The following is a 112,862-nucleotide window of genomic DNA, read 5'->3' on the forward strand; positions in this document are numbered from 1 at the left end:
GGCGCCGGCGAAGGCCTACAACCCGCTGTTCATCTACGGCGACTCGGGCCTCGGCAAGACCCACCTCCTGCACGCCATCGGCCACTACGCGATGAGCCTCTACCCCGGCATCCGCGTCCGCTACGTGAGCTCGGAGGAGTTCACCAACGACTTCATCAACTCGATCGCGAACAACCGCGGCTCGCTCTTCCAGCAGCGGTACCGCAACATCGACATCCTCCTGATCGACGACATCCAGTTCCTGCAGGGCAAGGCGGAGACGCAGGAGGCGTTCTTCCACACCTTCAACACGCTCCACGACCACAACAAGCAGGTGGTCATCACGAGCGACGTCCCGCCCAAGCACCTCACCGGCTTCGAGGACCGCATGCGCAGCCGCTTCGAGTGGGGCCTGATCACCGACGTCCAGGCGCCCGACCTCGAGACGCGCATCGCGATCCTGCGCAAGAAGGCGCAGAACGAGCGGCTCCAGGTGCCCGACGACATCCTCGAGTACATGGCCTCGAAGGTCTCGAGCAACATCCGCGAACTCGAGGGCACGCTCATCCGGGTGACGGCGTTCGCGAGCCTGAACCGGACGCCGGTCGACATGCCGCTCGTGCAGACGGTCCTGAAGGACCTGATCACGGATGACACGGACAACGTCATCGCGCCGGTCGACATCATCACGGCGACCGCCGAGTACTTCAAGCTCACGGTCGACGACCTGTACGGCTCGAGCCGGTCCCAGGCGGTCGCGACGGCACGCCAGATCGCGATGTACCTCTGCCGCGAGCTGACGAGCCTCAGCCTGCCGAAGATCGGGCAGCTGTTCGGCAACCGCGACCACACGACGGTGATGTACGCGAACAAGAAGATCTCGGAGCTCATGAAGGAGCGTCGCTCGATCTACAACCAGGTCACCGAGTTGACCGCTCGCATCAAGCAGCAGTCGCGCTTCCGCTGAGCCGCCCGGTCGACCGGATGCATCCGAGCCGACGCTCGGATGCCGCGGCGCCGCTCCGCGCATGCTCCCGAACGCCCCCATCCACGGGGCTGTTCGGCGTTCCTGCGAAACACCTGAGCCAATTCCACACAGGTGTGGACAATCTGTGGATTGTTAACGAGCAACCCCGCCGGGACTGTGCACACCGTTCGCCGGCCTGTGCACAACCGCATCGGCCTGCGCGGTGCGATCCGAGGTCCACGCACCGGTCTCCACACACCGTGCACAGCCCGATCGGCCCCGCCGCCCCGTCGTTGTGCGGATCACCGCACACCATCCACAGTTTCCACACCGGTTAACACCGTTAAGAGATGGATGGTTAATCCGGGGCGATCGACAACCTCGGACAGCGGCGCCCGGTCGAGGGAGCCGGACCCCGAAATCCCCCTCGTCCCGAGGGACCGTGCGGATAGCATGGGTTCCACCCAGCACCTCCACGAACGGGAGCACCGTGAAGTTCCAGGTCAATCGCGACGTCTTCAGTGAGGCCGTGTCCTTCGCCGTCAAGCTGCTGCCGCAGCGCACGACCCTGCCGATCCTCTCGGGGGTGCTCATCCAGGCGAACGACGACGGCCTCGTCCTGTCGTCGTTCGACTACGAGGTCTCGTCGCGCACCGAGATCCAGGCCGACGTCGAGGAGCCGGGCACCGTCCTGGTCTCCGGCCGGCTGCTCGCCGAGATCGCGGGCCGGCTGCCCAACGCGCCGGTCAAGGTCTCGACCGAGGAGTCGCGGATCTCGGTCACGTGCGGGTCGGCGAGCTTCACGCTGCTCTCGATGCCCGTCGAGGAGTACCCGTCGATCCCCGAGATCGGCGAGCAGACCGGCGTCGTGCCGGCCGAGGAGTTCGCCTCGGCGGTCGCGCAGGTCGCCGTCGCCGCGTCGCGGGACGACGTCACGCCCGTGATCACCGGCGTGCAGCTCGAGGTGCGCGAGAACAACGTGAGCCTCGTCGCGACCGATCGCTATCGCGTGGCGATCCGCGAGATCGACTGGGACGGCGGCGGCGTGGCCGAGGAGGGCGTCGAGGCGCTCACGGCGCTCGTCCCCGCGCGCACGCTGCAGGAGGTCGGCAAGACGTTCGGGCATTCGGGCAACATCGCGATCGCCATCACGAGCCGCGACGACCGCGAGCTGATCGCGTTCTCGGCGGACCGCAAGACGGTGACGAGCCTGCTGATCAAGGGCAACTTCCCGCCGGTGCGCCGGCTCTTCCCCGAGACGGTCGACAACTACGCCGTCATGAACACGGCCGAGCTCATCGAGGCCACGCGTCGCGTCGCGCTCGTCCTCGAGCGCGAGGCGGCGCTGCGCTACACGTTCACCGCCGACGGACTGACCCTCGAGGCGATCGGCAGCGAGCAGGCGCAGGCCTCGGAGTCGATCGATGCGATCCTGACCGGCGACGACACGGTGGTGTCGCTGAAGCCGCAGTTCCTCCTCGACGGCCTGCAGGCGGTGCCGAGCGAGTTCGTCCGCATCTCGTTCACGAAGACCGAGAACCCCAACAAGCCGGGCCCGGTGCTGATCACCAGCCAGACGTCCCGTGAGCAGGCCGGCGCCGACACCTACCGGTACCTGCTCCAGCCGAACCTCCTCCTGCGCTAGGCCGTCGGCCGGTCGAGCGCGATCCCGACGGGCCGCCCGCTGTCGGTGCCGGCGGGTAGCGTGGGGACCTCCGAGAAGGGAGCCGCACCGTGCACGTCGCCAGGCTCTCGCTCACCGACTACCGCAACTACCGCACCGCCGAGCTCGAGTTCGAGCCGGGCGCCACGGTGATCGTCGGTCGCAACGGACAGGGCAAGACCAACCTCGTCGAGTCGATCGGCTACCTCGCCACGCTCGGGTCCCACCGGGTGTCGAGCGACCAGGCGCTCATCAGGGCGGGTGCCGACGCCGCGATCGTCCGGGCCGTCCTGGCGCACGGCGGTCGCGAGGTGCTGCTCGAACTGCAGCTGAACCGGCAGGGCGCCAATCGGGCCCAGGTGAACCGCGGCGCCGCGAAGCCACGCGACCTGCCGCGCTACGCGCACACCGTGCTCTTCGCGCCCGAAGACCTGGCGATCGTCCGCGGCGAGCCCTCGGTGCGGCGGCGCATGCTCGACGAGCTCCTCGTGCAGCGGATGCCGCGGCTCGCCGGCGTCATGGCCGACTACGACCGGGTCCTCAAGCAGCGCAACTCCCTGCTGAAGAGCGCCCGGGCCCGCGGGCTCGCGGCCGCGCAGCTCACCACGCTCGACATCTGGGACGAACGCCTCGTCGAGCTGGGGGCCGAGCTCATCGACCGACGGGTCGAGCTGATCGACGACCTGCGCGATCCGGTCGCCGCCGCGTACCGCTCGATCGTCGACGCCGACCACCGGCCCGAGCTGCGGCCGGTGCTGTCGATCGACGGCGCCGATCCCGAGGAGGAGTCGGCACCCGAGGCCGGCGGGCCGGTCGCCGGCGGCGTCGAGTCGGGCGATCGGCCGACGACGGCCGAGCGATTCGCCGCGGCCCTTGCGGCCCTCCGCCGAAAGGAACTCGAGCGCGGGGTCACGCTCGCTGGCCCGCACCGCGATGACGTGCTCCTCCTCCTCAACGACCTCCCGGCCAAGGGCTACGCGAGCCACGGGGAGTCCTGGTCGTTCGCGCTCGCGCTCCGGCTCGCGTCGGCCGAACTGCTGCGGCGCGACTCGACGACAGGCGATCCGGTGCTCGTGCTCGACGACGTCTTCGCGGAGCTCGATCGGCGTCGCCGCGAGCGACTGGCCGACGCGATCGGCGAGTACGAGCAGGTGCTGATCACGGCGGCCGTCCTCGAAGACGTGCCGGCGGCGCTCGCGGGCCGCGTGGTGCACATCGAGGCAGGCCGCGTGCTCGACGCACCGGCAGGCACGGCCGCCGCTTCCCCGGAGGTCGCCGATCCCGCACGAGCCGCGGTGCGCGAGTCGGAGCCATCCGATGTCTGAAGCCGCGCGCACCTACCAGCACTTCCGCGAGATCTTCGGCGGCGAGCCGAGGATCCGTCCGGGCCGCGTCCGGTCGCGCACGCGCGACGCCGCCGGCAGCGAGCCGTTCAGTCCCGGTCGCGACCCGAAGCCGCTCGGCGCCACCATCGACGCGCTGACCGCCCAGCTCGGGTGGACGGCTCCGCTGTCGCAGCACGAGCTGCTCGCGACGTGGCCCGAGATCGCCGGCGAGGAGATCGCGCTGCACTCCGAGCCGATCGCGATCGAGGGCGGCGTGCTGCAGGTCCGATGCGAGTCGACGGCGTGGGCCACCCAGTTGCGGATGATGCGCTCCGACCTCCTCCGCGCGATCGCCGAGCGGCATCCGCAGGCGGGGGTCGACACCATCCGCTTCCAAGGGCCCGACGCCCCCACCTGGAAAAGGGGTCCCAGATCGGTTCCAGGGCGTGGTCCGCGCGACACCTACGGCTGACAGGGCAAAATCGGTCACTGGCGCTCTCACGAGCCCGCAGATCGGCGCGGAGCGCCGTCGAACGGTCCTGGTGTTGATAGGATCAAGGGTCGCCAGAACGACGGTTTGGAGCCCGATTCACCCATGACAGCGGAACCGACGAAGGCCCAGCAGACGCCGGAATACGGCGCCGACGCGATCCAGGTTCTCGAGGGCCTCGAAGCGGTCCGCAAGCGGCCGGGCATGTACATCGGCTCGACCGGGCCGCGCGGCCTGCACCACCTCGTGTACGAGATCGTCGACAACTCCGTCGACGAGGCGCTGGCCGGCCACTGCGACACGATCGACGTGACGATCCTCGAGGACGGCGGGGTGCGCGTCGTCGACAACGGGCGCGGCATCCCGGTCGACATCCACAAGACCGAGGGCCGCTCGACCGTCGAGGTCGTGCTCACGGTGCTGCACGCCGGCGGCAAGTTCGGCGGCGGCGGGTACGCCGTCTCCGGCGGCCTCCACGGCGTCGGCTCCTCCGTCGTGAACGCGCTGTCCACCCGGCTCGAGGTCGAGGTGCAGCGGCAGGGTCACGTCTGGCGGCAGTCGTACCGTGTCGGCGTCCCCGACGCGCCGCTGGCGCAGGGCGAGGCGACGGATGCCACGGGCACCTCCATCACGTTCTGGCCGAGCGAGGACATCTTCGAGACCGTCGAGTTCGACTACGAGACGCTCCGCGCCCGCTTCCAGCAGTACGCCTTCCTCAACAAGGGCCTGCGGATCAACCTCACCGACCTGCGCGAGATCTCCCAGATCTCCGACGGCGAGGAGGACGAGCAGGGCCACCGCCACGACACGTTCCTCTACGAGCGCGGACTGGTCGACTACGTCGAGTACCTCAACCGCTCGAAGAAGTCCGACCTCGTGACCGACGAGGTCATCTCGTTCGAGGCCGAGGACACCGAGCGGCACATCGCGCTCGAGGTCGCGATGCAGTGGACCACGGCGTACACCGAATCGGTGCACACGTACGCGAACACCATCAACACCCACGAGGGCGGCACGCACGAGGAGGGGTTCCGCGCGGCGCTCACCACCCTCGTCAACCGGTACGCCCGCGAGAAGGGCCTGCTGAAGGAGAAGGACGCGAACTTCTCCGGCGAGGACGTGCGCGAGGGGCTGACGGCGGTCATCTCCGTCAAGCTCTCCGAGCCGCAATTCGAGGGGCAGACGAAGACCAAGCTCGGCAACACCGAGGCGAAGTCGTACGTGCAGCGCGTGACCAGCGAGCAGCTCGGCGACTGGTTCGACCGCAACCCGAACCAGGCCAAGGAGGTCATCCGCAAGGCGCTGCAGGCGGCGACCGCCCGGATGGCCGCCCGGAAGGCGCGCGAGGCCACTCGGCGCAAGGGCCTGCTCGAGTCCGGCGGGATGCCGGGCAAGCTCAAGGACTGCCAGTCGAAGGACCCGTCCATCTCCGAGATCTTCATCGTCGAGGGCGATTCGGCCGGCGGCTCGGCCGTGCAGGGCCGCAACCCCGAGACGCAGGCGATCCTGCCCATCCGCGGCAAGATCCTCAACGTCGAGCGGGCCCGCCTCGACCGCGCGCTCGCGAACGCCGAGGTTCAGGCCATGATCACGGCGTTCGGCGCCGGTCTCGGCGAGGACTTCGACGCCGAGAAGGTCCGCTACCACAAGATCGTGCTCATGGCCGATGCCGACGTCGACGGCCAGCACATCACCACGCTGCTGCTCACGCTGCTGTTCCGCTACATGCGGCCGCTCATCGAGCTCGGCTACGTCTACCTCGCGCAGCCGCCGCTGTACCGCATCAAGTGGTCGAACGCCGACCACGAGTACGTGTTCTCCGACCGCGAGCGCGACGCGCTGCTCGAGGACGGGCTCGCGCAGGGCAAGCGGATCCCGAAGGACAACGCGGTGCAGCGCTACAAGGGCCTCGGCGAGATGAACCACCAGGAGCTCTGGGACACGACGATGAACCCCGAGAGCCGCACCCTGCTGCAGGTCACCATGGACGACGCCGCGGCCGCCGACGAGATCTTCTCGACCCTGATGGGCGACGACGTGGAGTCGCGCCGCAGCTTCATCCAGAAGAACGCGAAGGACGTGCGCTTCCTTGACATCTGACATCGTGAACCCCGGCGCCGACGAGAACGGCGAGGGCACCGGCATCCACGGTCGCATCGACCAGGTCGACCTGCAGCTCGAGATGCAGCGGTCGTACCTCGACTACGCGATGAGCGTCATCGTCGGGCGCGCGCTGCCCGACGTGCGCGACGGGCTGAAGCCCGTGCACCGCCGGGTGCTCTACGCCATGTACGACGGCGGGTACCGGCCCGACCGGGCGTTCTCGAAGTGCTCCCGCGTCGTCGGCGACGTGATGGGTCAATTCCACCCGCACGGCGACACGGCGATCTACGACGCGCTCGTCCGCCTGGTGCAGCCGTGGTCGATGCGCTACCCGCTGGCCCTCGGCCAGGGCAACTTCGGCTCGCCCGGCAACGACGGCGCGGCCGCGCCCCGGTACACCGAGACGAAGATGGCCCCGCTCGCGCTCGAGATGGTGCGCGACATCGAAGAGGACACCGTCGAGTTCGGCGACAACTACGACGGCCGGACCCAGGAGCCGACGATCCTGCCGGCTCGTTTCCCGAACCTCCTCGTCAACGGCTCGGTCGGCATCGCGGTCGGGATGGCGACGAACATCCCGCCGCACAACCTCCGCGAGGTCGCGGCCGGCGCCCAGTGGTACCTCGAGAACCCGGACGCCACGCGCGAGGAGCTGCAGGAGGCGCTGATCCAGCGCATCAAGGGGCCCGACTTCCCGACCGGCGCCCAGGTCCTCGGCACCAAGGGCATCCTCGACGCGTACCGCACCGGTCGCGGCTCGATCACGATGCGCGCGGTCGTCAACGTCGAGGAGATCCAGGGTCGTACCTGCCTTGTGGTCACCGAGCTGCCGTATCAGGTGAACCCCGACAACCTCGCGATCAAGATCGCCGACCTCGTGAAGGACGGCAAGCTCGGCGGCATCGCCGACATCCGCGACGAGTCGTCGGGCCGCACCGGCCAGCGGCTCGTGATCGTGCTGAAGCGCGACGCGGTGGCCAAGGTGGTCCTGAACAACCTGTACAAGCACACCCAGCTGCAGGACAACTTCGGCGCGAACATGCTGGCGATCGTCGACGGCGTGCCGCGCACGCTGCCGATCGACGGCTTCATCGCGCACTGGGTCGACCACCAGATCGACGTGATCGTCCGCCGCACCGAGTACCGCCTCCGCAAGGCGGAGGAGCGGATGCACATCCTCCGCGGATACCTCAAGGCGCTCGACGCACTGGACGAGGTGATCGCGCTGATCCGCCGCTCGGCGACGGCCGAGGACGCACGCGACGGACTCGTCACGCTGCTCGACATCGACGAGCTCCAGGCCCGCTCGATCCTCGAACTCCAGCTGCGGCGGCTCGCCGCGCTGGAGCGCCAGAAGACCATGGACGAGGCCGCCGAGTTGGAGCGAAAGATCGCCGACTACCGCGAGATCCTCGCGACGCCGGCCCGCCAGCGGACCATCATCGCCGACGAGCTCGCCGAGATCGTCGACAGGTACGGCGACGAGCGCCGCACCCACATCCTGCACGGGTTCGACGGCGACATGTCGATGGAGGACCTCATCCCGGAAGAGGAGATGGTCGTCACCGTCACCCGCGGCGGGTACGTCAAGCGCACGCGCAGCGACAACTACCGGTCGCAGCACCGCGGCGGCAAGGGCGTCAGGGGCGCGCAACTCCGGGCGGATGACGTCGTCGACCACTTCTTCGTCACCACCACGCACCACTGGCTGCTGTTCTTCACCAACCAGGGGCGCGTGTACCGGGCGAAGACGTACGAGATCCAGGAGGGCGGCCGCGATGCGAAGGGCCAGCACCTCGCGAACCTGCTCGAGCTGCAGCCCGACGAGCAGATCGCCGAGATCCTCGACATCCGCGACTACGAGGTCGCGAGGTACCTGGTGCTCGCCACGCGCGACGGACTCGTCAAGAAGACCGAGCTGACCGCGTACGACACCAACCGCTCGCGCGGCGTCATCGCGATCAACCTCCGCGAGGGCGACGAGCTCGTCTCCGCGATGCTCGTCGACGAGCACGACGAGATCCTCCTCGTGTCGAAGAAGGGCATGTCGCTCCGGTTCGAGGCGACGGATGGCGCGCTCCGCCCCATGGGTCGCGCGACGTCGGGCGTCAAGGGCATGAGCTTCCGTCCGGGCGACGAGCTGCTCGCGGCATCCGTCGTGCCCGGCTCGACCGAGGCGGAGGCGGCCGAGGCGGTCGCCGCGCCGGCCGACGCGACCGGCCAGAAGACGAGCCCGTCCGACACCTACGTGTTCGTCGTGACCGAGGGCGGCTACGCCAAGCGCACCCGGGTCGAGGAGTACCGCAAGCAGCAGCGAGGCGGGCTCGGCATCAAGGTCGCGAAGCTCAACGAAGACCGGGGAACGCTCGCCGGCGCCCTGATCGTCTCCCGGCGCGACGAGGTGCTCGTGGTCCTTGCCAGCGGCAAGGTGGTACGCTCTGACGTCGCCGAGGTCCCCGCCAAGGGCAGGGACACGATGGGCGTGGTCTTCGCGAAGTTCGTCGCAGATGACCGCATCATCGCCATCGCGAGGAATTCCGAGCGGAATCTCGCGGACGAGGCCACCGAGACCGATGCGGTCGAGACCGCGGGAGAGGAGTGACCGTCATGAGCAGTGTCGCCGACAAGCTGGCCAAGAAGACGAACCGGAAGCCGCCTGGCAAGCAGGTGCGCCTCCGGCTGGTGTACGTCGACTTCTGGTCGGCGGTGAAGCTCTCGTTCCTTGTGGCCGTGTGCCTCGCGGTCGTGAACATCGTCGCGTCGTTCCTTGTGTTCACGGTGCTGAGCTCCACCGGCATCTTCGAGCAGGTGAACAGCCTCGTGCAGGATGTCGCCGGCGCCGGGACCGACCTGCGGACGTTCTTCTCGCTCGGCAACGTGATGGGCTTCGCGGTGATCGTGTCGCTGCTGAACCTCGTCGTGACGACCGCGCTGGGTGCCGTCGTGGCGGTGCTGTACAACCTCAGCGTGAAGATCACGGGCGGCATCCTGGTCGGATTCACCAACAGCTGACCGGCTGCCTCGGCTCGATTTCGCAGTTCCCGCAGCGTCGGGTAGTCTGTCCTTCGGCCGAAATCCGGGGATATAGCTCAGGCGGTTAGAGCGCTTCGCTGATAACGAAGAGGTCCGAGGTTCAAGTCCTCGTATCCCCACTCCGAACAATTCCACAACCGGGCGCATGGCGCCCGACCCGGGGCCTTAGCTCAGTTGGTAGAGCGCCTGCTTTGCAAGCAGGATGTCAGGAGTTCGAATCTCCTAGGCTCCACATCTCGATTCCCTCCGCTCTCCGCGTCCCGCATCCCTCGTCGTGCGGGGCCGAGTGCACGCGCCGCGCCCGATGAGCGAACGCCGGAAAAAGTTCGCGGCGGGTGCATCCGAATCGACGTCTGCTCTGGAAGTACAGGTAAACGGGTGAACTCGCACTCGTCCAGAGAAGGGGAATTCCAATGAAGCGCATTCTCGCCACCGGTTTCATCGTCGGCCTCGCCACCGTCGGCCTCGCGGCCGCCCCCGCCCAGGCGGCCGGCCACTCCGCCGACTGCTTCGGCGGCATCCACAAGCTCATCAACACCGAGGGCTACATGGGATTCACCAACGTCGGCCAGGTCGTGCAGGCGCTCGGCGGCCAGGGCAAGAACGACACCGCGCGCGACCTCTGCGACTGATCGTCCGCACGCTCACCGCACTTCCGTCGGCGGCCCGGAACCTCGGTTCCGGGCCGCCGACGCGTCCGCGCGGGGCGATCGCCGGCCGGACGCTCACGGTTCGGTGTGGTCCGCTCGGCGATGCCCTAGGCTCGCGCCGTGACGGTCCCCGACCCCGATGCCGCCGACGCGCTGGCGGCCCGGCTGCGCGCCTCCGGCTCGGTGTTCGCCGAGGATGAGGCCGCGGCGCTCCGCTCGACCGCCCGCGACAGCGGGGAGCTCGAGCGGATGGCGCGGCGCCGCGAGGCCGGCGAGCCGCTCGAGCACGTCGTGGGGTGGGTCGGATTCGGCCGGCTGCGCCTGTCCGTCGGCCCCGACGTGTTCGTGCCCCGTCAGCGGAGCCTCCTGCTCGCCCGCGCCGCGGTGCGCGCGCTCCGCGACCGGCGCGATCCCGTGATGCTGGAGGCGTACTGCGGCGTCGCCCCGATCGCGGCATCCGTCGCCCTGGAACGGCCCGACGCCGAGGTGCACGCCGCCGACGTGGACCCGGTCGCGCTCGGGTACGCCCGCCGCAACCTACCGGCGTCCGCGGGCGTGCACCGGAGCGTCGCACTCGCGGGGCTGCCGGCGGAGCTCCGCGGACGCTGCAGCGTGGTCGCGGCCGTGCCGCCTTACGTCCCGGCGTCGGCGCTCGGCCTGATGCCCCGCGAGGCCCGAGAGCACGAACCGACCGCGGCCATCACCGCGGGTGCCGACGGCCTCGACCACGTGCGCGCGCTGATCGCGCAGGCCGCGGAGTGGGTCGGCGCCGACGGCTGCGTGCTCGTCGAGCTCCACCGCAGCCAGTATCGTGCGGCGGCGGCGGAGGCCCGCGCGGTCGGCTGGATCGCCGCCTCGCGTCGCGGAGCCGACGGGCAGACGTCGCTGCTGGAACTGCGACGCGGGTAATACAGTGGCGGAATGGACATCCGCATCGCCGCGTACGGGGTCATCATCCGAGACGGCGAGATCCTGCTGTCCCACTGGAACGAGCACGGCCGTTCGGCCTGGACGCTGCCGGGCGGAGGCATCGAGGGCGCCGAGCACCCGTACGACGCCGCGATCCGCGAGATCCGCGAGGAGACCGGCTACGACGCCGAGATCGAGCGGCTGCTCGGCATCGACACCATGGTGGTCCCGGCAGCGAAACGCCACCACGGTCGGGCGCCGCTCTACGCCATGCGGGTCCTCTACCGTGCGCGTGTCGTCGGCGGTGAACTCCGCAACGAGGTCGGCGGCTCGAGCGACGAGGCGCGGTGGTTCCCGCTCGACGCCATCCACGACCTCACGCGCGTGAGCCTGCTCGAGATCGCGTTGAGGCTGAACGAGGAGCAGCCGGCGGAGGGCATGCTCCCCAGGGGCTGAACCGCGGCGGCCGGCGGAGACGGCGACGGCCCCGTCCGGCTGGCGGACGGGGCCGTGGCGATCGGGTCCGGCACGGCGGGCATCTCGATCAGAGGGTCCGGCCGAGCAGGACGAGTCGGGCGAAGTTCGCCTCGCGCAGGCGGTCGGCGTCGAGCCGCATCGCGAGGTCGTCGCGGTGCGTCTCACGCAGGCGGCGGGCCTCGGCGGCCAGGCTCCATGCGAGCAGCGCGAGTCCGGCGCGACGGGCGAGCCGCTCGCGCAGGCGGCCGGCGCCGGCGCGGAGGTCCTCCGCCTGTTGCGCGGTCGAACGGGTGGCGGTGAGCGTCGTGTTCACGATCATTCCTTCATCGGGTGGTGCGAACGGATGGCACGCGCGGGCGCGCGCGCCGGTGAGGAGACGAGCGGGTCCCCACGCCGTCGACGCGACGCCCGGCCGCCGGGAGGGCGGACCGATGCCCTGCGCATCAGGTGAGGGGAGGAGATCGGCGGGGCCGCGACCGCGCATGGTCGTGCGGTCGAGCGGGCGCCGGAGGGACGGGCGGCCGGCTCAGTGAGCGGGCGGCATCGTCAGGCGGATGCGGAACCTGCGGTCAGCGCGAAGTGCGCGTGTCAGCAGGCCGCGAACGGGGCGCCGAGGAAGGCGACCTCCGTACGGATCGGGGTGTGAATGCTCCGGATCATCATCGTGGTCTCGCCTCCTCTCATCTGCCGTCGTGGCGGGCCGAGAGTTGACGATAGCGGCATCCGTCATATGAGCGCAAGGGAAATCTCACGATCGCGCGCGATCTCGGTGCTGGCCCTGAGGGAAACGGACGACGGCCCCCGCCCGGATCACCGGGTGAGGGCCGTCGAGAAACCGTGGTGCGTCAGATCACCGGCGTCGGGCTCGCGCTCGACTCGGCGGACGAGGACGTCGTCGGCTCCTCGTCGGCGACCCAGAGCTCGTCGTCGGCGCGGAACGTCTGCCAGACCGCATAGGCCACGCCCGCGGCCGCCACGATCCCCGCGCCGATGGCGAGGTACGTGCCGACACCCGGGCCCTGCTTCTGGTTCTGCTTCACGACGGCCGCCGCTCGCGGCGAGACGCGCTGGAGCGCGCGGCGCACCCGCGTGTCGTTCGCGATGTCGCCGATCGACATCAGCGAGCCGAGCGCGGTGCCGAATGCACGCTCCGCGCCTTCACCCGCACCGCGGGCCGCCGACTTGACCTGCAGCAGGCCGGGACGAACGTAGCTCTCGTACCCCGTGCGAACACGCGGCACGACCTCCTCCTGAGTGAGCAGGTTGACCTGACGGCCCGCCTGGCGAGCCATCTTCGCGGCCTGGTCGAGGACGTCCTGCTGGTCCCCCCACAGTTCCTCTGCACCCTTGCGCAGCCGCTTGAGTTCCTTCCGGCGCTTGCGTGACAGGCTCATCTCGACCTCCATCGTTGTGCAGCGAACTCCTCCATCCTGCCATCGAACGGGCTGGATGTGGGGTGGGAGTACGGGGGGTTGCATACCGCGGCGAGAACCCCCACGTGAGAGAATCGACGTCATGCCGAACCCCACCGCAGTCGCGACGATCACCACCAACCACGGCGACATCAAGGTCGACCTCTACGGCCACCACGCCCCCAAGACCGTCGAGAACTTCATCGGACTCGCGACGGGCGAGATCGAGTGGACCCACCCCGGTACGGGGCAGAAGTCCACGGACCCGCTGTACGACGGCGTCGTGTTCCACCGCATCATCCCCGGCTTCATGATCCAGGGCGGCGACCCGCTCGGGCAGGGCGTCGGCGGACCGGGGTACCGGTTCGACGACGAGATCAACCCCGAGCTGGACTTCACCGAGCCCTACGTCCTCGCCATGGCCAACGCCGGTACCCAGGGCGGGCGCGGCACGAACGGATCGCAGTTCTTCATCACCGTCGGCCCGACCACCTGGCTCCAGGGCAAGCACACGATCTTCGGCAAGGTGACGGATGCCGCGAGCCAGGCCGTCGTCGACAAGCTCGCCGCCGTCCCGACCGATGGGCGCGACCGCCCGCTCGACGACGTCGTGATCGAGACGATCTCGGTCGAGCGCCGCTGAGACGCCGGAGGTGAGCGACCCGGCGCCCGAGCGCGAGAGCTTCTGCTACCGGCATCCCGATCGGCAGAGCTTCGTGCTCTGCCAGCGGTGCGGCCGCACCATCTGCGGCGAATGCCAGACGCCCGCGCCGGTCGGGGTGATCTGTCCCGAGTGCATGCGGGAGCAGCGCGCGTCGGCGCCGCGCACGAAGCCGGCCGTGCTCACCCGCGCGCGGGCGGCCGCCGAGCGCGGCGCGCCCGTCGTGACGTACTCGATCATCGGCATCACGCTGGCCGTGTTCGTCCTGCAGCTCATCCCGGGGCTGGCGGTGACCGATCGCCTGCTCTATGCGGGCGTCTACTCGCTGCCGTTCAACTTCGAGCCGTGGCGCATGCTCACCTCGTTGCTGGTGCACTCGACGGGACTGCTGTTCCACGTCGCGTTGAACATGTACACGCTCTGGATCTTCGGGCAGCTTCTGGAGGGCCTGCTCGGTCGCTGGCGGTTCCTCGCGCTCTACCTCATCTCGGGCCTCGCGGGGTCGGTCGCGGTGCTCTGGCTCGCCGATCCGCGCACGGGCGTGGTCGGGGCCTCCGGAGCGATCTTCGGCCTCATGGGGGCGTTCCTCGTGATCCAGCGCCGGCTGGGGGGCAGTGCGACGCAGCTGCTGGTACTGGTCGGCATCAACCTCGTGATCGGGTTCGTCCCGGGATTCAACATCTCGTGGCAGGCGCACCTCGGCGGGCTGGTCGGCGGCGCGCTCGTGGGCCTCATCTACGTCGAGACGCGCAAGCGGGACCAGAAGGCCCTGCAGCTCGGCCTGCTCGCGGCCCTCGTCGCGGTGCTCGTCGTGCTGTCCCTCCGGTACTTCTACCTCCCGTTGATCTGACCGATCGGAACCCCGTCCGCGACACCCGGACGGTTATCCACAACGTTGTGCACAGTTGGGGAGAGTTACACCGGTGTGATTCCACACGATGTCCGGAATTCCGGGCCTCCCCGCCCTCCACAGCCTGTGGATCGTGTGGAGAACCCTGTGGAACCTGTGGATAACACTGTGCAGAGACATGAAAAACGCGGGGCGGATGCCACAGCATCCGCCCCGCGTCGTCGTCCTGCCGGTCAGCGCCAGCGTGTGGTCATGAGGAAGCCGATGAACGCGATGCCGAATCCCACGAGGATGTTCCAGGACCCGAGGTCGGCGACGGGCAGCGTGCCCTGGCTCACGTAGAACACGATGATCCAGATCAGCCCCAGCAGCATGAAGCCGAACATGACCGGCTTGAACCAGACGGGGTTCGGCGCGTCCTCGCCGCTCGGCTGCTCCGCGCGGGCGGGCTTGGATGAATTCGTGCGTGCCATGCGGGAGATTCTAGTCGATCGCGAGAGGGCTCTCGGCGACCGTGCACCCGCGGGCGAATAGAATCGCCCCTATGCCCGAGCGATCCTCCGAGGACCGGGCCGACTCCCTCCAGACCGCGGATCGGCCCGAGTCGCCGGACGCGCCGCCGGCCCGTCCGCGATCGACGACGACCGTCGTGGGGGTACTCGGCGAGCTGCTCGTCACCGCCGGCGTGCTCATCCTGCTCTTCCTCGGCTGGCAGCTGTGGTGGAACGACGCGATCATGGCCTCGCAGCAGTCCGAGGCGGCATCCGACCTCTCGTCGCAGTGGCTCGAGCAGGCCCGGGCGACCCAGGACGAATCGGTTCCGACCGAGACGCCCGGTGGGTTCGGCGACCCGGTCGTCGACGCGACCGACTACGCCAACGGCGAGGCGTTCGCGGTGATGTACGTTCCGCGGTTCGGCGAGGGCTCGCAACGGGGCATCGCCCAGGGCGTCGGCCTCGACGTGCTCAACAGCTTCGAGCTCGGGGTCGGGCACTACCCGGACACCCAGATGCCGGGCGAGGTCGGCAACTTCGCGATCGCGTCGCACCGCAGCGCCTACGGCGGCGGCATGCACGAGATCGAGCAGCTGCGACTCGGCGATGGCATCTTCATCCAGACGCGCGACGGCTGGTACACCTACCGGTTCCGCGACTTCGAGTACGTCACGCCCGAGACCGTCGAGGTGCTGGCACCGGTGCCGCACCGCCCGGACGTCGCGCCCGTCGACCGCATCGTCACGCTCACCAGCTGCAATCCGCTGTACTCGACCGCGGAGCGCATCATCGCGTATGGCGTGCTCGAGTCGTGGCGGCCGCTCGCCGCCGGCCCGCCCGACGAGATCGCCGCGCAGGTCGCGGCGTGGGGGGAGTGACCGTGTACGCCGCACTCTGGCGCATCCTTCCCGGGCCCGTATGGGTCCGGATCCTGCTGCTCGCGGCCATCGCCGCCGCAGTGGTGTTCGCGCTGTTCACCTGGGTCTTCCCCTGGCTGGACGGCATCGTCAACCCAATCGACGTCACGGTGGAGCAATGACCCGGATCCTCGTCATCGACAACTACGACAGCTTCGTCTACACGCTGAACGGCTACCTCCAGGAGCTCGGCGCGGAGACCGAGGTCATCCGCAACGACGACATCGCCGTCGCCGACGTGCCGGCGCGGATCGCCGAATACGACGGCGTGCTGATCTCGCCCGGACCGGGCAAGCCCGCCGACGCGGGGGTCTCCATCCCCGTCGTCGAGGAGGCGCTCCGGACCGGCCTGCCGCTGCTCGGCGTGTGCCTCGGGCACCAGGCGATCGCGGAAGCGTTCGGCGCCGTCGTGACGAACGCGGAGGAGCTGATGCACGGCAAGACCTCGCGGATCGTGCACGACGAGAGCGCGTTCTACGACGGAGTGCCGCAGCCGTTCACCGCGACGCGGTACCACTCGCTCGCCGTCGTCGACGGCACCGTCCCGGCGGAGCTGGTCGTGACCAGCAGGACCGAGGGAGGCGTCATCATGGGGCTCCGCCACGAGTCGGCACCCATCAGCGGCGTCCAGTTCCACCCCGAATCGGTGCTCACCGAAGGGGGTTACCGCATGCTCGGCAACTGGCTCGCCGAGACCGGCCTCGCCGAGGCCCCGGAACGGGCCCGCGAACTCAACCCCTTGGTGCGCTCGACTCAGCCGGCGCAGTAGACGAGCTCGACCGGGGACTTCTGGGGCACGTCGCCGGGGGCGAGCGACTGGCGCACGACCGGCGAGCCCGGCTGCGACGGGCAACTGCCGTCGGGCACGGGCACGGGGGTGAGCTGCAGGGTCGACGAACCGAGGTAGGACGACGCCGCCTGCAGCGACTGGCCCGTCAGGTCGGGCAGGGTCACGTTCCCGCTCGACACCACGAAGTTGACCGTCGAGCCCGTCTCGACCGAGGAGCCCGCCTCGGGGTCGGTCGAGAGGACGGTTCCGCCGGCCACGGTCGGCGAGTTCTGCCGGGTCTCGCTGCCGGACGTCAGCCCGGCCGCCTCGAGGTCGGCCTTCGCCTGTTCGATGGTCTTGTTCACCACGTTGGGAACCGAGACCGCCTCGCGGCCGGTCGAGACGTAGACCTGGATCGGCGTTCCGGTGTCGACGATCTCGCCCTCCGCGGGTTCGGTGCGGATGACCTCACCGGCGGACACGGTGTCGCTGGTCTCGTCGATCCGGGTCGCGGGCAGGGTGAGCGCCTGCAGCTCGTTGGCCGCCTCCTCCCACGTCGACCCGATGAGGGTCGGCACCTGCCTGGCGTTCGAGGGCAGGTCGTCGGAGGGCTGCAGGTTGAACGCCCAGTACATCACCGCGACGACGATGACGACCACGCCGATGATGCCCGACCAGATCCAGATCGCCGGCGGGCGCCGCTGGGTGCGGTTCATCGTGTCGTCCTCGGCGAGCTGTCGCAGCGCGAGCTCGGAGGTCGACAGCGAGCCGGTGTCGGTTCCGAAGAACAGTGCGGTCTCGTCGACGCGCCGCTTCACCGGCACGCGGCCGGATGCCGCCTCCTCCACGTCGGCGCGGAACTCCGCCGCGGTCTGGTAGCGCACCTCGCGATCCTTCGCGAGGGCGTGCAGCACCACCGTGTCGAGGGCGGGAGAGACCTTCGGGTTGATGACGCTCGGCTTGACCGGTCGTTCGCTGACGTGCTGGTAGGCCACCGCGACCGGGGTGTCGCCGCGGAACGGCGGTCGACCGGTGAGCATCTCGAAGAGCACCACGCCGGTGCTGTAGAGGTCGGTGCGCGCGTCGACGACCTCGCCCTTCGCCTGCTCCGGGGAGAAGTACGAGGCGGTTCCGAGGATCGCCGTGGTCTGCGCGACCGTCGTCGCCGAGTCGGAGACCGCCCGCGCGATGCCGAAGTCCATCACCTTCACCTGGCCGCTGCTGGTGATCATGATGTTGCCCGGCTTGATGTCGCGGTGCACGACGCCCGCGCGGTGCGAGTACTCGAGCGCCGTGAGCACGCCCTCGATGACCCGTGCCGCGGCGAGCGGCTCGAGCGGACCCTCGTGGATGATGTCCTTCAGCAGCCGGCCCTCGACGAACTCCATGACGATGAAGGGGAGCTGCACCTCGTGGCCGGACTGGTCGGCGACCGTCTCCTCGCCGGCGTCGAAGACGCGCACGATCGTGGGGTGGGCCATCCGCGCCGCGGACTGCGCCTCCTGGCGGAACCGCATCCGGAAGGAGGGGTCGGTCGCGAGCTGCGGCTTCAGCAGCTTGATCGCGACCTGTCGGCCCAGCCGCGTGTCGGTGCCGACGTGCACGTCGGACATCCCGCCGCGTCCGATGAGGGCGCCCACGCGGTAGCGACCCGCGAGCATGCGTCCTTCATCGTTCACGGTTCCTCCGATCGGTAGGGCGCTCGGGAGCGGGTCAGGGGGTGACGGTCAGGGTGGACGCGGGCGACGCGGGCGACGTGCCGCCCGAGCAGCTGTACGAGGTCGTGATCTCGTAGGTGCCCTCGGTCGTGGCGGGGTAGGTCCACGACGTCTCCTGGAGCGAGGCGGGCGAGGCGACCTGCCCGTTCACCAGCACCTGGTAGCTGAGGAGGTCCTGGCCGGACGGGCAGCTCGCCGCCTGCCAGCTCACGTTCACGTTGCTCCCCGCCGTCGTCGTGTCGGGGTTGAGCGTCGGCGCCGACGCGGGCGCGCTGGGCGTCTCGGGCGCGCCGAGGAAGGTCACCGTGATCGCCGATCCGACGGCGAGGGTGCCGCTCGGGTTGACGTCGGAGACCGTGTTCGCCTGGTCGGGCGTGGTGGCCGGGGCGCCCTGCTGGGTCGTCACGGCGAAGCCCGCCTGCTCGAGCTCGCCGCGCACCTCGTCGACGTTCCGGCCGATGTATGCGGCGCGGTCGACGACCACGGTCTCGGGCGGAGCCTCCGTGGTGGGGGGCGGGGGCGCGCTCGTCGTCGGCGGCGCCGACGTCGTCGAGGGCGGGGTCGATCGGGTCGTCGCGGTGGGTTCCTCACCGCCGCCGTTGAGGGCGAGCGCGATGAGGGAGCCGATCAGCACCAGGGCCAGGAGGATGATGAGCACGATGAGCGGCCACGTCCACGGGCTGCGCTTCTTCTCGGGCTCGGTCTCCTCCTCGATCGTCTCGGAGGTGGTCATCGGGGCGCCGGCGGCCAGCACGGTCGTGGCCGCCGTGCCCGGTCCGCCCTGCTGGGGGAGGATCGCCGTCGCGGCGGTCGCGCCCGCCGCGGCGCCGAGGATCGCCGGAACCGCGGCGGCAGCGCCTCGCACGTCGCCGCGGCGCAGCGCGTTGGCGGCGCGCGAGAGGTGCGCCGCCGTCTGGGGCCGATCGGCCGGGTTCTTCGCGATGCAGGAGTAGACGAGGTTGCGCACCGGCTCCGAGACGGTGACCGGCAGGTCGGGCGGCGTCTCGTTGATCTGCGCCATGGCGATCGCGACCTGCGACTCGCCGGTGAACGGACGGCGGCCGGCCAGCGCCTCGTAGGCCACGATGCCGAGCGAGTAGATGTCGGTGGTGGGCGACGCGGGGTGGCCCGAGGCCTGCTCGGGCGAGAGGTACTGCACCGTGCCCATGACTTGGCCGGTGGCGGTGAGCGGCACCTGGTCGGCGATCCGCGCGATGCCGAAGTCGGTGATCTTGACCCGGCCGTCGGGCGTGATCAGGAGGTTGCCCGGCTTGATGTCGCGGTGGACCAGCCCGGCCGCGTGGGCGGCCTGGAGGGCGGACGCGGTCTGCGCCACGATGTCGAGCACCTTGTCGGTCGGAAGGACGTGCTCGCGCTCGAGGATCGTCGAGAGCGCCTCTCCGGGCACGAGTTCCATCACGAGGAAGGCGCTGCCCTCCTCCTCGCCGTAGTCGAAGACGTTGGCGATGCCCTCGTGGTTCACGAGCGCGGCGTGCCGTGCCTCGGCGCGGAAGCGCTCGAGGAAACCGGGGTCGCCGAGGTACTCGTCCTTCAGGATCTTGATGGCGACCTGGCGCCCGATGACGAGGTCGGTGGCCTGCCACACCTCGCCCATGCCGCCGATGGCGATCCGGGACTGCAGTTCGTAGCGCCCCCCGAAGGTGAGCCCTGCGCTCGGTCTCATTTGTTCAGCACCGCCTCTAGTACCTTCTTCGCAACCGGCGCGGCAACACCGTTGCCGAACCCTTCCTGACCAAGCCCCCCGCCGTCTTCCACGAGGACCGTGATCGCATACTGAGGGTCGTCCGCGGGGGCGAACCCGGTGAACCAGAGGGTGTATGGATCGTCCTCGCCGTTCTCCGCGGTTCCGGTCTTACCGGCCACGCTGACGCCGTCTATTCTTGCATTACTCGCGGCACCGTTCTCGACGCCCTCCACCATCATGGAGGTCATCGTGCGGGCCGTCTGCGCGCTGATCGCGCGACCGAATTCCGTGCCCGAGAACTCCGCGATCGTGCGGAAGTCCGGGGCCGTGATCGCGTCGACGAGATCGGGGTCCATCACGATCCCGCCGTTCGCGATCGCCGCGGACACCATCGCCATCTGCAGCGGAGTCGCCCGCACGTCGCCCTGCCCGAATCCGGTCAACGCCGTCTGCGGCGCGTCCGGGTCGGCGGGATAGGTGCTCGTCTCGGTCGGGTTCGGTGTCGTGAAGTTCGTGTTGAACCCGAACTTCTCCGCCTGGGCCCGGATGGCGTCGTCGCCGAGCTCGAGCGCGAGCTCGGCGAAGGGGATGTTGCACGACAGTCGCAGCGCCGTGGCGAGGGTGACCTCCGCGCCGCCGCCGCAGGTGCCGCCGCTCGAGTTGCGCACGACCGAGCTGGTCTCCGGCAGCGTGAACTCGGCGGGGTTCGGGAACGTGCTGTCGGGGGTGTACTGCCCGGACTCGAGCGCGGCGGCCGTCATCACGAGCTTGAAGACCGATCCCGGCGGGTTCATGTCGCCGCCCGTCGCCCGGTTGAACAGCGGGTCCGACGGGTCCTCGAGCAGCGACTGGTAGGTCTCCTCGACCTGCGCGCCGCTGTGGACCGCGAGCGTGTTGGGGTCGTACGTCGGCTTGGTGACCATGGCGATGATGCGACCAGTGGCCGGTTCCGTCACGATCACGGCTCCGGTGTAGTCGCCGAGCGCATCCCACGCGGCCTGCTGGGCCACCGGGTCGATCGAGACCTCGACCGAGGCGCCCATCGGGTCCTGACCGGAGATCAGGCGGTTGAGCGAGTCGAAGAACTGCGAGTCGGACTGGCCGCTGAGCTCGGCGTTCAGCGACTGCTCCAGCCCGGTGGCCTCGCCGTTGACCGGGATGAAGCCGGTGACGGGGGCGTAGAGCGGACCGTTCGCGTAGATCCGCTGGAACTTGTAGTCGTCGTCGCTCGGCTCGGAGTAGGCGATCGGGTCCCCGTTGACGAGGATCGGCCCTCGCTCGACGGAATAGCTCTCGTAGAGCGTGCGCGCGTTGCGCGGGTCCGCGGCGAGGTTCTCGGACTGCACGTACTGGATGACGGTCGTCGCGACGAACAGCGTCAGGAACATGAGGAGCGCGACGATCGTCACGCGCTTGAGTTCGCGGTTCATCCGTCGATCACCAGCCTCGGGTGGTTGCGGACCGTGTCGGAGAGTCGGAGGAGCAGCGCCACGATGATCCAGTTCGCGACGAGCGACGAGCCGCCGGCCGCGAGGAACGGGGTGGTCAGGCCGGTGAGCGGGATGACGCGCGTCACGCCGCCGACGACGATGAACACCTGCAGCGCCACGACGAAGGAGAGGCCGACGCCGAGCAGCTTGCCGAAGTCGTCCTGACCGGCGAACCCGATGCGGAAGCCCCGCGCGACGAAGAGCACGTAGAGCACGAGGATCATGAAGACGCCGGCGAGGCCGAGTTCCTCGCCGAGGCTCGCGATGATGTAGTCGCTCTGCGGCACGGGCGTGAGGTCGGGCCGGCCCTGGCCCAGCCCGGTCCCGATCAGCCCTCCGTTCGCCAGCCCGAAGAGGCCCTGCACGAGCTGGTACGAGCCGCCCGAAGCGTCGTAGACCTCGGGGTTGAAGGCGTCCAGCCAGTTCCGGAAGCGACCGTTCACGTACTCGAGCGTCTGGCTGGCGATGACGGCGCCGCCGAGGAACAGCGTGAGCCCGAGCACGACCCAGGAGAGCCGGCTCGTGGCGACGTACAGCATGACGAGGAAGAGGCCGAAGTACAGCAACGCCGTCCCGAGGTCGCGCTGGAACACGATCACCGACATGGACAGCGCCCACACGACCAGCAGCGGGCCGAGGTCGCGTGCGCGTGGGAACTTCATGCCGAGGAACTTGCGGCCCACCATCGACAGCGAGTCGCGATTGCGCACGAGGTAGCCGGCGAAGAAGACCGCCAGCGCGATCTTCGCGATCTCACCCGGCTGGAAGGTGGCGAAGTCGCCGAACCCGATCCACACGCGCGCCCCGCTCACCTCGCGGCCGAGGCCCGGGACGAGTGGGAGCAGCAGCAGGACGATGGCGACGAAGCCCGACACGTACGTGTAGCGGAACAGCGTCCGGTGGTTCCGGATGAGCAGGATCGTGGCCAGGCCCGCGATGATCGCGATCGCGCTCCACACGATCTGCCGCACCGCAGCGCTCTCCCAGCCCGCTTCGCCGTAGGCGATGTCGATCCGGTAGATCATCGCGATGCCGAGTCCGTTGAGCACCGTCGCGATCGGCAGCAGGAAGGGATCGGCGTCGCGGGCGACGAACCGCATGGCGATGTGCAGCCCGAACACGAGCACGGAGAGGCCGGCGCCGAGCAGCACGAGCTGCGTGTCGACGCGGCCCATCGCGCCCAGCTGGACGAGCACGATGGCCCCGGCGTTGATGCCGCACGCGGCCAGCAGCAGGCCGAGCTCGAGGTTGCGCAGTTTCTGCGGCAGGCGGATGCGGCGCACGCTCTCGGTGGCGGGTGCGCGCTCGGCCGGCCTGGTGGCCCGGTCAGTCAACGGAGTCCCCCAATCGCGTCACGATGCGCCGCGCCTCCTCGAGCGTTCCGGCGGAGATGGTCTGCTCGACCCGCTGCTGGTCGTAGGTCCGCAGTTCGGCGATGTCGATGGGCGTCTCGGAGTGCAGGTGGCTGAGCGGGATCGGCCCGAGGTCCTGCTGGATGCCCTGGTAGATCGCCACCCGCCCGTTGTACTCGCCGACGAAGTACCGGGTCTGCGTCCACTGGTACCCGACGAGGAACGCGGTGATGATCGCCGAGGCGAGCAGGGCGATCCACACCCCCCAGAACCACCGCCGCCTCCGGCGCCGGCGCTCGTCCTCCTCGATGAGCTCGTCGAAGTACTCCTCCGAGTCGGGCTCGAAGTGCGTCTCCTGCACCGGGTGCGGGCGGAAGGGGCTCAGGCGGATGCCGGGCCGGCGCACGGGTTCCGGAGTGCCGAAGGCGAGCGGGGCGGCGGCCGATCCGACGACGAGCGGGGGAGTGTCGGGCGCGGGAGGGTCGCCGATGTCGACGACGACGACGGTGACGTTGTCGGGCGCGCCGCCGTCGAGCGAGGCCTTGACGAGGCGATCGGCGACCTGCTTCGCCCCGGCGTCGGTCGCGAGGATGTCGTGGATCTCGTCGAACGGGACGACGCCCGACAGCCCGTCGGAGCACAGCATCCATCGGTCGCCGGGGTGGGCGTCGATGACGAGGGTGTCGATCTCCGGCGCCGACTCGACGTCGCCGAGCACGCGCATGAGCACCGAGCGCCGCGGGTGCACCATCGCCTCCTCGGCGGTGATGCGGCCGGCGTCGACGAGGCGCTGCACGAACGTGTGGTCGGTGGAGACCTGGCTGAGTTCGCCCGATCGCAGCAGGTACACGCGCGAGTCGCCGATGTGCGCGATGACGACGCGATCCTGCTGGAGGAGCATCGCGCTGACGGTGGTGCCCATACCGGTCAGCTCGGAGTGGTCGGCGACCGTCTCCTCGAGCGTGCGGTTGGCCGAGAGCAGTGCCTGCTCGAGCTCGGCGACGGCCTCGGCGGATGACGGGTAGTCGGTGTCGGCGACCTCGGAGATGCGCCGTGTGGCGATCGCGCTCGCGACGTCGCCGCCGGCGTGGCCGCCCATGCCGTCGGCGACAAGGAACAGCCGGCGACCCGCGTACCCGGAATCCTGGTTGTTGGAGCGGACCCTTCCGACGTGCGAGACCGCCGCGCTCGCCTTGACGCTGGCCATCGGCTACCGCCGCAGCTCGAACGTCGTCGCTCCGACCTTCACGGTGGCTCCGAGCGGGATGGGCGTGGGCACGGAGACTCGGGAGCCGTTGAGGTACGTGCCGTTCGTGGAGTCGAGGTCCTGGATCATCCAGCGGCCGTTCCAGAGCATGAGCCGGGCGTGGTGGGTCGACGTGTAGTCGTCGCGGATGATGATCGCCGAGTCGCTCGAGCGGCCGATGGTGATCTCGTCGCGGCCGAGCGGGAACTCCGCGCCCGCCTTGGTGCCGGAGGTGATCACCAGGCGCGTGGCGTTCTCGGTGGTCGCATCGCCGCCGCCCGCCGGGGCCGAGGGGCGGTCCACCGCGGCCGTGGGGGCGCCGGCGCCGGCCGAGGGGATCGGCGCGGGACCGGCGGCCGCGACCTCCGGCTGGAGCTTGCGCACCCGCTGGCCGAACAGGTCGCTGCGCAGCGCGTAGACGATCGCGAAGACGAAGACCCAGAGCAGCAGCAGGAAGCCGAGCTGGAGGACGAGGAGGGTCAGTTCACTCATTCGGCAGGCCCCCAGAAGCCGCCCGCATCGGGGCGCTGGCTGGGGTCGACTCGGCGACCGACGGCGGTGTCGGAGGGTTCGGCTTGGGCGAGCACCCGGAACACGATACGCGAGCGGCCGATGGTGATGACGGAATCCGGCTCGAGCACGGCGTCCTTGACGGGCGCGCCGTTCAACTCGGTGCCGTTGGTCGAGCCGAGGTCGCGGACGCGGGCGCGCTGCCCGTCCCACTGCACCTCGGCGTGACGGCGAGAGGCGCCGGCGTCGTCGAGCGTGACGTCCGCCTCGCTGCCGCGGCCGATGACCGTACGGCCCTTGAGCAGCGGGAAGCGGCGGCCGTCGACGTCGAGCACCGGGGTCCAGGCCACGCGCCCCTTCACGTTCTGCGAGTCGACCTGCACCATGCCCTCGGTGAGCCCGGCATCGGCCTGCAGTTCGATGCGGATGCCGCCGGCGAACTGGAACCGCTGGCTGGCGGCGTGCTTCTGCACGAGGTCGACCAGCTCGTCGATCAGCGCCGGACCGAGCGAGGTCATGCGCTCGTGGTCGGCGGGCGACATCCGTACCGCGAAGCGGTTGGGCACCAGCACGCGATCGCGTGAGACGACGGCCGCCTTCGTGTCGATCTCGCGCTTGAGCGCGGCGGTGATCTCCACGGGCTGCAGCCCCGAGCGGAAGGTCTTCGCGAAGGCGCCGTTGACGGCGCGCTCGAGACCCTTCTCGAAGTTGTCCAGTAGGCCCACAGGTCTCCCGTCCGGTCCGTGACTCGACTGACATGCTAGCCCCAGCGACGCGGTGCGCGCGGGGAGGGGCCCGGAACGATGCCGTTCCGGAACCTCGCGATCAGTCGAACACGGACGCCGCATCCTCTTCGTCGACGTCCAGCGACAGCGTCGGGATCGACGCCGTCAGCAACGTGCCGTCGGCGCGGCGCGCGCCGCGCACGTTCTGCATCGTCGGCGCGCCCACGCGACGTGCCCCGTGCCCGTCGAGCTCCACCACGGTCGGGGCGTCGCGGGCCACCACGACGTTGCGCCCGCGGACCTCGAGGTGCACCTCGGCATCCGCCTCGCCGACCTCGACCGTGAACCGGATCTCCTCGGCCGTGAGGTCGACGCGGATGCGCGTGCCGCGCAGCGTGAGGCGGAACGTGAGCCGCTCCCACCCGTCGGGGAGTCGCGGGTCGAACGTGAACCGGCCCTTGTGGTCGCGGAAGCCGCCGAAGCCCGACACGAGGCCCGCCCACACGCCGCCCGTCGACGCGACGTGCACGCCGTCGGCGGCGTTGTGGTGCAGGTCGGCGAGGTCGACGAAGAGCGCGGACCGGAAGTAGCGCAGCGCGAGCTCGTGGTACCCGACCTCCGACGCGATGATCGACTGCACGACCGCCGAGAGCGTCGAGTCGCCGGTCGTCAGCGGGTCGTAGTACTCGAAGTCGGCGAGCTTCTCCTCGGTGGTGAAGCGGTCGCCCTGGAGGTACAGCGCGAGCACGACATCGGCCTGCTTGAGCACCTGGAACCGGTAGATCACCAGCGGGTGGTAGTGCAGCAGGAGCGGGAGGTGGTTCTCGGGGGTGTGCTCGAGGTCCCAGAGCTCCTTCTCGAGGAACGCCGAGTCCTGCGGGTGCACGCCGAGCTTCTCGTCGAACGGGATGTGCATGTGCGCTGCGGCGCGCCGCCAGCCTGCGACCTCGGCGGGGGTGACGCCCAGCCGCTCCACCAGGCGCTTGTGCGCCTCGGGGGAGCTCACCTGCAGGTTGTCGACGGCCGCCGCCGCACCGGCGAGGTTGGATCGGGCCATCACGTTCGTGTACAGGTTGTCGTTCACGACGGTCGTGTACTCGTCGGGGCCGGTGACCCCGTGGATGTGGAAGACGTCGTCGGCGTTGGTGCGCCAGAACCCGAGGTCCTCCCACATGCGCGCGGTCTCGACGAGGATGTCGATCGCGCCGCGCGCGAGGAAGTCCTCGTCGCCCGTCGCCGCCACGTACTGGCAGAGCGCGAACGCGATGTCGGCGTCGATGTGGTACTGCGCGGTGCCCGCCGCGTAGTAGGCGCTCGACTCGAGGCCGTTGATCGTGCGCCAGGGGAACAGCGCGCCGCGCTGGTTGAGCTCGAGCGCGCGCGCACGCGCCCAGTCGAGCATCCGCTGCCGGAAGCGCAGGACGTTCCGGGCCACGATCGGCGCCGTGTAGCTGAGGAACGGCATGACGTAGATCTCGGAGTCCCAGAAGTAGTGACCGCCGTAGCCCGAGCCCGACACGCCCTTCGCCGCGACGCCGCCGCCGTCGGTGCGCGCCGTCGCCTGCGCGAGCTGGAACAGGTTCCAGCGGGTGGCCTGCTGCAGTTCGGGCTGGCCGGCGATCTCGACGTCGGAGCGGGACCAGTAGTCGTCGAGCCACGTGCGCTGCTGCTCGAAGAGCTCGGCGACCCCGACCTCGGCGCCGCGGTCGAGCGTGCGGTCGCAGCGGTCGACGAGCTCGCGTGCCGGCACCTTGCGGGCCGTGTGGTAGCTGATCAGCTTGGTGATGCGGATCGGCACGCCGCGCCGGGCGCGCACCCGGTAGGTCTGCTTCGCCAGGTCGTCGCCGATCGAGCCGCCCTCGGTGTACTCGTTCTCGGTGGTGATCGAGTGGCGTGCGCCGACCGCGATGGTCATCTGCGAGTTGGTGCACTGGTAGCCGAGCACGTAGTGCCCCTCGTCGCGTCGCTGGACCCGCGGCTGCAGCACGCGCTCGGTGAAGGTCTCGGCCTTGCGCGGGTCGAAGGCGCCGGGCGCCTCGGTCACGCCGGCGCGGTACTCGTCGCGCCCGTCCTGCCGGTTCAGGATCTGGCTCGAGATCGTCACGGCGGCGTCGGCGTCGAGCAGCTCGACCTCGTAGTCGATGACGCCGAGGTGGCGGTCGGTGAAGCTCGCCATCCGGCGGCTCGTGATCAGCACGCGCTTGCCGGAGGGCGTCCGCCATTCGATGCGGCGGCTGAGGAATCCGAGGCGGAAGTCGAGGCGACGCTCGTACGACATGATCTCGGCCTCGGTGATGACCAGCGGCTCGTCGTCGACGTAGAGGCGGATCGTCTTGGCATCCGGGGCGTTCACGATCGTCTGCCCGACACGGGCGAAGCCGAACGCCTCCTCGGCGTGGCGGATCGGCCAGGTCTCGTGGAAGCCGTTCACGAACGTGCCGTGCATGTGGCCGTCGCGGCCCTCCTCGACGTTGCCGCGGAGGCCGAGGTAGCCGTTGCCGACCGCGAAGAGCGTCTCGGTGCGGCCCATGTCGTCGACGCCGAACTCGGTCTCGACGAGCGCCCACTCGTCGACCGGGAAGATCGTCCGGTTCAGGGGATCGGTGTCGGCGAACCTCATGCGGGGTCCTCTCCGGTGGTGCGTGCGGGGGCGGGGGTCTCGTCGTTGCGGGCCGCGGAGGCCTCGCCGGCGCGCTCGAGCGCGGGGATCAGCTCGTCGAGCTCGTCGACGATCACGTCGGCGCCGAGCTCGGCCAGGGCGTCGCGACCGACGCCGCGGTCGACCCCGACCACGAGCGCGAACGGCCCGGCGGCGCCGGCCTTCACCCCGGACTCGGCGTCCTCGATCACCGCGCACTCCTCGGCCGGCAGGCCCAGCAGCTCGGCGGCGCGCTCGAACATGTCGGGCGCCGGCTTGCCCGGGATGCCCTCTCGCGCGGCGACCGCGCCGTCGACGACGACCTCGAAGCGGTCGGCGATGCCGGCGGCCGCGAGCACTGCGGGCGCGTTCTTCGAGCTCGACACGACGGCGACCTCGCCCCCGGCGCGCTCGATCGCGTCGAGCAGGGCGATGCTGGCCGGGTAGGGGGAGACGCCCTCCTCGGCGAGGGTCTCGTTGAACGCGTCGTTCTTGCGGTTGCCGAGGCCGTGCACGGTCTCCTCCGTCGCGGCATCCGTCACGTCGCCCTCGGGCAGCTCGATGCCGCGGCTCGCCAGGAGCGAGCGCACCCCGTCGTACCGGGGCTTGCCGTCGATGTACGCGTAGTAGTCGGCGTCGCGGTACGGCTCGGTGCCGTGCTGCTCGAGGAACGGCGCGAACAGGCGCGCCCAGGCGTGCATGTGCACGACCGCGGTCGGCGTGAGCACCCCGTCGAGGTCGAACAGCCAGCCGCGGATGCCGCCGAGCTCGACGTGCGCCGGGTCGACGGGCACGTGGCCGTGCGGGCGCGAGCGGGCGTCGCGGGGGTGGGTCACGGGCGATCCTTTCGATCGGGGGACTGGTCGGGGCGCCGGTGCCGATAGCCAAGGGTATGCCCGCGCTCGGGCGCGGCGCGAGGGATTCAGCCGACTCGGAGGCGGCGGCAGGCGGGCGCTGCGCCGCCCGCTGGGGGGCGACCGGGGTGGCCGGATGCCACGCCGAGGTATGTTAGTCTCGGTTGGCTGGTTCGCAACTGCGAGCTCGGCATGCGCAAGTGGCGGAATAGGCAGACGCGCACGGTTCAGGTCCGTGTGCCCGTGAGGGCGTGGGGGTTCAACTCCCCCCTTGCGCACCACCATCAGACGGAGGCCCGGGTCATCGACCCGGGCCTTCGTCGTTCGTCCGGACGGCCGCCACGTCGATCCGCCGCGCCGGCCGCCGCGCCCGCTAGGCTGCCCCGCATGGAGCGGTTCCTCCGCGCGTTCGTCCTCCCGGGGCTCGGTGCGATCGGCGTGCTCGCCGTCGTCGGACGCGTCGTCCGGACCCTCGGCGGTGACGACCCCCGCGAGGACCGGATGGTGCGCGAGCTGCAGGCGTCGTTCGGACACCGGGCCGGCGAAGCCGACGACGATCCCGCGGCGTCGCGCGAGGCGCTCGACCGGGTGACCGGGCCGCTCTCCTGGTACTCCGGGGTGCCGCAGACGATCGCGAACGGCGCGCTGTGGTGGGCCGCGACGTGGTGGCTGACGCGCGATCGACGCGCCGCCGTCGCCCCCGCCGCGTCGCTCGCGCTCGCGACCACCTGCTTCGTGGCGGCCTCGGCGCTCGTCGGGCGACCGCGACCCCGCGACGTGTGGCGTCCGGAGCGGCCCCACGCGACGTCGTCCTTCCCCTCCGGCCACACCGGAGCGGCCGTCGCACTCCACACCACGCTCGCCGACCTGCTCGACCGGCACGAGGTCCGCGGCGCCGCGCTCCTCGGGCCGGTGCTGCGCTACGCGATCCCGGGGGCGATCGCGTTCTCGCGGATCTACCGCGGCCAGCACCACGTCTCCGACACGGTCGCGGGCGTCGTGCTCGGGCGCTGGAGCGCCGCGGTCGTGCAGCGGGAACTGCTCTCGCGGTAGCCGCGCCGCCGGCGCCGGCGAGTCGGGTCAGCCGACCGGCTCGAGCCGGAGGGTCGTCGCGGCGGCGTCCGGCCCGACGACCGTCGCCACGATCCGCGGCGGGTGCGCGGCGTACTTCGCTCGGTACGCGGCATCCAGCGCCTCGTGGGTCGCGGCGTCGGGGCCGGGAACGACGACGAAGCGCACGTCGTGCTCGACCCCGTCGGCGCGCACGCGGCCGGAACCGCTCGCCTTGGCACGGCGGTACCAGCCGTTGTCGGGTCCGTACGCCGAGCGGACGTAGAGGTCGTCGCCGACGCGCGCCGACCAGATCGTGACGTACTTCCGCAGCGAGCCGTCGGCCCGGCGCGACGTCACCTCGATCTCCTCGGCGTCGCCGATGCGTGCCAGTTGCCCGGCATCCCACGTGGTCATGGCGGCCCCTTCCGACGGTCCGATTCTCGACGAGTGATCGGCCCGCGGCAACGGTGGAGGATCGTCCCCGTTTCGTGATCGTCGCGGGCATCTCGCAGCCTCCCGTACCCGCCATGATGGTGCCATGCCCGATGAGCCCGTCGGCCGGGTCGCCCCTGCGCGTCCGGCCGCTCCCCTCCGTGCCGCGACGACCGATCCGAGGGCGGGCCGCACGCCGACGTCCTCACCCGCCCCCTTCGTCGTCGCATGAGCGCGACCGACAGGCGCGGGTGGGGAACCCGCTCGATCCGCCCGCTGCTCGCCGTCGTCGGTGTGCTGGTGACCGCCGCGATCCTGGCGTCCGCCGCGGGCGCCTCCGGCGCCCTCCTCGCCGATTCCCCTGAGTCCGCGAATGATCCGCTGTCGCTGGGCACGGCCGCCGACCGAGGCTGGAACTCGGCCGAGGCGCCGCCATCGGCCGACGCGCCGCCGCCGGCCGACGCGCCGCCCGGGCAGCCGACCGAGCCGGTCGACGCCTCGGGCGGTACGACGGTGGAGGACGGGGTCACCCGCTCGTCGACCTGGGTCGACGACGCGAGCCGTGGCATCCGCGTGCCCGCGGCCCTCCTCGAACGCCGTCTCAGCGCCGCGGTGATGAGCGTCACGCCGGCGGTGCCCACCGACATGCGCATCGGCGACGCAGGCTGCCCGACAGGCGAGGCGCCTCCGGTCGTCGAGACGGCGACACCCGTGCTTTCGGCGCGCGTCGTCATCGGGCGCGCCGGGCACGTCGCGCAGTTCGAGGTCGCGGGCACCGATGCACCTGCAGACGTGCGCTGGTCGAGCGGGTGGGTGCCCCCGTCGGATGATCGGAGTCGGTACGCGGTCGAAGTGCCGACGGGAGTCCTCGGCGAGGGCGATGACGCATCGTACGCGTGGCGTGTCCGTTCCGGTGACGGCGTCCGGACCTCCGCGTGGTCGGATTGGTGCGGATTCGCAACGGATGTCGCACCGCGGGCGCCTGTCATCACTCCCGTGACCGAACGGGTGGAGGCGATCTACGTCGCGGGCACCGAACCGTCGGGCGCAGTCGGCGCCGAGGGTGGCTTCGTGCTCGCCCCCGCGGGTTCGACCGACGTCGTCGCGTACGAGTACGACTTCGGCGGCGCGTCTGCGCCGACCACGGTCGAGGCGGACTCGGATGGCACCGCGACGGTGTCGCTCCGCCCGACCGAGGCGGGTGCGACGGTGCTCGCCGTGCTCGCCGTCGACCGGGCTGGCCACAGATCCGCACCTGCGGAGCACGCCTTCGTGGTCGCGGACGCGTCGTACGTCGCCGACGCGCCGTACGTGCCGTGGGGTCTGATGCTCGCCGACCCGTACCGATCCTCTTGCCTCACCGGAGAGGACCGCGACGTGATCAACTCGGGCACGCCACTTCTCTCGGCGATCGGCGGGCATCCCACCGGCGGCGTCGTGGAGGTGCGCTTCGAAGTCGCACCGGTGGGCGTTCCGGGCTCGCCCGTGTGGGCGAGCGGCTGGCTGACCGGCCGGATCTCCGGAGATTCGACGAGTACGAGGGTCCCGGTCGGCGCGCTGACCGCGGGCGAATCGTATTCGTGGCGCGCCGAGGCACGGTGGGGCGCCGTCTCCTCCGGGTGGTCCCCGCGGTGCGAGTTCGAGCTCGACGTCGTCGGGCCCGTCAAGCCGACGATGACGCCCATCACCGAGGGCGTCGAGACGATCTTCTACGACGGCATCGCGAGCGGCGAGATCGGCAAGGAGGGCCGCTTCCTCCTCGACACCGAATCGGACGACGTGGTGTCCTTCCGGGTCTCGACCAACGCGGGGACGCCGACGACCCTTCCTGCAGACCCGGACGGGAGGGCGATCTTCTCGTACACCCCGTCGAACTGGTACACGGTGCATGTGACCGTCCGTGCCATCGATCGCGCCGGCAACCTCTCGGTCGCGACCGAATACAGGATCGAGCCCGACGACACCCCCTGACGCCGCTCAGAGCAGCGTGGGATCGTCGCCGAGCGGTGCGATGAGCGCCGGGTCGTGCGGGTCGATGCGGCGGTGGTTGTTCACGCGCGGGTCGACCTCGTACTCGGAGATGGTCGGGGCGATCAGGTCGGACTGGGCGAGCAGGAAGTCCACCATGCCCCGGGCGTCGTCGGGCGACAGCCTCGCCGGGTCGAGGTAGTGGTCGACCGCGTCGAGCGGGAGGTACACCGGCATCCGGTCGTGGATCTCGCCCGACGCGTCGCGGGCCTCGCGCGTGATGATCGAGGCCGACACCTCCCAGGAGCCGTCCTCCAGCTTGCGGGCGGTCGAGATGCCCGCGGCGGCGAGCACCTCGCCCGTGCCGTGCAGGTAGTGGGCGCGCTTGCGGCCGGGTTCGCCCGTCCACTCGTAGTAGCCGCGCATGGGCACGATGCAGCGGCCGGCGGCGAACGCGCCCTTCCACAACCCGTTCGTGGCCACCGCCTCGATCCGGCTGTTGAACTGGGGCCGCTTCGAGTCCTTCATGAAGGCGGGGTGGAAGTCCCAGCGCGCCGGTTCGAGCCGTCGGACGAACTCGCCCGTGCCGGATGCGGGGCGCTCGCGGACGATCGGGATCGTGTCGGTCGGCGCCAGGCTGTAGGAGGGCCGCCAGTCGGCGAAGTCGTTCTCCGCGTCGAAGACCGCGGTGAGGTCGTCGGCCTGCTGCGAGACCACGAAACGTCCGCACATGTGAGCTCCTCGGGTCGGATGCCGCGAGCCTACGCCGACCCCCTGACGCGTCGCGGAACGAAGCCGAGGAATCCTCGTGAAGTCGTTGATGCGTGCGCATCGGATCGCGGATACGTTGGAGCCAGAGATCGCCCCCGGGGGGTCGCGTGCCGCACGACGTCGTGCGGCATCGCCGCGTTCTCCGAGGCTCGATCGCAACGAAGCGAGAGAGAGGGCACCACCACATGAGATCCGAACGACCCGTGCGCTGGCGCAGACGCGCCATCGCCGCAGCCGGCGCACTGCTGCTCGGCACGTCACTCGTCACCGCCACGGCCGCCTCGGCCGAGGACGACCCCCGGGTCGGCCTCGGAGCCGGCCTCTACGACGCCGAGATCGCCGCGAGCGGCGTCGACCTGCTCGAGAGCCTGCCGCTGCCGCAGGGATTCGTCATCAACTCCGACCTCGCGTTCACCGGCGACAAGGCCGTCGTCGGGAGCTTCTCGGGATTCCAGGTCTTCGACATCTCCGACCCCGCGGCGCCGGTGCTCGAGACCGCGTTCGTCTGCCCCGGCGGCCAGGGCGACGTCTCCATCCACGGCGACCTGATGTTCATGTCGGTCGAGGCCACCAGCGGCCGCATCGACTGCGGGACGCAGGGCGCAGGCGGAGCGGTCAACCTGGAGCGCTTCCGCGGCGTCCGCATCTTCGACATCAGCGACATCTCGAACCCCGTGCAGCTGCCGGGCGTGCAGACCTGCCGCGGTTCGCACACGCACACCATCGTCACCGACCCGGATGACGCGGAGAACGTGTACATCTACAACTCGGGCACGGCCGGCGTGCGCTCGCCGCTCGAGCTGCCGGGCTGCGAGAACGCGGCGCTGACGACCGACCCGGTCACGTCGGGCAACCCGACGCAGTGGCGCATCGATGTCATCAAGGTGCCGCTCGCGGCGCCGGAGACGGCGGCGATCGTGAGCCAGCCCCGCATCTTCACGGATGCCTCGACGGGGGCCTACAACGGCCTCCAGAACACGCTGCCGGGCACGGCCACCCACCCGAGCGGGACGACCTACTCGCCGACGCCGAACACCAACACGTGCCACGACGTCACCGCGTTCCCCGAGATCGGGCTCCTCGCCGGCGCCTGCCAGGGCAACGGCATCCTCGTCGACATCAGCGACCCGGTGAACCCGGTCCGCCTCGACGCGGTCGCCGACCCGAACTTCTCGTACTGGCACTCGGCCACGTTCAACAACGACGGCACGAAGGTCGTCTTCACCGACGAGTGGGGCGGCGGCGTGCAGGCGCGCTGCCAGGCCCAGTACGAGCCGGAGTGGGGCGCCAACGCCCTGTTCGACATCGTCGACGGCGAACTGCAGTTCGCGAGCTACTACAAGCTCCCGGCGCCGCAGACCGCCGCCGAGAACTGCGTCGCCCACAACGGGTCGATCATCCCGGTGCCGGGCCGCGACATCATGGTGCAGGCCTGGTACCAGGGCGGTGTGTCGATCTTCGACTTCACCGACACGGCGAACCCGGTCGAGGTGGCCTACCTCGACCGCGGCCCGATCAACCCGGCCGGGATCGTGCTCGGCGGGTACTGGTCGACGTACTGGTACAACGGCAACGTGCTCGGCAGCGAGATCGCGCGCGGCTTCGACAGCCTCGCGCTCTCGGAGACCGACATGATGTCGGCCAACGAGATCGCCGCCGCCGGCGAGATCCAGCTCGACGTGTTCAACGCGCAGACCCAGTCGATGCTCGTCCACGCGCCGAGCTACAACGTGGTCCGGTCGTACGTGGACCAGGCCGAGCGCAGCGGCGCGCTCTCGGGCGAACAGCTCGCGAAGGTCGCGAAGCTGATCGACAAGGCCGAGACGAGCGCCACCGGCAAGTCGGCCTCGGGTCTGCTGAAGGCCGCCGCGAGCGAGTCCGGCCTCCCGGCCGACTCCGACCTGGTGCAGGGCCTCACGGCTCTCGCCGCCAGCCTCCGCTGAGATCGAGCGGGGAGACCGGGTTCCGGTCTCCCCGCCCGAGCTCGAGGCCCCGGTCACCTCCACGGAGGTCCGGGGCCTCGCTCTGTCAGCTCCGGCTACGACCCGAGCTCGGCGAGCATCGACTGCATGCGTGCGATCTCGATGCCCTGGTCGCCCTCGACGTCGCGCGCGAACCGGTCGACCTCGAGTTCCATCCCGCCCCCGGCCGCCCGCAGGTCGGCGACCATCTCCAGCGCCCCGGCGTGATGCTGGATCATGTACTCGAGGAAGAGGCGTTCGAAGTCCTCGCCGGTCGCGGCTTCCAGCTCCGCGAGCTGCTCGTCGGTGAGCATGCCGGGCATCATCGCGGCGCCGTGGTCGGCGTGCTCGCCGCGCAGCGGGGTGCCGCGATCCTGCAGCCATCCGGCCATGAAGTCGACCTCGTCGTCCTGGCTGATCCGCATGCGCTCCGCGAGGAGCCGGAGGTCGCGATCGGTGGTCCGCTCGTCCACCCATCCCGTCATGGTGAGCGCCTGGTCGTGGTGCACGATCATCATCTGCATGAACGCGATGTCGGCGTCGGTGTGACCGGGCTGCTCGATGCCTCCGGCCTCTTCCGGCGAGAGCGTGCGGTTCGGTTCGCCCGGCGCCCCGAGCTGCACCACCGGGCCGGTCGACTGCGGCTGCTCAGACTGCGCCGGCGTGCACGCGGTGAGGCCGAGCGCGAGCAGGGCCACCGTGCCGAACGCGGAGCATCGCCGCAGTGCCGTCATGTCGCGTACCTCGTCTTCGTCGAAGGGCAGGAGCGACCGGGTCACGCGGATCACCCGCGATCCGGTCCGCCCTCCATTCAACTCGAATCCCACGCCGTCCGCGAATGGCCTGCGGGCATCCGACCGTGCATGATGAGCGCATGGCCTTCGGACTGCGCACCGACGTGCTGCGCCCCACCGGCACCGAGCGCGCGCAGCGCGTCACGTACGTCGAGCTGTTCTTCGACCTCGTGTTCGTGTTCGGCCTGACGCAGCTGGGCGCCTACCTCTACGAGAACCAGACGCCGCTCGGCGCCCTCGAGGGCGCGATCATGGTCGTCGCGCTGTGGTGGGCGTGGGTGTCGACCACGTGGGTCACCAACTGGCTCGACCCGGTCAAGCTGCCCGTGCGCATCACCGTGATCGCCCTGGCGTTCGTCGCGTTCATCATGAGCGGCTCGATCGTGCAGGCGTTCGGCGATCGGGCGTGGGTCTTCGCACTGACCTACATCACCCTGAAGCTCGGCCGGGCCGTCTTCATGGTGTGGTCCACCGCCCGGCACGACGAACGGGCCTCCCACGACTTCGCGAACGTGCTCGTCTGGGCCCTCCCCGGCGCCGGCCTGTGGATGGCCGGGGCGCTCCTTCCGCTCCCGTGGCAACTGCCGCTCTGGGCGGCCGCGCTCGGCCTCGAGCTCACCGGCAGTGTCCTCGGCTACCCGGTGCCGGGGCGCGGGCGCATGGAGATCGAGCGCTGGGACGTCTCGGGTGCGCACCTGGCGGAGCGCACGGCGCTGTTCGTGCTGATCGCCCTCGGCGAGGGCCTGCTCGTCACGGGGTTCGAGTTCGCCGGCAGCGACGCGACGGCGGCGAGCGTGACCGCGGTGATCGCGGCGTTCGTCGCGGCGGCGTCGTGCTGGTGGATCTACTTCGACCATGGTGAGCGGATCGGCTCCGAGGCGCTCGAGGCGGCGCGCGCGCCCGGCCGGATGGCCAGGACCGCGTACTCCTGGGTGCACCTGCTGGTCGTGGGTGGGATCGTGATGCTCGGCGTCGGCGACAAGGAGATGCTGGGGCACCCGTTCGAGCAGAGCATCGCCGCCGTGATCACGGTGCTCGGCGGGCCGATGCTGTTCCTCGTCGGCACGGTGCTCTTCCGACGCGTCCTCGAGGGACGATGGATGCGGGCCCAGCTCGCCGGGATCGGCGCGCTCCTCGTGTGCGTCGCGGTCGCGGCATGGCTCGACCCGCTGACGACGGGCTCGCTCGCGGCGCTCGTGCTCGCGGCCACGGCGGCCGGCGAGACCCTCGAACGGACGCGGCGGCGAGTCCCCCAGGGCGGGTGACCGCCGGGGCGCACGACCCGCCCGGAGCGATGCGCCTCAGCGCCCGCCGAACTCCTCCTGGTCGTCCTCGGGATCGGCGACCTGCTCCATGACGTACTCGGTGTCGTCCTCCCCAAGGCCCTCGGCCTCGAGCTCCTCCTCGTACTCGACCTCGGCCAGGCGGCCCTTGTCGAACGGCTCCTCGAGCGGGTCGATGAAGCTGGTCATGGCATCCCTCCCAACGCGCCGCGGCCCGGAGGTCGAGCCGGCGCATTCCACAGGCTAATGCGGGCAGCGCGGCCGCGGAACGGGTTGACGAGGATCAGCTCCGCGGCAGTGCCAGGATGCGCTCGAACGCGGCATCCGCCACCGGGTCGACGCGCCGCAGCTCGGGGTGGGCGTCGTGGAACGCGAGGATGCGGCGCGCCCCCTCGTCGAACGTGATCGTGGTCCGGAACTCGGGTACGAGGGCCCTGACCTTGGCGTTGTCGAAGACCATGGAGTGCGCCTTGTCGCCGAGGAGGCCCGGCCCCCAGTCCGGGTGCACCGCCGCGATGGTCTCGGATGCCACGTGCACGAACTCGGGATCGGCGACGCCCGCGGCATCCGCGAGCCAGCCGTAGATCTGGTTCCAGGTCGGCGCATGGTCGCCGGTGATGTGGAACGCGTCGCCGACGGCCATCGGGTTGCCGAGCAGCCCGACGAACGCGACGGCGAAATCCTCGTGGTGGGTGATCGTCCAGAGGCTCGTGCCGTCGCCGTGCACGACCACCGGCTTCCCGGCGCGCATGCGTGCGATGTCGGTCCAATGGCCGAGCGTGGGCAGCAGCGTGGCGTCGTAGGTGTGCGACGGGCGCACGATCGTCGCCGGGAACCCTCGATCGCGCACGGCTTCGACGAGCAGGTCCTCGCAGGCGATCTTGTCGCGCGAGTACTGCCACACCGGGTTCACGAGCGGCGTCGACTCGGTGACCGGCAGCCGGCTCGGCGGCGTCTGGTAGGCCGAGGCCGAGCTGATGAAGACGTACTGTCCGATGCGGCCCTCGAACAGGTCGAGGTCGGCCTGCACGTGGTCGGGGGTGAACGCGGTGAACTCGCAGACGACGTCGAACTCGAGCGGGTCGCCGCCCGCGTGCCCGAGTGCCTCGCGCACCGACGCGGCATCTCGGATGTCGCCGACCACCTGCCGCACGGCGTCCGGCAGCGGCCGCAGGGCGGACGAGCCGCCGCGGTTGAAGACGGTCACGTCGTGCCCCACCGCCACGGCGCGCGCGACGCAGGCCGAGCTGATGACGCCGCTGCCGCCGATGAACAGGATCCGCTTCGCGCTCATCCGCCCATGCTGCCACGCGCCTCCTTGGACGCGCGGTGCCCTATTCCGCCGCGCCGGCGGACCGGCCCGCCCAGGGGTCGTAGTCGGCGAGCAGCGGCCCCTGCTCGGGACGTTCCGCCTCGGGCACGTGCTGCAGGTTGATGCGGACGCGGTACCAGAGCGAGCTCGACCCGCGCATGCCGTCGAGCATCACGTCGGCGGGGGAGAGGTGCGCGACCACCTCCGGGTGGGCGTCCTTCCACCGCTCCAGCGCGTCGAGCGCCTCGGGCTTCGTCTCGGTGCGGGCGACCTCGACGAGCGGCATCCGCGACACCCGCCGGCCGGAGCCGTCGGACCCCGCGCCGCGCGGCGCCTTCTCCGCCGGTCCGAGCTCGGCCGCGAGCCGGAGCAGGCCCTCCAGGCCGCCGACCGCGTCGTCGAGCCCGGCATGCGCGTCGCCCCGCTCGGCGAACCGCTCGAGCACCGTGGCGACCGTGAACTCCTCCGGCCGGCGCGTGCGCACCTCTCCCCAATCCAGCGGCGTCGAGACGCGCGCGTCGGGCAGGGGCCTGACGGAGTAGGCGGAGGCCACGGTGCGGTCCTTCGCGTTCTGGTTGAAGTCGACGAACACGCTCTCGCCCCGCTCCTCCTTCCACCAGCGCGCGGTCGCCAGCCCGGGCGCGCGGCGCTCGACCTCGCGCGCGAGCGCCTCGGCGGCGAGCCGCACGTCGGCGTACTCCCACTCGGGCCGGATGCGGACGAGCAGGTGCAGGCCCCGCGACCCGGAGGTCTTCGGCCAGCCCACGAGCCCGTGGTCGTCGAGCACCTCGCGCGCCGCCATCGCGGCGTCGACGATCTGCGACCAGTCGACGCCGGGCATCGGATCGAGGTCGACGCGCAGCTCGTCGGGATGGTCGAGGTCCTCGGCGCGGACCGGGTGCGGGTTGAGGTCGAGGCAGCCGAGGTTCACGACCCACGCGAGCCCCGCGGCATCCCGGACGACGGCCTCCTCGGCCGACGTCCCGCGCGCGTACTGCAGTGTCGCGGTGTCGATGAAGTCCGGATGGTTCTCCGGCACGCGCTTCTGGAAGAACGGCTCGGCGCCGATCCCCTTCACGAACCGCTTCAGGACCATCGGCCGGCCGCCCGCACCGCGCAGCGCGCCCTCGGCGACGGCGACGTAGTAGTTCACGAGGTCGAGCTTGGTGAGGCCCGGCTCGGGGAAGACGACGCGGTCGGGGTGGCTCACCCGGACCGCGTGGCCCCCGATGTCGAGGACCTCCGCGTCATCCTTCCGGGCCGCCGCCACGACACCACACTACGAGGTGACGGATGCCGGGGCGAGGGGCTCGGCGCCGTCGCCCCCGGAACGACCGGGGTCGTCGTCTTCTCCGCCGGCGTCGTCCTCGGCGTCGTCGTCCGCCACCTCGTTCTCCTTCGCGGCTGGGAGCAGCTGCATCAGGATCGCCGCGGCGAAGCACCCGGCGCCGACGAGCGCGAGCAGGGAGCCGACGGGCGAGGCGTCGCCGATCGGCCCGCCGAACGTGGCCGCGAGCTCCTCGTCGATGCCGATGCCGGCCCACCACAGGAAGAAGCTCGTCGCGTGGATCAGCAGGAGGCCGCAGGTGACGACGAAATGGGCGTTGACGGTCCCCCCGCGCAGCCCGACGAGTGCGGCGGCGGCGCCCACGACGGTGGCCAGCGCGGCGATCGCGGCCCAGGCCGCCGGCCCGCCGTCGACCCCGCCCGGGGCGTCGGCCAGGACCAGGTAGATCTGGGCGATGTCGAGCGCCTCCACGCGCGCCACCGGGTTCCACAGCAGCAGGTGCAGCAGGCCGAGCACGATGACGACCAGGTTCGCTGCGGAGAGCACGGCGACCGCGACGACGCCTCCGCGCGGATGCGGGTCGTCGCCGCGGTGCTCGGTCACCCCGTAGACGATCAGGGCGTACCCGCCGACGGCGGCCGCGAGTGCGATGAGGATGAGGAACGGCGACCGGGCCGATCCGGACACCTGGACGAGGATCGGCGCGGCGATGGCCACCCCGACCGCGAGCCCGCGCCGCCACCCCGCGACCCGGTCGCCGGCGGTCAGCGCCAGCGCGGCGCCGATCGGCAGCGCGATCCACACGGCGACGAACTCGAGCACGTGCGACGCGGTCGCGACGATCGCACGCCACGCCGGCGAGGCCAGCCCCGGCACGGTGAGGTCGACCGACACGCTCGTCGCCGCGAGGATCACCGCCACCGCGAGGAACGACACGCCCGCGCGAGCGTGACGACCCGCGAACGGGGAGTGTCGCGGCAGCCGGGCCATGACGACCTCTTCTCGTGCGCGGCAACGAGTGCCGTTGATCCCAGAGTGGCACGGATGCCGCCTGCACGGAACCGCCCCCCGCCGCTCGGGGGACCTTCGCCCCGGTTCGGGCGCAGGGCCGGACGGAGCATGGGATCGAGGCACGACCGAGGAGGCGGACATGTCCGACCGGTACACCGACGACGAGGTGAAGATGTGGGTCGAGGAGGAGCTCGACTGGACCCCGGGCCTGGACTGGGCGGGCATCGGAGTCTCCGTGGAGGACGGTGCCGTGCGGCTCACCGGTGGGGTGGCGAACCTGGCCGAGCGCGCCGACGCGATCCGGGCCGCCGAGCGGGTCAGGGGCGTGACCACGGTCATCGACGACCTCGAGGTGGCGGTCGCCGGGGACCGCGAGCCCGACGAGGCGGACATCGCACGCGCGGTGCAACGGGAGGTGTCGTGGGTCGGCTCGGATCCGAACTCGGTCCGCGCCGAGGTGCGCGGCCACCGGGTCCTGCTGACCGGGGAGGTCGAGTACAACTTCCAGCGCGACGGGGTGCGCTCGGCCGTCAGCCGCATCCCCGGGGTGCGCTCCGTCGAGAGCCGGATCGCCCTGAAGCGCCGGCCCTCGGCCGAGGACACGGCCGAGCGGATCCGGCGGGCGCTGGTCCGGCATGCGGTCGTGGACGCCAACCACGTCGACGTCAGCGCCGACGGCACGACCGTGAAGCTGACCGGCTGGGTGTCGTCGTACCTCGAACGGTCGCAGGCGGAGCAGGCGGCGTGGGCGTCGCCGCACGTCGAGCACGTCGAGAACCACCTCGCGGTGATGCCCCAGGCATGATCCGGGGAGCGTGCGGCCCGGCCGTTCGGGGGACCGGCCGGGCCGTCTCCCGGACGCGTGCGGTCAGGTCCGCATCGCGACGCGCATCCGGTCCATCGGCAGGGCGGGGATGTGCCGGAGGCTGATGCGCAGGTCCTGGTCGGGGACCGAGAAGGGCCGGCGGGCGACGAGTTGCGCGAAGCGCGCCGTCAGCGCGATCGTCGCGGCCTCGCCGGGGCAGCGGTGCCCGGTCGCGACCTCCCCGGCCCCCTGGGCGACGAGCGTGTTCGGGTCGCCGGACCAGCCCTCGAACCGCTCGGGGAGGAAGCGGCCGGGTTCGTCCCAGCTGCGCGGGTCGTGGTTCGTCGCGTACAGGTCGAGGATGGCGCGCTCGCCCGGCGCGAACTCGCGGCCCCGCCATTCGAACGGACGCTGCACGGTGCCGGCGATCAGCGGGAAGAACGGGTAGAACCGGCGCACCTCGTTCGCGAGCCGGGCCGCCGCATCGGCGTCGGACTCGACGATCGCGTGCCACTGCGGGTGCGTGTGCATGGCGTGCACCGTGAAGACGAGGAAGCGGCTCACCGCGACGACGGGGCGCAGCAGGTTCAGCACCTCGACGGCGGCGACCTCCTCGGGCAGGGGGGCGCCGTGCTCGTCGGAGCCGTCCGCGATGACGCGGACGGCGGCGTCGGGGTCCGCGTGCACGGTCCCGGCGCGGACGTCGGCGACGAGCCCGGCCGCCCAGTCCTCGGCATGGCGGCGGCGTACGCGCGCGGCCCAGTTGACCGGTCCGACCGTGCTCGCGGCGTCCACCATCGCGGCCAACCGGCCCGCGAGGTCCCGGTCGTCGACGCGGTCGGCCGGCACGCCCGCCCACGCGAGCCCGGCGCGCGTGAGCGCCAGGTTGGCGACGTCGTAGAGCGGCACCTCGTGCCCCGCGTGCTCGGCCCGCACGCGTCGCCATTCGAGTTCGAACGCGGCGACGAGCCGCGCCACGCTCGCGTCGTCGAGCATGCGCATGAACATCGACTTGCGGTGCCGGTGCGCCGGTCCCTCGAGCGCCTGCACGCTGCCCACGTCCTGCAGGAGGTGCTGCACGGACGACGGCATCGCGCGCTCGCGCGAGAAGCGGTCGCCCTCGTAGAAGACGGATGCGGCCTCGCGGCCGTGCATCACGACGGCGCGCGTCCCGGCCAGCCGTGCCTCGAACGCGTCGCTGTCGAGCTTCCGGAACCGGCGGGTGCCGTAGAGGTACCCGTTCTTCAGGAACGCCAGCGTGTCGTCGGGGGCGGGTGAGCGGGGGATCACGGTAGGGGTGTCGCTCATCGTTCCACGGTAGGGCGCGCACGGCGGGCACGGGCAAGGGGCTTGACGCGTGTCCCGCAACGCGCCGTCGCCGGCCGCGTCAGCCCGGCGGCATCCGCAGGGCCGATGCGCCGCGCTCGAACGCCTCCCGCACACCGTCCCACAGCCGCCGGTCGACCGCGAGGCGGGCCGAGGCCCCGAAGAGGATGTCGCCCGCGAGGGCCGGTTCGGTCTCGGCCAGCTCGGCCGCGAGGCGCGTCGCGGCGACGTGGTCGCGCTCGGCGCGGGATGCCGGCGCCTCGCTCAGCTCGGTCGCCGCGAGGTGGCCGACGATCGCGCCGCGCCACCGGCGGTGCAGCCCGAACAGCGACATGACGTTCATCGAGGTGAACACCCGGGCGGGGACGTGGTCGGCGTACGCGCCGTAGCGGTCGTCGAGCCCGACCGCCCGCAGGGTCGCCGCGAAGCCCGCCGAGCGGTTCCGGCCGGGCCGGCCCACACCGTATCGAGCGGCCTGGATCTCGACCAGGTCGAGCTTGGCCGTGCCGTGGAGGCGGGGGACGGCCCAGATGTGCGGGTCGGCCTCCCGCGGCACGACGATGGAGCGGCAGACGAGGACCTCGCGGACCTGCTCGGCGGTCGCCTCCTCCTCGAGGTACCGCGACAGCCTCGCGTCGCGGTCGCGCTCGACCAGCGCGACCAGCGCCTCGGGCATGCCGTCCGCCGGGTCCGGCGCCGGCTGCGGCACCGTCAGCCGCAGGGCGAGCTCGAAGGCCCGCTCGAGCTCCACGCGCACCTGCAGCAGCCGCGGCTCCCATTCCCATGCGTCGGGCACGTCGGCGATGCCGCCGTAATGCAGTTCGTAGAGGAGGAAGAGCGCGAGCTGGATGTCGTCGTCGTCGAGCACGTCGCGCGTGCGCGCCAGCGCCCCGGTCGCACTCGCATCGACGAGGTCGAGACCGGCGAGCCGCTGGTGCGTCATCGTCCGCAGCAGCGCGGCGCTCAACGGACCACGCGGCTCCGGCGGCGCCATCGGGCGCAGGGGGTCGGATGCCGCGGAGCCGGGGGGATCCCGGTCCGGCCCGACCGGCGTCGGAGCGTCCGCCAGCGACACGTTGCGCCTCCTCGCTGCGTGGTACCCCTCACGGTACTCCCGGCCGGCGAGATGGGCGGGGGGTTGACGCGGCGGGGCCGGGATCGCCCCGCTCAGTCGACGGCGGGCGGCGGGACGGCCGACGCGAGGGCGCGCTCGAGGTCGTGCACCAGGTCGTCGGTGTGCTCGAGCCCGACCGAGAGCCGCACGAGCCCCTCGGGGATGGTCGGCGCCTCGGCCGACCACCGACGACGGCGTTCGAGCGTGGACTCGACCCCGCCGAGGCTCGTGGCGTGCAGCCACACGCGGGTGGCGTCGGCGACCCGCTCCGCGGCATCCGCGCCGCCCCGCACGACGATCGACACGATGGTGCCGAACCCGGGGTAGCGCACCTCCTCCAGCGCGGGGTGGCCCTCGATCGCGGCGACGATCGCCTTCGCGTTGGACTGCATGCGCTCGAGGCGGACGGGCAGCGTGCGCAGCCCGCGGAGCGCGAGGTAGGCCTCGAACGCGCCGGGGATCGCGCCGTTGAGGCGGCGGCGCTGCTCGACGCGGTCGAGCAGCGCGTCGTCGCGGCCGATGACGGCGCCCATCAGCACGTCGCTGTGGCCGGCGATCGACTTGGTCGCCGAGTGCACCGAGAGGTCGGCGCCGTGATCGAGCGGACGCTGCAGCAGCGGCCCGGCGAACGTGTTGTCGACGCCGAACAGGGCGCCGGCCCCACGCGCGGCCCGTCCGATCCCCCCGAGGTCGCCGACCTCGAGCGCGGGGTTGGTCGGCGATTCGATCCACACGAGGTCGGCCCCGGTCGCGGCATCCGCCACCTGCCGGGTGTCGCGCACGTCGACCCAGCGCACCTCGATGTCGCGGCCGGCCGCGACGTCGGCCAGCTGCCCGACCGTGCCGGTGTACGAGTGCCGGGGCGCCACGATCACCCCGCGCGAGGGTACGAGGTCGAAGACGGCGGCGATGGCGGCGTTGCCCGAGGCGAACGAGACGCAGCGACCGCCCTCGAGTGCGCCGAGGGCCTCCTCGAACGCCGTCCAGGACGGATTCCCGTACCGGCCGTAGGCGACCGGCCCGCCGGCGGCGTACGTCGACGTGAGGTGCACGGGCGTGTTCAGCGGGGCGTCGGGCGTGCGATCGGGCCGTCCGGCGTGGATCGCCACCGTGTCGGGGTGGAGCTCGCTGCGATCGTGGTCGTGCGTCATGTGGTGTCTCCTCGGCTGGATGCCTCGATCATGCCGCAGTCGCGTGCCGGGCGGCACCGCCCCGGGCGCTCGGCGGATCGACGGCGGGAGGGCGCACACTGGGATGGTGACCCCCGACCACGCGATCGACTGGCGCGCCCCGCACGAGACCGACGTCGCGCAGACGCTCGGCCCGCTGCGCCGGGGTCCCGGAGACCCCGCGTTCGGCGTCGGCCCGGACGGCGCGGTCTGGCGGACGACGCTGACCGACGCCGGCGCGGCGACCCTGCGCGTGCGGCAGCTCGGCCGCGACCGGGTGCGCGTGGAGGCGTGGGGTCCCGGTGCCGAGGCGGCGATCGCGCTCGCGCCGTCCATGCTGGGCGAGCGCGACGACACGTCGGGGTTCGCGCCGGGCCTTCCGCTGCTCGCCGAGGCGCACCGCCGCCATCCCGGGCTGAGGGTGCCGCGCACCGCGCGCGTGATGGAGGCGCTCGTGCCGGCCGTCCTCGAGCAGAAGGTGATCTCGCTGCAGGCGCACGCGGCGTGGCGTCGGCTGCTGCTGCGGTTCGGGTCGGCCGCGCCGGGCCCGACGCCCCGGCCGATGCGCGTCGTGCCGTCGGCGAGCGGATGGCGCGCCATCCCGTCGTGGGAGTGGCATCGCGCCGGCGTCGACCCGCGGCGCGCCGCGACCGTGCAGCGGGTCGCCGTGTACGCCGAGCGGATCGAGGAGGCGGCCGGGCTGAGCCCGGCCGAGGCGACCTCGCGCCTCACGCACTTCGCGGGCATCGGCGTCTGGACCGCCGCCGAGGTCGCGCAGCGCGCCTTCGGCGACCCGGACGCGGTGTCGGTCGGCGACTACCACGTCTCGAACTACGTGGGCCACGCGCTGTACGGGCGCGACATGACCGACGACGAGATGCTCGTGGCGCTGGAGCCGTGGGCGGGGCAGCGGTACCGGGTCATCCGGCTCCTGATGGCCGCGGGGGTGCCGGGTCGGCCGCGCCGCGGGCCGCGGATGTCGTTCGTCGACCACCGCTCGCGCTGAGCCGTCTCCCTGCTCCGGCCGGTCAGTCAGCGCGAGGCGGTCACGTCGAGCAACTGCGAGAGCTCGCCGAGCGCGCCGGGCACGAGCCGGTAGTAGGCCCAGGTGCCGCGCTTGCTGCGCGTGAGGAAGCCGGCCTCCATGAGGATGCGCAGGTGGTGGGACACGGTCGGCTGGCTGAGGCCGACGGGCTCGACGAGGTCGCAGACGCAGGCCTCCTCGCCCTCGGAGGCGGCGACGATCGAGACGAGGCGGAGCCGGGTCGGGTCGGCGAGGGCCTTGAGCTTGCGGGCGAGGAGGTCGGCCTGGTCGGGCTCGATGGTCTCTCGCGTGAGCGGGGCGCAGCAGGCGGCGCTCGCGGTGTCGGCGAGGGGGAGCAGCTGCGTGGCGGTGGTCATGGCGACATCCTACGCCGAATATTGACAAACGTCGATGGATGGAGGACCGTACATATCGAAGTTCATCGATATCTCGGAGGAGCGACCCGACCATGACCCTGACCGACCTCGCCGCACCGGCCACACGCGACCGCGCGCTCGACACACCGCCCGTCGCGATCATCGGCGCCGGGCCGGTCGGCCTCGCGGCGGCGGCGAACCTCGTCGAGCGCGGCCTCGACTTCGTGATCTACGAGGCCGGCGACGAGATCGCGAGCTCGATCCGCCGCTGGGGGCACACCCGGCTCTTCTCGCCGTGGAAGCTCGTCGTCGACCCCGCGTCGCGCCGCCTCCTCGAGGCGAGCGGCTGGGCGCCGCCCGCCCCGGAGTCGCTGCCCACGGGCGCCGAGCTCGTCGAGCGGTACCTCGAGCCGCTCGCGGCGCTCGCCCCCATCGCCTCGCGGATCCGTACGGGCGTGCGCGTCGAGGCGGTCACGCGGCGGGGGATGGACCGCACCCGGACCACCGACCGCGCCACGACGCCGTTCCTGCTCCGGGTGCGGACGGCCGACGGGGTCGAGGAGTCGACGGCGCGCGCGGTGATCGACGCGTCCGGCACGTACGACCAGCCGAACCCGCTCGCCTCGTCCGGCCTCGACCCGCTCGGGTTCGACGAGGTCGCCGACCGCGTCGTGCACGCGCTGCCCGACGTCCTGGGTCGCGACCGGCCGCGCTTCGCGGGGCGCCACACGACCGTGGTCGGTGCCGGCCACTCCGCCGCGAACACCCTGCTCGCACTCGCGTCGCTCGCCGAGGCCGAGCCGGGCACCCGGGTCACCTGGCTGATCCGCAACGCGACCGCGGTCCGCGTCACGACCTCGGAGGACGACGAGCTCACGGCGAGGGCCACGATCGGGCGTCGCGTCGATCGCCTCGTGGCCTCGGGCCGGATCGAGCTGGTGGATCGCTTCGAGACGGTGCGGCTCGGCCGGACCGACCACGGCGTGCGCCTGCACGGCCTGCGCGACGGCGAGCCGGTCGAGCACGAGACCGACCTGGTGGTGAACGCGACCGGCTTCCGCCCCGACCTCGACATGCTGCGCGAGGTGCGCCTCGACGTCGACGAGATCGTGCAGGCGCCGCGGCGCCTCGCCCCGCTCATCGACCCCAACGTGCACACGTGCGGAACGGTCGAGCCGCACGGCTTCGCCGAGCTCGAGCACCCGGAGCCCGGATTCTTCCTCGTCGGCATGAAGAGCTACGGGCGGGCGCCGACGTTCCTGCTCGCGACCGGGTACGAGCAGGTCCGCTCGATCACCGCATGGATCGCCGGGGACGACGTGGCGGCCCGTGACGTGCGGCTCGTCCTGCCAGCCACCGGCGTGTGCTCGACGAGCCTGCCGGCGGATGGCGCGGATGCCGCGACCTGCGCGGTGGCTCCCGCCGGGCCGGCGACGCCGCAGGAGATGACTCCGGCGGCGGCCTCCGGCTGCTGCGGCTGATGATCCGTTGCGAATAGGAAGATATCTTCCTAAAGTGGTCGGTGCCCTGCCGTTCCCGACCCACGAGAGGCCCGACATGCCCGATCAGCACCTTTCCGACCCCGATTCCCCGCAGGCGACGGCGGCCCCGTCCCGGCGGCTCCCCGCTGCGCTCGTCGCCGGCTCCGCCGCCGTGCTGACCGCCGGCATCGTCGGCCTCGCGGTCTGGGCCGGCAGCCCGACCGGATCGACCGCATCGGACGGTGAGGGCGACGGAGCCGCGGCATCCGAGACGGTCGCCACCCTCGCCGCGCCGGTGAGCGCCTCACCCGTCCCCTCGGCGTCGGCCGAGCCGGTCGCCGAGGCCGAACCGGCCGCCGACGAGTCCGTCGACCCGGTGTACGACGCCTCCACCGACCTCTCGACGATCCCGCGTCCGCCCGCCGACTGGTCGGAGGAGCAACGACGCAACGCCGAGATCTGGCTGGAGCAGGCGGGCATCATCGCCGACTGCATGCTCGAGCAGGGATTCGACTACACGTTCACGCCGTACTGGATGCTCACGCCCGGCCCCATCGACACCGCCGCGCCGGCGTTCGATGCGGAGTGGTACGCGCTCTGGGGGCGCAACGAGGGGAGCGGCGACGACTACGACTGGCGCGACGCCGGATGCCACGGGTACGCCGTGCACGTCACGGGGATGTACGACGCCAACTGACGCAGCGGTTCGAGGCGCGCCCCGCGCGGATCAGGCGGGTGCGCCCTCGGGCAGCAGCTCGCCGATCAGCACCTCGACCCGGCGGCGGATCTCGTCGCGGATCGGCCGGACCGCCTCGATGCCCTGGCCGGCCGGGTCGTCGAGCTCCCAGTCCTCGTAGCGCTTGCCCGGGAAGATCGGGCAGGCGTCGCCGCAGCCCATGGTGATCACGACGTCCGACTCGCGCACGGCGTCGGTCGTCAGCACCTTGGGCGTGTTGCCGGCGATGTCGATGCCCTCCTCGGCCATGGCCTCGACCGCGACGGGGTTGATCTCGTCCTTCGGGGCGGAGCCGGCCGAGAGCACCTCGACCCGGTCGCCGCCGAGCGACCGCAGGTAGCCCGCGGCCATCTGCGAACGGCCCGCGTTGTGGACGCACACGAACAGGACCGTCGGCTTCTCGTTCATACGCCGGAGTGTAGGCGGTGCAGCTGAACAGCCGGTGACCGAGTGACCTTCGGCCCACCCCGGTGACCGCGCGCACGGGGAGGCTGAGGGCAGGCCGCAGCCGCCGCGGCCGGCGAAGGGGTGGTGCCGCGTGTTCACGAAGATCGTCGTCGCATGGGACGGGGCGGAGCACGCCGAAGCCGCACTCCGCTGGGCCCTCGCCCGGCCGAGCGACGAGCCGGTCGAACTCGTGCACGTCATCCCCGGCGCCGACCAGTCCAGCGAGTACCTCCGCGCGACCGGCGACCTGCCCGAGGCCCGCATCGAGCTCATGGATCGCGCCGAGGCCGTCCGCCGCGATCACCCCGGGCGCACCATCACGACCGAGACGCTGCACGGGCGTCCCGAGCGCGAGCTCGGCGCCCGCCTCGCCCACGACGTGCTCGTCGTCGTCGGCACCTCGTCGCACGGCCGGGAGTCGGCGTGGACCCTCGGCGCCCGACTCGCCGCGCATCGCACGCGCGGGTCCGTCGCGGTCATCCCGCTCGACTGGGACGCCGCCGAGCGCCGGACGGTCGTCGTCGGCGTCGACGGCTCCGTCGAGTCGATGGCGGCCGTGCGCGTGGGCGTCGAGGAGGCGCGGCGCACGGGCGACGAGCTCCAGCTCGTGCACGCGTGGGTCGTCCCGACCAGCTGGAACTCCGCCTACGTCGAGTACCTCGGCGACGTGCAGCTGATGGAGGACATGCGTCGCGACGTGCTCGACGAGGCGCTCGAGTACGCGCGGTCGCTCGACGCGCAACCGTCCGGCCGGCTCGAGCAGGGCGGTCCGGCGCCGATCCTCGCCGAGGCGTCCCGCACGGCGCGGGTCGTGGTCGTCGGCAGCCACGCGACGGGCGGGATGGCGCGCTTCCTGCTCGGCTCGGTGAGCCATGACGTGCTGCTCGAGGCCGCCGGCCCCGTCATCGTCGTCAGCGACAACGAGTAGCGATGCCCACCACCATCCGGTTCCTCGGCGCCGCCGACACCGTCACCGGCTCGCGGTTCCTCGTCGAGTCCGACGGCGCGCGCGTGCTGGTCGACTGCGGACTGTTCCAGGGCTACAAGGTGCTCCGCGAGCGCAACCGGCGACCGTTCGCCGTCGAGCCGGAGAGCATCGACGCGGTGGTGCTGACCCACGCGCACCTCGACCACTCGGGGTACCTTCCCGCCCTCGTGCGCGACGGCTTCGCCGGTCGCATCCTGGCCACCCCCGGCACCATCGAGCTCTGCCGGGTGATGCTGACCGACAGCGCCTACCTCATGGAGGAGGAGGCCAGGCACGCCGCGAAGCGGGGCTGGTCGCGGCACCGCGACCCCCGGCCGATCTACACCTCCGACGACGTGAAGGCGACCCTGCCGCGCTTCGCCGGGCTCGACTTCGGCGAATCCCGCAGCGCCGCCCGCGGCGTCGACGTGCGGTTCAGTCGCGCCGGCCACATCCTCGGCGCCGCCCAGGTCCACCTCGAGGCCGGCGGCCGGGCGCTCCACTTCACCGGCGACCTCGGCCGGCGGCACGACCCGCTCATGCGGCCGCCCGCCGACCTCGAGCCGTGCGACGTGCTCGTGACCGAGTCGACGTACGGCAACCGTCGCCACGCCGACGAGGACCCGGCCGATCGGCTCGGCGACGTCATCGCCCGGATCACCCGGCGCGGCGGCGTGGTCCTCATCCCCGCGTTCGCGGTCGGGCGGACCGAGACCGTGCTGCTGCACCTCTCGCGCCTCGCCGAGCGCGGCGACCTTCCCGACGTGCCCGTCTACCTCAACAGCCCGATGGCGGTCGACGTGGCCGGCATCTACGAGCGGCACCCCGAGGAGCACCGCCTCGACCACGACGCGCTCACGCGCATGTACCGCCTCGCGACCCGCATCACCACGGTCGACGACTCGAAGCTGCTGAACCTCCGCGGCGGGCCGATGATCATCGTGTCCGCGAGCGGCATGCTCACCGGCGGGCGGATCCTCCACCACATCCAGGCCTACGGCTCCGACCCGCACAACGCCATCGTGCTCACCGGCTTCCAGGCCGGAGGCACACGCGGCGCCGCGCTGGCCGCGGGCGAGCGCAGCCTCCGGATCTTCGGGGAGGACGTCCCCATCCGCGCAGAGGTGACGATGATCGAGGGGATGTCGGCGCATCCCGACGCGGACGAGATCCTCGACTGGCTCCGCGCCGCGGCATCCGCCCCCGGCATGACCTACGTCACCCACGGCGAGGCCGCCGCCGCCGACGCCCTCCGCGCGCGCATCAAGCGCGAGCTCGGATGGGCCGTGCGCGTGCCCGAGCACGGCGATCGCGTCGTCGTCGAGGCTGGCCCGACCTCCCGGCCCGACGATAGCGTCGGAGCCATCGAGGCGATCGACGCCTCGATCTGAGCCGCCCGACCACCACCGACCCCGACCACCGACCGCACCGAGGAGGACCCCATGGACGAGCAGGACGACCGGCCCCCCACCCGCCACCTGGAGGAGGACGAATGCTGGCGGCTCATCGAGGCCGCACCCTACGGACGGGTCGCCGCCTCGGCGGCCGGCGAGGTCGACATCTTCCCCGTCAACCACAAGGTCGACCGCGAGGGCGTCGACGGGCCGGCGATCGTCTTCCGCACCGCGCCCGGCACGAAGCTGCTCGAGCTCACCATCCACTCCAACGTCGCGTTCGAGGTCGACGGCTACAGCGACGAGGAGGCGTACAGCGTGGTCGTCAAGGGCGAGGCCCGCGAGTTCGACCGCGAGACCGAGATCGCGCAGGCCGAGACGCTCGGCGTGACCCCGTGGGCGCCGGAGGAGAAGCCGCGCTGGGTCCGGATCCAGGCGACCGACGTGCACGGGCGCGCGTTCCTGCGCCGCCGTGCCGAGGGGGCGGCGCAGTAGGCCGGGCGGATGCCGCGGCGTGGGCTGCGTCGCGGCATCCGTCGCCCCGGCCGCCTCGGCGAGGCGCCGAGCGGCTCAGTCGACGAGGGCGTCGAGCGACGAGTGCAGGTGCCGCGTGACGATGGCGGATGCCGCGTGGCGAGCCCCGACCTCGAGCGCCTGATCGACGTCGGCGCCGTCGAGCGTGGCGTGCAGCACGCCCGACATGAACGCGTCGCCCGCCCCGTTGGTGTCGACGACCTCGACCGGGACGGCCTCGACGCGGTGCTCCGTGACCGGCGCGCCGTCCGCGGCGCGGGCGACCGCGACGGCGCCGGCCGCGCCGAGCGTGCACACGACCAGCCGTGCCCCGCCGTCGACGACCTCGCGCATGAACGGGAGCGGGTCGGCGCCGATGCGGTCGCCGTTCATGAACACCGCCTGCGCCGCGTCGATGAAGGGCCGGTGGAACTCCGCCGTGCCGTCGTAGTCGTGGATGTCGGTCCAGATCGGGCGGCCCGACGCCCGCGCGTCGGGCACCATCCGGCGGGACCGCTCGGACAGGTCGAGCACGATCGCGGCCGCGTCCTCCATCGCCGCGGTGAGGCGATGGTCCTCCGGACCCGGACGGTCGTCGGGCGTCGACAGGTAGATCGAGACGCGCTCGCCGTGCGGCGTCATGAGGTTCAGGTGGCGTTCGGTGCGGGCGCCGTCGACGGCGTGCAGCTCGAGGCCGGGCACGCGCTCGAGGATGCCGCGCAGGCGCTCGCCGTCGGCATCCGCGCCGATCAGCGTGTGCAGCTCGACCTCGCGGCCGAACGCCGCCAGCCCGAGCGCCTTGCCCGCACCGGTCCCGCCGACGGTCTCGTGGTCGTCGAGCGCGAACTGCATGTGCGGGCGCGGCTCGGGCAGGTGCTCCAGCAGCACGATCTCGTTCCAGGATGCCGGTCCGGAGATGATGACCCTGCCGCTCACGCTGTCGCTCCTCGTCCGCGCCGCGCGCGTCGCGGCACCCGGTCCATCCTGCCGTGACGGATGCCGCGCCGCGAGCGGTGCGCGCGCCCCCGCGCCCCCTCGGGCCACGGGCCGCTACGGTCGGGGGATGCCCGACTCCTTCTTCTGGTTCAACCTGCTCGTCGTGGTGCTGTACGGCGTGCTCATCGCGCTCGCCGTCGCGCTGTTCCTGCTGGTGCTCGCGGGCATCCGCGCGCTGAACGCGTACACGCGCGCGACCACCCTGCGCACCGAGCTGCGGCTGGTCGAGGCGGGCGCGGTCGATCCGGGGCTGGAGCCGCTGAGCCGCTGAGCCGCCGGCCCCGGCCGCTTCGGGCGGCGTCGGATGGGGGTGGCGTCGACTAGGCTCGCCGGCACCCCGGCCGACCGTGAAGGAGCCCAGCATGCCCCGCTTCGACCTGCCCGTCGACGAGCTCCGCGCCTACCGGCCCGACGTCGACGAGCCCGCGGACTTCGACGCGTTCTGGGCCGACACGCTCGCCGCGTCACGGGCCGTCGCCGAGCCGCCTCGCCTCACCCGGGTCGCCTCGCCGCTCACGCTGGTCGACGTCGTCGACGTCGAGTTCTCCGGGTTCGGCGGCGACCCGATCAAGGGCTGGCTCACCGCGCCGGCCGGGGCCGAGGGGCCGCTCCCCGCCGTCGTGGAGTACGTGGGCTACGGCGGCGGGCGCAACCTGCCGCACGAACGACTCCAGTGGTCGGCATCCGGCTACGCGCATCTCGTCATGGACACGCGGGGCCAGGGCAGCGCGTGGGGCACCGGCGGTGGGACGCCCGACCCGCACGGCTCGGGCCCGGCGCACCCCGGCTTCATGACCCGGGGCATCCACGACCCCGCCGACTACTACTACCGGCGCGTGTTCACCGACGCCGTGCTCGCGGTCGACGCGGTGCGCTCGCTCGACCTGGTCGACGCGTCGCGCGTCGCGGTGACGGGCATCTCGCAGGGAGGCGGGATCGCGCTCGCCGCGGCGGGACTCGTCGAGGGGCTCGTCGCCGCGATGCCCGACGTGCCGTTCCTCTGCCACTTCGAGCGCGCGGTGGGCCTGACCGACCAGGACCCGTACGCCGAGATCGAGCGGTTCCTGCGCGTGCACCGTGATGCGGCCTCGACGGTGTTCCGCACGCTGTCGTACTTCGACGGCGTGCACTTCGCGGCGCGCGCCACGGCGCCCGCGTTCGTGTCGGTCGCCCTCATGGACACGATCTGCCCGCCGTCGACCGTGTACGCCGCCGTCAACCACCATGCGGTGGGCGCCGAGGTCGTCGAGTACGCGTACAACGACCACGAGGGCGGTCAGGGCGTGCAGTGGGAGCGTCAGGCCGCCTGGCTGGCGGCGCGTCTCGCCCGCTGACGCATCCGCGTCCGCCGGCGGCTACTCGTGCGCGACGTACCGCTCGATCTCGTCGTCCGAGACCGAGATGCCGGCGTCGGCGAGGCGCTGGCGCAGCAGGGCGGCCTCGTCCGGCGCGTGCCCCATCCGCACGTCCTCCCGCACCTGCACGAGGATGCCGCGGATCCGCTCGCTGCGACTCGCGTCGGTGGCGCCGTCCTCGATCGGGGCGTCCTGGGTGCCGGGGTCGTCGGCCATGGGTTCCTCCGTCCGGGCGGCCCGAGTGGGGACCGGCCCATCGTCGATGCTGCCGCATGCCGCGGCATCCGTCGAGGTGTTGACGCCGGCGGATGCGGCGACGCGCGGCATCCGTCGTCACGCGACCGTGACCAGCACGCGCTGCCATCCGGTCGAGCCGTCGGGCGCGATCGGCGCGCGCTCCTCGACCTGCATCTCGCCGGCGCGGTTCACCGCGCGCGCCGTGACGTAGTGCGTGCCGGGCGCGGCATCCCACTCGAGGAACCACTGCACCCACGTGTCGTCGTTCACCGGCGTCGAGAGCGTCGCCGCCTGCCAGTCGCCGTCGTCGATCCGCACCTCGACGCGTTCGATGCCGACGGTCTGCGCCCAGGCCATGCCGGCGATCACGGCGGTGCCCGCGGCGACGGGCGTCCCCGATCGCGGCGTGTCGATGCGCGACGAGAACTTGATGGGCGCCCGGGCGCTGTACCCCCGTGGCGTCCAGTACGCCTCGTCGGCGGCGAACGTCGTCACCTTCAGCTCGGTGAGCCACTTCGTCGCGGACACGTACCCGTACAGCCCGGGCACGACCATCCGCACGGGGAAGCCGTGCTCCAGCGGCAGCGGCTCGCCGTTCATGCCGACCGCGAGGATCGCGTCGCGGGCGTCGTCGGTGAGCGCCTCGAGCGGCGTCGACGCGGTGAACCCGTCGACGCTGCGCGACAGCACCATGTCGGCGCCCGCCTGCGGTTCCGCCAGGCGGAGGACGTCGCGCACCGGCACGCCGATCCACTTCGCGGTCCCGAGCAGGTCGCCGCCGACCTCGTTCGAGACGCACGTCAGCGTGATCGAGAACTCGTCGAGCCCCATCGCCACGAGCTGGTCGAACGTGAGCTCGACGCGGCGGCCGACCATCCCGTCGACGACGAGGCGCCACGTCGACGGGTCGACCTCGGGCACGGTGAGGGCGGTGTCGACGCGGTAGAAGTCGCGGTTCGAGGTGTAGAGCGGCGACAGCCCGGGCAGGTCGAGCTCGGCGCCCGCCGGCACCGCCACGGTCGTGCGAGGTGCGGGCAGCCGGAGTGCCTCGCGGATCGCGTCGATCGACGAGGTCGCGGCGCTCGCGATGCGCGCGCCCACGCCGACGACGACGGCGGATGCCGCGGCGACGGCGGCCAGCGCGAAGAACCCGCGGCGGTCGACACCGGCTCGTGCGGTGACGTCCTCGGATGCCGCGGCATCCGCTGCCCGGGCGCTCGCCTGCCATGTGCGCAGGCGCCGCACCAGCCACTCCAGCACGAGGACCCCGGCGATCGTGCCGATCACCGCCGGCACCCAGGCCCATGTGGTCGCTCCGGCGCGGGTGACGGTCGCCGCGAGCGAGAGCACGCCCGCGACGCCGAGGGCGACCGAGCCGAGCGGCGGTCGCACGAGCTGCAGCAGCCCCGCGATCGCGCTCGCCACGACGACCGCGGCGCCGAGGCTCGCGAGCAGCACCGGCTTGTCGGCCTCGCCGAACGCCGCGATCGCGAACTCCTTGACCGGCTGCGGCACGATGTCGATCACGAACGCGCCGATCGCGAGCACGGGGCTCGCATCGCGCGCGACGAGCAGGGCCGCGAGCTCGGCCGCGGCGAGGAACGCGGCCGCCGCGATGACGCCGGAGACCGCCGCCCACAGCCGGACTCGGTGTGGGCGTGGGCGGCCGGAGCGGCGGTCGCCGCCGTCATCGCGATCGCGGGTGCGCGGAGCCATGCCCTGTCCCTCCCCGAGCGGGCGGTCGTCGGGCCCGCATGCGAGTGGTTCGCAGCGCGGGCGGAACCGGATTGGACGCTCCCCACGACGGGGCGTATCCGAGCTCCGCGCGGAGGGCGAGGTCGGACCTCGCCGCTCGCTTCCCTCCCGACCGCGTGATCGCGGATCACCGGCAGGATCGGCCGGGCGGTGTCGTGCCGCGCGGCGCGCCTAGGACGCCGTCGCGGCCGTGTCCGTCGACCGTCGCACGGCCGGCCGGCCGCCGAGCAGCACCGCCAGGACCACGGCAAGCGCGAGCCCCGCCTCGAACACGGCCGACAACCACAGTTCGGGCGCCGTGATGACGAGCGAGACTCCGAGCACGACGTGCGCCGCGGAGACCGCGAGCACCAGCGTCCGCCCCGCCTCGACGTGGACGCCGCGGGCGAGGATCACGCCGACGACGACCGCCGCCCCCATGAGCATGTTGTAGACCCCGACGTTGCGGGTCCAGAGGGCGACGGCGTCGTAGTCCCCGGGCTCGATCAGGAAGATCGCGTACAACCCCGGCTCTCGGAAGAAGAACGTCTCGAGCGCGCCGACCACGACGAGCGTGAGCGCCTCGATGACGGCCAGTACCTGCGCGACGGTACTCATGGGGCGCATTCTCCTCTGCGTATCGGCCCTCGGCGACCCCACAGCAGGGCACACCCTCGTCGAACGGCTGCCGGGCCGCCTGTCGGTGGCTCGTGATCGGGTGGGCGCATGGGATTCGACGCGCGGTTCCTCGGGGTCGAGGCGGCGCTGCCCGCGGTTCCAGAGGAGGATGCCGCGGCATCCGTCTCGCTCGACTACCTGCACTTCACGGTCGTGCTCGACACCGCGCGGCGGCTCGCGCGCATCACCGGCGTGAACGTCGACGGCGTGCGCATCGTCGAGGTGCCGCGCGGCGACGACTGGCGGTTCGACGACCGCATCCCGGAGGCATGGCAGGCAGGGCCCGCGGTGTACGCCCGCAACGACCTCGACCGCGGTCACCTCGTGCGGCGGCGCGACCCTGTCTGGGGCCCGCCGGAGGTCGCGGCGCGCGCGAACGCCGACACCTTCCGCTACCCGAACGCGGCGCCGCAGCAGGCAGAGTTCAACCAGTCGCTCGAGCTGTGGAACGGACTCGAGGACCACGTGCTCGCGTTCGCCACCGTCAACGCCCAGCGACTCAGCGTGTTCACCGCGCCGGTGCTCGCGCCCGACGACCCGGAGTACCGCGGCATCCGCGTACCGCTGCGGTTCTTCAAGGTGGTCGCCTGGCGATCGGGTGACGAGCTCGCGACGGCGGCGTTCGTGCTCGACCAGTCGCCCCTCGTCGACGTGACGGATGCCGCAGCGCGGGCGGCGCTCGCCGAGCGGGAGCGGTCGCGCCTCGCGGGCGGGTCCACGGCGGTGCCCGACCTCGGGCCGTTCCGCACGTTCCAGGTGCCCGTGGCCGATGTCGCCGACCTGTCCGGCCTCGACCTGGCCTCGCTCGTCGATGCCGATCGGATGCCGCGGACGGTCGCCGCCGAGGGGTGGCGCGCCGTCACCGGGGCCGACCAGCTGCTGCTCGGAGACTGACCCCGGCCACCCCCTCCCGTCCGGCGCCGGTCGGTGACAGTCTGGGGTGATGGCGGAGCCCGAGCGCGACACCGAGACCCTCCGGACCGACGTGCTCGTCGTCGGCGCCGGCCCCAGCGGCCTGATGGCGGCGAACGTGCTCGCGAAGCTCGGCGTCGACGCCGTCGTCGTCGATCTCAAGCTCGGGCCGACGCGCGAATCGCGCGCGCTCGTCGTCCAGGCGCGCTCGATGGAGCTGTACGACCAGCTCGGCCTCGCCGAGCGCGTCGTCGCCGAGCGCGCCGAGGCGGTGGGTGCGGTCCTCGCGTTCCGTCACCGGGTGCTCGGGCGGCTGCCGCTGGGCGAGTTCGGCGCCGGCTCGACCCCGTTCCCCGAGATCACCGTGCTCGAGCAGAGCCGCAACGAGCGGATCCTCGTCGACGGGCTCGAGGCCCGGGGGCGCGAGGTGCGGTGGGGGTTGAAGCTGGTCGCGCTCGAGCGGGGCGCGGCATCCGTCACCGGGGTGTTCGAGCGGGTCGGCGCCGACGCGTCCGGGGGGACGGTGCGCGTCGAGGCCCGCTACGTCATCGGCGCCGACGGCGCGCATTCCGCGGTGCGCGAGCTGAGCGGCATCCCCTTCGAGGGCGTCACGAACGCGCACACCTTCTTCGTCGCCGACGCGCTCGGCGCGACCGGGCTCGTGGACGGGAACGTCAACATCCGGATGGCGCCCGACGACCTCCTCCTGTCGTTCCCGATGGGCGGGCCCGGGCACGCGCGAATCCTCGGCATCGTGCGCGACGATGACCTCGCCGAGGGCGGACGGCTCCCGGAGTCGCTGGTGCGGTCGCGCATCGCGCGCGGCTTCACCGTCGGCTACCGCTCATCGACCTGGTTCGCCACCTACCGGCTGCACCACCGGGTCGCGGCGCGGTTCCGGGAGGGCCGCTGCTTCGTCGTCGGCGACGCCGCGCACATCCACTCGCCGGTCGGCGGGCAGGGGATGAACACCGGCCTGCAGGATGCGCACAACCTCGCCTGCGCCCTCGCCGACGTGCTCGTCGGGCGCATGCCGGGCCGCCGGCTCGACCGGTACGAGGCCGAGCGCCGACCCGTCGCACGCCGGCTCGTCGCGACGACGGACCGGCTGTTCGGGCTGGTCACGTCGTCGTCGGCGCTCGCGCACGCCATCCGCGGCCGGCTCGTCCCGGCCCTCGGCCCGGGCGCCGTGCGGCTGCTGCCGCGGCTGCTCGGCGGCCGCCGCATGTTCGGCTTCCTCTCGCAGATCCGCATCAGGTACCGGATGTCGGCGGAACCGCCCTCGCGCTCCCAGGTGCGGGACGACGTGGTCGGCAAGCGGCTGCCGTACGCCGGCGGCGACCCGTCGAACTTCGACGCGCTGCGCGCGATGCGCTGGCAGGTGCACGGGTACGGGGCGCCGGCCCAGCTCGTCGCGCGGGTCGCCGATCGGCTCGGCGTGGAGCACCACGTGTTCCCGCCGGCGGCCGCGCTGCGGTCGGACCGCCTGTACCTGGTGCGTCCCGACGGGTTCGTGGCCGCCGAGGCGAGCGTGCCGGCCGGGCGCCGGGCGCCGGCCGGTGCGGTGCCCGCGAGCTTCCGCGAGCAACTCGACGGCTGACGCTCACCGCCGTCGGGTTGCCGCTTTCGCCGGGAACGACGCCGCGATTCCCGGCGAAATCGGCAACGCAGCGGCGTGCGAGGGATGGCGGGCGCGGGCGCCGGGATGCCGCGGGGCGAGGCGCGCGAGGGATGGCGGGCGTGGGCGCCGGGATGGCGCGGGGCGAGGCGCGGGCGCCGGGATGGCGGGCGCGGGGCGCGGGCGCGGCGCGGGCGCCGGGATGGCGGGCGCGGGGCGCGGGGGATGGCGGGCGCGAGGCGCGGGCGCGCGGGGCGGGGACGAAGGTCAGCCGGCGGCGGGCGCGCCGGGGCTCTCGGCGGCATCCGCCTCGGCCCCGTCGGCCGCCTCATCCGCCTCGGCCGACGCGGCGACCGGCACTACCGCGACGCGCGCCGACCAGCTCGTGGCGTCGCGCGACATCGTCCACGGCTCGATGCGGCGCAGGCCGTGGCATCCGAGCACGACCTTCGCCACCCCGTCGGCGAGGTCGCGCGACGACGGCGGGTTCGTGCGAGTCAGCTCATCGAGGCTGAAGGCGTCGACCGCCATCGGCTCGAGTCCGCCGGCGGGGTACAGGAGGAGGTCCCACGACTCGACGTCGTCGGTCACGACGACCCGTCGCAGCTCGGCCCGCCCGGCCTGCTGCACCTCGTCGTCGGTCAGGCTTCCGAATGGCTTCGTCATGCGCGCACCCCTGATCACAGCCGACCACAACCGGGCCCCCGCGAGCGGCAGGCGCGCGCGCGAGTCGCGGGTCGCGCGGGGCGTATCTTCGAGAGGTGCCCCACGAGACCGCGCCGGTGCCGGCGATGACGGATGCCGCGCTCCGCCGCCGCCGGTTCGCGGGCGCGTCGACCCAGCTCGGCACCGAGGTGTCGATCAACTTCGGGTCGTCGCTCGCGGGCCTCGTGATCCCCGTGGTCGGCCCGTTCGTTGTGGTCGCCGTCCGGCAGCTCGTGATGGCCGTCGCGGTGCTGCCGTTCTACCGGCCGAAGCGCGCCGAGCTAACGTGGCGGCGGCTGCGGCCCGCGCTGGCGCTCGGCGTCGTGCTCGCGCTGATGAACGTGTCGTTCTACGAGGCGATCGACCGGCTGGGGCTCGGCGTGGCCGCGACGATCGAGTTCCTCGGGCCGCTGGCGATCGCGCTGTTCACCTCGCGCCGGCTGCTCGACGTGGGGTGCGCGGTCGCTGCCGGAGCCGGGGTGTTCCTGCTGATCGGTCCGTGGGGCGGCGGTGCGGGCGGCGCCGAGGGCGCGACGGATGCCGCGGCGGCATCCGCGTCGGGCGTCGACCCGATCGGCGTGCTGCTCGCCCTCACGGCCGCGGCGAGCTGGGCGGGCTACATCCTGCTGACGCGAAGCGTGGCGACGAAGCTGCCGGGACTCGAGGGGCTCACCGTCGCGAGCCTCGTCTCGCTCGGCCTGCTCGTGCCGTTCGCGATCGCGACGCTCGACGTGGGGGCGCTCGACTGGCGCGTGGTCGGGCTCCTGCTCGGCGTCGGCGTGCTGTCGTCGGCGCTCCCGTACAGCCTCGACACCTACATCCTGCGGCGCATCACGCCTCGGCTGTACGCGATCATCACGAGCTTCGGCCCCGTGATCGCGGCGATCTTCGGGGTGATCGTCCTCGGGGAGCGGTTCACGGCCGTCGAGGCGATCGCGATCGTGGTGGTGTGCGGCGCCGCGGGCCTCGCCCTCGCGACGCAGCGCGACCGCCCGGTGACCGACCTCGAGGCGACGGCGCAGGCGATCCCCTAGGGGCTGGCCACCCGCCGCGGGCCCGCCGCCGCCCCTACTCGTGCAACAACGGACGCAATCCGCGCCGCCATAGCCCCCGATACTGCCCGAGAGGGGGAGACGTCGCCGAGCGGACGGCGCGAGCGGACGGCGCGGACGGCGCGGGCGGGCGGCGCGGACGGGCGGGCGGCGCGGGCGGCGCGGCGGGCGTAGCGTGGGTGGCGGACGCGCGGCGGCGACGCCGGGCGACACGACGTCGAGGAGGACGCGGATGGCCGTCATCGGGTGGATCGGGCTCGGGCACATGGGCGGGCCGATGGCCGCCCACCTCGTCGAGGCCGGGCACGACGTCGCCGGGTTCGACGTCGACGCGCGCATGGTCGAGCAGGCGGACGCGCACGGCATCCGAACCGTGACGGATGCCGCGACCGCGGTCCGCGACGCCGACGCCGTGTTCACGTCCCTGCCGCGGTCGGAGCACGTGCGCCAGGTGCTCCTCGGCGACGCCGGGCGACCTGGCGTGTTCGACCTCGCGCGACCCGGCACGCTCGTGCTCGACACCTCGACGGTCGACGTGGAGACCTCGCGCGCCTGCCACGAGGCGGCCGCGGCGCGCGGCATCCGCTTCGTCGACGCGCCCGTCTCGGGCGGCATCGCGGGCGCGCACGCCGGCACGCTCACGTTCATGCTCGGCGGCGAAGCGGATGCCGCCGCCGAGGCGGCCAGCCTCGTCGAGCCCATGGCGGGCCACGTCTTCACGGTCGGCGGGCCGACCTCCGGCATCGCGGCGAAGCTGGCGAACAACCTCATGCTGTTCATCACGCTGCAGGCGTCGTCCGAGGGCGCGCGGCTCGCCGACGCGCTCGGGCTCGACCCGCAGGTGTTCCACGACATCGCGACCGTGTCGTCCGGCGACTCGTGGCCGTTGCGCACGTGGTACCCGGTGCCGGGCGTGGTCGAGACGAGCCCCGCGAACCGCAACTTCGACGCGACGTTCACCACGGCGCTCGCCGCGAAGGACCTGTCGTACGCGCTCGCCGCGGGCGAGTCCGCCGGACTCGACCTCGCCGCGGGCCGGCTCGCGATGGAACGCTTCGACCGGCTCGTCGACGAGGGGTACGCCGACAAGGACTGCAGCCTCGTCGTGAAGCACGTCGGCCGCGACGGCCGCACGCCGGGGTTCGACCCGGACGCCTGAGCGGCGGGAGGGGCGGCGGCCGATCGGCCGGTCATCGGAAGTACGGGCCGGCGGCGCGCGGCATCCGTTCACCCGGGGTCGCTACGGTGGAACCGGTGCGATTCGAGGAGGTGCGCATGGGCCGGTTCCGGCTGCCGTGGCGGCGGCGCGAGTCGCGCCGCACGATGACGCCGTTCGACCGGTCGCGCCTGCCCGAGGTCACGCTCGCGACCTTCGCCGAGATGCTCGAGGAAGGCCTGATGATGGCCGAATCGGCGGCGAGGATGGCGCTGAAGAACCGCCTCATCGTCGACGCGCTGCGCAGTGAGGACCCGTACACCGACGAGCGCGCCGCCGACCGCGCACGGAGCGTGCTGTACGAGCTGGTGCAGGAAGCCGACGAGGCCGCCGAGCACGTCGCCGAGGAGCGCGAGGTCGCCGCGAAGCGCGAGGGCCGCTCGCAGCACCAGCACGACTACCATCGCGACGACCTGCTGAACCTGCGTCGTCGCGAGAAGGTGCACGCCGCGATCGCGAAGGAGCTGTGGACGCGGCGATCCGACGACGCCTACCTCGCGGGACTCGTCGAGCGGGCCCGCGACGACGCCTGGCACGAGCTCGGCGCGGCCATCGAGCAGGAGCTCGACCGGCGCTGGCCGCGCTACGACGAGGAACCCGACTACGCCGACCACCGCGCCGAGCGCATGGCCGACGTGGGGGACGACCTGCTGCGCGACCTCGCGCGGCTCGAGGCGCAGCGCGCCGTCGAGTCGATCCCCGAGTACTGAGCCGGGCGCGCAGCGGGGAGCGGCGGCCGGGCGCGGCATCCGTCGACCCGGGCGCGGGCGCTGCACACTGGGCGCATGACGCGCAACTGGACCCCGCTCGCCGTCGCCTACCTGGTGCTCGCCGTCGGCGGCCTCGTCGGCACGTGGACGTACAACGCGATCGCGATCTCCGAGGGGAACGACTTCATCGGCGACCTCGTGTCGAGCGGCCCGGCGGTCTCGTCGATCACGACCGACCTGCTCGTCGTGGCGATCGCGGGCAGCATCCTCATCGCGGTCGAATCGCGGCGGCTCGGGATGCGCTTCGCGTGGGCGTACATCCTCGGCTCGGCGCTGACCGCGTTCGCGTTCACCTTCCCGCTGTGGCTCGCGATGCGCGAGCGTCGCCTCGCCGCGATGCGCGCCGAGGCGGATAGCGTTGGCCCATGACCGATGAACACCCCGGCCCCGCCGCGCCCTGGAACGCCGGAATCTGGACCCGCGAGCCCGTCGCGATGCGCACCGACGACGACGGCTTCGTGGTCGAGGCGGCCGAGGGCAGCGACTTCTGGCGCACGACCCACTACGGGTTCGTGCACGACGACGGGCACGCGCTGCTCGCCCCCTGGCCGACGGATGCCGCGGTCGAGGTCTCGTTCGACACGTCGACCTTCGCCGAGCTGTACGACCAGGCCGGCCTCATGCTGAAGCTCGATGCCGAGAACTGGGTCAAGGCGGGGATCGAGCTGAGCGACGGCGTGCCGCACCTCGGCGCGGTCGTGACGAACCGGATGTCGGACTGGTCGCTCGCGGCGGTGCCCGAGTGGGCCGGTCAGGTCGTCACGATCCGCGCGAGCCGGTCGGGCGTGGAGGGCGACGCGATCACGCTGCGCGCACGCGCGGGTGAAGGGGAGTGGCGCACCATCCGGGTCGCGCCGTTCGACGCCAACGCCGCGACGGCGGGCCCGATGGTGTGCGCGCCGACCCGGGCGGGGCTCGAGGTCCGCTTCACGCGCTGGGTGTTCGTGCCCGCCGACGTCGACCTGCACGAGGACCCGCCCGCCGCCTGAGCCCGCGCGGTGCGGCCGGCGGGACCGAAGGCCCGCCGCCCACGCGTGTCGCTCCCTACGCTGACCGCGTCGGGGGAGGGCGGATGTCGGTGCTCGAGACCGCCGGGCTCACCGCCGCCGAGGCGGCGGCGCGGCTCGCGCGCGACGGCGGCAACACGCTGCCGCGGGCGAAGCGCCCGTCGGTGCTGCGCCGCCTGGTCGGCGAGCTGACGCACTTCTTCGCGCTGCTGCTCTGGGCGGCGGCGGTGCTCGCCGTGTTCGCCGGCCTCCCGCAGCTCAGCATCGCCATCGTCGGGGTGATCGTGCTGAACGCCGTGTTCGCGGTGATCCAGCAGGCGCGGGCCGATCGCGCGGCCGACCGGTTGCGTGAGATGCTGCCGACGCGGGTCACGGTGCGGCGCGACGGCCGCCGCCGGGTCGTCGAGGCGGCGGACGTGGTGGTCGACGACGTGCTGCTGCTCGAGAGCGGCGACCGCGTCCCGGCCGACGCGGTGGCCCTCACCGCCAATCGGCTGCTCGTCGACACGTCCATGCTCACCGGGGAGAGCGTCGCGGCATCCGTCGCCGAGGGCGACACGCTCTTCGCGGGCACCTTCGTCGTCGAGGGCGACGCGAGCGCGCGGGTCACTGCGACCGGTGCGCGCACCCGGCTCGCGGGACTCGCCCGGCTGTCGACGGGGTCGACCCCGGACACCCCGCTCACCCGGGGCCTCCGCGGAGTGGTCCGGCTCACCGCGACGATCGCGGTCGGCGCCGGCGTCGGCTTCATGCTGATCTCGCTGCTCGTGGGCAACCCGATCACCGACGCGTTCGTCTTCGCCATCGGCGTCACGGTGGCGCTCGTCCCCGAGGGACTGCTGCCGACGGTGACGCTCTCGCTCGCGCTCGGCTCCGAGCGGATGGCGCGGCGGCGCATCCTCGTGCGCCACCTCGAGGCCGTCGAGACGCTGGGATCGACCACGTTCATCTGCACCGACAAGACCGGGACGCTGACGCGCAACGAGATGAACGTCGTGCAGGCGTGGACGCCGACCGGGGCCGTGGCCGTCGACGGGGCCGCGTACGGGCCGGATGCCGCGTTCCGCCGCCTCGACGGCGCGCAGACCGCATCCGACGCCGAGGCGGGGGCCGGCCCCGGTCCGCTCGTCCGGGCGCTCGCGCTCGCCGCGATGCGCTGCTCGACCGGCTACGCCGAGCAGGCCGACGGCGGGTGGCGCGCGCACGGCGATCCGATGGAGGCGGCGATCGACGCGCTCGCCCGTCGGGTCGGCGTCGACACCGACGACGACCGCCGGCGCACGTCGCCCGAGCTGCGCTTCCCGTTCGACCCGCGGCTGCGCCGCATGGCGGTGGTGCTCGGCGACGAGGTGATCGTGAAGGGCGCGCCCGACGCCGTGATCGCCCTGTGCGGCCACGACCCGGCGGCGCACGACGCCGTCGACGCCCTCACGGCCCGCGGACTCCGGGTGCTCGCGGTCGCGGCCGCGCCGCGCGCCGGCCGCACGCCGCGCACGCTCGAGGAGTGCGACGAGGGGCTGGGGCTCCTCGGACTGCTCGCGCTCGAGGATCCGCCGCGGGACGGGATCGCGGACGCGCTCCGCACCTGCCGCGGGGCGGGAATCCACGTCGGCATGATCACCGGCGACCATCCGGCGACGGCGCGCGCGATCGCCGACGAGGTGGGCCTGCGCACCGAGCACGCGCCCGTCCTCGTGGGGGCCGACCTGCCGTCCGACGACCGTCACCTCGCGGCCGTGCTCGACCACGACGGCATCGTGGTCGCGAGGGTGTCGCCCGAGGACAAGCTGCGCATCGCACGGGCGCTCCGCTCGCGCGGCCACGTCGTCGCGATGACCGGCGACGGCGTCAACGACGCCCCGGCGCTGCACGAGGCCGACATCGGCGTCGCGATGGGCAGGTCGGGAACGGATGTCGCACGCGAGGCCGCCGACCTGGTGCTGCTCGACGACTCGTTCGAGGGGATCGTGGCCGGCATCGAGCAGGGTCGCGCGACGTACGTGAACATCCGCCGGTTCCTCACCTACCACCTGACCGACAACGTGGCCGAGCTGAGCCCGTTCCTCGTCTGGGCGCTCTCGGGCGGGCAGTTCCCACTCGCGATCGGCGTGCTGCAGATCATCGCGCTCGACCTCGGCACCGACACGCTGTCGGCCGTCGCCCTCGGCGCCGAGCCGCCCGCGAAGCACCTGCTCGAGGGGCCGCCGGTGCGGGGCCGGCTCATGAACGGGACCGTGCTGCGCCGGGCATTCGGCGTGCTCGGTCCGTCGGAGGCCCTGCTGACGATGACCGCGTTCGTGGTCTCGCTCGTCGCCCTCGGATGGCGCCCCGGCGAGCCCTTCCCCACGGGACCCGACCTCATGGCCGCGTCGGGCGCCGCGTTCATGACGGTGGTCCTCGCCCAGACCGCGAACGCGTTCGCGTGCCGGTCGTCGACGAGGTGGCCGGGCGCGCTCGGGTGGACGACCAACCGCCTGCTCGTCGTGGCGGTCGCCGTCGAGCTCGCGTTCTCGCTGCTGGTGCTGTGGTGGCCGGCGGTCGCCGACCTGCTCGGGCAGGCGAATCCGCCGCTCGCCGGGTGGGCGGTCGCGCTGGCGTCGATGCCGATCCTGATCGGGGTGGATGCCGCCGACAAGGCCCTGCGCGCCCGCCGCCCGCCTCACCCGCACGCCGGCGCGCGCGCCCGGGTCGCCGAGCGGGCGTCCGTCACGGCTCGATGTGGTGGCTCGCCCGGAACACGTCGTCGGGGTCGACCTCGCGCTTGACGGCGCGGAGCCGCGCGAGCGTCTCGGGCGGGAAGATCTCCGCCACGATGTCGGCGCCGAATTCGGGCGTGAAGTTCGCGTAGCGGCCGTTCGTGAACGCCAGCGCGGCGTCGATGCCGCTCCGCGCGACGGCGACCGTCTCGGGCGCGGCGCCGGCCGGCACCATCCGGTTCACGGCGAAGAGCGCCTCGCCGTCGCGCTGGGCGATGGCGGTCGCGTCGGGCGCCACCCGCGAGAACGCGCCGCCGAGCCCGCGGAGCAGCAGCATGGTGGGCAGTTCGTGGTCGAGCGTCGCGGCGAATGCGTCGAGGGCGTCATCGGAGAGGTCGGGCACGAAGCCGTTGCCGCCGATGAGCTCGAACGGGGGCGCGCCGGGCGGTGCGTCTTCGAGCAGGTCGCCGTAGCCGACGGGGCCGAGCGAGACCTCGGTGACCGACGGCAGCGAGAGCAGCGGGGCGAGCAGCCTCCGGAGCTCCGCCTCGGATCCCTGCAGGGCGACCGCGAGCTGCGGGCCGGCGGGCATCTCGGGCATCAGCGGCGGCATCACGAGCAGGGTCGAGTTCAGCTCGTCGGGCCCGTCGCGCATGACGTCGCGCCAGGCGCCGAGGACCGCCCGCGGGTCGGACTCGTCGAAGGCCACGTGGCCGCCGACGAGACCGTCGACGCGCGCCGGCTGGAAGGTGAACCGCGTCACGATGCCGAAGTTGCCGCCGCCGCCGCGGATGGCCCAGAAGAGGTCGGGGTGCGAGTCGGCATCGATGAGCAGCACGTCGCCGGCGGCCGTGACCAGCTCGGCCCCGCGGAGGTTGTCGATCGTCAGGCCGTGCCCGCGCACGAGCCAGCCGATGCCCCCGCCGAGCGCGAGCCCGCCGACGCCGACGTCGCGGGTGTCGCCCGAGGTGATGCCGAGCCCGTGGGGCGCGAGCGCCGCGGCCACGTCGCCCCAATGCGCCCCGGGGCCGACGTGGACGAGCCCGTCGTCGGCGAGCTCGATCGCCGCGAGCCCGGAGAGGTCGACCACGAGCCCGCCGGTGGCCGGGACGGAGCCGTGCCCGCCGCTGCGGACCGCGAACGGGACCCCGGCGGCGACGGCGGCGCGGACGACCTCGGCGACCTCCGCGCCGGAGTCCGGGCGCACCACGGCCTCCGGTGCGCCCTGCCCGGCGAACACGTGCGACCCGGCCTCGTACTCGGCGGTGCCGGGCGGGTGCACGCGCTGCGGCATCCGCTCGCTCAGCTCGGTGAGGAACGACATGGCGGTCAGTCTGGACCTCGCCGCCGACATCCGCGACCCCCCGATCAGGCGGCCGATCGTCGCGGCGGCGGGGCCGACCTCACTCGCCGCTGGGGTGCGCTCCCGCCGCGTCGATGATCCACGCGTTCGCGAACGACCGCTCGCGCCAGGCCGCGTACCGGCCCGAGACCCCGCCGTGCCCGGCGGCCATCTCGACCTTGAGCAACGGGTCCGCGCCCACCTCGCGCAGGCGAGCCACCCACTTCGCCGGCTCGACGTAGAGCACGCGCGTGTCGTTGAGGGAGGTGATCGCGAGGATGCGCGGGTACTTCACGGGGTGCACGTTCTCGTACGGCGCGTACGACTTGATGTACGCGTACGCCTCGGGGTCGTCGAGCGGGTTGCCCCACTCGTCCCACTCGATCACGGTGAGCGGCAGGGACGGGTCGAGGATCGAGGTCAGCGGGTCGACGAACGGCACCTCGGCCACGATGCCCGCGAAGAGGCGCGGCGCGAGGTTGGCGACCGCGCCCATCAGCAGGCCGCCGGCGGAACCGCCCTGCGCGACGAGGCGGTCGGGCGTGGTGACGTCGATGTCGACGAGGTGCTCGGCCGCCGCGATGAAGTCGGTGAACGTGTGCTTCTTGTGCAGCTTCTTGCCGTGCTCGTACCAGAGCCGGCCCATCTCGCCGCCGCCGCGGACGTGCGCGACCGCGAAGACCATGCCGCGATCGAGCAGCGACAGGCGCGGGATGCCGAAACCCGGGTCGATCGCGTGCTCGTAGGAGCCGTAGCCGTAGAGCAGCGTGGGTGCGGGCTCGCCGAGCGCCACGAGGTCGTGCCGGTACACGAGCGAGATCGGCACCTTCGTGCCGTCCGGCGCCGTCGCCCACTCGCGCTTCTGCGCGTACCGCTCGGGGTGGTAGTCGCCGAGCACGGGCTGCTGCTTGCGCACGGTGCGGGTGCCGGATGCCACGTCGACGTCGATCACCATCGACGGCGTGACGAACGAGCCGTAGCCGATGCGCAGCGACGGCTGCTCCCAGTCGGGGTTGGCGCCGACGCCGACCGAGCAGAGCTCCTCGTCGAAGGCGAGCTCGTGCAGGGTGTCGTCGGGCGTCGCGTCGGCCGGGATGCCCTGCGGCGGGACCTTCGCGATCGCCACGCGAGGCAGTCCGTCGCGGCGGTACTCGAGTGCGACGAAGTCGCGGAAGCCGTGGGCCGCCTCGATGCGCATCCGCGGGTCGTGGGGGAGCAGCATGCGTCTCGCACCCTGCGGGTCGTCGGCCGAGACGCTGACGAGCTCGAAGTTCACGGCGTCGCCCTCGTTGTGGACGATCAGCAGCCGGTCGCGTCCGCCGGCGACCACGTGCTCGACGTCGTACTCGACGCCGTCGCGGCGGGGCCAGACGACGCGGAACTCGCCCGTCGGGTCGGCGGTGTCGAGCAACCAGGTCTCGCTGGTGACGTGCGACCCCGCCTCGAGCACCAGGTACCGGCGGCTGCGGGTGAGGCCCACGCCGAGCCAGAACCGCTCGTCGGGCTCGTGGAAGAGCTGGACGTCGTCGGCGGGGGCGGTGCCGATCTCGTGCCGCCAGATCATGTCGGGGCGCCACGCGTCGTCGACCGTCGCGTAGTAGAGGTACCGGCCGCCCGGCTCGAACAGCGCGCCGGCCGCCGTGCCCGGAATCTCGTCATCGAGGACCCGGCCCGAGCCGGTGAGGTCGCGCAGGCGGATCGTGTACCGCTCGTCGCCCTCGACGTCGACCGCGTACAGCAGGGTCGAGCCGTCGGCGGTCACGTCGAAGCTGCCGAGCGAGAAGAACTCGTGGCCCTCGGCCTCGACGTTGTCGTCGAGCAGCACCTGCTCGCCGGGCAGCGCCGAGCCGTCCTCGGGGATCGCGGGCGGCTCCCAGTCGTCGGCGTCGCGCACGGGCACCCGGCAGTGGATGCCGTACTGGAGCCCCTCGACGGTGCGCGAGTAGTACCACCAGCCGCCTTCACGGGTGGGCACGCTCAGGTCGGTCTCCTTGGTGCGCCGGCGGATCTCCTCGAACACCTGCTCCTGCAGCAGCGAGAGGTGGCGGGTCCTCGCCTTCGTGTAGGCGTTCTCCTGCTCGAGGTGGGCGATGACCGCCGGATCCTCCTTGTCGCGCAGCCACTCGTAGTGGTCGATCACCACGTCGCCGTGGTGGGTGCGTTCGGTCGGTCGCTTCTCGGGCACGGGCGGAGTCAGCACGTGCCAACGCTACGCCGCCGACCCGCCTCGCGACATCCGCCGGTGGAGATCGGGGCCTCGGACGGGCGGGCGGACTTGGCCCCCGGCGCTAAGTGAGGTTAGCCTAAGCTCACTCCACCGAATCGACCCGACATGAGGAGCAACGTGCTCGCCAACTTCCTGATCGGCCTCCGCGAGGGCCTCGAGGCCGGACTCGTCGTCGCCATCCTGGCGGCCTACCTCGGCAAGCTCGGGCGACGCGACCTCCTCGGGCGGCTCTGGATCGGGATCGGCATCGCCGTCGCCGTCTCGCTCGGCGTCGGCGCGCTCCTGACGTGGGGGCCGGTCGGCCTGACGCATGCGCAGCAGGAGCTGCTCGGCGGCATCCTCTCCCTGCTCGCGGTGGCCATGGTGACCTGGATGATCTTCTGGATGGCGCGCCACGGCGCCGGCCTCTCCGCCGAACTGCGCGGCCGGACCGACCGGGCCCTCGGCGGGTCGTGGATCGCGATCGTCCTCCTCGGCGCGCTGTCCGTCGGGAGGGAGGGCATCGAGACGGCGCTCTTCGTCTGGGCGAACGTCTCGAGCGGCAGCGACCCGGTCGTCGGCACCGCGAGCGCCCTGGTCGGCATCGTCACGGCGGTGGGCCTCGCGTGGGGCATCGCCCGCGGCCTGGTGCGCATCGACCTCTCCGCGTTCTTCACCTGGACCGCGATCTTCCTCGTCTTCGTCGCCGCCGGCGTCTTCGCCTACGGGCTGCACGACCTCCAGGAGGCGGGCGCGCTTCCGGTGCTCGCGGCGCACGCCTGGGACCTCGGTGGAGTCCTGCCGCGGTCGAGCTGGGGCGGCGTCCTGCTCGGCGGCATCTTCAACTACACCCCGTCGCCCACCTGGATCCAGGTCGTGGGCTGGATCGCGTACGTGGCGGTCACCCTCGGGCTGTACCTGCGCCTCCTGCGCGGGCGGGGTGCGTCGCCCCGCGGACGGGCGTCGGAGCCGGACGCGCGACCGGTCGGCTCGGCCCGACCCGCCGCGGCGGCGGCCGGCGCGGCCTGAACCGAGCGCCGCGGTGCGGATGGCGTCAGCTCGCAGATGACGCGAGCTCGCCGGCCACGACGTCGCGCACGCGGCCGAGCGCGTCGGCCAGGCGCGTGTCGGCGGGCGCGCCGTAGCCGAGCACGAGCCCCGCGGGGCCCTCGCCGGGCACGGCGGAGTAGTCGGCGAGCGACGAGAGCGCGATGCCGTCGCGGGCGAGACGTGCGACGACGCGCGCCGCGATCTCGTGGGAGGGCAGGCGCACGACCGCGTGGAGTCCTCCGTCGAGCGCGGTCAACGGCGCGCCCTCGATGCCCGAGAGGGCGCCGAGCACGAGCGTGCGCCGGTGCGCGTAGTCGCGACGCGCGGCCGCGATGTGCCGGCGCACCGCGCCCGTCGCGAGCAGCTCGGCGATCGCCTCCTGCGCGATGCCGGGCACGGGGCACGTCTCGTCGTCGCGGACCGCCGCCACGGCGTCGCGAAGCCGAGGGTCGGCCGGCAGCACGAGGTAGCCGAGTCGCAGCCACGGCGTGAGCACCTTCGAGAAGCTGCCGACGAGCACGGTCCGCCCGTCGCCGTCGAGCGAGGCGAGCGCCGGAAGCGGGGCGCCGACGTGGCGGAACTCGCTGTCGTAGTCGTCCTCGACCACGACGGCGCCGGTCGAGGCGGCCCAGTCGAGGAGGTCGAGCCGCGTCGCCACGGGCAGGCGGCCGCCGAGCGGGTACTGGTGATGCGGGGTCACCATGACGGCGTGCGGGGCGGGCCGGATGGCGCGCAGTGCGGCGACGTCGATCCCGTCGTCGTCGAGCGGGACGGGCACGGTGGCGAGGGCGCCGCGTCGCTCCATCACGCGCCGTGCGGAGGGGTACCCGGGGTGTTCGACCGCGACGCGGGGCGTGCCGTCGACGAGCAGCCGGAGTGCGGAGGCGAGCAGCGCGACGGCGTCGCTGGTCCCGGCGGTGACGACGACGTCGTCGGGCGACGCGGGCAGCCCGCGTGCGTGGCGGAGGTGGTCGGCGATCTCGCCGCGCAGCCGCCGGGACCCGAAGTCCGGCGGGTCGCCGCCGGTGACGGGCAGCCGCGACGCATGCCGCCAGGCGGCGCGCCACGCCCGCTCGTCGAGCCGGGCCGTCGAGGGGAGTCCGGGGCGCAGTTCGAGCACCGGCGTCTCGCCGCCGCCCGCTCCGTCGTCGTCGGCGCCGGGGTCGCCGGCCGGGGCCGGGGCCGGGTCGGCGGCGGGGGTGCGGGCCACGGATGCCGCGAGCGGCGCGACGCGCGTCGGCGCGCCCTGCCGCACCTCGAGGTACCCCTCGCCGGCCAGCTGGTCGTACGCGGCCACGACCGAGCTGCGCGCCACTCCGAGCTCGGCCGCGAGCGCCCGCGTCGAGGGGAGCGGGTCGCCGGTGCGCAGCCGCCCGTCGAGGATGCCGCGGCGCAGTCCCTCGACGAGCTGGGCGCCGAGCGGGCGGGCGTCGTCGCGATCGATCACGAGCAGCGGGCCGTCCACGGGCATCCCCTCTCGCCACGACTGGACTGGTGGTATTCGCCGCGACTGGTCTGCACACCATACCAGTGCGGGCCCGAAGCTGGACGACATGACCACCACGACGCCGCCCCTCCGCCGCATCCGTCGCCTGCCCGACCGGGAGACCACCGACCGCTTCGCGCTCCACGAGCTGCTCGACGCCGAATTCGTCGGCCACCTCGCGGTGGCCGTCGACGGAGTGCCCGTGATCGTGCCGATGGGGTACGCGCGCGTCGGTGAGCACCTGCTCCTGCACGGCTCCACGGGGGGCGGGTTCGCGCTGCGCGCGGCATCCGATCGACGGACCGTCGCGTTCTCGGTCACCGCGCTCGACGGCCTCGTGTACGCCCGCAGCCTGTTCGACAGCTCGATGAACTACCGCAGCGCGACCGTGCAGGGCGTGCTCGAGCCCGTGACCGGAGATGAAGCGGATGCCGCGCTGCTCGCGCTCTCCGACAAGCTCATGCCCGGCCGGCCGGCCGAGGTGCGAGGCACCCGGCGCAAGGAGGTCGCCGCGACCCGCGTGCTGCGCCTCGCGCTCGACGACGTCGTGATGAAGGCGCGCGCCGGAGGCCCCTCGGAGGAGGACGACGACGGCGAGGACCGAACGGTGTGGGCGGGGGTCCTGCCCCTCGAACGCCGGTTCGGCACGCCGATCCCGTCAGTGCACACCCCTGCTGGCACGCCCGTCCCGGAATCGGTGGTCGCTCTGGCGACCGGGCGCCGATGACGGGCGAGCCTGAGGAGGACGTGAGGAACCGGAAGGAGGTGCGTGATGTTGGCAACGATGCTCGTGCTGGCCCTCGTCTCGGTCTGGGCCGTGACCGCCGCAGTGGTCGAGTTCCGCAACGACGGCTACCGCCGCACGCCCACCCTGGCCCACTGAGGCGGGGCGAACGCCCCCCGACGGGACCCGTCTGAGGTCCTCAGGACGCGGGGCACTCCGAAATAGGCAGATCTCCCGATGAACGACCGCCGCCTCAGGGCGCACGCTCGGATCATCGCCAGACCAGGAGGACATCATGGACCACGCCGCAGGCTTCGTCGCCATGCAGGTGCACGACGTGAACGTGCGCCGGGCCGAGGAGCGCATCGCGATCGAGCGCGCCGCCGCCGAGCGCGGCGAGGGCGGTTCCCGCGGCCGGGCCGCGGCGACCGCCGGCGGGCTGCGCCGCGCCCGCCGCGCCCGCACCGGCACGCCGCTGCCTGCGCGGTGATCCCGGCGACCGGAGACGACGGCCGGCACCGGGCCATCGGGCCCGGTGCCGATGTCGCCGGGCGGTGGGAGCATTGGACGGTGACCAGCTCCCCGCCGAGCCCCGACCTGATCGGGCGCGACGCCGAGCTCGACTGGCTGCGCGGCCTGCTCGAGAACGTCCGTTCCGGCACGCCGACGACCGCGGTCATCGGCGGTGAGGCCGGCATCGGCAAGAGCCGCCTGGTGGGCGAGTTCACGTCCGGGCTCGGCCCCGAGGTGCGGCTCATCCGCGGCCAGTGCGTCGACCTGGGCGACGTCGCGGCCCCCTACGCTCCCGTCAAAGGCGCCCTCCGGCAACTCGTCGCCCAGGTCGGGCCCGATGCGGTCCTCGACGCGGTCGGTCCCGGTCGCGCGGCGCTCGTCGCGCTGCTTCCCGAGCTCGCGCCCGCCGATGCGTCGACCTCGGGCGAGATCGTGATCACGCCGGGCGGCGCCGGCAGCGGGCAGCTGCACGAGGCCGTCGCCGTGCTGCTCGAGACCCTCTCGCGCGAGGCGCCGATCGTGCTGGTCGTCGAGGACCTCCACTGGGTCGACGCGGCGAGCCTCGCGATGCTGCGGTTCCTGCTTCGCTCGCTCGGCTCGAGCCGCCTGCTCGTCCTGCTCACGTACCGCACCGACGACGTCACGCGCGGTCATCCGCTGCGCGGCTTCCTCACCGAGGCCGAACGCGATCGCTGGGTCGAGCGACGCGAGCTCCGTCGGCTCGACGAGGCCGAGGTGCGGGCCATGGTCGCGTCGCTGATCGCCGACGACGCGCCGCACGATCACGTGCTCGAGACCGTGTTCCGCCGCAGCGACGGCGTGCCCTTCTTCGTCGAGGAGCTCGTGGGCATCGACGGATGCCGCGACGAGGGCTTCGTGCCCGACACCCTGCGGGAGCTCCTGCTCGCACGGTACGAGCGCCTCGACGAGGAGGCGCAGCAGCTGCTGCGCCTCCTGTCGACCGGCGGGGTCCGCGTCCCGCACGACCTCCTCGCCGCCGTCCACCGCGGAAGCGATGAGGCGCTGGAGACGGCCGCCCGGCAGTGCGTGCACCTCGGCGTGCTCCAGGTCGACGGCGACGACTACGCGTTCCGGCATGCGCTGGTGCGGGAGGCGATCCTGGCCGACCTGCTGCCGGGGGAGCGCGCCCGGTACCACGCCCGCTACGCGGAGGCCTACGAGGCGCAGGCCGCGGCCGGCGGCCGCCGGCTCGCCGCCGAGATCTCGTACCACTGGCTCGGGGCGCGCGACCCGGTGCGGGCGTTCCCCGCCACCATCCAGGCCATGCGGGAGGCTCGCGCCGCGGTGGCCTACGCCTCGGCGGCGCAGCTCGGCGAACGCGCGCTCGAGCTCTGGGACCTGGTCCCCGAGCCCGAGCGCGTCGCCGGCATGACCCGGCTCGAGCTGATGGGCCGCACCGCATCCCACCTCCGCCACGCCGGCGAGGGGGAGCGCGGCCTCGCGCTCGTGAAGGCGGCGCTCGCCGAGTGCCCGCGCGACGACCCGCAGTACCCGAGGCTCCTGCGCGACAAGGCCCTGTACCTCGCGACCGTGGGCCGCGGCGGTTCCGTCGCCGTGCTCGAGGAGGCCCTGGCGGCGCTGCCCGCCGGCGGGTCCGACGAGCTGCGCGTGACGATCCTCACCGGCCTCGCCGGGCGGCTCATGATCGAGGCCCGGCTCGACGAGGCCATCCGGATCGCCGACGAGGCGCTCGCGCTCGCTCAGTCGATCGACTATCCCCGGTACGCCTCCGTCGCCATGAACATCGGCGCCGGAAGCCGTGCCGCGCTGGGCGACGTCGAGCGCGGCCTCGCCGACCTCGAACGCGCACGCGAGCTCGCGGCGGGCGACGGTGCGGCGCTGCTGCGCTACTGGGTGAACGCCTCCGATCTCCGATACCTCATCGGCGATCACCGGGAGGCCGTGCGCCTCGCCGAGGACGGGCTCGAGCGCGCCCGGCGGCAGGGGGTCGAGCGCAGTTCCGGCGTGATCCTCGCGTCGAACGCGGTCGACCCGCTCTTCGCACTGGGCGAGTGGGAACGCGCCGACGAGCTCATCGACCGCGCGCTCGCCCTCGACCCGACCGCGCCGTTCCGGGTCTACCTGCAGCGCGCGAAGATCTGGGCCCTCGTCTGGCGCGGCGAGCCCGAGCGGGCGGCCGAACTGCTGCGGGCCCTGCGGCCCACCATGGCGCCGATCATGGAGGTCGAGATGCAGACCCGGCTCGGCGTCTCGCGGGTGGCGGCCGAGGTCTGGCTCGCCGTCGGCGACCCGGGGCAGGCGTGGCGCGAGGCGCGGGTGGTGCTGCGCGAATGCGAACGCCCGCTCGCCGGCTACGCCGAGCCGCTCCTCTGGGCGCTCGCCCGCGTGATCGCGGCGGTCCGTGCCGACCCGGGCCGCGTGACGGAACCGGAGGCGGCCTCGATCCTCGCGGCCGAGCCGGAGGTGCGCGAGCTGCTCCGTCGTCTCGAGTTCTGGCCGACGCATCCGGTGTGGTCGGCGTTCGTCGAGGCCGAGCTGCGCCCGACGGAGGCCGCCTGGCGGGCCGCCGCCGAGGTCGCCCGCGCCGACATGGCACCGGGCTTCCTCCGGCCGTACGCCCTGCTTCGACTCGGCGAGGCGATGCTCGACGCGGGCGACCGGCTCGGCGCGCGCGAGGCGCTGCAGGCCTCGTTCGACGTCGCGGTCGCCGGCGGGGTGACGGCCGTGCAGTCGCGCGCCGCGCGGGTGGCGATGCAGGCGGGCATCGGGCTCGACGGCGCCACCCGGGCCGACACGACGCGCGGGGCCGCCGGCGTCGCCGGCGCCGACGGCCCGGCCGTCGCCGAGCTCACCGCCCGGGAGCGTCAGGTGCTCGAGCTCATCGCCGAGGGCCTGAGCAACCGCCAGATCGGCGAGCGGCTCTACATCAGCGGCAAGACGGCGAGCGTGCACGTTTCGGCGATCCTCCGCAAGCTCGGCGCGTCGAGCCGCACCGAGGCCGTCTACCTCGCTCGCGCCGTGCACTGAGCCGAGCGGCCGGGCCCCGGGTGCTCGGCGGCGCGACCGGGCGAGGCGATGCGGAGGACGTTCTCAGCACGCGGGGGTAGCGTGGCATCCGTTGCCGACGATGGCCGACGAAGGAGCAGCACGGCATGACCTCGCTCGAGACGATCCCGTTCCAGACGATGGCCGGGGAGACCCGCACGCTCGACGACTGGGCCGGAACCGTCCGGCTGGTCGTCAACGTCGCGTCGCGTTGCGGGCTGTCGCCGCAGTACGCCAAGCTCGAGGAGCTCCAGCGCACGTACGGCGAACGCGGGTTCACGGTGCTCGGCTTCCCGAGCAACCAGTTCTTCCAGGAGCTGTCGTCCAACGACGAGATCGCCGAGTACTGCTCCGCCACGTGGGGCGTGACGTTCCCGATCTTCGATCGCGTCCGTGTGAACGGGCGCCGGGCGCACCCGCTCTTCACCGAGCTGAAGCGCGCGCGCGATGCGACGGGCCTCGCGGGGCCGGTGGTCTGGAACTTCGAGAAGTTCCTCGTCCTGCCGTCCGGCGAGGTGCTGCGCTTCCGGCCACCCGTCGAGCCCGACGACCCTGCGATCGTGGCCGCGATCGAGGCGGCGCTGCCGGGCGGTCGAGCGGATGCCGCGCCGGGCGCGCCGAACGACTCCTCCGCCGTGGCCTGAGGACCGCCGTGACCGACGTCGAGCCCGGCGATCCCGCCACCGGCGCGATGTTCTCGCCCCGCGCGTTCGCGTTCTACGCCGAGCTCGCGGAGCACAACGACCGCGACTGGTTCGCGGCCCACCGTGACGAGTACGAGTCGGAGGTCCGCGAGCCGCTCGAGCGCCTCGCGGCGTGGGCGCAGCCGCGCTTCGGCCCGGCCAAGGTGTTCCGCCCGAACCGCGACGTGCGCTTCAGCGCCGACAAGGCGCCGTACAAGCTGAACGGCGCGATGACGGCGGGCTCGCCCGGCGGGGTGTACGTGTCGCTCTCGGCCGACGGCCTGGTGGCCGGCGGGGGTCTCTACGATCCGTCGCGCGAGCAACTGGGCCGCGCGCGCGAGGCGATCGCCGAGGACGGTCCCGCCGCCTCGCGGTTGGCCGAGATCCTCGCGGGACTCGACGACGAGGGCTTCGAGCTCGCGACCGCGCCGCTGCGGACCGCGCCCAGGGGCTACCCCCGCGACCACCCGCGGGTCGAGCTGCTGCGGCTGACGCGGTACGCCGCGTTGGCGCACCTGCCGGCGACCGCGACGGCCGCGAAGATCGACCGGGTGTGGCGGACCGTGCAGCCGCTCCTCGACTGGGCTCGGAGGTACGGGGCGCGCGGCACGTAGACTCAGTTCCCGTGGTTTGCTCAGCTTGTGCCGATTGTTACAAGTTGGTGAAACACTAGTAATTCTGAAACATCTGTTACATACTCGTGCGCAGACGTCGCTCACGGACGAGCGACCCGCACGAAGGGCTCGACATGACTGCACTCCCCCCGCGTTCCCCCGCCCACCGCGCGATGGCCGCTTCCGCGCTCGCCGCCGGCTCGCTCCTCGTCCTCGCCGGATGCGCCACCGCGTCCGATGCCGAGGAGGCCGGCTCGGCCTCCGAGGGCCTCGAGATCGCCGGCGTCACCATCACGGTCGACGAGGCCGCCGCCGAGCTCCTCCCCGAGGAGATCGCCGAGGCCGGTGCCGTCGAGGTCGCCACCAACGCGCCGTACGCGCCGTTCGAGATGTTCGTCGAGGAGGGCTCCGACGAGCTCACCGGCGTCGACGTCGACCTCGGCCGCGCGATCGGCGCCAAGCTCGGCGTCGACTTCGAGTTCAGCCAGCAGGAGTTCGACGGCCTCATCCCCGGCCTCCAGGCCGCCAAGTACGACGTGGTGATGGCCGCGCTCACCTCCTCGGAGGAGCGCATGGACGTGCTCACGTTCGTGGACTACTCCGCGTCGGGCACCGGCATCCTCGTCGAGGCCGGCAACCCCGAGGGCATCGAGAACTACCTCGACCTCTGCGGCCAGGATGTCGCGGTGCAGTCCGCGACCAACCAGGTCGACCTCGCCACGGGCGTGTGGCAGGGCGAGTGCGAGGCCGAGGGCCTCGACCCGATCAAGCTGTCGGAGTTCCCGTCGGACGCCGACGCCCAGCTCGCCATCACGAGCGGCAAGGCCGTCGCGTCCCTCCTGACCAAGCCGAGCGCCGGCTACGTCGCGAAGACCACCAACGACGGCGGCACCTTCGAGGTCGTCGAGGACCCCGAGGCCCCGAACGGCTACGAGGCGACGCTCAACGGCATCGGCGTGCTCAAGGAGAACGAGGCCTTCGCGACGGCGATCCAGGCGGCGCTCCAGTCGCTCATCGACGACGGCACGTACGAGGCGATCCTCGACGAGTACGGCGTCACCGGCATCGGCATCGACGAGGCCACGATCAACGGCGCCGCCGAAGCCAAGTGACCCACCCGGGCACGACCGAACGGAAAGCACCAGCTCCATGACCGCAACGCAGCCGTCAGCCACGGCGGCGCCCGCGGGGCCCTCGGGCCCCTCGGGCGCCGCCCGCCCCGGCCCCATCGAGGCCGTGCCCGTCCGCCACCCCGGCCGGTGGATCGCCGCCATCCTGGTCCTGGCCGTCGGGATCGGGTCGCTGTACTCGATCCTCCAGAACCCGAACCTCGACCTCGAGACGGTCGGCGAGTACCTCTTCAAGCCGCTCACCGTCAACGGCGTCATCATCACCATCTGGCTCACGGTCGCGTCGATGGTCATGGGCGTGCTCGGCGGCATCGTCGTCGCCGTCATGCGCCTCTCGCCCAACCCGGTGCTCTCGGTGGCCGCGATGCTCTTCATCTGGGTGTTCCGCGGCACCCCGCTGCTCCTCCAGCTCATCTTCTGGGGCTTCATCGGCGCGTTCATCCCCAAGATCGTGGTCGGCATCCCCTTCACGTCGGTCGAGTTCTGGTCCTTCGAGACCAGCCAGCTCATCCCGGCGACCGTCGCCGCCCTGCTCGCGCTGGGCCTGAACGAGATGGCCTACGCTGCCGAGATCGTGCGCGCCGGCATCCAGTCGGTCGATCCCGGCCAGACCGAGGCGGCGCACTCGCTCGGCATGTCGCCCGCGAAGACGCTCCGCCGCATCGTGCTGCCGCAGGCCATGCGCGTGATCATCCCGCCGATGGGCAACGAGACCATCACCATGCTGAAGAGCACGTCGCTCGTCGCGATCGTCGCCGGCGACGACCTCATGTCGAACATCCGCGAGGCCTACACCCAGAACTACAAGATCATCCCGCTGCTCATCGTCGCGGCGATCTGGTACCTCGCGCTCACCTCGATCCTGTCGATCCCGCAGATGTGGCTCGAGCGCCGCTACGGGCGCGGGTTCAACGGCGCCCGCCCCACGATCGGATCGCGCGTGTCGACGTTCACGCAGAGCATCGCGCTGCCCGCTCGCGCGCCGCGCTCGTCGAAGAAGGAGTCGGCGTCATGACCGCCACCGTCCCCCAGGCCGCGCCGCTCGCGGCGACGTCCGAGCGCCCCATGGTCGAGGCCGTCGAGGTGCACAAGCGCTTCGGCAACCTCGAAGTGCTCAAGGGCATCACGATGTCGGTCGAACGCGGCCAGGTCGTGTGCCTGCTCGGCCCGTCGGGCTCGGGCAAGTCCACGTTCCTCCGCTGCATCAACCACCTGGAGCAGATCGACGCCGGCATGATCCGCGTCGACGGCGAGACGGTCGGCTACCGCGAGCGGAACGGCAAGCTGTACGAGCTCCGCGAGCGCGAGGTCGCCGCCCAGCGCCGCAAGGTCGGCATGGTCTTCCAGCGGTTCAACCTCTTCCCGCACATGACCGCGCTCGAGAACGTCATCGAGGCGCCCGTGCAGGTCGCCCGGCGGTCGAAGGCGGACGCCAGGGAGCACGCTCGCCGCCTGCTCGCCCAGGTCGGACTGGCCGAGAAGGCCGACACGTATCCCGCACAGCTCTCGGGCGGGCAGCAGCAGCGCGTCGCGATCGCGCGCGCGCTCGCCATGGAGCCCGAGGTCATGCTCTTCGACGAGCCGACGTCGGCGCTCGACCCGGAGCTCGTCGGCGACGTGCTCGACGTGATGCGCGGCCTCGCCGAGAGCGGCATGACCATGATCGTGGTCACCCACGAGATCGGCTTCGCCCGCGAGGTCGGCGACGTGGCCGTGTTCATGGACGGCGGCGTGGTCGTCGAGGCCGGCGACCCGGCCCAGGTGCTCGGCGACCCGCGCGAGGAGCGCACGCGCTCGTTCCTCTCGAAGGTGCTCTGACGTGGCGGCGACCTCCGTCGACGCCCACGCCACCGCCTCCGCCGCCGCCCGGGTCGTCGCCGGCGCGCGCCGGACGCCGACGGCCGACGAGCTGCGGAGCGCGGCGCTCGCGCTCGACGCCCGCTACCGCGACGAACTCGCCCACCTCGTGGGCATCGACTCGGGTTCCCACGACCCCGACGGCGTCACGCGGGTGGCCGAGTGGGCCGCCGCGACGCTCTCGGGCGACGGGTTCGAGGTCGAGACGCTGCCGACGCCCGCGTGCGACGGCCGGCGCTACGGACCGGTCGTGGTCGCCCGCCGGCGAGGGGCCGGGACGGCCCGGATCGTGATGTTCGCGCACATGGACACCGTGTTCCCCGCCGGCACCGCCGCGGAGCGGCCCTTCCGCATCGAGGGCGGCCTGGCCCACGGGCCGGGCGTGTGCGACGACATCGCGGGGCTCACCGCCGGGCTCGCGGCCGCCCGGGCGCTGGCCGACCTCGGCTACGACGGGTACGGCGAGCTCGTGCTCGCCCTCACCCCCGACGAGGAGGTCGGGTCACCGGCCTCCCGCGGCATCCTCGCCGACGTGGTGCGCGGGGCGGATGCGGCGCTGTGCCTCGAGTGCGCGCGGGAGAACGGCGACCTGGTCGGCGCCCGCAAGGGCGTGGCCGACGTGCTCGTCGACATCCGCGGCCGCGCCGCCCATTCGGGCGTGGAGCCCGAGCGCGGCATCAACGCCGCGGTGGAGGCCGCGCGGTTCCTCCTCGACGTCCAGGCGCTCTCCGGCGGGGGCCCGGGCCTCACCGTCAACGTCGGCCGGGTGGCATCCGGCTCGCGGGCGAACATCGTGCCCGAGCACGCCGAGCTCCACCTCGAGGTGCGGGCGACCGTCCTCGACGACCTCGTCCGCACGCTCGACGCGATCGACGAGCGCGGGCGTCGTCCGCACGTCGACGGCGCGCGGATCGCGGTCACGAGGCTCGACGTGTGCCCACCCCTCGAGCGCTCCGCCACCGACGCGCTGGCCGGCCTGGCCCGCGAGGTGGGCGAGGGCCTCGGGCTCGCCTTCGACGTCGCCGCGACCGGTGGGGCGTCCGACGCGAACTTCGTGGCCGCGCTCGGGGTGCCGACGCTCGACGGGCTCGGTCCGGTCGGCGGCGGCGACCACGGCGTCGACGAATGGCTCGACCTCTCGAGCGTGCCCGATCGCGTCGCGCTCCTCGCCGGGCTCGTCGTGGCGATCGCCGAGGCCTCGGCGCCCGAATGACCGGCGCGGAGCGGGGAGGGGCACTACGGTGAGAGGCGGAAGGGGGTCGCCGATGACCGTGGATGCCGGCGCCGACGCGCGCCCCGCCTCGGTCGCCGAGGCGATCCGACGGGGGATGGCCGACTGCTCGCCCGCCGAGCGCAAGGTGGCCCGCGTGCTGCTCTCCTCGTACCCCTCGGCGGGGTTCGAGACGGTCGCGAAGCTCGCCGCGCGCGCCGGGGTCAGCGGCCCGACGGTCCTCCGCTTCGCCAACCGGATGGGCTACCGGGGCTTCCCCGAGTTCCAGCAGGCGCTTCGCGACGACCTCGACGAGCGCTCGGCGTCGCCGCTCGCGCTCTACGACCGGGGACAGGGCACCGCGCTCGACGGCGACGGCACGCGGCTCGAGCAGGCCGGCGCGATCATGCGCGCGACGCTCGAGCGCACGTTCGCGAACCTCGCACCCGACGAGTTCGAGCGCTGCGTCGAGGCCCTCACCACCGCGAAGGGCCAGGTGCTCATCGCGGGCGGCCGGTTCAGCGGGCTGCTCGCCCGGTTCCTGGCGCAGCACCTGCAGCTCATGCGCGCGGGCGTCGCGATGCTGCCGGACGACGCCGGCGGCCGCGCCGAGGCGATCGCAGGACTCGGCCGCGGCGACGTGGTCGTGCTCTTCGACTACCGGCGCTACGAGGAGGGCACCCTCCAGGTGGCCTCGGTCGCCCGCGCGCACCGTGCGCAGGTGGTGCTGTTCACCGACTCGTGGCTCTCGCCGATCGCCTCCGACGCCGACGTCGTGCTGCCGAGCGAGACGGGCTCGCCGTCGGCCTTCGACGCCATGACCCCGGTGCTCGCGCTCGTCGAGTCGGTGATCGCCGGATGCCTCGAGCGGCTCGGCGACGACGCCTCCGAGCGGATGCGACGCATCGAGGCGGCCGGCGCGGAGCTCGGCCTGTACTGACCGGATGCCGCGGGCCGATGGTCCCGCGCGACCCGGCCCGGGCTGACCGTCCCGGCGGCGATCTTCTTCGGCATGTTCGTCATCGGCGAGGGTCTCGCGGGGGTGTGACCGGCCCGGCCTGCTCCTCGACGGTCTCGTCCGCGTCGTCGCGGCGGGACGCGCCGAGGCCGAGAGTCGAGACGAGGCCGAGCGCGAGGAAGCCGGCTGCGGCGTACGCGGAGTACGAGGTCGCGGTGCTGAGCGAGGCGCGGGCGGCATCCGCTGCCTCGGGGCTCTGCTGCTCGATCGCGGGGATCGCGGCGCCGGCCGAGTCGACGACCGCGGCCACCACCTGGTCGCTGCCCGGCGCGCCGTCGAGGCGACGGTCGAGGTCGGCCTCGAGCGCGCTGAACAGGAGCGTGCCGAGGATGGCGACGCCGAGCGCCGAGCCGAGCTGCCGGGCCGTGCTCTGGGTTCCCGACGCCTCGCCCGAACGGGCGACCGGCACCTCGCGCAGCACCACGTTGGTGAGCTGCGCGGTCGCGAGCCCGACCCCGAAGCCGTAGACGAAGAGTCCTCCGGCGATCGCCCACCACGTGGTGTCGACCGAGATGACGAGTCCGATGGCGACGAGCCCGACGATCTCGGCGACGATGCCCGCGCGCACCGTGGCGAGCGCGCTGAAGCGGGAGATGAGCGCGCCGGCGAACCCGCTGGCCACGAACGACCCGCCCGCGAGTGCGACGAGGACCCATCCGGTCTGGAGGGCGGTGTAGCCCAGCGCGTTCTGGAGCCAGAGCGGCAGCGCGAGGATGAGCCCGAACTCGCCGAGCGAGACGATCGCGGCCGCGATGTTGCCGTTCCGGAACGACCGGATGCGGAACAGTTCGGGCGAGAGCAGCACGGGGCGGCCCGCGCGGCTCCGCACCCGGGCTCGGAGCACGAACCAGGCGATCGCGGCCAGCCCGATGGCGATGGCCCAGGGCACCGGCGAGAGGTCGAACGGCCACGTCCATCCGCCGATGGTCGGCGGGGTCTCGGTCGCCCACCACCCGTACGTGCGGCCCTCGATGAGGGCGAACACGATGGAGCCCGCCGCGAGGATCGAGATGAACGCTCCGCCCCAGTCGATGGGGCGGAGGGTCTCGGCGCGGGACTCGGGCACGAAGCGGAGCAGGCCGATGACGATCAGCAGCCCGAGGGGGATGTTGATGCCGAACGCCCAACGCCAGGAGAACTCGGTGGTGAGCCATCCGCCGAGGAGCGGCCCGACCGCGGCCATGCCGCCGATGGTCGAGCCCCAGATCGCGAAGGCGATACCGCGTTCGCGGCCCTGGAAGTTGGCATTGATGAGCGACAGCGTCGTCGGCAGGATGGCGGCGCCGCCCAGGCCCTGCACGAGCCGTGCGGCGATGAGCATGGTGCCCGAGTCGGCGAGGGCGGCGACCACGCTGGAGCCGGCGAAGACCACGATGCCGAGGAGCATCACCCGCCGCCGCCCGAAGCGGTCGGCGAGCGCCCCGAACAGCAGGAGGAATGCCGCGAACACGAGGGTGTAGCTCTCCTGCACCCACTGGACCTCGGACGAGGTGATGCCGAGGTCGTCGACGATGGCGGGGATCGCGACGTTGACGATGGTGCTGTCGACGATGATGAGCGCGACGGCGACGCTGATGACGACCAGGCCGATCCAACGTTCGCGATTCATATGGTTCGCCTTTCGAAACAACCTCGACCGCGGGCGCCCGGCCGTCCGCTCAGGCGATCGGGGCGAAGCCCCGGGCCAGCTCGGCGAGGAGGCGCGCACCGTAGCCGGTCGCGCCCTTGGAGCGCCAGGCGTCGTCGGCGTCGGCGCTCATCGTGCCGGCGATGTCGAGGTGGGCCCACGGGGTGTCGCCGACGAACTCGGCGAGGAACAGCGCCGCCGTCGTCGCCCCCGCGTTCGCGCCGCCGATGTTGGCGATGTCGGCGATGTCGGAGTCCATGAGCTTGCGGTACTTGCGCACGAGCGGGAACTGCCACGTCGGCTCGTCCACCGCGTCGGCGGCGTCGCGCACCCGGTCGACGAGCGGCTGGCTGGTGCCGAGCACGACCGAGTGCGTCTCGCCGAGCGCGCGCAGGGCGGACCCGGTGAGGGTCGCGATGTCGACGATCGCGTCGACGCCGGCCTCGGTCGCGAGCGCGAGGCCGTCCATCATGACGAGCCGGCCCTCGGCGTCGGTGTTCTTCACCTCGACCGTCTTGCCTCCCCGTGCGGTGAGCACGTCGCCCAGCTTGTAGGCCGAACCCGACGGCATGTTGTCGGTGCACATCAGCCAGCCCGTGACCTCGGCGGTCGCGCCGAGGTCGCGGAGCGCCGTGAACGCACCCAGCACCGCCGCCGCGCCGCCCATGTCCATCTTCATGAGCAGGTGCATCGGGTCGCTCGGCTTCAGGCTGATCCCGCCCGAGTCGTACATGATGCCCTTGCCGACCAGGCCGAGGCGTCCGGTCGGCTCGCCGGCCGGCGCGTAGCGCAGCACGATCATGCGCGGCTCCTCGACACTGCCGGCGTTCACGCCGAGCAGGCCGCCGCAGCCGAGCTCGATGAGCTGCTGCCGGTCGTACGACTCGACGTGGAAGCCGAATCGGCCGCCGAGCATCTCGGCGACGTCCGCGAGGTCGGTCGCGGTCAGGTGGCTCGGGGGCGTGTTCGCGAGGTCGCGAGCGACGGCGGTCGCACGCGCGGCGACGAGTCCGGCATCGATGCCGGCGGATGCCGCGGCGCGGTCGGCCCCGTCCAACCGCAGCTCGAGCCGGGCGAGCCGCGCCTCGCGGGGCTCGGCCTTCAGCGCGTCGTAGCGGTAGCGGGCGAGCAGCGCGCCCTCGGCGAGAGCCCGCCCGGCCGCCTCGGCGTCGACCGATCCGAGCTGCGGCAGGCGGAGACCGAGCGCGCCCGCCTTCGGCACGGCGCGCACGAACGACGCCGCCGCATCGCGGAGGCGTGCCTCCGTCGCCTCGTCGGCGGGGCCGCCGCCGACGACGATGATGAGGGTGCGACCGGCCTGGGGGATGACGAGGGCCTGGCCGGGCTTCGCCTCGAACCCGGCGCGCTTCAGTGCCTCGCGGTCGAGGCCGATGCCCTCCGGGAGGGGGCCGTCGTCGTGCACGAGGACGCCGATGGCGTCGAGTCCGGCGCCGCCGTCCCCGCCGCCGAACTCGTCGACGGCGACGACCTCGATCCCCTCGAACGACTCGAGCGAGGGCACGGGCGAGAAGTCGTCCGGAATGAGCTTGTGCGGGCTGCGGGTCACGGGGCGCCTCCAGGTGGTGGGGATCGACGACCTCGCCGATCGGCCGTCGTCGGATCCGGGCCTCGCGCGAAGCCCGCCTCCACGATAGTTCGGCAGCGGGCCGGGCGCGCGGCCGGAGTGGCGTGGATGGGCGCGCGGGGCGGACGCCGCGGGCTAGTCTGTCCGGATCAGCCCCGTGGCGATGATGAAGGAGGGGGCCGGGTCGATGACGACACTGCCGACGGACGGCTCGCCGACGGGCGCTGCGGCCTTCGTCGACGTGGCGATCGCCGAGGAACGCGGCCTGAAGGCCTCGATGTGGTTGGCGGTGGTGCTCTCCGCGGCGGCCATCGGCCTCGGCGTGTGGACCGGTGCCCGCGTGCTCGTCCTGATCGCCACTGTCGGCGCGATCGGCATCGTGGTGTCCTGGCTCGCGTTGCGGGCATCGCGCGCCGCCGACGCCGGGCCGAACGAGCGGTATCCCTACGGCCGCGACGGACTCACCCCGCTCGTCGTCGCCGTGCAGGGACTCGCCTTCGCCGCGACCGTCGTGTACGCGGCCACGGACGCCGTGATCCTCATCGCCGAGGGAGGCCGCGCCGTCGACGCCGTCATCGTCGCCGTCTACGCCCTCGTCGCGGGGGTGGTCTCGATCGCGTTCTCGGCGTGGCTGCGGCGCGAGAGCCGCGGGAGCGCCCTCATCGCGGCGGAGGCACGCCAGTGGGCCGGGGCGGCGCTGCGCCGTGTCGTGATCGCTGCGGGCGCCGGCGTCGCCGTCGTCCTCGCGGTCGCGGGCATCGAGTGGCCCCTGGACTACGTCGATCCGGTGCTCGTGCTCGTCGCCTGCGGGCTCATCGCGCCGTTGCCGGTGCGGATGCTGCGCAGCGGGCTGGGCGAACTGGTCGAGGGCGTCCCCGACGGGCACACGCTGCTCGCGATCGAACGCGCGGTGGACGGGGTCACCGGGCGCTTCGACCTCCCGGGTCCGGAGGTGCACTCCACGAAGCTCGGCGCGAAGCTGTACGTCGACGTCGTGTACCTGCTCGCCCGCGACACCGTCACCATCGGCCGAGAGGACGAGGTCCGCCGTGCGGTGATCGCCGCCCTCGCCCCGCTGCCCTTCGACGTGTGGGCGAACGTGGAGCTCACGGCCGACCCTGCGCTCGCCGAGTAGGCCGTTCGGGAGCGGACGGGTCACGGGTTCCGGGTCGGTGCGAGGGCTAGACTTCGCGTGAACCCACGACCGCGACGTCCGGGCGGGCGAGGTCGCCGCCCCGCGGTCGGGACGGCGACAGGCGGGTGACGTGGAGATCTTCGAGGGCTGGCCCCTTCCGGTGGCGATCGGCGTGCTGTTCCTCATCGTCCTGCTCCGTGCGGGTGGAACGTACGCGCTGGGCCGGGGCTCGCGCGCCGGGGTCAAGCGGCTGCTCGAGCGCCGCGGGCGGATGGCGCCGCAGCTCGCACGGGCCGAGTCGGTGATCGAGCGGTTCGGCGCGCCGGTCGTGGCCCTGTCGTTCCTCACGGTCGGCTTCCAGACCGCCGTGAACCTCGCGGCCGGCGTGCTCCGGATGCCGCTCGTGAAGTACCTGCCGGCCCTCGTCGTGGGCGGCGCGATGTGGGCCACCCTGTACGGGATCCTCGGGCTCGCGACGATCAACGCGATCATCCAGGCGGCGCAGCGCGACCCCGTCGCGGCGATCGTGAGCGCGCTGGCCGTCGCCGCGCTCCTCGCGCTCGTCGAGTTCGCGACCCGGCGGGCCCGGTCGATCGCAGCGGCGCACGCCGGAGCGGACGACGCGGACCTCGCCGACGACGCCGGACGTGCCGACTCGCGCTGACGGGCCGACCGCGCGGACGGCCCGACCGCGCTGACGCGCCCGGGTCGGTGCGGTGCCGGTCGTCAGGGCGTGGGCGCAGGAGCGGACGAGCGACCGCGTCGGGCGCTCTCCGTCGAGGCGGCCGCGCCGCCGGCGACGGCCGCGCTCGAGTCGCCGCTCGTGCCGTAGGCGAGGGTGAGGGCCTGCTCGTCGACGTTGCCGCGGACCTGCAGCGCCGCGGTGCCGTTCGCGTCGAGGGTGCCCGCGTACAGCACCTCGCCACGGCTGGAGACCGTGAACGCCGCGTCGGGCTCGCCGGTGACGCTGAGGGTGCGCCACCCGTTCGCGCCCGGTCGGCCGAGCGTCGCCTCGAGCGGCGCGCGTTCGACCGCCGAAGCCGCGGGGCCCGCGATCTGCCGGGCGCCGTCGGAGGCGTCGTCGGACGCGGCGTCGTCCGCCGCGGGCGCTCCGGTGGACGGACCGGCCGCGCCGCCTGTGCCTCCCGCGGTGCCGGGATCCTGGCCGGCATCGGGTGCCGGCACCGACTCCGCGGTCGGCTCGGGTGCGGCATCCGTCGCTGCCGGGGGGACCTGCGACGGGGGCGCCTCGGGCACCTCGGTGGCGACGACGACGGGCGGGAGCATGCTCGGGGCCGGTTCGGTCAGGTCGGCCGGGGCGTCACCCTCGGCGAGGAACATCGACGGGCTCCCGGGTGCCCCTCCGGCGATCAGCGTGACGACGAGCGCCGTGGCGGCGGCGATCCCGCCGAGGATCCCTGCAGCGGCGATCAGCCGGCGGCGCGGCGCGGTGGGGATCGCCGTGACCAGGGCGACCGGCGCAGCCACCGTACGGGCGTCGGCGTGCGCACTCGGGGCCGTGCCGATGGCGTCGTCGTCCTCTGCGGTCGCGGCAGCGGTCGCCTCGGCGACGGATGGCACGGGGTCGGTCGCGGCGTCGGACGAACCCCGCCGGACCGCCTCGAGGAACGCGATCCCCGCCCCGGCGCCGAGCAGCAGCAGCGGCAGCGTCGCGAGCGCGCGGCGCGACACCGCCTCGGGGGGCGCCGCCACGGCACGGCATCCGTCGCACTCGTCGAGATGGGATCTCGTGCGGCGTCCGTTCGGCGATTCCGCCGCCGCGGCACGGCAGGCCGACCCGTCGGGGAGTCCGGCGAGGCGCAGCGAGGACCACTCCGAGCGGAGCGCGGATCGCGCATCGGCGAGCGTCGCGTCGACCGCCTCGGAGGTCAGGCCGAGTTCGGCGGCGACCTCGGCGGCCGCGAGCCCGTCGACCTCGGTGAGCCACAGCGCCTCCTGCCACCGCATCGGCAGCGAGGCGTAGGCGACGGCGATGGGCGTACCGTCGCCGAGCCCGTCGGGCAGCACGTCGCGGTACGTCTCGGGCGGAGCGAATCCGAGCGCGGCCGCGGTCGCCGCGGCGCCGTCAGGATCGGTTCCGCGTTCCGCGGCCGCCTCGGCGGCGAGGGAGCCGGTGTCGCCGTCGGCTGCGGCCAGGCGGGTCAGTGCGAGCAGGTGGGGCCGGACGGCGCCCTCGGGTCCGCGGCCGTCGGAGAGCTCGGCGATGAGGAGCTCGGCCGTCCGCACCACGACCGGTTCGGCGTCGGGACGCCCGCTGGCCGCCCGCGCGGCCGTCCACGCGGCGCGCAGGTGGCGCTGCCAGAGCCGGGTGATCGCGAAGGAGTCGCCGCTGCGCGCGGCCTCGACGAGTTCGGCGTCGGTCGGGTTCTCGATCACCGGGGGTGCGTCGAGGGGTGACGGTGCGCGGTCATCCGCGTCGCCCACGTCCGCTCCTCTCCAGCGCTGGGGCACGGGCGGCATGGTGGCCGCTCGTCCGGGGGAACGCGCCGGGTCGCGGCGCGATATCGGGTTGCGCTCCGTCGGGCCGGCTTCGGCGTGCGAGGGCGACGCCCCTGGGCGGGCGACGCGATCCTCCGCTGCACGTCGGGTGCGGCTTCGGCGGATGCGCCCGAGTCTACGACCAACCGGCAGGAGTCCCGCAAGACCCAGTTTCCCGCCTCCGGACCGCGCCCGGGGCGTTCAGCTGCCGAGTTGCGGGGCCGACACGCCCGTGCGCAGGAGCGCGCCCTCGTGACGCACGGTCGCCGCGGCGATCGTCATCGCCTCCTCGAGCGCCGCCGACCAGCCTTCCGCGGTGCTCGGCACGCCGTCGACGGCGATGCGGTGGACGACCGAGGAGAGGGTCGCATCGCCCGCGCCCATGGTGTCGACGACGGCGCCCGGCAGGTCGACGATCCCGGCGTGAACGTGGAGCTCGCCCGCGTGGACCGCCGCGCCGGCGCGACCAGCGGTGGCGAGCACGGCCGGGCCCGCGGCATCCGTCACCGATGCGCCGTTCCGGAGTCGCTGCACGAACTCGTCCAGCGATGCGCCCAGGAGGAGCTCGGCGTCCTCGTCGCCCACCTTGACGAGCAGGGAGCGGGCGGCGACGCGCTCGAAGTTCGCGAGGAACCGCTCGCGGTCGTGCAGCATGCCCGATCGGGGATTGCCGTCGACGACGAGCCGCCGCTCGGGGTCGTCGACGGCGTCGAGCAGCAGGTCGACCTGCTCGTCGTCGTCGAACGGGTAGCAGCTGACGACGACGAGTTCTGCGCCGGCCAGCGCCCGCCGCGTCGCGGCGTCGAAGCGGAGCCGCCGGTGCTGCGCCGCCTCGTTGAACTCGTAGCGCGGCTCGCCGTCGGATCGGATCGACACCGCGCGCGAGGTGCCGTGCGCCGACGGGCTGGCCACCAGTTCGACGCCGAAGTCGTCGAGGAAGGCGCTGATGCGCTCGGCCGGCTCGTCGTCGCCGACCATCGCGACGAGCGTCGCGTCGTCGCCGAGGAGGGCGAGGCCCACGGCGACGTTCAACGCGGCGCCGCCGACGAACTCGCGCGAGCCCGACGGATCGCGCAGCTCGTCGATGAGCGCGTCCCCCACGACGGTGATGCGTTGTCCGGACTCGCTTCGCTGCGCCATCCGCTCGACCTTCCTCCTCCGGCGCGCCGCCGACCGGGGCGCGGGTGCCCGTCCAGCGTGTCACGGGCCCGGGCGTGCGTCCATGGGTGCCGGGTGCGGGGAACGCTGTACGGTGTGTCGAGTCGTCACGCAGGAAGGCCCCATGAGACCCGGACCCAGACGCAGCCTCACCCACCCCGAGATCCTCGACGCGGCGTTCGAGCTGCTCGAGGAGAAGGGCTTCGACGCCGTGTCGGTGCGCGGCGTCGCCGGTGCACTCGGCCTCACCCCGACGGCCATGTACACCTACTACCCCAACAAGCAGGCGCTGCTCGCCGGCATGGTCGAGCAGGTGCTCGGCCGGCTGTCGCCGGCTCCGGCCGACGGCTCCACGACGGCGGACCCCCGCGCCCGGGTCGCGTCGATCGCCGCCGACCTGCGGACGCTGCTCGTCGATCGACCGGGCGCCGTGGGACTGCTGCTCGCGACGCCGCTCGACGGCCCGAACGCCACCCGCCTCGACGAGGCGCTGCTGGCCGCCTTCGCCGACGCCGGACTCGCGCTCGCCGAGGCCGGGCGGGCCGCGCATGCCGTGCGGGTGCACGTGCTCGGCGCGGTCGCCTTCGACGCCGCGGCTGCGGGCCGCGCCGCCGACGTCGCCACGGATCCGGCACCGCCGGCGGCCGCCGACACGCTGTGGGACGACCTCGAGTCGTTCCCGCTGAGCGAGCGCAGCCGCGCCGTCGCCGACGATCCGGTCGAGCGGTTCGCCTGGGGCCTGGATCGACTCCTCGACGGCGTGCTCCTCCCGGCCGCCTCCCGCTAGACGCGAACGAGGCGCCGACCCCCGAGGGGGCCGGCGCCTCGCCGGTGTCAGGCCGCGATCAGCCCGCGGTGGGCGGGGTGATCGAGATCAGCGCCGCGCGGTCGTCCTCGAGGGTCTTCTTGACCTCGACGACGGTGCCGTACGACACCCCGGCGTCGACCGGGTTGCCCGTGCCGAGCACCGTGAACCCGAGGTCGGTGCCGAACAGCGCCTCGACCGGGTTGCCCGCCGCGTCGACGACGCGGGTGGTGTACGGCTGGTTGTCGACCGACGGCACGACGGCCGAAGCGTCGATGTGGCGCCAGAAGAGCCGGCCGTTGCGGTACTCGATGCCCGGGGTCCAGCCCTGGTCGTCGGTGAAGGTGCTCACCGCGGGGAGGGCCGGGATCTCGGTGCAGTACTCGGTGTAGGCGGCGTCGACGACGCACTCCTTCAGCGGGTACGTCTCCTGCAGGCCGAAGGCCGCGTTCGACGACTGCACACGCGAGGGCAGGTTCTTCAGCGTCGACGGGTCCTTCGCAGCGGCGTCGCCGGTGCGGCGCAGCGGGTCGAAGTGGCTGTCGACGATGAGCAGGCCACCCTTGGCGCCGGCGCTCGGCATGGCCGTGGCGCTGGCGGTGACGTGGTTGGTGTTGCCGAACGTCGTGTCGCGGTACCAGACCAGTGCGCCGGGCGCGTTGTAGGCGAACTTGTCGACCTTCCACGCCTCGCCGCTGTAGACCGTGTCGTAGGCGTGCTTCAGGCCCTCGTCGAAGCCGTCGAAGTTGCGCCACTCGACCAGGTAGTAGTGCGCCTTCGAGGACGTGCCCGAGTCGGTGCGCCATCCGGGGCCGGTGGTGTCGACGAACGTCGAGACCGCGGCGGTCCAGCCGTTGTCGCCCGACTCGACGTCGTCGGTCCAGACGGTGTCGGTGCCGCTGGTGACCGAGAAGTCGTCCGCGAACCAGCCGCGGTCGAGGTAGGCGGCATCCGTCGTCTGGCGCAGGCGCAGGTCGACCGTCTGGCCGGCGTACGCCGCCAGGTCGACGTACTGGTGCTGCCAGCCGTGCGAGTCGCCCGTGAGGCCGTACTTCTTGTCGCCGAAGGTGGCCATGTTGCCGTTCGGGTCGGCGTAGGAGTCGGATGTCGTGACCTCGGCACCGGACTCGTCGTAGACCTTCAGCTCGGTCCACGAGTCGCCGCCGTCGGTCGAGACCTCGACGAAGCCGTAGTCCCAGTCGAGCTCGATGACGTAGTCGTTCCACATCCAGAACTTGGCGTCGGCCGGCACGTCGAGGCTGCGGGTCAGCGTGATGTCGGCCCAGTCCTGGTCGGCGCCGGTGTACCACGCGTTGTCACCGCTGTGCGGCGTGGTGAGCGTGACGACCTTGGCGGGGAGGTTGATCTTCACGCCGTCCTCGGTGCCCTTCAGGGGGCGCGAGTTCTGGCCGACCTTGACGGTGAGCTCGTCGTCGCCGGGGTTCACCTGCTTCGGGTTCGCCCAGCCGAGCACCCACTTGTCCCAGAGGCCCATGTGCGTGGGCATCGACTGGAAGATCGGGCCCGAGTGCGATCCCGACGACATGAGGTCCCAGAAGTCGACGTCGGAGTTGCCCGCGCCGGAGGTGTCGTACAGGTCGGGGAGGCCGAGGTCGTGGCCGTACTCGTGCGCGAACACGCCGACGCCCGAGTCCTCGGGCTGCACGATGTAGTTCGAGAGCTTGAGGTCGGTGCCGGGGATCTCGGCGCCGCCGGCGACCGCCGACGAGTGCGCCCAGAGGGCGTAGGTGCCCTCGGCGCCGCCGCCGCCGGACTTGTCCTCACCGGCGTGCACGAGCACGACGTGGTCGATCACGCCGTCGGGCTCGTAGAAGTTGCCGTCGCCGTCGCGGTCGCCCTGGTCCTCGATGTCGTAGTCGGCGAAGGGGAAGTCGGGCTGCTGCGCGGCGAGCGCCTCGACGGCGTCGATCGCGAGCTGGCCCGCGCCGAGCGGGTTGTCGGGGTGGCCCTGCATGTCCTGGATCGCGCCGGCCTCGTAGACGCCGTCCTCGTTCAGGTGGCAGACGCTCGCGCCGTAGTACGCCTCGGAGTGGGGGACGAGGACCCAGTCGGTCGTCTTGCCCGTCACCGTGTAGGCGTCGCGCGACATCTCCTCGTACATGTTCTTCATCGTGTAGCCGGAGATGTCGAACCCGGGCTGGCCGTCGGGGCCCTCGAGGTCGGTGCGCACCCGGTCGGTGATGCCCTCGTCGCTGAACAGCATCGCGTCGAAGTGCTCCGGCGAGAAGTCGGGCACCCACATCGAGTTGTTGTCGAGGCGGGAGGCGTCGGCCGGGTTCGGGATGTTGTTGTGCAGCGGCCCGTTCTGCACGCTGCCGGGCTTGCAGTCGGTCGCGCCGAACGCGGTCGGCACCTGCACGCCCGTGAAGTCGTCGTCCGCCTGGTCGTTGAACTCGACGAGGATCGTGAGGAGCTTCGCCTCCTGCGTCGACTTCGCACCCTTGAAGCGGTCCTTCAGCTCCTTCGGGCTCTTGCCGGTCTCGATCGACTTCGCCTCGAGCTTGGCCAGGCCGCGCGCCGCGACCGGGTTGCCCGATGCGAACTTCTCGTCGACCGCGGTCGCCTTCGCGATGGCCGCCTTCTGCGCCTCGACGCCCTTGACCGCCTCGACGTCGGAGCCGAACGCCTCTTCGGCGCGCGGCTCGACGTAGTTCATGTAGTACTCCGAGGCGTCGATCGACACCTCTCCGACCTGCGGCGCCGCCGTCGCCATCCCGCCCGCGCCCGTGGCCGCGAGTCCCGATGCGACGAGGGCGAGCGCCGGCAGGGCTGCTGCGGCGCGCTTCCGCGCGCGCGAGCTGGTTCCAGCCATGGTTCTCCCTCCGAGTGCCCGCGACGATGATCCCGGACACGATCGTCGCCCGCCGGTGGGCGGGCATAGGGGGAATCCTGCCCCCCGGACGGGGGCGGTGTGAAGTCCCCGTCGGTGAAGGGAGCGCAATCGTTGCTATCGAGACATCCTCATCAAAATCGGGGCGTTCTCGACCGTCGTGCGACGCGGAGCGCGGGATGGCGCAGCTCCTGCGACAGCCCGGCTGGGAGGGCTCAGCCCAGGAGGAGGGTGCGCAACTGGTCGGCGGAGTGCACGACGGCGAAGGCGTCGCCGGCCTCCTCCGGAGAGCCGTAGCCCCACTCGACCAGGATCGTCGGCACGTCGTGCGCCGCGGCGCCGAGCACGTCGTACCCGCGGTCGCCCACCATGACGGCGTCCGAGGTGTCGACGCCGTCGGCACGGAGCCGGCGGAGCGCCTCCGCGACGACATCGGCCTTGGTGCTGCGCGACTCGTCGTCGCTGGCTCCGGTGATCTCGGCGAAGTAGCCGGTCAGGCCGTTGTGCTCGAGCACCTCGCGCGCCATCGACTCGGGCTTGCTCGTCGCGAGCGCGATGGGGATGCCGGCGTCGCGGACCCGCTGCAGGACGCCCTCGATGCCGGGGAAGACGGGGGAGCGGAGGAGGTGGTCGTCGTAGTGGTCGCGATACACGTTCAGGGCCTCCCACGCGTCGGCGTCGGTGAAGCCGGCGGTCATGCGGAGGCTGTCGAGCAGCGGCGGGCCCACGTAGGACCGGAGCGTGTCGCGGTCGGGGACGGGCAGGCCCATCTCGGTGAACATGTGGGCGAGCGAATCCATGATCTCGCTCGCCGAGTCGACGATGGTGCCGTCGAGGTCGAACAGGACGGCGGACCACACGCGAGGGGGCGCGCTCGTGGTCGGAACCGTGGAGAGGGGGGAAGTCACCGCGACATCCTAGAACGGCAAGATGCGAGCAACTCTCAGGAACGGGTGGGGGCGCCCCGGCTCACGGCAGGCCGGGCGGGCCGGTGGGGTCAGAACAGACGGGCGTGGCCGCTGTCCACGCCCCGCATGGCGTCGTAGTCGAGCACCACGCACCGGATGCCGCGGTCCTCCGCGAGCGTGCGGGCCTGGGGCTTGATCTCCTGGGCCGCGAACACTCCGCTCACGGGCGCGAGCCGCGGGTCCCGGTTCATGAGCTCGAGGTAGCGCGTGAGCTGCTCCACCCCGTCGATGTCGCCGCGGCGCTTCAGCTCGACCGCGACCGAGCGGCCGGCGCCATCCGTCGCGAGGATGTCGACCGGGCCGATCGCCGTCATGTACTCGCGGCGCACCAGGCGGTAGCCGTCGCCGAGCACCTCGATCTGCTCGGCCAGCAGCTGCTGCAGGTGCGACTCCACGCCGTCCTTCTGCAGGCCGGGGTCGACGCCGAGGTCGTGCACGGTGTCGTGCAGCACCTCGTGGATCGACACGATCAGCCGGTCGGCGGTCTTGCGGTGCGTCACGGTCCAGACCTCGGCGACGCCCGCCTCGCGCTGGTCGTCGTCGGGCTCCCCGGTCTCGAGGGAGCACGGCGGGCTCATCCAGTTGAGCGGCTTGTAGCTTCCGCCGTCGGAGTGCACGAGGAGGCTGCCGTCGCCCTTGACCATCAGGAGGCGGGTCGCGAGCGGGAGGTGCGCCGAGAGCCGTCCGGCGTAGTCGACGGAGCAACGGGCGATGACGAGACGCACCCTGCGAGTCTACGGTGGAGTCACGCGACGGCGATCCGAAGGGGGACCGATGGGCCGGATGATCTCCTCGACGCTCGCCTCGCTCGACGGGTACATCGCCGACCCGGACGGCCGATTCGACTGGGCCGTGCCGGGCGACGACGTGCACCGCGCGGTCAACGACGCGCTGCGCGGGGTCGGCACCTTCCTCCTCGGGCGGCGGACGTACGAGGTGATGCGGGCCTGGGACACGGTGGACCTCGACGGACAGCCCGACGTCGTCGCCGGGTTCGCCCGGATCTGGAGCGCCGCCGACAAGGTCGTCTACTCCCGCACGCTGCCGGGCGTCGATGCGCCGCGCACGGTGCTGGAGCGCCACTTCGACGTCGACGAGGTGCGGCGGTTCGTGACCTCCGCCGGCCGCGACGTCGCGATCGCGGGGCCCGACCTCGCCGGCCCCGCCTTCCGGGCGGGCCTGGTCGACGACGTGGTCCTCCACGTCTTCCCGGTGCTCGTCGGCGGCGGGACCCGGGCCTTCCCCACGGCGCGGCTCGACCTGGAGCTCGTCGAGGAGCGGCGGTTCGAGGGAGGCGTCGTCGGGCTCGCCTACCGACGCGCCGAGGTGTGACGGCGGCGCGCGGTCAGCCCTGCGACGAGGCGTCGTGCGGGCGCGCCTCATGGTGTCGCAGGCCGCGCGTGCGGTTGCGCTCCTTCATCTCCGACTCGTAGACGTGACGGCGACCGCCGACGAGCTCGTCGCGCGCCGCCCGCTCGGAGGCCTTCACCGCGTCGTAGTAGCCGTCGTCGTACTCCTCGACGACCTGGAACGTCCACCGCCCCTCGAGCACGTTGCGCCCGATGATCTCCCGGTCGATGCGGTCGGCGATCTCGTGGTGCCCCGCCGTGCGCAGCAGTTCGACCGCTTCGCCGATCTTCATGTCGGCCTTACCGGTCAGGCGGTGCCAGTGGTACAACGACCCGCGGGCGTCCTCGATCACCTCGAGCGCCTCGGAGTACTTGCCGAGGGCCTCGATCGTGGCATCCGTCGTGCCCGGCGGCCTCGTGTGCTCGGGGCGGGGCTCGTCGTCGGACGGGGCGGGGCTGGGGCCGGGGCCGGGGCGTTCGCGATCGCTCATGCTCGCATCATGCCGAGCGGATGCCGCGGCCGCACCCCCCTCCGCGCGCCGCGCGCGGCTCGCCCTACGCCCTCCCTCTCTCTCGCCCCTCTCCCTCCCTTCCTCCCGCCTCCCTCCTCTCTCGCGTCCTCGTGCGCGGTCCACGGGAGGTTTCTGCGGCGGAGGGGGATTCGGTACCTGCCTCGAACGCAGAAACCTCCCGTCGACGGGACGGGGCGAGCGGGGCGAGACGGGACGGGGCGAGACGGACCGGGCCGAGGGAGGCGGGCCGGGCCGAGCGAGAGGGGACGGCTCAGGCCGCGCGCCGACGGCGGGCCGGGCGGGTGCGCTCGCGCGCGGCCGGCGCGGCGAGGCCCGCGACCACCATGAGCGCGAGCAGCAGGAGCAGCCCGTTCAGGATGCCGAACTGCTCGCCGAGGAACCCGATGAGCGGCGGGCCGACGAGGAACGCGCAGTAGCCGATCATGGCGACGGCCGAGACGCGGGCGGCGGCATCCGCGCGGTCGGGCACGTCGGCGGCGGCCGACATGCCGACGGGGAACGCGAGCGAGCAGCCGATGCCCCAGAGGAGCGTGCCGACGACGAGTACCCACGTCTCGGAGCCGAAGATGAACATGGCGAGCCCGACCACGCCGATCGCGGCCATCGACTGCAGCATCGGCACGCGTCCGAAGCGGTCGATGAACGGTCCGCCGAGCACGCGCGCACCCGTGATCGCGACCGTGAAGACGGTGAACATGACCGCGCCGGTCGTCTCGTCGAAGCCGTGGCCGTCGACCACCGCCAGGGCGAGCCAGTCGTTCGCGCTGCCCTCGGCGAACGACATGCCGAGCATGACGACGCCGATCAGCAGCAGGCGGACGTCGGCCCACACCGACAGGCTGCGCCGGAGGCGGATCGCCCACGGGTCGCGCGGCGCCCCGTCCTTCGGGTCGCCGAGTTCCGCGCGGGCGGGCACGAAGCGCACCGCGACGATCACGCCGACCGCGATGACCGCGGCGACGAGCGAGAGGTGGATCGCGAGGTCGACGCCGAGGGCGGATGCCGCGGCGGCCAGCGCCCCGCCGGCGACGGTGCCGAAGCTGAAGAACGCGTGCATGAGCGGCATCACGGTGCGGCCGAGCTCGCGCTCGGCCTCGGCGCCCTCGACGTTCATCATCACGTCGACGGCGCCGTTGCCGAACCCGAACATGACGAGGCCGACGGCGACGAGCGTCACGGAGGGCAGCGGCGACCCGCCGAGCCCGACGAGCACCAGCCCGGCGGACGCGAGCACCATCACCCCGGTCATCCCGAGCCGGGCACCGAACCGGGCCATGATCGGTGGCGCCGCGACGAGGCCGACGATCGCGCCGATCGATCCGGCGAGGATCACGAGCCCCACGCCCTGCGTGCTCAGCTCGACGGCGTCGCGCACGACCGGCAGGCGCGCGACCCAGCTCGCCAGCCCGAAGCCGGACAGGAAGAAAATCGCGAAGACCGCGTTGCGCCAGGCGACGAGTTCGCGGCGGGGCCGAGCGGATGTCGCGCCGGCGGTGTTCGCGCCGTCGCCCGGGTCCGTGGGCTGCTCGGTTCCGTGGTGCGTCATCGTCCCTGCGCTCTCTCGGTGCTGCGACATTACTGCACTGCCTTCGGTTCTGGCGGGCCCGGATGTCGGGCGGCCGGGTGGTCGAATCGATTCGACTCGAATCGATTCGACCACCATATCGAGCAGGCTCGGAGGCTGCAAGCGCCATCCGTTCGCCCGCCTGACTACGATGGGCGGGTCACCTCGACGCGGCGCCGTGACCCTCGGCGCACGAAGCCGGCGCCGGCACACCCCGCGGGCGCCCGTACGCAGAAGGCACCGCCGATGAAGGCCCTGTACAAGTCCGCGCCCGGCGCGGGATTCGAGTTCGTCGACCGCCCCGAGCCCGAGCCCGGACCGGCCGACGTCAAGATCCGGGTGCTGCGCACGGGCATCTGCGGCACCGACCTGCACATCGAGCAGTGGGACGACTGGGCCGCCTCCGAGATCCGCACGCCGCTGATCCCGGGGCACGAGTTCTGCGGCGAGGTCGTCGAGGTCGGCGAGCTCGTGCACGACGTCGCGGTCGGCGACCGCGTCTCGGGCGAGGGGCACATCGTGTGCGGCATGTGCCGCAATTGCCGCGCCGGCCGCCGCCAGATGTGCATTCGCACGAAGGGCGTCGGGCTGCACCGCGACGGCGCCTTCGCCGAGTATGTGGTGATCCCCGGCGAGAACGTCTGGGTCCACCACGCCGACGTCGAGCCCGAGGTCGGCGCGATCTTCGACCCGTTCGGCAACGCCGTGCACACCGCGCTCGCCTTCTCGGTGGTGGGCGAGGACGTGCTCGTCACCGGCTGCGGGCCCATCGGCCTCATGTCGATCGCGGTCGCCCGCCATGTCGGCGCCCGCTTCATCGTCGCGAGCGACGTGAGCCCGGCCCGCCTCGAGCTCGCGATGAAGATGGGTGCGGATGCCACGGTCGACGTGTCGCGCGAGCGCATCCGCGACCTGCAGCCCCGCCTCGGCATGCGCGAGGGCTTCGACGTCGGGTTCGAGATGTCGGGCTCCGCGAAGGCGCTGCCCGAGATGATCGACAACATGAACCACGGCGGCCGCATCGCGCTGCTCGGACTGCCGAGCGAGCCGTTCGCCGTCGACTGGGGCAAGGTCGTCACCCACATGCTGACGCTGAAGGGCATCTACGGCCGCGAGATGTTCGAGACGTGGAACTCGATGAGCGCGATGCTGCAGACCAGCGGCGAGCTGCGCGAGCGCGTGGCATCCATCATCAGCGACCGCTACGCGGCACGCGACTGGCGCGCGGCGTTCGACGCCGCCGCCTCGGGCGGCGCGGGCAAGGTCATCCTCGACTGGACGGAGGTCTGAGCATGTACGGAGCGGTGAAGGCGCAGCTGCGCGCCGAGCTCGACGAGATCGAGGCCGCGGGCCTCACCAAGCACGAGCGCGGCATCCACGGCCCGCAGTCGTCCGAGATCGAGGTCGCCGGGCGCCAGGAGCTGAACTTCTGCGCGAACAACTACCTGGGCCTGGCCAACGACCCGCGCATCGTCGCCGCCGCGCATCGCGGCCTCGACGAGTGGGGCTACGGCATGGCGAGCGTCCGCTTCATCTGCGGCACCCAGGAGCTCCACCTCGAGCTCGAGCGCGCCGTCTCCGAGTTCCTCGGCTACGACGACACCATCCTCTTCTCGTCGTGCTTCGACGCGAACGGCGGCGTGTTCGAGGTCCTGTTCGGTGCCGACGACGCGATCATCTCGGACGAGCTGAACCACGCGTCGATCATCGACGGCATCCGGCTCTCCAAGGCCCGGCGCTTCCGGTACGCGAACCGCGACATGGCCGACCTCGAGGCGAAGCTGCAGGAGGCCTCGGACGCGCGCCGGAAGGTGATCGTCACCGACGGCGTCTTCTCCATGGACGGCTACATCGCGCCGCTGCAGGAGATCTGCGACCTCGCGGAGCGGTACGACGCGCTCGTGTTCGTCGACGACTCGCACGCCGTCGGCTTCGTGGGCGAGCACGGCCGGGGCACGCCCGAGCTCTGCGGGGTCGAGGGCCGCGTCGACATCACCACGGGCACGTTCGGCAAGGCGCTCGGCGGGGCGTCCGGCGGATACGTCGCGGCCCGGCAGGAGATCGTCGACCTGCTGCGCCAGCGCGCCCGGCCGTACCTCTTCTCCAACACCCTGGCCCCGGCCATCGTCGCGGGCACGATCGAGGCGCTGCGCCTGGTCAGCGAGTCGGGCGAGCTGCGCCGGCGGCTCGTCGCGAACGCCGCGCTGTTCCGCGAGCTGATGACGGATGCCGAGTTCGACCTGCTGCCCGGCGAGCACCCGATCGTCCCGGTGATGTTCGGCGACGCGGCGCTGACCGCCCGCGTCGCGGCGGCGCTCGCCGAGCGCGGCGTCTACGTGACGGCGTTCTCCTACCCGGTGGTGCCGAAGGGTCGGGCGCGCATCCGCGTCCAGCTCTCGGCCGCGCACACCGAGGACGAGATCCGCCGCTGCGTGGCCGCGTTCACGGAGGCCCGCGACGCGGTGCTCGCGGCCGCCCCCGCCTGACCCGCCACGCGGCATCCGCTCGCACCGCCCGCCCCGCCCGCCCGAATCGGCGGATATACGATCCGCCGCGCCGGTCAACGGCCGCCGTGGTCGGCGCGCCGGATCGTATATCCGCAGTCCGAGACGGGTTCGGGCGGCTCGAATCGATTCGAACGTAGAATCGGAGACGTGAGCCCCGAACCCGCAACCACGACCGCCTCCCCGGCGCGTCCGACGCTCGCCGACGTCGCCGCCCGCGCCGGCGTCTCGGCGTCGACCGCGTCGCTCGCGTTCAGCGGCTCGGGCCCGGTGTCGGATGCCACGAAGGAGCGCGTCCTCGTCGCGGCATCCGAACTGGGCTACGCGGGCCCCGACCCCCGCGCGCGGTCGCTGCGGCGGGGTCGCTCGGGCATCGTCGGGGTGGTGCTGGAGGAGCGGGTGCGCGCGGCGTTCCTCGACCCCGTGAAGATCCAGACCCTCGACGGGCTCACCGAGGGCATCGCGCCGCTCGGCGCCGGCCTGCTCCTCTTCACCGACACCGGCGACCCGGCGGCGCCGGTCAGCCTCGACAACGCACCGGTCGACGCGGTCGTGCTCATCGGCTGCAGCACGAAGTTCTTCCGCCAGATGGAGGCGCTGCAGCGCCGCGGCATCCCCATGGTGGCCATCGAGGGGGCGCCGGGCGGCGACATCCCCGAGATCACGATCGACAACCGCGAGGCCACCCGCCTCGGGGCCGAGCACCTGCGCGACTTGGGGCATGCCGAGGTCGCGACGGTCACCCTGCCGTTCGAGTCCAGCCTCACCCGCGGCCCGCTCACGCCGGAGCTCGAGGCGGCCGCGACGGTCGACACCGCCCTCGAGCGGCTGCGCGGGGTCCGCGACGTCTACCCGGACGCCCGCGTTCAGGTCGGCGCGGCGAGCTCGATCGAGGAGGGGCTCGAGGCCGGGCGCGCCCTGCTGGCCGATCCCCGCTCGCGACCGACCGCGATCGTCGCGCAGAGCGACCTGCTCGCGGCAGGCGTCATCCGCGCGGCGGAGGAGCTCGGGCTCGACGTGCCGCGCGACGTCAGCGTCGTCGGCTTCGACGGCATCCGGGTCGACGGGCTGCAGCACGACCTCACGACGCTCGTGCAGCCGTCGGTCGCGAAGGGGCGGGCGGCCGGGGAGGCGGTCGTGCGCATGCTGTCGGGCGAGGCGGCCGCGGGCACCGACTTCACGAGCGAGCTCCACGTCGGCGACACGACCGCGCCGCCGCGCTCCTAGCGCCCGCGGCACGGCCGGCGCCCCGCCGTGCCCGCAACGCCCCGCGCCGCCCGTACGCAGCGCCCCGCCTACTCGGGTGCGAGCTCGCCCGATCCCGAGATGCTGCTGCGGACCTCGGGCCGCCCCGAGTATCGCACCCCGCCGCTGCCCGAGATGGTCACGTCGAGCTCGTCGCTCGCGCTCACCCGCACGTCGCCCGAACCGGACACGACCACCTGGGCGGTGGCGGCGTCGAGGTCGCTCGCGTCGATCTCGCCCGATCCGCTCACCTCGACGACGAGCGCGTCCGCGCGGCCCGAGAGGTCGACGGATCCGGAGCCGCTGATCCCGGCGCGCACCGACGCGGCGTCGAGGTCGTCCGCCTCGATCTCCCCGGATCCGCTGATCTCGACCGAGACGTCCTCCGCGTCGCCGAACTCGGCGGTCACGTCGCCGGATCCCGAGATGACGACCGATTCCAGCGAGGTCACGGTCACGTCGACCTGCAGGTCGCGATCGCCGATGATGATGGGGCCGCGACGGATGGCGATGACGAGGCGTCCGTCCTCGACCTCGGTCGCGAGCCGTTCGAGCACGTTCGCGCCGCCGCTCACGGTCAGCGACGGTTCGTCGCCGAGGCGGATGTCGATGTCGCCCCCGGTTCGCAGCACGACCTGCGACGCGTCGTCGATGTCGCGTTCCTCGGTCCGCTGGTCGCCTGCGCTCACGAACGGCACGCACGCGGTGAGCGCAGCCAGCACGGTCGCGCCGACCGCCGCAGCGCCGATCCGGCGCATGGTTGCGCGGTGCATGTCCGGCCCCCTCCCGGCCCCCGCCCGACGGGGGTTCCCGGCGAGCGTAGCGCTGCGCCGCCGCCGGACGACGGGTCCTTGGTCACGTCCGGGGCGGTCCTCCGGGGCGGTCCTCCGGCGTACCGCCGGGGCGGGCGCAGGTCGCGCCGACCCGTCAGGCGGGAGCGCCGGTGACCATCCACGCGCGACCCCGCGCCCGGAGCGACAGCGTGACCCCGCGCGCCGCGAGGTAGACGAGGACGAACGCGCCGGTGACGAGGGCGAGGGCGACGGGCGGCGTCACGGCCGCGGCATCCGCCCCGCCCGCCCACGCGACGACGGCGAACGCGACCGGGGCGTAGACGGCGAGGTTCACCAGCCCGGTCCAGGCGAGGTAGCGCGCGTCGCCCGCCCCGATGAGCACCCCGTCGAGCACGAACACGGCGCCCGCGAGCGGCGTGGAGACGCCGAGCACCACGAGCGAGAGCGGCAGCAGGTCGCGCACCTCGACGGAGGAGGTGAACAGTACGGGCAGCGCCCACGCGCCGGCGACCACGAGCGCGCCGAGCACGACGCCGCCGCCCACGCCCCACTCGAGGCAGCGGCGCAGCACGGCCCGCACCCGGCTGACGTCGCCGGCCCCCAGGCCCTTGCCGACGAGCGCCTGGGCGGCGATGGCGAGCGCGTCGAGCGCGAAGGCGAGCGTCGAGTAGAGCGTCATCGTGACCTGGAAGGCGGCGAGCTCGTCGGAGCCGAGTGCCGTCGCCGACCAGGTGGCCACGAGGAGGGCCGCCCGCAGGCTGAGCGTGCGGAGGAAGAGCCAGCCCCCCGAGGCGGCGCCGCGCACCACGCCCGCGTGGTGCGGCCACGGGTCGGCGCCCACCCTGCGGGCGTGCCGGGCGACGACCACGAGGTACACCGCGACCATGCCCCACTGCGCGACGACCGTACCGATCGCCGATCCCGCGATGCCGAGGCCGAGGCCGTAGATGAAGAGCGCGTTGAGCGCGATGTTGGCCGCGAAGCCGACGCCCGCGACGTACAGCGGCGTCCGGGTGTCCTGCAGGCCGCGGAGCAGCCCGGTGGCGGCGAACACCACGAGCATCGCGGGCAGGCCGATCATCGAGATCGTCAGGTACGCGACGGCCTGGTCGGTCACCGCCTCCGAGGCGCCGAACGCGCCGGCCAGCCACGGCGACGCCGCCCACCCGCCGAGGGCGAGGACGGCGCCCAGCCCGAGCGCGAGCCAGAGCCCGTCGATGCCGGATGCCACGGCGCCGCGCTCGTCGCCCGCACCCAGTCGTCGCGCCACCGAGGGCGTCGTCGCGTACGCGAGGAAGACCATGAGGCCCACGATGGTCTGGAGGATGGCGCTCGCGAGGCCGAGCCCGGCGAGCGGCGTCGCCCCGAGGTGCCCCACCATGGCGGTGTCGGCGAGCAGGAACAGCGGCTCGGCGACGAGCGCCCCGAGCGCGGGCACCGCGAGGCGCAGGATGTCGCGGTCCACCGCCCGGCGGGCGACGGATGGGGGAGGGGCGGGGGCGGGGGAGGCGCTCATGGCGGATCGAGCCTACGCGGAGGCGCCGACGCCGCCGCGCCCCGCGTTCACCTCGACTCGACGATCTCCTTGCCGAGCGGGGCGAGCGAGACGGCGATGAGCTTGAAGTTGGCGATGCCGAGGGGGATGCCGATGATCGTGAGGCACATGATCACGCCGGTGACCAGGTGCTCGAGGGCGAGCCACCATCCGGCGAGGACGACCCAGATCACGTTGCCGAGGAACGACCACGTGCCCGAGCGGGGGTTCGACACGACCTCGCGACCGAAGGGCCAGACGGCGTAGTTGCCGATGCGGAACGACGCGAGCCCCCACGGGATGGTGACGATGAGGATGCACATCAGCACCCCGGCGAGCATGTACCCGATCCAGAGCCAGACGCCCGCGAGCACGAACCAGATGACGTTCAGCAGCGTGTTCATGATGGCTCGATCCTGCCACCGGCGGCCGACCGTGCGCGAGGGGTCGACGGATGCCGCGCCATCCGCTCGACGATCGCCGCGACGGGCGTATGATTCCGCGGTGACCTACCGCGAGTCGGCGGCCCGCATGCGTGGCCGCCTCCGCATCCGGCGATTCCGCCTCCACCCCGCGCAGGCGGTGGTCGCGGGGTTCGCTGCGGCAGTCCTCGGCGGCACCGTGCTGCTGTGGTTGCCGCCCATGACCGTCGAGCAGGGCGGCACGAGCTTCGTCGACGCCCTGTTCACGGCGACGAGCGCGGTGTGCGTGACGGGCCTGACCGTCGTCGACACGGAACTCCACTGGAGTCCGCTCGGCCACGGCGTCATCCTGCTGCTCATCCAGCTCGGCGGCCTCGGCATCATGATCTTCGCGTCGCTCATCGGACTGGTGCTGGCCCGGCGGCTCTCCGTCCGGGCGCGCCTCAACACCGCCGCCGAGGCGAAGTCCGTGGGCTACGACGACGTGCGGGGGCTGGTGCGCGGCATCGTGCTGATCTCGTTCGCGATCGAGGGCGCCACCTGGGTGTTCCTGTTCCCGCGGTTCCTGTTCGGCTACGGCTACAGCGTGCCGGATGCCGCGTGGTTCGCCCTGTTCCACTCCGTCTCGTCGTTCAACAACGCGGGCTTCGCCCTGTACACCGACAACATGATCGGGTTCGTCGACGACCCGTTCATCAGCCTGCCGATGTGCGCGGCGATCATCCTCGGCGGCCTCGGATTCCCCGTGATCATGCAGCTCCGCAAGGAGTTCGCGAGGCCGCTGCACTGGTCGATGAACACCAAGCTGGTGATCTGGGGCACGGTGGTGCTCCTCGTCGGCGGCACGGCGTACCTCGCGGTGGCGGAGTGGTCGAACCCGGGTACCTTCGGCCGACTCGACCCGCCCGCCCGCATCCTCGCGGCCTTCTTCATGTCGACGCAGACGCGCACCGCCGGCTTCAACAACATCGACGTCGGCCTCATGCACGACGAGAGCTGGGTCGTGATGGACGTGCTGATGTTCATCGGCGGCGGTCCGGCGGGCACGGCCGGCGGCATCAAGGTGACGACCTTCGCGGTGCTGTTCTTCATCCTCCTCACCGAGTTCCGGGGCGAGGGCGCGGTGAACATCTTCGGCAAGCGGCTCTCGCGCGCGGTGCACCGGCAGGCGATCACCGTCGTCCTCGTCGCGGTGGGCGCGGTGATGACCGCGACGATCGTGCTCATGCACATCACGAACCTGACGTTCGACGTGGTGGCCTTCGAGGCGATCTCCGCGTTCGCGACCGTCGGCCTGTCGACGGGCATCACGGGCAACCTCCCTCCCGCCGCCGAGATCGTCCTCGTGCTGCTCATGTTCCTCGGCCGCATCGGCCCGCTCACCCTGGGCTCGGCGATCGCGCTGCGCGAGCGCCGCATCCTCTACGAACTCCCCAAGGAAAGGCCCGCAATTGGCTAGGTTCTCGATCTTCGGAGGCACCGCCGCCGACCAGTCCCGACGCATCGCCGAGGCCGACTCGGTGGCCGTCATCGGCCTCGGCCGGTTCGGCACGTCGCTCGCCCTCGAGCTCATGCAGGCCGGCACCGAGGTGCTCGGCATCGACGCCGACGAGGAGATCGTGCAGACGCTGAACGGCGAGCTCACGCAGGTCGTGCGCGCCGACTCGACCAGGGCGGAGGCCCTGAAGCAGCTCGCCATCGACGAGTTCGACCGCGTCGTCGTCGCGATCGGCAGCGACATCACGGCGTCGATCCTGACGTGCTCGGTCCTGCTCGGCATGCGCACCCCCGTGATCTGGGCGAAGGCGGTGACCGAGCAGCACGCGCTCATCCTCGAGCAGCTCGGCGTGCACCACGTGATCCGGCCCGAGGCCGAGATGGGCAAGCGCGTGGCGCACCTCGTGCGCGGTGCGGCGCTCGACTACATCGAGATCGAGCCGGGGTACGCGATCGTGAAGTCGGCGCCGCCCGCCCGCCTCCACGGGGTGCCGCTCGGCCAGACCGGGCTCCGCAAGGAGTACGGCGTGACGGTCGCCGCGTACAAGCGCCCGGGCGACGAGTGGCGCAACGCCGACGCCGAGACCGTCCTCGGCGAGGGCGACACGATCCTGATCGTCGGACCCACGAGCAAGGCGGAGGGCTTCGCCCAGCTGCGCTGATTAGGCTGCTGGGATGACCGACGCGACGAAGCCCTCCGGCATCATCCTCGACGAACTCGACCCGGCGGTGCGTCCGCAGGACGACCTGTTCCGGCACGTCAACGGCAAGTGGATGGCGCGCACCGAGATCCCCGCCGACAAGGCGCGCTACGGCAGCTTCCTCGTTCTCTACGAGGAGGCCGAACGCGCGGTCCGCGCGATCATCGAGGAGGCGCAGGGCGCCGAACCCGGCTCCGAGGCCCGGAAGGTCGGCGACCTGTACGCGTCGTTCATGAACGAGGAGCGCGCGGAGCTGCTCGGGGCGACGCCCATCGCCGGCCAGATCGTCGAGACGACCCTGCCCGGCACGATCGACGAGCTGCTCGAGACGATCGGGCGCCTCGAGCGCCAGGGCGTCTCCGGCTTCGCGCAGCTGTTCGTCGACAACGACCCGGGCGACCCCGAGCGCTACCTCGTCTTCGTGGAGCAGGGCGGTATCGGGCTCCCCGACGAGAGCTACTTCCGCGAGGAGCGGTTCGCCGCCGTCCGCGACAAGTACCGGGCGCATCTCGAGCGGATGTTCGAGCTCGCCAAGCTCGACGACGTCGCGGACCGGGCCCAGCGCGTCTTCGACCTCGAGACCGAGATCGCCGCGACCCACTGGACCAACGTGGAGTCGCGCGACTCGCAGAAGACCTACAACCTGCGGCCGTGGGCCGAGGTCACGGCCGCGGCATCCGTCGACCTCGACCGCTGGCGCGACGCGATGGGCGTGCCGTCGGGCGCGTTCGACGAGCTCGTCGTGCGCCAGCCGAGCTTCGTCGAGGGCGTGGGCGCGCTGTTCACGGAGGACCGGCTGCCCGCCTGGCGCGACTGGCTCGCCTGGCAGGTCATCCGCTCGAGCGCGGCCTACCTCTCGAAGGACTTCGTCGACGCCAACTTCGACTTCTACGGGCGCACGCTCTCGGGCACGCCGGAGCTCCGCGAGCGCTGGAAGCGCGCCGTCTCGTTCGTCGAGGGGGCCATGGGCGAGGCCGTCGGCCGCATCTACGTCGAGCGCCACTTCCCGCCCGCGGCGAAGGAGGCCATGGACGAGCTCGTCGCGAACCTCGTCGAGGCGTACCGCGACTCGATCGCCGGCCTCGACTGGATGGGAGAGGAGACCCGAGCGAAGGCGCTCGACAAGCTCGAGAAGTTCACGCCCAAGATCGGCTACCCGGTGAAGTGGCGCGACTACTCGACGCTCGAGGTCGACCCCGACGACCTCATCGCGAACGTCCGCGCGGCGGGCGAGTTCGAGTTCCAGCGCCAGCTCGGCAAGATCGGCGAGCCGATCGACCGCGACGAGTGGTTCATGACGCCGCAGACGATCAACGCGTACTACAACCCCGGGTTCAACGAGATCGTGTTCCCCGCGGCGATCCTGCAGTTCCCCTTCTTCGACGCCGAACGGGATGCCGCAGCCAACTACGGCGCGATCGGCGCCGTCATCGGGCACGAGATCGGCCACGGCTTCGACGACCAGGGCTCGCGCTTCGACGGCGACGGACGACTGCTGGACTGGTGGACCGACGCCGACCGCGCGGCGTTCGAGGAACGCACGAAGGCGCTCATCGACCAGTACGACGTGCTGGTGCCCGAGCAGCTCGCCGCGGCCGGCGGCGACGGGACGCACCACGTCAACGGCGCCCTGACCATCGGCGAGAACATCGGCGACCTCGGCGGCCTCGCGATCGCCTGGAAGGCGTACGTGCGCTCGCTCGACGGCGCCGAGGCGCCCGTCGTGGACGATCTCACGGGCGCCCAGCGGTTCTTCCTCTCCTGGGCGCAGGCCTGGCAGCTGAAGGGCCGTGACGAGGAGGTCGTCCGCCTGCTCGCGGTCGACCCGCACTCGCCGAACGAATTCCGGTGCAATCAGATCGTCCGCAACATCGACGAGTTCTACACTGGCTTCGGGGTCGCTCCCGACGACGAGCTCTGGCTGGACCCGGCCGAGCGCGTCCGCATCTGGTAGCACCCCGCCCCTACCCCCGTCCGACCCGTCGAGCGCACCGTGATGCTGCGGTGCGGGTGCGCCCGGCCCGCACAGGAAGTCCCTCAGCCACGTGATGACCTCGTCGCAGGGTTCCGAACGCCGTGCCCGGCACGCCACGTTCCGCCGGGCCCGCCATCGCACGGACGAGCACCTCGAGGACTTCTCGCGAGGGTTCGACGCGCTCGGCGAGCTCGCGCTCGCCGGCGTCCAGGTGTCGGCCCGCGCGACCGACCTCGCGACCGGCCGGGTGCTGTTCTCCGTCGACGACCACGTCGTGATGCCCACGGCGTCGATCGGCAAGGTGCTGCTGCTGGTCGAGGTGGCGGCGCGGCTCGGCACCGCGAGCCCCGATGGCTTCGCCGTGCTCGACCGCGACCCGCGTGACGCGGTCGGCGATTCGGGCATCTGGCAGCACCTGCAGACGCCGGCGCTGCCGATGGCCGACCTCGCGGCGCTCATCGGGGCGACGAGCGACAACCTCGCCACGAACGTGCTCATCCGGCACATCGGCCTCGAGTCGGTGCGTGCCCGCACCGAGACCCTCGGCCTGACCCGTACCGCGCTGCTCGACCTGGTGCGCGACCACCGGGGCCCGGATGACGCGCCGCAGCTCTCGATCGGCTCGGCCAAGGAGCTCACCTGGCTCTTCGCGGCGCTCGCGCGCGGCGAGATCGTGAGCCCCGAGGTCTCGCAGCGCGTGGTCGGCTGGCTGTCGCTGAACGCCGACCTGTCGATGGTCGCCGCGGCGTTCGGTCTCGACCCGCTCGCCCACCGCACGCCCGACCACGGCCTGCTGCTCATGAACAAGACCGGCACCGACGGCGGGGTGCGCAGCGAGGTCGGCGTGCTCCGCGGACCGAGGGCGAGCGTGTCGTACGCGGTCTCGATGTACTTCGCCGACACGCAGCTCGCGACGCGCCTCGCGGTCCTCGACGGCATGCGCCAGGTGGGCGCCGACCTGCTGGAGTACGTGCACTGACCCGGGCGGCCCGCCCCGGCGCCGGTCACCCGGCGTCGACGACCTCCGACTCAGCGGGCATCCACGCCGCGTCCTCGGGGCGGGCGCCCGCTCGAGGGTGTCGGAACGTCATCGGCAGGCCGCGGGTGAGCGCCCAGTCGAGCGAGTCGGTGACCTGGACGTGCACGTGCGGCTGCGTGCTGTTGCCCGAGTTGCCGCATCCGCCGACCGCGTCGCCGACCCGGACGGCGTCGCCGGGCCGCACCCGCACCGACCCTCGGCGCAGGTGGGCGACCAGCACGTACGGCCCCCGCGGTCCGAGTGAGAGCACCACGTGGTTCCCGGCGATCGCCGCTGCGCCCGCGCGCACCCGCGAGGCCTGCGTGAGCGCGTAGCCGAGCAATGCCGGCTGCGAACGGCGGGCCTCGTGGTCCGCTTCGCCGTCGTGGGCGAGCACGACCGTGCCGTCCGCCGGGGCCAGCACCGGCCGTCCGAAGCCGGGGAAGTCCTCCGGCGGCTCGGTCGCGATAAGGCTGCGCCACGTTCGCGGTGCGGGGCTGCCGTCCGCGTCCAGGGGGATGAAGTCGATCGCGTAGGTCGTCCCCATCAGGTGGGTGCCATGGCTGGGGACCCGCCGCGCGGGACTGTTGCGCGCCATCCAGCGCCCGCGGAAGGGCAGCGCGAGCTCGATCGCAGCGGGTCCCGGTCCGGGTCCTTGTCGGTGGTCGGCCATCTCCCCTCCTCGCCACGATCCTGTCGCCGGCGCGCATGTCCCGCAACGCCTCCACCACGTTCGGGTGCCCGGCCCGGTAGGCTCGCCGCAACCGAGGAAGCGAGGGCGAGATGGAACTGGCGTACTGGCTCGTGGGAATCGGGGTGATCGTCGTCTCGGTCTCGGCCGTCCTCGTCGTCCGCGAGCGGCGCGTGCGCCGCCGGCCCGGCGACGCCGGCGGGTCGCTGCACGGCGAGCGCTCGCACAGCGAGGCGGTCGCCGCCGCCCACACGGCCGGGGTCGCCAAGCACTCCTTCTGAGGCGCTGACGGGCCGCGGGCCGCAGCGACGAGTCGTCAGGGCGTCCGGGCCGGGTCCACCAGCAGCGCCACCCCGTCGAGCACCGCCCGATGCGTCTCAGGCGCGCCCAGGATGCGGAAGTGCCCCG

The 112,862-nt window shown here is 72.6% G+C and carries 105 protein-coding genes and 3 tRNA genes (2 of these 108 only partly in view); 62 read left to right on the top strand and 46 right to left on the bottom strand.

Going from position 1 to position 112,862, the window contains the following annotated elements; genetic code table 11:
* The 12 genes from dnaA to ACUY4T_RS05765 form a co-directional block, all read left to right on the top strand.
* Window positions 1-946, top strand: partial view of a chromosomal replication initiator protein DnaA gene (gene dnaA / locus ACUY4T_RS05710; RefSeq protein WP_446017943.1) — the 3' portion only. Its footprint begins 515 nt before the window's first position; only the last 946 of its 1,461 coding nucleotides appear in the window; the start codon falls outside the window, past its left edge; the stop codon is at window positions 944-946.
* Between the two features lie 490 nt (window positions 947-1,436).
* Window positions 1,437-2,591, top strand: a complete 1,155-nt coding sequence (dnaN, locus tag ACUY4T_RS05715; protein ID WP_446017944.1) for a DNA polymerase III subunit beta — start codon at window positions 1,437-1,439, stop codon at window positions 2,589-2,591.
* Window positions 2,592-2,680: 89 nt separating this feature from the next.
* Window positions 2,681-3,934, top strand: coding sequence for a DNA replication/repair protein RecF (gene recF, locus ACUY4T_RS05720; protein WP_446017945.1), 1,254 nt, complete (start codon window positions 2,681-2,683; stop codon window positions 3,932-3,934).
* Entirely contained in the window at window positions 3,927-4,406 is a 480-nt protein-coding gene (locus tag ACUY4T_RS05725; protein ID WP_446017946.1) for a DciA family protein, read from the top strand. The genes recF and ACUY4T_RS05725 overlap by 8 nt, the downstream gene beginning before the upstream one ends.
* 123 nt (window positions 4,407-4,529) lie before the next feature.
* Window positions 4,530-6,524 (top strand): DNA topoisomerase (ATP-hydrolyzing) subunit B, encoded by a 1,995-nt coding sequence (gyrB, locus tag ACUY4T_RS05730; protein WP_446017947.1) that lies wholly within the window; start codon window positions 4,530-4,532, stop codon window positions 6,522-6,524.
* A complete protein-coding gene (gene gyrA / locus ACUY4T_RS05735) occupies window positions 6,514-9,129 on the top strand; it encodes a DNA gyrase subunit A (protein ID WP_446017948.1) in 2,616 nt (871 codons plus the stop codon). The genes gyrB and gyrA overlap by 11 nt, the downstream gene beginning before the upstream one ends.
* Window positions 9,130-9,134: 5 nt before the next feature.
* The gene (locus ACUY4T_RS05740; RefSeq protein WP_446017949.1) at window positions 9,135-9,539 is read left to right on the top strand and encodes a DUF3566 domain-containing protein; all 405 of its coding nucleotides are present in this window, start codon (window positions 9,135-9,137) and stop codon (window positions 9,537-9,539) included.
* Between the two features lie 66 nt (window positions 9,540-9,605).
* Window positions 9,606-9,679, top strand: a tRNA-Ile gene (locus tag ACUY4T_RS05745).
* 40 nt (window positions 9,680-9,719) lie between these two features.
* A tRNA-Ala gene (locus ACUY4T_RS05750) sits at window positions 9,720-9,792 on the top strand.
* 181 nt (window positions 9,793-9,973) lie between these two features.
* On the top strand, window positions 9,974-10,192 hold the full coding sequence (locus ACUY4T_RS05755; RefSeq protein WP_446017950.1) for a hypothetical protein: 219 nt from the start codon (window positions 9,974-9,976) through the stop codon (window positions 10,190-10,192).
* A 138-nt stretch (window positions 10,193-10,330) separates the two neighbouring features.
* Window positions 10,331-11,119 (top strand): class I SAM-dependent methyltransferase, encoded by a 789-nt coding sequence (locus ACUY4T_RS05760; protein WP_446017951.1) that lies wholly within the window; start codon window positions 10,331-10,333, stop codon window positions 11,117-11,119.
* Between the two features lie 12 nt (window positions 11,120-11,131).
* Complete coding sequence (locus ACUY4T_RS05765) at window positions 11,132-11,575, top strand: NUDIX hydrolase (protein ID WP_446017952.1); 444 nt, start codon at window positions 11,132-11,134, stop codon at window positions 11,573-11,575.
* Window positions 11,576-11,663: 88 nt separating this feature from the next.
* Here ACUY4T_RS05765 and ACUY4T_RS05770 read toward each other — a convergent pair whose 3' ends face one another.
* Window positions 11,664-11,909, bottom strand: a complete 246-nt coding sequence (locus ACUY4T_RS05770) for a hypothetical protein (RefSeq protein WP_446017953.1) — start codon at window positions 11,907-11,909, stop codon at window positions 11,664-11,666.
* 532 nt (window positions 11,910-12,441) lie between these two features.
* Window positions 12,442-12,990, bottom strand: coding sequence for a hypothetical protein (locus ACUY4T_RS05775; RefSeq protein WP_446017954.1), 549 nt, complete (start codon window positions 12,988-12,990; stop codon window positions 12,442-12,444).
* 121 nt (window positions 12,991-13,111) lie between these two features.
* On the opposite strand from ACUY4T_RS05775, the gene ACUY4T_RS05780 reads away from it, so the two are divergent.
* Both ACUY4T_RS05780 and ACUY4T_RS05785 read left to right on the top strand, forming a co-directional pair.
* Entirely contained in the window at window positions 13,112-13,651 is a 540-nt protein-coding gene (locus ACUY4T_RS05780; RefSeq protein ID WP_446017955.1) for a peptidylprolyl isomerase, read from the top strand.
* Window positions 13,652-13,661: 10 nt separating this feature from the next.
* Window positions 13,662-14,519 carry a rhomboid family intramembrane serine protease gene (locus ACUY4T_RS05785; protein ID WP_446017956.1) on the top strand — a complete coding sequence of 286 codons (858 nt, stop codon included), beginning with the start codon at window positions 13,662-13,664 and terminating at the stop codon, window positions 14,517-14,519.
* A gap of 233 nt (window positions 14,520-14,752) precedes the next feature.
* Here ACUY4T_RS05785 and ACUY4T_RS05790 read toward each other — a convergent pair whose 3' ends face one another.
* The gene (locus ACUY4T_RS05790; RefSeq protein ID WP_446017957.1) at window positions 14,753-14,992 is read right to left on the bottom strand and encodes a cell division protein CrgA; all 240 of its coding nucleotides are present in this window, start codon (window positions 14,990-14,992) and stop codon (window positions 14,753-14,755) included.
* A gap of 71 nt (window positions 14,993-15,063) precedes the next feature.
* Between ACUY4T_RS05790 and ACUY4T_RS05795 the strand changes: the two genes are divergently transcribed.
* Genes ACUY4T_RS05795 through ACUY4T_RS05805 form a run of 3 tightly spaced genes read left to right on the top strand, consistent with a single transcriptional unit; the run spans window position 15,064 to window position 16,699 of the window.
* The gene (locus ACUY4T_RS05795) at window positions 15,064-15,891 is read left to right on the top strand and encodes a class E sortase (RefSeq protein WP_446017958.1); all 828 of its coding nucleotides are present in this window, start codon (window positions 15,064-15,066) and stop codon (window positions 15,889-15,891) included.
* Window positions 15,892-15,893: 2 nt separating this feature from the next.
* Window positions 15,894-16,052 carry a hypothetical protein gene (locus ACUY4T_RS05800; RefSeq protein ID WP_446017959.1) on the top strand — a complete coding sequence of 53 codons (159 nt, stop codon included), beginning with the start codon at window positions 15,894-15,896 and terminating at the stop codon, window positions 16,050-16,052.
* A complete protein-coding gene (locus ACUY4T_RS05805) occupies window positions 16,049-16,699 on the top strand; it encodes an anthranilate synthase component II (protein WP_446017960.1) in 651 nt (216 codons plus the stop codon). The genes ACUY4T_RS05800 and ACUY4T_RS05805 overlap by 4 nt, the downstream gene beginning before the upstream one ends.
* Here ACUY4T_RS05805 and pknB read toward each other — a convergent pair.
* From pknB to ACUY4T_RS05850, 9 genes are all read right to left on the bottom strand, one after another.
* Window positions 16,684-18,360, bottom strand: coding sequence for a Stk1 family PASTA domain-containing Ser/Thr kinase (pknB, locus tag ACUY4T_RS05810; RefSeq protein ID WP_446018136.1), 1,677 nt, complete (start codon window positions 18,358-18,360; stop codon window positions 16,684-16,686). The two genes, ACUY4T_RS05805 and pknB, sit on opposite strands and share 16 nt — an antisense overlap.
* 52 nt (window positions 18,361-18,412) lie before the next feature.
* On the bottom strand, window positions 18,413-20,101 hold the full coding sequence (locus ACUY4T_RS05815; protein ID WP_446017961.1) for a serine/threonine-protein kinase: 1,689 nt from the start codon (window positions 20,099-20,101) through the stop codon (window positions 18,413-18,415).
* The gene (locus ACUY4T_RS05820; RefSeq protein WP_446017962.1) at window positions 20,098-21,552 is read right to left on the bottom strand and encodes a peptidoglycan D,D-transpeptidase FtsI family protein; all 1,455 of its coding nucleotides are present in this window, start codon (window positions 21,550-21,552) and stop codon (window positions 20,098-20,100) included. Before ACUY4T_RS05820 ends, ACUY4T_RS05815 begins: the two co-directional genes overlap by 4 nt.
* Complete coding sequence (locus ACUY4T_RS05825) at window positions 21,549-22,946, bottom strand: FtsW/RodA/SpoVE family cell cycle protein (protein WP_446017963.1); 1,398 nt, start codon at window positions 22,944-22,946, stop codon at window positions 21,549-21,551. The genes ACUY4T_RS05820 and ACUY4T_RS05825 overlap by 4 nt, the downstream gene beginning before the upstream one ends.
* Window positions 22,939-24,171 (bottom strand): PP2C family protein-serine/threonine phosphatase, encoded by a 1,233-nt coding sequence (locus tag ACUY4T_RS05830; protein ID WP_446017964.1) that lies wholly within the window; start codon window positions 24,169-24,171, stop codon window positions 22,939-22,941. The genes ACUY4T_RS05825 and ACUY4T_RS05830 overlap by 8 nt, the downstream gene beginning before the upstream one ends.
* A 3-nt stretch (window positions 24,172-24,174) precedes the next feature.
* Window positions 24,175-24,702, bottom strand: coding sequence for an FHA domain-containing protein FhaB/FipA (locus ACUY4T_RS05835; RefSeq protein ID WP_446017965.1), 528 nt, complete (start codon window positions 24,700-24,702; stop codon window positions 24,175-24,177).
* Window positions 24,699-25,445, bottom strand: a complete 747-nt coding sequence (locus ACUY4T_RS05840; protein WP_446017966.1) for an FHA domain-containing protein — start codon at window positions 25,443-25,445, stop codon at window positions 24,699-24,701. Before ACUY4T_RS05840 ends, ACUY4T_RS05835 begins: the two co-directional genes overlap by 4 nt.
* 100 nt (window positions 25,446-25,545) lie before the next feature.
* Window positions 25,546-28,065 carry a glycoside hydrolase family 65 protein gene (locus ACUY4T_RS05845; RefSeq protein ID WP_446017967.1) on the bottom strand — a complete coding sequence of 840 codons (2,520 nt, stop codon included), beginning with the start codon at window positions 28,063-28,065 and terminating at the stop codon, window positions 25,546-25,548.
* Window positions 28,062-28,877 (bottom strand): HAD family hydrolase, encoded by an 816-nt coding sequence (locus ACUY4T_RS05850; RefSeq protein ID WP_446018137.1) that lies wholly within the window; start codon window positions 28,875-28,877, stop codon window positions 28,062-28,064. Before ACUY4T_RS05850 ends, ACUY4T_RS05845 begins: the two co-directional genes overlap by 4 nt.
* A 254-nt stretch (window positions 28,878-29,131) precedes the next feature.
* Here ACUY4T_RS05850 and ACUY4T_RS05855 point away from each other — a divergent pair.
* Together ACUY4T_RS05855 and ACUY4T_RS05860 are read left to right on the top strand one after the other, a co-directional pair.
* Window positions 29,132-29,218, top strand: a tRNA-Leu gene (locus ACUY4T_RS05855).
* Window positions 29,219-29,324: 106 nt separating this feature from the next.
* Window positions 29,325-29,990: a phosphatase PAP2 family protein gene (locus ACUY4T_RS05860; protein WP_446017968.1), complete on the top strand. Its 666-nt coding sequence runs from the start codon at window positions 29,325-29,327 to the stop codon at window positions 29,988-29,990.
* Between the two features lie 27 nt (window positions 29,991-30,017).
* Here ACUY4T_RS05860 and ACUY4T_RS05865 read toward each other — a convergent pair whose 3' ends face one another.
* A complete protein-coding gene (locus tag ACUY4T_RS05865; protein ID WP_446017969.1) occupies window positions 30,018-30,404 on the bottom strand; it encodes a DUF2255 family protein in 387 nt (128 codons plus the stop codon).
* Between the two features lie 246 nt (window positions 30,405-30,650).
* Here ACUY4T_RS05865 and ACUY4T_RS05870 point away from each other — a divergent pair, with 246 nt between their 5' ends.
* On the top strand, window positions 30,651-32,393 hold the full coding sequence (locus ACUY4T_RS05870; protein ID WP_446017970.1) for a hypothetical protein: 1,743 nt from the start codon (window positions 30,651-30,653) through the stop codon (window positions 32,391-32,393).
* A gap of 6 nt (window positions 32,394-32,399) precedes the next feature.
* Here the strand turns inward: ACUY4T_RS05870 and ACUY4T_RS05875 are convergent, their stop codons facing one another.
* Window positions 32,400-33,122 carry an SOS response-associated peptidase gene (locus tag ACUY4T_RS05875; protein WP_446017971.1) on the bottom strand — a complete coding sequence of 241 codons (723 nt, stop codon included), beginning with the start codon at window positions 33,120-33,122 and terminating at the stop codon, window positions 32,400-32,402.
* 224 nt (window positions 33,123-33,346) lie between these two features.
* Here ACUY4T_RS05875 and ACUY4T_RS05880 point away from each other — a divergent pair, with 224 nt between their 5' ends.
* Window positions 33,347-35,104, top strand: coding sequence for an LVIVD repeat-containing protein (locus tag ACUY4T_RS05880; RefSeq protein ID WP_446017972.1), 1,758 nt, complete (start codon window positions 33,347-33,349; stop codon window positions 35,102-35,104).
* 95 nt (window positions 35,105-35,199) lie between these two features.
* Here ACUY4T_RS05880 and ACUY4T_RS05885 read toward each other — a convergent pair whose 3' ends face one another.
* The gene (locus ACUY4T_RS05885) at window positions 35,200-35,901 is read right to left on the bottom strand and encodes a DUF305 domain-containing protein (protein WP_446017973.1); all 702 of its coding nucleotides are present in this window, start codon (window positions 35,899-35,901) and stop codon (window positions 35,200-35,202) included.
* A gap of 95 nt (window positions 35,902-35,996) precedes the next feature.
* Here ACUY4T_RS05885 and ACUY4T_RS05890 point away from each other — a divergent pair, with 95 nt between their 5' ends.
* A complete protein-coding gene (locus ACUY4T_RS05890) occupies window positions 35,997-37,181 on the top strand; it encodes a low temperature requirement protein A (RefSeq protein ID WP_446017974.1) in 1,185 nt (394 codons plus the stop codon).
* 36 nt (window positions 37,182-37,217) lie between these two features.
* Here ACUY4T_RS05890 and ACUY4T_RS05895 read toward each other — a convergent pair whose 3' ends face one another.
* The 4 genes from ACUY4T_RS05895 to ACUY4T_RS05910 all read right to left on the bottom strand — a co-directional run bounded on the left by ACUY4T_RS05895 (window position 37,218) and on the right by ACUY4T_RS05910 (window position 40,789).
* Window positions 37,218-37,388, bottom strand: a complete 171-nt coding sequence (locus ACUY4T_RS05895) for a hypothetical protein (protein ID WP_446017975.1) — start codon at window positions 37,386-37,388, stop codon at window positions 37,218-37,220.
* A gap of 94 nt (window positions 37,389-37,482) precedes the next feature.
* Window positions 37,483-38,493 (bottom strand): SDR family oxidoreductase, encoded by a 1,011-nt coding sequence (locus tag ACUY4T_RS05900; RefSeq protein WP_446017976.1) that lies wholly within the window; start codon window positions 38,491-38,493, stop codon window positions 37,483-37,485.
* Between the two features lie 40 nt (window positions 38,494-38,533).
* Window positions 38,534-39,781, bottom strand: coding sequence for a non-homologous end-joining DNA ligase (gene ligD, locus ACUY4T_RS05905; protein ID WP_446017977.1), 1,248 nt, complete (start codon window positions 39,779-39,781; stop codon window positions 38,534-38,536).
* A gap of 9 nt (window positions 39,782-39,790) precedes the next feature.
* Window positions 39,791-40,789 carry a hypothetical protein gene (locus ACUY4T_RS05910; RefSeq protein WP_446017978.1) on the bottom strand — a complete coding sequence of 333 codons (999 nt, stop codon included), beginning with the start codon at window positions 40,787-40,789 and terminating at the stop codon, window positions 39,791-39,793.
* A 160-nt stretch (window positions 40,790-40,949) separates the two neighbouring features.
* On the opposite strand from ACUY4T_RS05910, the gene ACUY4T_RS05915 reads away from it, so the two are divergent.
* On the top strand, window positions 40,950-41,615 hold the full coding sequence (locus ACUY4T_RS05915; protein WP_446017979.1) for a BON domain-containing protein: 666 nt from the start codon (window positions 40,950-40,952) through the stop codon (window positions 41,613-41,615).
* A 63-nt stretch (window positions 41,616-41,678) separates the two neighbouring features.
* Here the strand turns inward: ACUY4T_RS05915 and ACUY4T_RS05920 are convergent, their stop codons facing one another.
* The 3 genes from ACUY4T_RS05920 to ACUY4T_RS05930 form a co-directional block, all read right to left on the bottom strand.
* Window positions 41,679-42,923: a cytochrome P450 gene (locus tag ACUY4T_RS05920; RefSeq protein ID WP_446017980.1), complete on the bottom strand. Its 1,245-nt coding sequence runs from the start codon at window positions 42,921-42,923 to the stop codon at window positions 41,679-41,681.
* A gap of 79 nt (window positions 42,924-43,002) precedes the next feature.
* Window positions 43,003-44,016 (bottom strand): iron-containing redox enzyme family protein, encoded by a 1,014-nt coding sequence (locus tag ACUY4T_RS05925; RefSeq protein WP_446017981.1) that lies wholly within the window; start codon window positions 44,014-44,016, stop codon window positions 43,003-43,005.
* 92 nt (window positions 44,017-44,108) lie between these two features.
* Window positions 44,109-45,206, bottom strand: a complete 1,098-nt coding sequence (locus tag ACUY4T_RS05930) for a trans-sulfuration enzyme family protein (RefSeq protein WP_446017982.1) — start codon at window positions 45,204-45,206, stop codon at window positions 44,109-44,111.
* A gap of 103 nt (window positions 45,207-45,309) precedes the next feature.
* On the opposite strand from ACUY4T_RS05930, the gene ACUY4T_RS05935 reads away from it, so the two are divergent.
* Window positions 45,310-46,230: a DNA-3-methyladenine glycosylase family protein gene (locus ACUY4T_RS05935; protein WP_446017983.1), complete on the top strand. Its 921-nt coding sequence runs from the start codon at window positions 45,310-45,312 to the stop codon at window positions 46,228-46,230.
* Between the two features lie 26 nt (window positions 46,231-46,256).
* Here the strand turns inward: ACUY4T_RS05935 and ACUY4T_RS05940 are convergent, their stop codons facing one another.
* Window positions 46,257-46,625: a metalloregulator ArsR/SmtB family transcription factor gene (locus ACUY4T_RS05940; protein WP_446017984.1), complete on the bottom strand. Its 369-nt coding sequence runs from the start codon at window positions 46,623-46,625 to the stop codon at window positions 46,257-46,259.
* A 92-nt stretch (window positions 46,626-46,717) separates the two neighbouring features.
* Between ACUY4T_RS05940 and ACUY4T_RS05945 the strand changes: the two genes are divergently transcribed.
* Complete coding sequence (locus ACUY4T_RS05945) at window positions 46,718-48,106, top strand: NAD(P)-binding domain-containing protein (RefSeq protein ID WP_446017985.1); 1,389 nt, start codon at window positions 46,718-46,720, stop codon at window positions 48,104-48,106.
* A gap of 76 nt (window positions 48,107-48,182) precedes the next feature.
* The gene (locus tag ACUY4T_RS05950; RefSeq protein ID WP_446017986.1) at window positions 48,183-48,803 is read left to right on the top strand and encodes a hypothetical protein; all 621 of its coding nucleotides are present in this window, start codon (window positions 48,183-48,185) and stop codon (window positions 48,801-48,803) included.
* Window positions 48,804-48,833: 30 nt separating this feature from the next.
* Here the strand turns inward: ACUY4T_RS05950 and ACUY4T_RS05955 are convergent, their stop codons facing one another.
* A complete protein-coding gene (locus tag ACUY4T_RS05955) occupies window positions 48,834-49,250 on the bottom strand; it encodes an arsenate reductase ArsC (protein ID WP_446017987.1) in 417 nt (138 codons plus the stop codon).
* 130 nt (window positions 49,251-49,380) lie between these two features.
* Here ACUY4T_RS05955 and ACUY4T_RS05960 point away from each other — a divergent pair, with 130 nt between their 5' ends.
* The 3 genes from ACUY4T_RS05960 to ACUY4T_RS05970 are packed head-to-tail and all read left to right on the top strand — an operon-like array spanning window position 49,381 to window position 52,145.
* Window positions 49,381-50,217, top strand: a complete 837-nt coding sequence (locus tag ACUY4T_RS05960; protein ID WP_446017988.1) for a universal stress protein — start codon at window positions 49,381-49,383, stop codon at window positions 50,215-50,217.
* A gap of 2 nt (window positions 50,218-50,219) precedes the next feature.
* Window positions 50,220-51,647: an MBL fold metallo-hydrolase RNA specificity domain-containing protein gene (locus ACUY4T_RS05965; protein WP_446017989.1), complete on the top strand. Its 1,428-nt coding sequence runs from the start codon at window positions 50,220-50,222 to the stop codon at window positions 51,645-51,647.
* A 51-nt stretch (window positions 51,648-51,698) separates the two neighbouring features.
* On the top strand, window positions 51,699-52,145 hold the full coding sequence (locus ACUY4T_RS05970) for a pyridoxamine 5'-phosphate oxidase family protein (RefSeq protein WP_446017990.1): 447 nt from the start codon (window positions 51,699-51,701) through the stop codon (window positions 52,143-52,145).
* 75 nt (window positions 52,146-52,220) lie between these two features.
* On the opposite strand, the gene ACUY4T_RS05975 is transcribed toward ACUY4T_RS05970, so the two are convergent.
* Complete coding sequence (locus tag ACUY4T_RS05975) at window positions 52,221-53,099, bottom strand: carbohydrate kinase family protein (RefSeq protein ID WP_446017991.1); 879 nt, start codon at window positions 53,097-53,099, stop codon at window positions 52,221-52,223.
* 127 nt (window positions 53,100-53,226) lie between these two features.
* Here ACUY4T_RS05975 and ACUY4T_RS05980 point away from each other — a divergent pair, with 127 nt between their 5' ends.
* Window positions 53,227-53,430, top strand: coding sequence for a hypothetical protein (locus ACUY4T_RS05980; protein ID WP_446017992.1), 204 nt, complete (start codon window positions 53,227-53,229; stop codon window positions 53,428-53,430).
* A 91-nt stretch (window positions 53,431-53,521) separates the two neighbouring features.
* Window positions 53,522-54,493 (top strand): acetylxylan esterase, encoded by a 972-nt coding sequence (locus ACUY4T_RS05985; RefSeq protein ID WP_446017993.1) that lies wholly within the window; start codon window positions 53,522-53,524, stop codon window positions 54,491-54,493.
* A 21-nt stretch (window positions 54,494-54,514) separates the two neighbouring features.
* Here ACUY4T_RS05985 and ACUY4T_RS05990 read toward each other — a convergent pair whose 3' ends face one another.
* The 3 genes from ACUY4T_RS05990 to ACUY4T_RS06000 all read right to left on the bottom strand — a co-directional run bounded on the left by ACUY4T_RS05990 (window position 54,515) and on the right by ACUY4T_RS06000 (window position 57,103).
* Window positions 54,515-54,841: a hypothetical protein gene (locus ACUY4T_RS05990; RefSeq protein WP_446017994.1), complete on the bottom strand. Its 327-nt coding sequence runs from the start codon at window positions 54,839-54,841 to the stop codon at window positions 54,515-54,517.
* A gap of 6 nt (window positions 54,842-54,847) precedes the next feature.
* Window positions 54,848-56,467, bottom strand: a complete 1,620-nt coding sequence (locus tag ACUY4T_RS05995; protein WP_446017995.1) for a molybdopterin-dependent oxidoreductase — start codon at window positions 56,465-56,467, stop codon at window positions 54,848-54,850.
* Window positions 56,468-56,677: 210 nt separating this feature from the next.
* Window positions 56,678-57,103 (bottom strand): DUF1304 family protein, encoded by a 426-nt coding sequence (locus ACUY4T_RS06000; protein ID WP_446017996.1) that lies wholly within the window; start codon window positions 57,101-57,103, stop codon window positions 56,678-56,680.
* 108 nt (window positions 57,104-57,211) lie between these two features.
* On the opposite strand from ACUY4T_RS06000, the gene ACUY4T_RS06005 reads away from it, so the two are divergent.
* Both ACUY4T_RS06005 and ACUY4T_RS06010 read left to right on the top strand, forming a co-directional pair.
* The gene (locus ACUY4T_RS06005; protein ID WP_446017997.1) at window positions 57,212-58,057 is read left to right on the top strand and encodes a DNA/RNA non-specific endonuclease; all 846 of its coding nucleotides are present in this window, start codon (window positions 57,212-57,214) and stop codon (window positions 58,055-58,057) included.
* A gap of 49 nt (window positions 58,058-58,106) precedes the next feature.
* On the top strand, window positions 58,107-59,675 hold the full coding sequence (locus tag ACUY4T_RS06010; RefSeq protein WP_446017998.1) for an FAD-dependent monooxygenase: 1,569 nt from the start codon (window positions 58,107-58,109) through the stop codon (window positions 59,673-59,675).
* Window positions 59,676-59,960: 285 nt separating this feature from the next.
* On the opposite strand, the gene ACUY4T_RS06015 is transcribed toward ACUY4T_RS06010, so the two are convergent.
* Entirely contained in the window at window positions 59,961-60,359 is a 399-nt protein-coding gene (locus ACUY4T_RS06015) for a hypothetical protein (protein ID WP_446017999.1), read from the bottom strand.
* 95 nt (window positions 60,360-60,454) lie between these two features.
* Between ACUY4T_RS06015 and ACUY4T_RS06020 the strand changes: the two genes are divergently transcribed.
* The 6 genes from ACUY4T_RS06020 to ACUY4T_RS06045 all read left to right on the top strand — a co-directional run bounded on the left by ACUY4T_RS06020 (window position 60,455) and on the right by ACUY4T_RS06045 (window position 67,208).
* Entirely contained in the window at window positions 60,455-61,432 is a 978-nt protein-coding gene (locus ACUY4T_RS06020) for an EamA family transporter (RefSeq protein ID WP_446018000.1), read from the top strand.
* Between the two features lie 193 nt (window positions 61,433-61,625).
* Window positions 61,626-62,609 carry an NAD(P)-dependent oxidoreductase gene (locus ACUY4T_RS06025; protein ID WP_446018001.1) on the top strand — a complete coding sequence of 328 codons (984 nt, stop codon included), beginning with the start codon at window positions 61,626-61,628 and terminating at the stop codon, window positions 62,607-62,609.
* Window positions 62,610-62,704: 95 nt separating this feature from the next.
* On the top strand, window positions 62,705-63,376 hold the full coding sequence (locus ACUY4T_RS06030) for a hypothetical protein (RefSeq protein ID WP_446018002.1): 672 nt from the start codon (window positions 62,705-62,707) through the stop codon (window positions 63,374-63,376).
* A gap of 75 nt (window positions 63,377-63,451) precedes the next feature.
* Window positions 63,452-63,805 carry a DUF2834 domain-containing protein gene (locus ACUY4T_RS06035; protein ID WP_446018003.1) on the top strand — a complete coding sequence of 118 codons (354 nt, stop codon included), beginning with the start codon at window positions 63,452-63,454 and terminating at the stop codon, window positions 63,803-63,805.
* Window positions 63,802-64,425, top strand: coding sequence for a DUF1349 domain-containing protein (locus tag ACUY4T_RS06040; protein WP_446018004.1), 624 nt, complete (start codon window positions 63,802-63,804; stop codon window positions 64,423-64,425). The genes ACUY4T_RS06035 and ACUY4T_RS06040 overlap by 4 nt, the downstream gene beginning before the upstream one ends.
* A gap of 83 nt (window positions 64,426-64,508) precedes the next feature.
* Window positions 64,509-67,208: a cation-translocating P-type ATPase gene (locus ACUY4T_RS06045; protein ID WP_446018005.1), complete on the top strand. Its 2,700-nt coding sequence runs from the start codon at window positions 64,509-64,511 to the stop codon at window positions 67,206-67,208.
* Here ACUY4T_RS06045 and ACUY4T_RS06050 read toward each other — a convergent pair.
* Window positions 67,150-68,463 carry an FAD-binding oxidoreductase gene (locus ACUY4T_RS06050; protein ID WP_446018006.1) on the bottom strand — a complete coding sequence of 438 codons (1,314 nt, stop codon included), beginning with the start codon at window positions 68,461-68,463 and terminating at the stop codon, window positions 67,150-67,152. The genes ACUY4T_RS06045 and ACUY4T_RS06050 overlap by 59 nt on opposite strands.
* Window positions 68,464-68,542: 79 nt before the next feature.
* On the bottom strand, window positions 68,543-70,681 hold the full coding sequence (locus ACUY4T_RS06055; RefSeq protein WP_446018007.1) for a S9 family peptidase: 2,139 nt from the start codon (window positions 70,679-70,681) through the stop codon (window positions 68,543-68,545).
* A 132-nt stretch (window positions 70,682-70,813) separates the two neighbouring features.
* Here ACUY4T_RS06055 and efeU point away from each other — a divergent pair, with 132 nt between their 5' ends.
* Window positions 70,814-71,716: an iron uptake transporter permease EfeU gene (efeU, locus tag ACUY4T_RS06060; RefSeq protein WP_446018008.1), complete on the top strand. Its 903-nt coding sequence runs from the start codon at window positions 70,814-70,816 to the stop codon at window positions 71,714-71,716.
* 25 nt (window positions 71,717-71,741) lie between these two features.
* On the opposite strand, the gene pdxR is transcribed toward efeU, so the two are convergent.
* Complete coding sequence (gene pdxR, locus ACUY4T_RS06065) at window positions 71,742-73,202, bottom strand: MocR-like pyridoxine biosynthesis transcription factor PdxR (protein ID WP_446018009.1); 1,461 nt, start codon at window positions 73,200-73,202, stop codon at window positions 71,742-71,744.
* A gap of 88 nt (window positions 73,203-73,290) precedes the next feature.
* On the opposite strand from pdxR, the gene ACUY4T_RS06070 reads away from it, so the two are divergent.
* From ACUY4T_RS06070 to ACUY4T_RS06115, 10 genes are all read left to right on the top strand, one after another.
* Complete coding sequence (locus ACUY4T_RS06070; RefSeq protein ID WP_446018010.1) at window positions 73,291-73,950, top strand: pyridoxamine 5'-phosphate oxidase family protein; 660 nt, start codon at window positions 73,291-73,293, stop codon at window positions 73,948-73,950.
* 292 nt (window positions 73,951-74,242) lie between these two features.
* Complete coding sequence (locus tag ACUY4T_RS06075; RefSeq protein ID WP_446018011.1) at window positions 74,243-74,437, top strand: hypothetical protein; 195 nt, start codon at window positions 74,243-74,245, stop codon at window positions 74,435-74,437.
* An 80-nt stretch (window positions 74,438-74,517) separates the two neighbouring features.
* Window positions 74,518-77,469 carry a helix-turn-helix transcriptional regulator gene (locus ACUY4T_RS06080; RefSeq protein WP_446018012.1) on the top strand — a complete coding sequence of 984 codons (2,952 nt, stop codon included), beginning with the start codon at window positions 74,518-74,520 and terminating at the stop codon, window positions 77,467-77,469.
* A 125-nt stretch (window positions 77,470-77,594) separates the two neighbouring features.
* Complete coding sequence (locus ACUY4T_RS06085; protein ID WP_446018013.1) at window positions 77,595-78,131, top strand: glutathione peroxidase; 537 nt, start codon at window positions 77,595-77,597, stop codon at window positions 78,129-78,131.
* Window positions 78,132-78,139: 8 nt separating this feature from the next.
* Window positions 78,140-78,784 (top strand): TIGR02453 family protein, encoded by a 645-nt coding sequence (locus tag ACUY4T_RS06090; protein WP_446018014.1) that lies wholly within the window; start codon window positions 78,140-78,142, stop codon window positions 78,782-78,784.
* Window positions 78,785-78,918: 134 nt separating this feature from the next.
* The gene (locus ACUY4T_RS06095) at window positions 78,919-79,896 is read left to right on the top strand and encodes an ABC transporter substrate-binding protein (RefSeq protein WP_446018015.1); all 978 of its coding nucleotides are present in this window, start codon (window positions 78,919-78,921) and stop codon (window positions 79,894-79,896) included.
* 37 nt (window positions 79,897-79,933) lie between these two features.
* Entirely contained in the window at window positions 79,934-80,929 is a 996-nt protein-coding gene (locus ACUY4T_RS06100) for an amino acid ABC transporter permease (protein WP_446018016.1), read from the top strand.
* The gene (locus tag ACUY4T_RS06105; protein ID WP_446018017.1) at window positions 80,926-81,732 is read left to right on the top strand and encodes an amino acid ABC transporter ATP-binding protein; all 807 of its coding nucleotides are present in this window, start codon (window positions 80,926-80,928) and stop codon (window positions 81,730-81,732) included. Before ACUY4T_RS06100 ends, ACUY4T_RS06105 begins: the two co-directional genes overlap by 4 nt.
* 1 nt (window position 81,733) lies before the next feature.
* Window positions 81,734-82,984: a M20/M25/M40 family metallo-hydrolase gene (locus tag ACUY4T_RS06110; RefSeq protein WP_446018018.1), complete on the top strand. Its 1,251-nt coding sequence runs from the start codon at window positions 81,734-81,736 to the stop codon at window positions 82,982-82,984.
* A 52-nt stretch (window positions 82,985-83,036) separates the two neighbouring features.
* A complete protein-coding gene (locus tag ACUY4T_RS06115) occupies window positions 83,037-83,921 on the top strand; it encodes a MurR/RpiR family transcriptional regulator (protein WP_446018019.1) in 885 nt (294 codons plus the stop codon).
* A gap of 79 nt (window positions 83,922-84,000) precedes the next feature.
* Here ACUY4T_RS06115 and ACUY4T_RS06120 read toward each other — a convergent pair whose 3' ends face one another.
* Entirely contained in the window at window positions 84,001-85,608 is a 1,608-nt protein-coding gene (locus ACUY4T_RS06120) for an MFS transporter (RefSeq protein WP_446018020.1), read from the bottom strand.
* Window positions 85,609-85,657: 49 nt separating this feature from the next.
* The gene (locus ACUY4T_RS06125) at window positions 85,658-87,193 is read right to left on the bottom strand and encodes a leucyl aminopeptidase family protein (protein ID WP_446018021.1); all 1,536 of its coding nucleotides are present in this window, start codon (window positions 87,191-87,193) and stop codon (window positions 85,658-85,660) included.
* Between the two features lie 205 nt (window positions 87,194-87,398).
* Between ACUY4T_RS06125 and ACUY4T_RS06130 the strand changes: the two genes are divergently transcribed.
* A complete protein-coding gene (locus ACUY4T_RS06130) occupies window positions 87,399-88,346 on the top strand; it encodes a cation efflux transmembrane domain-containing protein (protein WP_446018022.1) in 948 nt (315 codons plus the stop codon).
* 130 nt (window positions 88,347-88,476) lie between these two features.
* Window positions 88,477-89,010, top strand: a complete 534-nt coding sequence (locus ACUY4T_RS06135; protein WP_446018023.1) for a DedA family protein — start codon at window positions 88,477-88,479, stop codon at window positions 89,008-89,010.
* Window positions 89,011-89,072: 62 nt separating this feature from the next.
* Here ACUY4T_RS06135 and ACUY4T_RS06140 read toward each other — a convergent pair whose 3' ends face one another.
* The gene (locus ACUY4T_RS06140; RefSeq protein WP_446018024.1) at window positions 89,073-90,791 is read right to left on the bottom strand and encodes a hypothetical protein; all 1,719 of its coding nucleotides are present in this window, start codon (window positions 90,789-90,791) and stop codon (window positions 89,073-89,075) included.
* Between the two features lie 255 nt (window positions 90,792-91,046).
* Window positions 91,047-91,985, bottom strand: a complete 939-nt coding sequence (locus ACUY4T_RS06145; RefSeq protein WP_446018025.1) for a PfkB family carbohydrate kinase — start codon at window positions 91,983-91,985, stop codon at window positions 91,047-91,049.
* A gap of 142 nt (window positions 91,986-92,127) precedes the next feature.
* Here ACUY4T_RS06145 and ACUY4T_RS06150 point away from each other — a divergent pair, with 142 nt between their 5' ends.
* Window positions 92,128-92,790 (top strand): TetR/AcrR family transcriptional regulator, encoded by a 663-nt coding sequence (locus ACUY4T_RS06150; protein ID WP_446018026.1) that lies wholly within the window; start codon window positions 92,128-92,130, stop codon window positions 92,788-92,790.
* Between the two features lie 58 nt (window positions 92,791-92,848).
* Here the strand turns inward: ACUY4T_RS06150 and ACUY4T_RS06155 are convergent, their stop codons facing one another.
* The 3 genes from ACUY4T_RS06155 to nucS form a co-directional block, all read right to left on the bottom strand.
* Entirely contained in the window at window positions 92,849-95,641 is a 2,793-nt protein-coding gene (locus ACUY4T_RS06155; protein ID WP_446018027.1) for an immune inhibitor A domain-containing protein, read from the bottom strand.
* Window positions 95,642-95,874: 233 nt separating this feature from the next.
* Window positions 95,875-96,567: an HAD hydrolase-like protein gene (locus ACUY4T_RS06160; protein WP_446018028.1), complete on the bottom strand. Its 693-nt coding sequence runs from the start codon at window positions 96,565-96,567 to the stop codon at window positions 95,875-95,877.
* 89 nt (window positions 96,568-96,656) lie between these two features.
* Window positions 96,657-97,352 (bottom strand): endonuclease NucS, encoded by a 696-nt coding sequence (gene nucS / locus ACUY4T_RS06165; RefSeq protein WP_446018029.1) that lies wholly within the window; start codon window positions 97,350-97,352, stop codon window positions 96,657-96,659.
* A gap of 49 nt (window positions 97,353-97,401) precedes the next feature.
* Between nucS and ACUY4T_RS06170 the strand changes: the two genes are divergently transcribed.
* Window positions 97,402-97,959: a dihydrofolate reductase family protein gene (locus tag ACUY4T_RS06170; protein ID WP_446018030.1), complete on the top strand. Its 558-nt coding sequence runs from the start codon at window positions 97,402-97,404 to the stop codon at window positions 97,957-97,959.
* A gap of 13 nt (window positions 97,960-97,972) precedes the next feature.
* Here ACUY4T_RS06170 and ACUY4T_RS06175 read toward each other — a convergent pair whose 3' ends face one another.
* On the bottom strand, window positions 97,973-98,467 hold the full coding sequence (locus tag ACUY4T_RS06175; RefSeq protein ID WP_446018031.1) for a hypothetical protein: 495 nt from the start codon (window positions 98,465-98,467) through the stop codon (window positions 97,973-97,975).
* Between the two features lie 292 nt (window positions 98,468-98,759).
* The gene (locus ACUY4T_RS06180; RefSeq protein WP_446018032.1) at window positions 98,760-100,055 is read right to left on the bottom strand and encodes an MFS transporter; all 1,296 of its coding nucleotides are present in this window, start codon (window positions 100,053-100,055) and stop codon (window positions 98,760-98,762) included.
* A gap of 264 nt (window positions 100,056-100,319) precedes the next feature.
* Between ACUY4T_RS06180 and tdh the strand changes: the two genes are divergently transcribed.
* The 3 genes from tdh (at window position 100,320) to ACUY4T_RS06195 (ending at window position 103,804) form a co-directional block, all read left to right on the top strand.
* Window positions 100,320-101,363, top strand: coding sequence for an L-threonine 3-dehydrogenase (gene tdh, locus ACUY4T_RS06185; RefSeq protein WP_446018033.1), 1,044 nt, complete (start codon window positions 100,320-100,322; stop codon window positions 101,361-101,363).
* 2 nt (window positions 101,364-101,365) lie between these two features.
* Window positions 101,366-102,559: a glycine C-acetyltransferase gene (locus ACUY4T_RS06190; RefSeq protein WP_446018034.1), complete on the top strand. Its 1,194-nt coding sequence runs from the start codon at window positions 101,366-101,368 to the stop codon at window positions 102,557-102,559.
* 168 nt (window positions 102,560-102,727) lie between these two features.
* On the top strand, window positions 102,728-103,804 hold the full coding sequence (locus ACUY4T_RS06195) for a LacI family DNA-binding transcriptional regulator (RefSeq protein WP_446018035.1): 1,077 nt from the start codon (window positions 102,728-102,730) through the stop codon (window positions 103,802-103,804).
* A gap of 68 nt (window positions 103,805-103,872) precedes the next feature.
* Here the strand turns inward: ACUY4T_RS06195 and ACUY4T_RS06200 are convergent, their stop codons facing one another.
* The 3 genes from ACUY4T_RS06200 to ACUY4T_RS06210 all read right to left on the bottom strand — a co-directional run bounded on the left by ACUY4T_RS06200 (window position 103,873) and on the right by ACUY4T_RS06210 (window position 106,554).
* Window positions 103,873-104,595: a head GIN domain-containing protein gene (locus ACUY4T_RS06200; protein WP_446018036.1), complete on the bottom strand. Its 723-nt coding sequence runs from the start codon at window positions 104,593-104,595 to the stop codon at window positions 103,873-103,875.
* Window positions 104,596-104,749: 154 nt separating this feature from the next.
* Window positions 104,750-106,132 (bottom strand): MATE family efflux transporter, encoded by a 1,383-nt coding sequence (locus ACUY4T_RS06205; RefSeq protein ID WP_446018037.1) that lies wholly within the window; start codon window positions 106,130-106,132, stop codon window positions 104,750-104,752.
* Between the two features lie 47 nt (window positions 106,133-106,179).
* Window positions 106,180-106,554: a YccF domain-containing protein gene (locus ACUY4T_RS06210; RefSeq protein ID WP_446018038.1), complete on the bottom strand. Its 375-nt coding sequence runs from the start codon at window positions 106,552-106,554 to the stop codon at window positions 106,180-106,182.
* A gap of 127 nt (window positions 106,555-106,681) precedes the next feature.
* Between ACUY4T_RS06210 and ACUY4T_RS06215 the strand changes: the two genes are divergently transcribed.
* From ACUY4T_RS06215 to ACUY4T_RS06230, 4 genes are all read left to right on the top strand, one after another.
* Window positions 106,682-108,031 carry a TrkH family potassium uptake protein gene (locus tag ACUY4T_RS06215; RefSeq protein ID WP_446018138.1) on the top strand — a complete coding sequence of 450 codons (1,350 nt, stop codon included), beginning with the start codon at window positions 106,682-106,684 and terminating at the stop codon, window positions 108,029-108,031.
* A complete protein-coding gene (locus tag ACUY4T_RS06220) occupies window positions 108,024-108,731 on the top strand; it encodes a potassium channel family protein (RefSeq protein ID WP_446018039.1) in 708 nt (235 codons plus the stop codon). Before ACUY4T_RS06215 ends, ACUY4T_RS06220 begins: the two co-directional genes overlap by 8 nt.
* 13 nt (window positions 108,732-108,744) lie before the next feature.
* Complete coding sequence (locus ACUY4T_RS06225; RefSeq protein ID WP_446018040.1) at window positions 108,745-110,724, top strand: M13 family metallopeptidase; 1,980 nt, start codon at window positions 108,745-108,747, stop codon at window positions 110,722-110,724.
* Between the two features lie 94 nt (window positions 110,725-110,818).
* On the top strand, window positions 110,819-111,724 hold the full coding sequence (locus ACUY4T_RS06230) for a serine hydrolase (RefSeq protein ID WP_446018041.1): 906 nt from the start codon (window positions 110,819-110,821) through the stop codon (window positions 111,722-111,724).
* Between the two features lie 25 nt (window positions 111,725-111,749).
* Here ACUY4T_RS06230 and ACUY4T_RS06235 read toward each other — a convergent pair whose 3' ends face one another.
* Window positions 111,750-112,436 carry a M23 family metallopeptidase gene (locus ACUY4T_RS06235; RefSeq protein ID WP_446018042.1) on the bottom strand — a complete coding sequence of 229 codons (687 nt, stop codon included), beginning with the start codon at window positions 112,434-112,436 and terminating at the stop codon, window positions 111,750-111,752.
* Between the two features lie 110 nt (window positions 112,437-112,546).
* Here ACUY4T_RS06235 and ACUY4T_RS06240 point away from each other — a divergent pair, with 110 nt between their 5' ends.
* On the top strand, window positions 112,547-112,735 hold the full coding sequence (locus ACUY4T_RS06240) for a hypothetical protein (RefSeq protein WP_446018043.1): 189 nt from the start codon (window positions 112,547-112,549) through the stop codon (window positions 112,733-112,735).
* Window positions 112,736-112,770: 35 nt separating this feature from the next.
* Here the strand turns inward: ACUY4T_RS06240 and ACUY4T_RS06245 are convergent, their stop codons facing one another.
* Window positions 112,771-112,862 carry the 3' portion of an alpha/beta hydrolase gene (locus tag ACUY4T_RS06245; RefSeq protein ID WP_446018044.1) on the bottom strand. The gene runs 1,453 nt beyond the window's last position, so only the last 92 of its 1,545 coding nucleotides appear in the window; its start codon lies beyond the right edge, outside the window; the stop codon is at window positions 112,771-112,773.

Source organism: Agromyces arachidis (assembly GCF_052805135.1).

Coding starts and splice junctions, on each gene's coding strand:
- ACUY4T_RS06205 (WP_446018037.1), bottom strand. CDS start 106,132: ATGAGCGCCTCCCCCGCCCCCGCCCCTCCCCCATCCGTCGCCCGCCGG.
- ACUY4T_RS05900 (WP_446017976.1), bottom strand. CDS start 38,493: ATGAGCGCGAAGCGGATCCTGTTCATCGGCGGCAGCGGCGTCATCAGC.
- ACUY4T_RS06145 (WP_446018025.1), bottom strand. CDS start 91,985: ATGGCGCAGCGAAGCGAGTCCGGACAACGCATCACCGTCGTGGGGGAC.
- ACUY4T_RS06130 (WP_446018022.1), top strand. CDS start 87,399: ATGACGACACTGCCGACGGACGGCTCGCCGACGGGCGCTGCGGCCTTC.
- ACUY4T_RS06155 (WP_446018027.1), bottom strand. CDS start 95,641: ATGGCTGGAACCAGCTCGCGCGCGCGGAAGCGCGCCGCAGCAGCCCTG.
- ACUY4T_RS05775 (WP_446017954.1), bottom strand. CDS start 12,990: ATGAGCCTGTCACGCAAGCGCCGGAAGGAACTCAAGCGGCTGCGCAAG.
- ACUY4T_RS06210 (WP_446018038.1), bottom strand. CDS start 106,554: ATGAACACGCTGCTGAACGTCATCTGGTTCGTGCTCGCGGGCGTCTGG.
- ACUY4T_RS06190 (WP_446018034.1), top strand. CDS start 101,366: ATGTACGGAGCGGTGAAGGCGCAGCTGCGCGCCGAGCTCGACGAGATC.
- ACUY4T_RS06120 (WP_446018020.1), bottom strand. CDS start 85,608: ATGAATCGCGAACGTTGGATCGGCCTGGTCGTCATCAGCGTCGCCGTC.
- ACUY4T_RS05935 (WP_446017983.1), top strand. CDS start 45,310: ATGGTGACCCCCGACCACGCGATCGACTGGCGCGCCCCGCACGAGACC.
- ACUY4T_RS05845 (WP_446017967.1), bottom strand. CDS start 28,065: ATGAGGTTCGCCGACACCGATCCCCTGAACCGGACGATCTTCCCGGTC.
- ACUY4T_RS05805 (WP_446017960.1), top strand. CDS start 16,049: ATGACCCGGATCCTCGTCATCGACAACTACGACAGCTTCGTCTACACG.
- tdh (WP_446018033.1), top strand. CDS start 100,320: ATGAAGGCCCTGTACAAGTCCGCGCCCGGCGCGGGATTCGAGTTCGTC.
- ACUY4T_RS05875 (WP_446017971.1), bottom strand. CDS start 33,122: ATGTGCGGACGTTTCGTGGTCTCGCAGCAGGCCGACGACCTCACCGCG.
- ACUY4T_RS05985 (WP_446017993.1), top strand. CDS start 53,522: ATGCCCCGCTTCGACCTGCCCGTCGACGAGCTCCGCGCCTACCGGCCC.
- ACUY4T_RS05755 (WP_446017950.1), top strand. CDS start 9,974: ATGAAGCGCATTCTCGCCACCGGTTTCATCGTCGGCCTCGCCACCGTC.
- ACUY4T_RS05835 (WP_446017965.1), bottom strand. CDS start 24,702: ATGAGTGAACTGACCCTCCTCGTCCTCCAGCTCGGCTTCCTGCTGCTG.
- ACUY4T_RS05780 (WP_446017955.1), top strand. CDS start 13,112: ATGCCGAACCCCACCGCAGTCGCGACGATCACCACCAACCACGGCGAC.
- ACUY4T_RS06150 (WP_446018026.1), top strand. CDS start 92,128: ATGAGACCCGGACCCAGACGCAGCCTCACCCACCCCGAGATCCTCGAC.
- ACUY4T_RS06010 (WP_446017998.1), top strand. CDS start 58,107: ATGGCGGAGCCCGAGCGCGACACCGAGACCCTCCGGACCGACGTGCTC.
- ACUY4T_RS06100 (WP_446018016.1), top strand. CDS start 79,934: ATGACCGCAACGCAGCCGTCAGCCACGGCGGCGCCCGCGGGGCCCTCG.
- ACUY4T_RS06115 (WP_446018019.1), top strand. CDS start 83,037: ATGACCGTGGATGCCGGCGCCGACGCGCGCCCCGCCTCGGTCGCCGAG.
- ACUY4T_RS05890 (WP_446017974.1), top strand. CDS start 35,997: ATGGCCTTCGGACTGCGCACCGACGTGCTGCGCCCCACCGGCACCGAG.
- ACUY4T_RS06095 (WP_446018015.1), top strand. CDS start 78,919: ATGACTGCACTCCCCCCGCGTTCCCCCGCCCACCGCGCGATGGCCGCT.
- ACUY4T_RS05990 (WP_446017994.1), bottom strand. CDS start 54,841: ATGCCGCGCGTCGCCGCATCCGCCGGCGTCAACACCTCGACGGATGCC.
- ACUY4T_RS05765 (WP_446017952.1), top strand. CDS start 11,132: ATGGACATCCGCATCGCCGCGTACGGGGTCATCATCCGAGACGGCGAG.
- ACUY4T_RS05725 (WP_446017946.1), top strand. CDS start 3,927: ATGTCTGAAGCCGCGCGCACCTACCAGCACTTCCGCGAGATCTTCGGC.
- ACUY4T_RS06000 (WP_446017996.1), bottom strand. CDS start 57,103: ATGAGTACCGTCGCGCAGGTACTGGCCGTCATCGAGGCGCTCACGCTC.
- ACUY4T_RS05870 (WP_446017970.1), top strand. CDS start 30,651: ATGAGCGCGACCGACAGGCGCGGGTGGGGAACCCGCTCGATCCGCCCG.
- ACUY4T_RS05815 (WP_446017961.1), bottom strand. CDS start 20,101: ATGAGACCGAGCGCAGGGCTCACCTTCGGGGGGCGCTACGAACTGCAG.
- ACUY4T_RS06045 (WP_446018005.1), top strand. CDS start 64,509: ATGTCGGTGCTCGAGACCGCCGGGCTCACCGCCGCCGAGGCGGCGGCG.
- ACUY4T_RS05970 (WP_446017990.1), top strand. CDS start 51,699: ATGGACGAGCAGGACGACCGGCCCCCCACCCGCCACCTGGAGGAGGAC.
- ACUY4T_RS06005 (WP_446017997.1), top strand. CDS start 57,212: ATGGGATTCGACGCGCGGTTCCTCGGGGTCGAGGCGGCGCTGCCCGCG.
- ACUY4T_RS06015 (WP_446017999.1), bottom strand. CDS start 60,359: ATGACGAAGCCATTCGGAAGCCTGACCGACGACGAGGTGCAGCAGGCC.
- ACUY4T_RS05830 (WP_446017964.1), bottom strand. CDS start 24,171: ATGGCCAGCGTCAAGGCGAGCGCGGCGGTCTCGCACGTCGGAAGGGTC.
- ACUY4T_RS05940 (WP_446017984.1), bottom strand. CDS start 46,625: ATGACCACCGCCACGCAGCTGCTCCCCCTCGCCGACACCGCGAGCGCC.
- ACUY4T_RS06240 (WP_446018043.1), top strand. CDS start 112,547: ATGGAACTGGCGTACTGGCTCGTGGGAATCGGGGTGATCGTCGTCTCG.
- ACUY4T_RS06105 (WP_446018017.1), top strand. CDS start 80,926: ATGACCGCCACCGTCCCCCAGGCCGCGCCGCTCGCGGCGACGTCCGAG.
- ACUY4T_RS05965 (WP_446017989.1), top strand. CDS start 50,220: ATGCCCACCACCATCCGGTTCCTCGGCGCCGCCGACACCGTCACCGGC.
- ACUY4T_RS05955 (WP_446017987.1), bottom strand. CDS start 49,250: ATGAACGAGAAGCCGACGGTCCTGTTCGTGTGCGTCCACAACGCGGGC.
- ACUY4T_RS06235 (WP_446018042.1), bottom strand. CDS start 112,436: ATGGCCGACCACCGACAAGGACCCGGACCGGGACCCGCTGCGATCGAG.
- ACUY4T_RS06035 (WP_446018003.1), top strand. CDS start 63,452: ATGACGCGCAACTGGACCCCGCTCGCCGTCGCCTACCTGGTGCTCGCC.
- ACUY4T_RS05795 (WP_446017958.1), top strand. CDS start 15,064: ATGCCCGAGCGATCCTCCGAGGACCGGGCCGACTCCCTCCAGACCGCG.
- ACUY4T_RS05895 (WP_446017975.1), bottom strand. CDS start 37,388: ATGACCAGCTTCATCGACCCGCTCGAGGAGCCGTTCGACAAGGGCCGC.
- ACUY4T_RS06225 (WP_446018040.1), top strand. CDS start 108,745: ATGACCGACGCGACGAAGCCCTCCGGCATCATCCTCGACGAACTCGAC.
- ACUY4T_RS06175 (WP_446018031.1), bottom strand. CDS start 98,467: ATGAGCGATCGCGAACGCCCCGGCCCCGGCCCCAGCCCCGCCCCGTCC.
- gyrB (WP_446017947.1), top strand. CDS start 4,530: ATGACAGCGGAACCGACGAAGGCCCAGCAGACGCCGGAATACGGCGCC.
- ACUY4T_RS06075 (WP_446018011.1), top strand. CDS start 74,243: ATGGACCACGCCGCAGGCTTCGTCGCCATGCAGGTGCACGACGTGAAC.
- ACUY4T_RS05740 (WP_446017949.1), top strand. CDS start 9,135: ATGAGCAGTGTCGCCGACAAGCTGGCCAAGAAGACGAACCGGAAGCCG.
- ACUY4T_RS05865 (WP_446017969.1), bottom strand. CDS start 30,404: ATGACCACGTGGGATGCCGGGCAACTGGCACGCATCGGCGACGCCGAG.
- ACUY4T_RS05950 (WP_446017986.1), top strand. CDS start 48,183: ATGCCCGATCAGCACCTTTCCGACCCCGATTCCCCGCAGGCGACGGCG.
- ACUY4T_RS06085 (WP_446018013.1), top strand. CDS start 77,595: ATGACCTCGCTCGAGACGATCCCGTTCCAGACGATGGCCGGGGAGACC.
- ACUY4T_RS06200 (WP_446018036.1), bottom strand. CDS start 104,595: ATGCACCGCGCAACCATGCGCCGGATCGGCGCTGCGGCGGTCGGCGCG.
- ACUY4T_RS06050 (WP_446018006.1), bottom strand. CDS start 68,463: ATGTCGTTCCTCACCGAGCTGAGCGAGCGGATGCCGCAGCGCGTGCAC.
- ACUY4T_RS05920 (WP_446017980.1), bottom strand. CDS start 42,923: ATGAGCGACACCCCTACCGTGATCCCCCGCTCACCCGCCCCCGACGAC.
- ACUY4T_RS05860 (WP_446017968.1), top strand. CDS start 29,325: ATGGAGCGGTTCCTCCGCGCGTTCGTCCTCCCGGGGCTCGGTGCGATC.
- ACUY4T_RS05930 (WP_446017982.1), bottom strand. CDS start 45,206: ATGACGCACGACCACGATCGCAGCGAGCTCCACCCCGACACGGTGGCG.
- ACUY4T_RS06180 (WP_446018032.1), bottom strand. CDS start 100,055: ATGACGCACCACGGAACCGAGCAGCCCACGGACCCGGGCGACGGCGCG.
- ACUY4T_RS06230 (WP_446018041.1), top strand. CDS start 110,819: ATGACCTCGTCGCAGGGTTCCGAACGCCGTGCCCGGCACGCCACGTTC.
- ACUY4T_RS06070 (WP_446018010.1), top strand. CDS start 73,291: ATGACCACCACGACGCCGCCCCTCCGCCGCATCCGTCGCCTGCCCGAC.
- ACUY4T_RS06170 (WP_446018030.1), top strand. CDS start 97,402: ATGGGCCGGATGATCTCCTCGACGCTCGCCTCGCTCGACGGGTACATC.
- ACUY4T_RS06040 (WP_446018004.1), top strand. CDS start 63,802: ATGACCGATGAACACCCCGGCCCCGCCGCGCCCTGGAACGCCGGAATC.
- ACUY4T_RS05915 (WP_446017979.1), top strand. CDS start 40,950: ATGTCCGACCGGTACACCGACGACGAGGTGAAGATGTGGGTCGAGGAG.
- ACUY4T_RS05820 (WP_446017962.1), bottom strand. CDS start 21,552: ATGAACCGCGAACTCAAGCGCGTGACGATCGTCGCGCTCCTCATGTTC.
- ACUY4T_RS05980 (WP_446017992.1), top strand. CDS start 53,227: ATGCCCGACTCCTTCTTCTGGTTCAACCTGCTCGTCGTGGTGCTGTAC.
- pknB (WP_446018136.1), bottom strand. CDS start 18,360: ATGCTCGCGGGTCGCTACCGCGTGGGCGCCCTCATCGGACGCGGCGGG.
- ACUY4T_RS05880 (WP_446017972.1), top strand. CDS start 33,347: ATGAGATCCGAACGACCCGTGCGCTGGCGCAGACGCGCCATCGCCGCA.
- ACUY4T_RS05790 (WP_446017957.1), bottom strand. CDS start 14,992: ATGGCACGCACGAATTCATCCAAGCCCGCCCGCGCGGAGCAGCCGAGC.
- ACUY4T_RS05945 (WP_446017985.1), top strand. CDS start 46,718: ATGACCCTGACCGACCTCGCCGCACCGGCCACACGCGACCGCGCGCTC.
- ACUY4T_RS06215 (WP_446018138.1), top strand. CDS start 106,682: ATGCGTGGCCGCCTCCGCATCCGGCGATTCCGCCTCCACCCCGCGCAG.
- ACUY4T_RS05910 (WP_446017978.1), bottom strand. CDS start 40,789: ATGGCCCGGCTGCCGCGACACTCCCCGTTCGCGGGTCGTCACGCTCGC.
- efeU (WP_446018008.1), top strand. CDS start 70,814: ATGAGGAGCAACGTGCTCGCCAACTTCCTGATCGGCCTCCGCGAGGGC.
- ACUY4T_RS05995 (WP_446017995.1), bottom strand. CDS start 56,467: ATGGCTCCGCGCACCCGCGATCGCGATGACGGCGGCGACCGCCGCTCC.